This window comes from Mesorhizobium sp. ES1-3 (assembly GCF_020164795.1).
In the GTDB taxonomy this organism is placed as follows: domain Bacteria; phylum Pseudomonadota; class Alphaproteobacteria; order Rhizobiales; family Rhizobiaceae; genus Mesorhizobium.
The window spans coordinates 1-102981 of the sequence record NZ_JAIUGW010000021.1 but is presented as its reverse complement, the minus strand read 5'-3'; the positions used below and the strand labels follow the sequence as shown (position 1 = coordinate 102981).

84 protein-coding genes, 1 tRNA gene and 1 pseudogene are annotated in these 102981 nt (G+C 64.7%); 36 read left to right on the top strand and 50 right to left on the bottom strand.

Translation table 11 applies throughout. The annotated features are described in order from the left end of the window. The 7 genes from LB536_RS23900 to rtcR form a co-directional block, all read right to left on the bottom strand. On the bottom strand, positions 1-957 hold a 957-nt coding region (locus LB536_RS23900), incomplete at its 3' end, for a branched-chain amino acid ABC transporter permease (protein WP_224596933.1). A gap of 22 nt (positions 958-979) precedes the next feature. Then, on the bottom strand, positions 980-1867 hold the full coding sequence (locus tag LB536_RS23895; RefSeq protein ID WP_224596925.1) for a branched-chain amino acid ABC transporter permease: 888 nt from the start codon (positions 1865-1867) through the stop codon (positions 980-982). Between the two features lie 7 nt (positions 1868-1874). Beyond that, the gene (locus LB536_RS23890) at positions 1875-2585 is read right to left on the bottom strand and encodes an ABC transporter ATP-binding protein (RefSeq protein ID WP_224596923.1); all 711 of its coding nucleotides are present in this window, start codon (positions 2583-2585) and stop codon (positions 1875-1877) included. After that, on the bottom strand, positions 2578-3372 hold the full coding sequence (locus LB536_RS23885) for an ABC transporter ATP-binding protein (RefSeq protein WP_224596921.1): 795 nt from the start codon (positions 3370-3372) through the stop codon (positions 2578-2580). The genes LB536_RS23890 and LB536_RS23885 overlap by 8 nt, the downstream gene beginning before the upstream one ends. Then, complete coding sequence (locus LB536_RS23880; protein WP_140765551.1) at positions 3369-4577, bottom strand: ABC transporter substrate-binding protein; 1209 nt, start codon at positions 4575-4577, stop codon at positions 3369-3371. Before LB536_RS23880 ends, LB536_RS23885 begins: the two co-directional genes overlap by 4 nt. A gap of 306 nt (positions 4578-4883) precedes the next feature. Further along, positions 4884-5366, bottom strand: a complete 483-nt coding sequence (locus tag LB536_RS23875) for a hypothetical protein (protein WP_224596919.1) — start codon at positions 5364-5366, stop codon at positions 4884-4886. Positions 5367-5532: 166 nt separating this feature from the next. Then, the gene (gene rtcR, locus LB536_RS23870; protein WP_224596916.1) at positions 5533-7128 is read right to left on the bottom strand and encodes an RNA repair transcriptional activator RtcR; all 1596 of its coding nucleotides are present in this window, start codon (positions 7126-7128) and stop codon (positions 5533-5535) included. A gap of 207 nt (positions 7129-7335) precedes the next feature. Here rtcR and LB536_RS23865 point away from each other — a divergent pair, with 207 nt between their 5' ends. After that, positions 7336-8895, top strand: a complete 1560-nt coding sequence (locus LB536_RS23865; RefSeq protein ID WP_224596915.1) for a vWA domain-containing protein — start codon at positions 7336-7338, stop codon at positions 8893-8895. A gap of 1098 nt (positions 8896-9993) precedes the next feature. Beyond that, positions 9994-11397 (top strand): RtcB family protein, encoded by a 1404-nt coding sequence (locus LB536_RS23860; RefSeq protein WP_224596913.1) that lies wholly within the window; start codon positions 9994-9996, stop codon positions 11395-11397. Positions 11398-11433: 36 nt separating this feature from the next. On the opposite strand, the gene LB536_RS23855 is transcribed toward LB536_RS23860, so the two are convergent. After that, on the bottom strand, positions 11434-12303 hold the full coding sequence (locus LB536_RS23855) for a helix-turn-helix domain-containing protein (protein ID WP_224596911.1): 870 nt from the start codon (positions 12301-12303) through the stop codon (positions 11434-11436). A 94-nt stretch (positions 12304-12397) separates the two neighbouring features. Here LB536_RS23855 and LB536_RS23850 point away from each other — a divergent pair, with 94 nt between their 5' ends. Then, positions 12398-13942, top strand: a complete 1545-nt coding sequence (locus tag LB536_RS23850) for a 4-hydroxyphenylacetate 3-hydroxylase N-terminal domain-containing protein (protein WP_224596907.1) — start codon at positions 12398-12400, stop codon at positions 13940-13942. 5 nt (positions 13943-13947) lie between these two features. After that, on the top strand, positions 13948-14457 hold the full coding sequence (locus tag LB536_RS23845; protein ID WP_140765563.1) for a flavin reductase: 510 nt from the start codon (positions 13948-13950) through the stop codon (positions 14455-14457). A gap of 31 nt (positions 14458-14488) precedes the next feature. Here LB536_RS23845 and hpaR read toward each other — a convergent pair whose 3' ends face one another. Next, complete coding sequence (gene hpaR, locus LB536_RS23840; RefSeq protein ID WP_224596905.1) at positions 14489-14884, bottom strand: homoprotocatechuate degradation operon regulator HpaR; 396 nt, start codon at positions 14882-14884, stop codon at positions 14489-14491. Positions 14885-15098: 214 nt separating this feature from the next. On the opposite strand from hpaR, the gene LB536_RS23835 reads away from it, so the two are divergent. From LB536_RS23835 to hpaH, 5 genes are all read left to right on the top strand, one after another. Next, positions 15099-15485, top strand: a complete 387-nt coding sequence (locus LB536_RS23835) for a 5-carboxymethyl-2-hydroxymuconate Delta-isomerase (protein WP_224596932.1) — start codon at positions 15099-15101, stop codon at positions 15483-15485. A gap of 12 nt (positions 15486-15497) precedes the next feature. Continuing rightward, positions 15498-17015 (top strand): 5-carboxymethyl-2-hydroxymuconate semialdehyde dehydrogenase, encoded by a 1518-nt coding sequence (hpaE, locus tag LB536_RS23830; protein ID WP_224596903.1) that lies wholly within the window; start codon positions 15498-15500, stop codon positions 17013-17015. Between the two features lie 14 nt (positions 17016-17029). Beyond that, positions 17030-18010 carry a 3,4-dihydroxyphenylacetate 2,3-dioxygenase gene (gene hpaD, locus LB536_RS23825; protein WP_140813389.1) on the top strand — a complete coding sequence of 327 codons (981 nt, stop codon included), beginning with the start codon at positions 17030-17032 and terminating at the stop codon, positions 18008-18010. 244 nt (positions 18011-18254) lie between these two features. Next, positions 18255-19124 (top strand): fumarylacetoacetate hydrolase family protein, encoded by an 870-nt coding sequence (locus LB536_RS23820; protein WP_224596899.1) that lies wholly within the window; start codon positions 18255-18257, stop codon positions 19122-19124. Continuing rightward, entirely contained in the window at positions 19121-19927 is an 807-nt protein-coding gene (gene hpaH, locus LB536_RS23815; protein WP_224596895.1) for a 2-oxo-hept-4-ene-1,7-dioate hydratase, read from the top strand. Before LB536_RS23820 ends, hpaH begins: the two co-directional genes overlap by 4 nt. Before the next feature lie 121 nt (positions 19928-20048). Here hpaH and LB536_RS23810 read toward each other — a convergent pair whose 3' ends face one another. Genes LB536_RS23810 through LB536_RS23785 form a run of 6 tightly spaced genes read right to left on the bottom strand, consistent with a single transcriptional unit; the run spans position 20049 to position 26474 of the window. Beyond that, the gene (locus tag LB536_RS23810) at positions 20049-21071 is read right to left on the bottom strand and encodes a phosphotransferase enzyme family protein (RefSeq protein ID WP_224596892.1); all 1023 of its coding nucleotides are present in this window, start codon (positions 21069-21071) and stop codon (positions 20049-20051) included. Then, on the bottom strand, positions 21068-22369 hold the full coding sequence (locus LB536_RS23805) for an aminotransferase class III-fold pyridoxal phosphate-dependent enzyme (RefSeq protein WP_411966578.1): 1302 nt from the start codon (positions 22367-22369) through the stop codon (positions 21068-21070). The genes LB536_RS23810 and LB536_RS23805 overlap by 4 nt, the downstream gene beginning before the upstream one ends. Before the next feature lie 22 nt (positions 22370-22391). Then, positions 22392-23741 carry an aminotransferase class III-fold pyridoxal phosphate-dependent enzyme gene (locus LB536_RS23800; protein WP_224596889.1) on the bottom strand — a complete coding sequence of 450 codons (1350 nt, stop codon included), beginning with the start codon at positions 23739-23741 and terminating at the stop codon, positions 22392-22394. Between the two features lie 20 nt (positions 23742-23761). Next, positions 23762-24430: an HAD family hydrolase gene (locus LB536_RS23795; protein WP_224596887.1), complete on the bottom strand. Its 669-nt coding sequence runs from the start codon at positions 24428-24430 to the stop codon at positions 23762-23764. After that, entirely contained in the window at positions 24427-25704 is a 1278-nt protein-coding gene (locus tag LB536_RS23790) for a Tm-1-like ATP-binding domain-containing protein (RefSeq protein WP_224596884.1), read from the bottom strand. Before LB536_RS23790 ends, LB536_RS23795 begins: the two co-directional genes overlap by 4 nt. Continuing rightward, positions 25704-26474, bottom strand: a complete 771-nt coding sequence (locus tag LB536_RS23785; RefSeq protein ID WP_140760413.1) for an IclR family transcriptional regulator — start codon at positions 26472-26474, stop codon at positions 25704-25706. Before LB536_RS23785 ends, LB536_RS23790 begins: the two co-directional genes overlap by 1 nt. 171 nt (positions 26475-26645) lie before the next feature. Here LB536_RS23785 and LB536_RS23780 point away from each other — a divergent pair, with 171 nt between their 5' ends. From LB536_RS23780 to LB536_RS23770, 3 genes are all read left to right on the top strand, one after another. Further along, a complete protein-coding gene (locus LB536_RS23780) occupies positions 26646-28094 on the top strand; it encodes an APC family permease (RefSeq protein WP_224596883.1) in 1449 nt (482 codons plus the stop codon). Positions 28095-28164: 70 nt separating this feature from the next. After that, on the top strand, positions 28165-29364 hold the full coding sequence (locus LB536_RS23775) for a cytochrome P450 (protein ID WP_224596880.1): 1200 nt from the start codon (positions 28165-28167) through the stop codon (positions 29362-29364). Further along, the gene (locus LB536_RS23770) at positions 29361-30848 is read left to right on the top strand and encodes an aldehyde dehydrogenase (protein WP_224596878.1); all 1488 of its coding nucleotides are present in this window, start codon (positions 29361-29363) and stop codon (positions 30846-30848) included. The genes LB536_RS23775 and LB536_RS23770 overlap by 4 nt, the downstream gene beginning before the upstream one ends. Before the next feature lie 328 nt (positions 30849-31176). Here the strand turns inward: LB536_RS23770 and LB536_RS23765 are convergent, their stop codons facing one another. Together LB536_RS23765 and LB536_RS23760 are read right to left on the bottom strand one after the other, a co-directional pair. Then, the gene (locus LB536_RS23765; RefSeq protein ID WP_224596876.1) at positions 31177-32931 is read right to left on the bottom strand and encodes a hydantoinase B/oxoprolinase family protein; all 1755 of its coding nucleotides are present in this window, start codon (positions 32929-32931) and stop codon (positions 31177-31179) included. A gap of 1 nt (position 32932) precedes the next feature. Continuing rightward, positions 32933-35017: a hydantoinase/oxoprolinase family protein gene (locus LB536_RS23760; protein ID WP_224596874.1), complete on the bottom strand. Its 2085-nt coding sequence runs from the start codon at positions 35015-35017 to the stop codon at positions 32933-32935. Positions 35018-35236: 219 nt separating this feature from the next. On the opposite strand from LB536_RS23760, the gene LB536_RS23755 reads away from it, so the two are divergent. The 5 genes from LB536_RS23755 (at position 35237) to LB536_RS23735 (ending at position 41860) form a co-directional block, all read left to right on the top strand. Beyond that, positions 35237-36064, top strand: coding sequence for a ferredoxin--NADP reductase (locus LB536_RS23755; RefSeq protein ID WP_224596873.1), 828 nt, complete (start codon positions 35237-35239; stop codon positions 36062-36064). 203 nt (positions 36065-36267) lie between these two features. Beyond that, positions 36268-37314 carry a deoxyribose-phosphate aldolase gene (deoC, locus tag LB536_RS23750; protein ID WP_127871140.1) on the top strand — a complete coding sequence of 349 codons (1047 nt, stop codon included), beginning with the start codon at positions 36268-36270 and terminating at the stop codon, positions 37312-37314. A gap of 219 nt (positions 37315-37533) precedes the next feature. After that, a complete protein-coding gene (locus LB536_RS23745; RefSeq protein WP_224596871.1) occupies positions 37534-39906 on the top strand; it encodes an aldehyde dehydrogenase family protein in 2373 nt (790 codons plus the stop codon). Between the two features lie 167 nt (positions 39907-40073). Further along, the gene (locus LB536_RS23740; RefSeq protein WP_224596869.1) at positions 40074-40805 is read left to right on the top strand and encodes an SDR family oxidoreductase; all 732 of its coding nucleotides are present in this window, start codon (positions 40074-40076) and stop codon (positions 40803-40805) included. Positions 40806-41014: 209 nt separating this feature from the next. Then, the gene (locus LB536_RS23735; RefSeq protein ID WP_224596867.1) at positions 41015-41860 is read left to right on the top strand and encodes a fumarylacetoacetate hydrolase family protein; all 846 of its coding nucleotides are present in this window, start codon (positions 41015-41017) and stop codon (positions 41858-41860) included. 197 nt (positions 41861-42057) lie between these two features. On the opposite strand, the gene LB536_RS23730 is transcribed toward LB536_RS23735, so the two are convergent. From LB536_RS23730 to LB536_RS23705, 6 genes are all read right to left on the bottom strand, one after another. Beyond that, positions 42058-43056, bottom strand: coding sequence for an ABC transporter ATP-binding protein (locus tag LB536_RS23730; RefSeq protein ID WP_224596864.1), 999 nt, complete (start codon positions 43054-43056; stop codon positions 42058-42060). A 220-nt stretch (positions 43057-43276) separates the two neighbouring features. Further along, positions 43277-44338, bottom strand: coding sequence for a Gfo/Idh/MocA family protein (locus LB536_RS23725; protein ID WP_224596862.1), 1062 nt, complete (start codon positions 44336-44338; stop codon positions 43277-43279). Next, a complete protein-coding gene (locus LB536_RS23720; protein ID WP_127871135.1) occupies positions 44335-45174 on the bottom strand; it encodes a carbohydrate ABC transporter permease in 840 nt (279 codons plus the stop codon). The genes LB536_RS23725 and LB536_RS23720 overlap by 4 nt, the downstream gene beginning before the upstream one ends. A gap of 218 nt (positions 45175-45392) precedes the next feature. Beyond that, complete coding sequence (locus LB536_RS23715; protein ID WP_224596858.1) at positions 45393-46322, bottom strand: carbohydrate ABC transporter permease; 930 nt, start codon at positions 46320-46322, stop codon at positions 45393-45395. A 251-nt stretch (positions 46323-46573) separates the two neighbouring features. Then, the gene (locus tag LB536_RS23710; protein ID WP_224596855.1) at positions 46574-47833 is read right to left on the bottom strand and encodes an ABC transporter substrate-binding protein; all 1260 of its coding nucleotides are present in this window, start codon (positions 47831-47833) and stop codon (positions 46574-46576) included. 117 nt (positions 47834-47950) lie between these two features. Next, positions 47951-48901 (bottom strand): N-acetylmuramic acid 6-phosphate etherase, encoded by a 951-nt coding sequence (locus LB536_RS23705; protein WP_224596852.1) that lies wholly within the window; start codon positions 48899-48901, stop codon positions 47951-47953. Positions 48902-49101: 200 nt separating this feature from the next. Between LB536_RS23705 and LB536_RS23700 the strand changes: the two genes are divergently transcribed. Genes LB536_RS23700 through LB536_RS23680 form a run of 5 tightly spaced genes read left to right on the top strand, consistent with a single transcriptional unit; the run spans position 49102 to position 54115 of the window. Continuing rightward, a complete protein-coding gene (locus tag LB536_RS23700) occupies positions 49102-49983 on the top strand; it encodes a BadF/BadG/BcrA/BcrD ATPase family protein (RefSeq protein ID WP_224596849.1) in 882 nt (293 codons plus the stop codon). Then, positions 49980-50762 (top strand): GntR family transcriptional regulator, encoded by a 783-nt coding sequence (locus LB536_RS23695; RefSeq protein ID WP_140812249.1) that lies wholly within the window; start codon positions 49980-49982, stop codon positions 50760-50762. The genes LB536_RS23700 and LB536_RS23695 overlap by 4 nt, the downstream gene beginning before the upstream one ends. Next, positions 50759-51793, top strand: a complete 1035-nt coding sequence (locus tag LB536_RS23690) for an SIS domain-containing protein (RefSeq protein WP_224596846.1) — start codon at positions 50759-50761, stop codon at positions 51791-51793. The genes LB536_RS23695 and LB536_RS23690 overlap by 4 nt, the downstream gene beginning before the upstream one ends. Continuing rightward, the gene (gene nagA, locus LB536_RS23685; RefSeq protein WP_224596843.1) at positions 51790-52962 is read left to right on the top strand and encodes an N-acetylglucosamine-6-phosphate deacetylase; all 1173 of its coding nucleotides are present in this window, start codon (positions 51790-51792) and stop codon (positions 52960-52962) included. The genes LB536_RS23690 and nagA overlap by 4 nt, the downstream gene beginning before the upstream one ends. Before the next feature lie 10 nt (positions 52963-52972). Continuing rightward, positions 52973-54115 carry an NAD(P)/FAD-dependent oxidoreductase gene (locus LB536_RS23680; protein WP_224596842.1) on the top strand — a complete coding sequence of 381 codons (1143 nt, stop codon included), beginning with the start codon at positions 52973-52975 and terminating at the stop codon, positions 54113-54115. On the opposite strand, the gene LB536_RS23675 is transcribed toward LB536_RS23680, so the two are convergent. The 5 genes from LB536_RS23675 to LB536_RS23655 form a co-directional block, all read right to left on the bottom strand. Next, complete coding sequence (locus LB536_RS23675; RefSeq protein ID WP_224596839.1) at positions 54112-55638, bottom strand: malonate--CoA ligase; 1527 nt, start codon at positions 55636-55638, stop codon at positions 54112-54114. The genes LB536_RS23680 and LB536_RS23675 overlap by 4 nt on opposite strands. A 179-nt stretch (positions 55639-55817) precedes the next feature. Then, positions 55818-56564, bottom strand: a complete 747-nt coding sequence (locus LB536_RS23670) for a GntR family transcriptional regulator (RefSeq protein ID WP_140812268.1) — start codon at positions 56562-56564, stop codon at positions 55818-55820. Positions 56565-56993: 429 nt separating this feature from the next. Beyond that, the gene (rpe, locus tag LB536_RS23665; RefSeq protein ID WP_224596836.1) at positions 56994-57671 is read right to left on the bottom strand and encodes a ribulose-phosphate 3-epimerase; all 678 of its coding nucleotides are present in this window, start codon (positions 57669-57671) and stop codon (positions 56994-56996) included. Between the two features lie 206 nt (positions 57672-57877). Next, complete coding sequence (locus LB536_RS23660; protein ID WP_224596833.1) at positions 57878-61735, bottom strand: DUF11 domain-containing protein; 3858 nt, start codon at positions 61733-61735, stop codon at positions 57878-57880. A 10-nt stretch (positions 61736-61745) separates the two neighbouring features. Next, positions 61746-63710, bottom strand: coding sequence for a hypothetical protein (locus tag LB536_RS23655; protein ID WP_411966577.1), 1965 nt, complete (start codon positions 63708-63710; stop codon positions 61746-61748). A 490-nt stretch (positions 63711-64200) separates the two neighbouring features. Here LB536_RS23655 and dnaK point away from each other — a divergent pair, with 490 nt between their 5' ends. The 6 genes from dnaK to LB536_RS23625 all read left to right on the top strand — a co-directional run bounded on the left by dnaK (position 64201) and on the right by LB536_RS23625 (position 70169). Then, positions 64201-66117 carry a molecular chaperone DnaK gene (gene dnaK / locus LB536_RS23650; protein WP_140760350.1) on the top strand — a complete coding sequence of 639 codons (1917 nt, stop codon included), beginning with the start codon at positions 64201-64203 and terminating at the stop codon, positions 66115-66117. A 222-nt stretch (positions 66118-66339) separates the two neighbouring features. Then, complete coding sequence (dnaJ, locus tag LB536_RS23645) at positions 66340-67470, top strand: molecular chaperone DnaJ (RefSeq protein ID WP_140760347.1); 1131 nt, start codon at positions 66340-66342, stop codon at positions 67468-67470. Positions 67471-67574: 104 nt separating this feature from the next. Next, the gene (gene pmtA, locus LB536_RS23640; RefSeq protein ID WP_224596829.1) at positions 67575-68180 is read left to right on the top strand and encodes a phospholipid N-methyltransferase PmtA; all 606 of its coding nucleotides are present in this window, start codon (positions 67575-67577) and stop codon (positions 68178-68180) included. A 337-nt stretch (positions 68181-68517) separates the two neighbouring features. Further along, positions 68518-69114, top strand: a complete 597-nt coding sequence (locus LB536_RS23635; RefSeq protein WP_224596827.1) for an NADPH-dependent FMN reductase — start codon at positions 68518-68520, stop codon at positions 69112-69114. A gap of 41 nt (positions 69115-69155) precedes the next feature. Next, complete coding sequence (pyrF, locus tag LB536_RS23630; protein ID WP_411966576.1) at positions 69156-69854, top strand: orotidine-5'-phosphate decarboxylase; 699 nt, start codon at positions 69156-69158, stop codon at positions 69852-69854. 27 nt (positions 69855-69881) lie between these two features. Next, entirely contained in the window at positions 69882-70169 is a 288-nt protein-coding gene (locus tag LB536_RS23625; RefSeq protein WP_023781950.1) for a DUF1330 domain-containing protein, read from the top strand. Here the strand turns inward: LB536_RS23625 and LB536_RS23620 are convergent. From LB536_RS23620 to LB536_RS23590, 7 genes are all read right to left on the bottom strand, one after another. Continuing rightward, entirely contained in the window at positions 70166-71224 is a 1059-nt protein-coding gene (locus LB536_RS23620) for a D-alanine:D-lactate ligase-like protein (protein WP_224596825.1), read from the bottom strand. The two genes, LB536_RS23625 and LB536_RS23620, sit on opposite strands and share 4 nt — an antisense overlap. Positions 71225-71359: 135 nt before the next feature. Then, positions 71360-72235: an SMP-30/gluconolactonase/LRE family protein gene (locus tag LB536_RS23615; RefSeq protein WP_224596824.1), complete on the bottom strand. Its 876-nt coding sequence runs from the start codon at positions 72233-72235 to the stop codon at positions 71360-71362. Further along, positions 72235-72873 carry a 2-dehydro-3-deoxy-6-phosphogalactonate aldolase gene (locus tag LB536_RS23610; protein WP_224596822.1) on the bottom strand — a complete coding sequence of 213 codons (639 nt, stop codon included), beginning with the start codon at positions 72871-72873 and terminating at the stop codon, positions 72235-72237. Before LB536_RS23610 ends, LB536_RS23615 begins: the two co-directional genes overlap by 1 nt. Next, positions 72870-73823, bottom strand: a complete 954-nt coding sequence (locus LB536_RS23605) for a 2-dehydro-3-deoxygalactonokinase (RefSeq protein ID WP_224596820.1) — start codon at positions 73821-73823, stop codon at positions 72870-72872. Before LB536_RS23605 ends, LB536_RS23610 begins: the two co-directional genes overlap by 4 nt. Further along, positions 73820-74587, bottom strand: a complete 768-nt coding sequence (locus LB536_RS23600; RefSeq protein WP_224596818.1) for an SDR family NAD(P)-dependent oxidoreductase — start codon at positions 74585-74587, stop codon at positions 73820-73822. Before LB536_RS23600 ends, LB536_RS23605 begins: the two co-directional genes overlap by 4 nt. Before the next feature lie 167 nt (positions 74588-74754). Then, positions 74755-76104 carry a putative bifunctional diguanylate cyclase/phosphodiesterase gene (locus LB536_RS23595; RefSeq protein WP_224596815.1) on the bottom strand — a complete coding sequence of 450 codons (1350 nt, stop codon included), beginning with the start codon at positions 76102-76104 and terminating at the stop codon, positions 74755-74757. Between the two features lie 202 nt (positions 76105-76306). Next, complete coding sequence (locus tag LB536_RS23590; RefSeq protein ID WP_224596812.1) at positions 76307-78100, bottom strand: GtrA family protein; 1794 nt, start codon at positions 78098-78100, stop codon at positions 76307-76309. 164 nt (positions 78101-78264) lie between these two features. Between LB536_RS23590 and LB536_RS23585 the strand changes: the two genes are divergently transcribed. The 3 genes from LB536_RS23585 to gshB all read left to right on the top strand — a co-directional run bounded on the left by LB536_RS23585 (position 78265) and on the right by gshB (position 80705). Further along, entirely contained in the window at positions 78265-79260 is a 996-nt protein-coding gene (locus LB536_RS23585) for a glycosyltransferase (protein ID WP_224596810.1), read from the top strand. Between the two features lie 3 nt (positions 79261-79263). Then, a complete protein-coding gene (locus LB536_RS23580; RefSeq protein ID WP_224596808.1) occupies positions 79264-79638 on the top strand; it encodes a GtrA family protein in 375 nt (124 codons plus the stop codon). Positions 79639-79760: 122 nt separating this feature from the next. Then, the gene (gene gshB / locus LB536_RS23575; RefSeq protein WP_140760319.1) at positions 79761-80705 is read left to right on the top strand and encodes a glutathione synthase; all 945 of its coding nucleotides are present in this window, start codon (positions 79761-79763) and stop codon (positions 80703-80705) included. Between the two features lie 82 nt (positions 80706-80787). On the opposite strand, the gene LB536_RS23570 is transcribed toward gshB, so the two are convergent. The 4 genes from LB536_RS23570 to LB536_RS23555 form a co-directional block, all read right to left on the bottom strand. Continuing rightward, positions 80788-81393, bottom strand: coding sequence for a TetR/AcrR family transcriptional regulator (locus LB536_RS23570; protein ID WP_140760317.1), 606 nt, complete (start codon positions 81391-81393; stop codon positions 80788-80790). Between the two features lie 3 nt (positions 81394-81396). Further along, positions 81397-81819: an ester cyclase gene (locus LB536_RS23565; RefSeq protein WP_224596806.1), complete on the bottom strand. Its 423-nt coding sequence runs from the start codon at positions 81817-81819 to the stop codon at positions 81397-81399. 62 nt (positions 81820-81881) lie between these two features. After that, positions 81882-82328, bottom strand: a complete 447-nt coding sequence (locus LB536_RS23560) for a hypothetical protein (RefSeq protein ID WP_224596803.1) — start codon at positions 82326-82328, stop codon at positions 81882-81884. Between the two features lie 513 nt (positions 82329-82841). Continuing rightward, positions 82842-83213: a cupin domain-containing protein gene (locus LB536_RS23555; protein ID WP_140760313.1), complete on the bottom strand. Its 372-nt coding sequence runs from the start codon at positions 83211-83213 to the stop codon at positions 82842-82844. A gap of 449 nt (positions 83214-83662) precedes the next feature. On the opposite strand from LB536_RS23555, the pseudogene LB536_RS23550 reads away from it, so the two are divergent. From LB536_RS23550 to LB536_RS23540, 3 genes and pseudogenes are all read left to right on the top strand, one after another. Continuing rightward, a pseudogene (locus LB536_RS23550) lies at positions 83663-85194 on the top strand (YifB family Mg chelatase-like AAA ATPase). 317 nt (positions 85195-85511) lie between these two features. Continuing rightward, complete coding sequence (locus tag LB536_RS23545) at positions 85512-85967, top strand: HIT family protein (protein ID WP_411966575.1); 456 nt, start codon at positions 85512-85514, stop codon at positions 85965-85967. A gap of 112 nt (positions 85968-86079) precedes the next feature. Further along, positions 86080-87192, top strand: a complete 1113-nt coding sequence (locus tag LB536_RS23540) for an alpha-hydroxy acid oxidase (protein WP_224596801.1) — start codon at positions 86080-86082, stop codon at positions 87190-87192. 134 nt (positions 87193-87326) lie between these two features. Here the strand turns inward: LB536_RS23540 and LB536_RS23535 are convergent, their stop codons facing one another. The 7 genes from LB536_RS23535 to LB536_RS23505 form a co-directional block, all read right to left on the bottom strand. Further along, complete coding sequence (locus tag LB536_RS23535; RefSeq protein ID WP_224596798.1) at positions 87327-89507, bottom strand: malate synthase G; 2181 nt, start codon at positions 89505-89507, stop codon at positions 87327-87329. A 299-nt stretch (positions 89508-89806) separates the two neighbouring features. Further along, on the bottom strand, positions 89807-91849 hold the full coding sequence (locus LB536_RS23530) for a hydantoinase/oxoprolinase family protein (protein ID WP_224596795.1): 2043 nt from the start codon (positions 91847-91849) through the stop codon (positions 89807-89809). Between the two features lie 315 nt (positions 91850-92164). Next, positions 92165-92791: a CDGSH iron-sulfur domain-containing protein gene (locus tag LB536_RS23525; RefSeq protein ID WP_224596793.1), complete on the bottom strand. Its 627-nt coding sequence runs from the start codon at positions 92789-92791 to the stop codon at positions 92165-92167. 110 nt (positions 92792-92901) lie between these two features. Beyond that, the gene (locus tag LB536_RS23520) at positions 92902-93273 is read right to left on the bottom strand and encodes a hypothetical protein (protein WP_140760300.1); all 372 of its coding nucleotides are present in this window, start codon (positions 93271-93273) and stop codon (positions 92902-92904) included. 132 nt (positions 93274-93405) lie between these two features. After that, entirely contained in the window at positions 93406-93762 is a 357-nt protein-coding gene (locus LB536_RS23515; RefSeq protein ID WP_224596790.1) for a hypothetical protein, read from the bottom strand. Positions 93763-93812: 50 nt separating this feature from the next. Further along, complete coding sequence (locus LB536_RS23510; RefSeq protein ID WP_224596789.1) at positions 93813-95300, bottom strand: pyridoxal phosphate-dependent decarboxylase family protein; 1488 nt, start codon at positions 95298-95300, stop codon at positions 93813-93815. Between the two features lie 12 nt (positions 95301-95312). Further along, positions 95313-96401 carry a PLP-dependent cysteine synthase family protein gene (locus LB536_RS23505; RefSeq protein ID WP_224596786.1) on the bottom strand — a complete coding sequence of 363 codons (1089 nt, stop codon included), beginning with the start codon at positions 96399-96401 and terminating at the stop codon, positions 95313-95315. Positions 96402-96650: 249 nt separating this feature from the next. Here LB536_RS23505 and LB536_RS23500 point away from each other — a divergent pair, with 249 nt between their 5' ends. Both LB536_RS23500 and LB536_RS23495 read left to right on the top strand, forming a co-directional pair. Then, positions 96651-98642, top strand: coding sequence for a BTAD domain-containing putative transcriptional regulator (locus tag LB536_RS23500; RefSeq protein WP_224596928.1), 1992 nt, complete (start codon positions 96651-96653; stop codon positions 98640-98642). Between the two features lie 96 nt (positions 98643-98738). Further along, positions 98739-98918 carry a hypothetical protein gene (locus LB536_RS23495; protein ID WP_181178680.1) on the top strand — a complete coding sequence of 60 codons (180 nt, stop codon included), beginning with the start codon at positions 98739-98741 and terminating at the stop codon, positions 98916-98918. A gap of 39 nt (positions 98919-98957) precedes the next feature. Here LB536_RS23495 and LB536_RS23490 read toward each other — a convergent pair whose 3' ends face one another. The 4 genes from LB536_RS23490 to LB536_RS23475 all read right to left on the bottom strand — a co-directional run bounded on the left by LB536_RS23490 (position 98958) and on the right by LB536_RS23475 (position 102661). After that, a complete protein-coding gene (locus LB536_RS23490) occupies positions 98958-99266 on the bottom strand; it encodes a UBP-type zinc finger domain-containing protein (protein ID WP_224596782.1) in 309 nt (102 codons plus the stop codon). Continuing rightward, positions 99266-100957, bottom strand: a complete 1692-nt coding sequence (locus LB536_RS23485; RefSeq protein ID WP_224596779.1) for an FAD-dependent oxidoreductase — start codon at positions 100955-100957, stop codon at positions 99266-99268. Before LB536_RS23485 ends, LB536_RS23490 begins: the two co-directional genes overlap by 1 nt. Before the next feature lie 183 nt (positions 100958-101140). Next, positions 101141-101683, bottom strand: coding sequence for a cytochrome b (locus LB536_RS23480; RefSeq protein WP_224596776.1), 543 nt, complete (start codon positions 101681-101683; stop codon positions 101141-101143). A gap of 893 nt (positions 101684-102576) precedes the next feature. Further along, positions 102577-102661, bottom strand: a tRNA-Leu gene (locus tag LB536_RS23475). Positions 102662-102981: the final 320 nt, after the last annotated feature.

The window sequence follows — 102981 nt, the reverse complement described above, 5'->3', positions numbered from 1 at the left end:
CCGCCCCATCACCCGCGCATAAACCTCCCCGACAATCCCCCGCCGAAACACCAGCACGCAGACCATGAAGATCAGCCCGGTGGCGATGGTCACCGGGAAACCTGATGTGGCCAGCGTGTTTTCCAGGCCGACGACGAGGCTGGCGCCGATGATCGGGCCGACCATGGTGCCGATGCCGCCCAGAAGCGTCATCAGGATCACCTCGCCCGACATCTGCCAGGTGACGTCGGTGAGCGTGGCGAACTGGAAGACGATCGCCTTCAGCGAGCCCGCGAGCCCGGCCAGCGCCGCCGACATGACGAAGGCGCCGAGTTTGTAGCTGGCTACGGAATAGCCAAGCGAAATGGCGCGGTTCTCGTTTTCGCGGATCGAGCGCAGGATCATGCCGAAGGGCGAATTGACGATGCGCCAGATGGCGAAGACGCCGATCAGGACCACGACAAGCACGAAGTAGTAGATGTTTAGCGGGACGTTGAGGTCGAGGATGCCGAACAGCATGCCGCGTGGCACGCCCTGGATGCCGTCCTCGCCTTGCGTGAACGGCGCCTGCACGCAGAAGAAGAAGAACATCTGCGACAGCGCCAGGGTGATCATGGCGAAATAGATGCCTTGCCGACGAATGGCGAAGAAGCCCATGACGAGGCCGAGCAGCGCGGCGCCCGCCATGCCGAGCAGGATGCCGGCTTCCGGCGGCCAGCCCCAGACCTTGACGGCATGCGCGGTGAAGTAGGCGGCGCCGCCGAAGAAGGTGGCGTGGCCGAAGGACAAGAGGCCGGTATAGCCAAGCAGGAGGTTGAAGGCGCAGGCAAACAGCGCGAAGCACAGCATCTTCATCAGGAAGATCGGGTAGACGAAGAAAGGTGCTGCCAGCAGCGCCGCTATGCCGAGCCCGACCAGCACCCATTCGAGCCTTGCCGAGGGTTTGGCCGATGTCTCACGAAGTGTCAGCTCGGCCATGTCGGATGTTTCTTCCGCCATGTCAGGCGTCCCTTCCGAACAGGCCGGCCGGCCGGACCAAAAGCACGATCGCCATGATGACGAAGACCACCAGGTTGGAGGCCTCGGGATAGAAAACCTTGGTCAGGCCTTCGGCCAGCCCGAGCATGTAGCCGGTGACGATGGCGCCGAGGATCGATCCCATGCCGCCGATCACGACGACGGCGAAGACGACGATGATGAGATCCGACCCCATCAGGGGGCTGACCTGATAGACGGGTGCCGCCAGGATGCCGGCGAGCCCGGCAAGGGCCGAGCCGAGGCCGTAGGTGAGGGTCAAAAGCAGCGGCACGTTGACGCCAAAGGCCTGGACGAGACGGGGATTCTCGGTTGCGGCGCGCAGATAGGAACCGAGCCTGGTCTTCTCGATCAGCGCCCAGGTGCCGAAGCAGACGATCAGCGAGGCGACCACCACCCAGCCGCGATAGTTGGGCAGGAACATGAAGCCGAGATTGGTGCCGCCGGCCAGCAGCGGCGGCACGGCGTAGGGGTTTCCCGACACGCCGTAATAGTAGCGGAAGATGCCTTCGAGCACGAGCGCGAGGCCGAAAGTGAAGAGCAGGCCGTAGAGCGGATCGGTGTCGTAGAGCCTGGACAGCGCCAGGCGTTCGACGACGACGCCGAACAGGCCGACGATCAGCGGCGCCAGGACCAGCGCCGGCCAATAGCCGATGCCGAGATGGGTGAGCAGGAGATAGCCGACGAAGGCGCCGAGCATATATTGGGCGCCATGGGCGAAATTGATGACGCGCAGCAGGCCGAAGATCACCGCCAGGCCCAGGCTCAGCATGGCGTAGAAGGAGCCGTTGATCAGGCCGACCAGCAACTGGCCGAGCAATGCCTGGATGGGGATGCCGAAGATCATCGTCATGGCGTCATCATACACCCAGAATTTCGTGGAGCAGCGTCATGCGGTCCGCCAGTTCGCCGGTCGGAAATCCGGCCACGACCTTGCCGTGTTCCATCAGGTAGAAACGGTCGGCGACACGGCTGGCGAAGCGAAAATTCTGTTCGACCAGCAGGATGGTCATGCCGCGCTTTTTCAACGTCGCCAGCAGCTCGCCGATGCGCTGGACGATGACAGGGGCGAGGCCCTCGGTCGGTTCGTCCAGGAGCAGCATCTTGACGCCGGTCCGCAGCATGCGCGCGATCGCCAGCATCTGCTGTTCGCCGCCCGACAGCCTGGTGCCCGGACTGTTGCGCCGCTCCTTCAGATTGGGGAAGAGATCGAAGATTTCCTCGACGCTCATGCCGCCCGGGGCGACGACGGGCGGCAGCACCAGGTTCTCGTCGACGGTCAATGTCGAGAAGATGCCGCGCTCTTCCGGCACGAAGCCGATGCCCTGGTGCGCGGTGCGGTGCAGCGGCAGCCGCATCAGGTCGGCGCCGTCGAAGACGACCTTGCCGGTTCTCCGGCGGATCAGGCCCATGATGGCACGCAATGTCGTCGTCTTGCCGACGCCGTTGCGGCCGAGCAAGGTGACCGTTTCGCCGGCAAACACTTCGAGGTCGACGCCGTGCAGCGCATGGCCCTCGCCATACCAGGCGTTGAGACCGCTGACCGCGAGCAGGGGCGAAGCACTAGTCATCGGCGGTGCCCATATAGGCGACCTTGACGCGCTCGTCGCGGCTGACGGTGGCGTAGTCGCCGGCCGCCAGCACCTCGCCGCGCTGCATCACCGTTATCCAGTCGCAGAGATCGGCCACCACGGTCAGATTGTGCTCGACCATCAGTATGGCGCGGTCGCTCGCCACCGAGCGGATGAGGGCGGAAACCGTGGCCACGTCCTCATGGCCCATGCCGGCCATCGGCTCGTCCAGCAGCAGCACTTTGGGATCGAGCGCCAACGTCGTGGCGATCTCGAGCACGCGTTTCCTGCCATAGGAAAGATCGCCGGCCAGCCTGTTCGTCGCGTCGTCGAGGCCGACGGAACGCAGCAGCTCCATGGCGCGCGGCGTCAACCGGTCGAGCGCCGCCAGCGAGCGCCAGAACTGGATGCCGAGCCCGGCCGGCCGTTGCAGCGCGACGCGCACATTGTCGAGCACGCTGAGATGCGGAAAGATCGCCGAGATCTGGAACGAGCGCACCAGCCCCATCCGCGCCACCCTGGCCGGCGGCGTGCGGGTGATGTCGTTGCCGAGCAGCTCGATCCTGCCGCTGGTCGGCGCCAGGAATTTTGTCAGCAGGTTGAAGACGGTGGTCTTGCCGGCGCCGTTGGGTCCGATCAGGGCGTGGATATTGCCATGGCGGACATCCAGGTCGACATTTCTAACGGCGACGAAGCCGGCGAAGTCACGCCGCAGGCCGCGGGCGGAAAGCACCACCCGCGGCTCTTCCGCGCTCGGATCAGGCGGCACCGTGGCCGCGCCGGTCACTGGGCGGCCGTCGGGCAGCCGCTTTCCTTCTCGCTCAGGAAGGCCTCCTTGCCGGGAATGGTGGCCAGGTATTTGTAATAGTCCCAATCCTTGGTGCTCTCGCTGGGCGCCTTGACCTGGTAGAGATACATGTCGTGGACCATGTTGCCGTCGGCCTGGACCTTGCCATTGGCGGTAAAGACGTCGTTCACCGGCAGCGAATGCAATTGCTTGGCGACCGCTTCGGTCTCGTCGGTGCCGGCCTTGTCGATCGCCTTCAGGTACTGCGTCACCGCCGAATAGGTCGCGGCCTGGATCATGTTCGGCATGCGGTTGGTGCGCTTGAAGAAGCGCTGCCCGAATTCGCGGCTCTTGTCGTCGCGGTCCCAGTAATAGCCCTCGGTCAGCACGACGCCTTGCGCCGCCTGCAGGCCGAGCCCATGCACCTCGGCCAGCGTGAACAGGAGGGCGGCCAGGCGCTGGCCGCCCTGCACGATGCCGAACTCGGCCGCCTGCTTGATGGAATTGGAGGTGTCGAGGCCGGCATTGGCCAGCCCGATGACCTTGGCGCCCGACGATTGCGCCTGCAGCAGGAAGGACGAAAAATCGGTCGCGCCGAGGGGATAACGCACCTCGCCCAGCACCTTGCCGCCATGGCTCTCGACGAACTTGGCGGTCTGCTCCTTCAGCGAATAGCCGAACGCATAGTCGACGGTGACGAAGAACCAGCTGTCGCCGCCCTGCTGCACCAGCGAGCCGCCGGTGCCCACAGCCTGCGAATGGGTGTCATAGGCCCAGTGGAAGCCGTAGGGCGAGCACTGCTTGCCGGTGAGTTCCGTGGTCGCCGCACCGGTGACGATGTCGATCTTCTTCTTTTCCTTGGAGATCCCTTGCACGGCGAGCGCGACCGAAGAGGTCGTCAGCTCCATGATGGCATCGACCTGTTCGGTGTCGTACCACTGGCGTGCGATGTTGGAGGCGATATCGGGCTTGTTCTGATGGTCGGCGCTGATGATCTCGACCGGTGCTCCCTGCACCTTGCCGCCGAAATCCTCGACCGCCATCTTGGCCGCCTCGACCGACCATTTGCCGCCGAAATCCGCATAGACGCCGGATTGGTCGTTGAGGATGCCGATCTTGACCTTGCCATCGGAAATCTCGGCGGCCGAGGCGGGAATCGCGGTGGCCGCGAGCAGCGCGGCGGAAACGACATAGCATAGCTTCATGAGTTTATTTCCTCCCAGTGTGGATGAATCCGGCCGCCCTCAACGATCGTCATCCGCAAGCACATTAGGAAAATGAGGCGGAAGGGCAAGGGGCGGCCGCGGATTTCATGGCGGCAAGGCCGACCCCATGGCGTGTGACACGAATATGTGAAGCTCGGCCGGCGACACACCGAGCTTGTTTGAGCCTGGACGGCTTCAACCCCCGGCCGCGACCAGATGGCCGTTGCCGACATCACTCAGCGCCAGTTTCAGCGGGGCCTCGCCGATCCGGCGGCTGGCGCTGGGGATTTCCTAAATCCGCCGCCGCTATTTGGCCGCCGGCCTGTGTTGGCGGGCATAGGTTACGCAAGCATCCACGGTTGAGACACAAAGCGCGTCGCGCCTGTTCGGCAGATTGTTGTCGCCGGCATAGGCAACCTCGGCGACGTGGCCGCCGACCATGCGAACCTGCGTGTCGCAGTAACCGCCGGGAGCGACATTGACGGAACCGCCGACCGTCGGAATCGCCCCGACGGCCAAGGCAGGAACGACGACGCTGAGATTGCCGCGCTGGACGACGCGCTTGTAGGTCCAGATCTGCCCGGACCGACCGACATCCGCGGTGGCGGTCGGAAACCCCGCGCACATTCGAACGTCGGCTTCACTGAGGCCGACCATTTCCTTGCGAGCCGCCGCCGCCGTGGGATCGATCTTGGCGATGCGCGACGTGTCGTCGGGAACGACGCAGGAAGACTGGACGACGACGATGAGACCAGAGAGGGCAAGCTTTCGAATGCAGGAAAATGTCATACCGATTATTGAGATCGCGTGGCGCCCGACCGCCCTCTCTACCTAGGCAAGCAGGCCGCCGGATCAACCCGCACGCCTTCACGAAAAGGTGGCCGAGCAAGCCGCAGAGCTTTTTGACTTCCGCTCGCAGCGGATGAACCCGCCGGCAACCGACGAAGGACGTCCATCATTTCCGGGCGATGTCCTCGAAGCTTAAGTCGAACCGCATGAGATATTTGCGTAGCCGGTCGGCATCGTTGCCGCTGGTCTTTTGCAGCCGCGAAACGGCGAACAGTTTTCGGCCGGCGGCGCTGATCGAGTTGCTGTCGCGGCAGACCTCGAGCACGGTGGCAAGTTGCGGCCGATCGAATAGGTCGATCCGGCTTTGCCGCTCGACACCCAAAGCCTCCACCAGGATGGCCTCGCGGCCGCCGGCATCCCCGGCACGCCACAGCATCGTCAGTCGTTCGATCTCGTCGCGCACGGTCTCCTCGTTGATGCGGCCGAGCGGCGCCAGTGTCGCCATGCGGGTAATGGATGCCGACAGATCGCGGAAATTGGCACGCCACATCGCCTGCGGCGCGATGGCGAATTTCAGGTAGAGATCCCGCGCCTCCCTGTTGAAGGTCACGTTCTGGCCCTCGCGTTCGCCGAAGCGGCGCAGCTCGAAGTCGAGGTTGGGCTCGATGTCTTCCTTGCGGTCGCGTAGCGCCGGAAGCTGGAAGGTCCAGAGATTCAGACGTGCGAACAAATCCTCGCGGAACCTGCCCTCCTTCACGCCGATCGACAGGTCGCGATTGGTGCCGGCCAGAAGCTGGAAATCCGAGATTACGTCCTGGTCGGCGCCAACCGGCAGGAAACGCTTCTCCTCGATGGCGCGCAGGCACATGGCCTGTTCGTCGATGCCGAGTTCACCGATCTCGTCGAGAAACAGCACGCCCTTGTTGGCCGACTTCATCAGCCCGGCGCGTTCGTTCTGCGCGCCGGTGAAAGCGCCCTTGACGTGGCCGAACAGCGTCGACATCGCCTGGTCGCCGCGCAAGGTCGCGCAATTGACCTCGATGAAGGCGCCGGAAACCTGCCGCTGCGCTTCCTTGAGTTCGTAAATGCGGCGCGCGAGCTGCGACTTGCCGGCGCCTGTCGGGCCGGTGAGCAGGACGGGCGCGCGCGAGCGGATCGTCACCTTCTCGATCTGGTCGATCATCTGGTTGAAGGCCGGATTGCGGGTGGCGATGCCAGACTTCAGGAACGACGTCGCCTCGTCGCGCTCCGCGGTAAAGCGTGTAGCGATCGCATCATAACGCGACAGGTCGAGGTCGATGATCGAGTGGCTGCCGGAGACGTCGTCGCGCCCATCCTTGCGGGGAGAGAGCTGTAGCAGGCGTGCAGGGATGAAGTGGGCCTCGGTGAGCAGGAACCAGCAGATCTGCGCGACATGCGTGCCGGTGGTGATGTTGACGAGATAATCCTCCTTCTCGGGATCGAACACATAACTCCGGGCAAAATCGCGCAGGCCGGTGTAGACCTCGCTGAAATCCCAGGGGTCTCTCATGCCGATGATATGCGGCCTGACCTCTGTCGCCGGCGAAACCTGTTCGATGTCGGCGATGATCTGCGTGGCGAGCTGCCGGGACTGTGTCCCGTGAATGAGTTCCAGGCGGTCAATGAACAATCCCTGCTGCTGGCACAGCGCAACCGTCGGCCGCCATTTCTTCCAGCGGTCGTCGGTGCGACCCGCATCGAGCGTCGTCCCGAGAATACCTATAGCGACCCGTCTTCGCATTTTATCCCGTGATATAAGAGTCGATACAATTGGATTATAGTACAGGCTTCTTCTCGCGAAGCGCCAGATGCAAAAGGTTTAGTCCGTTATTTTTGTTTCTCAATAAAATCAATCGATTATGCGCGATGAGGCGACCTGAAGCAGCCCCGCTCTTCAAACTGGCACGCAGCTTGTAATGCTGCTGGTGTGAAATGAAGGATCAGAACAATGGCGAACAAATCCGTGTTTGCGACGAGTGCAGGAAAGCTGCTCCCGCCGGCTGACGCCAAAAACCGTGAGGGTGCCCGGGCTTACCGCCTATCGCCCGAGCAGTCTCTGGCGCAGCTGGCGGCGACGGGAACGTTCAACGCCACCTTCTACGCCGAGCCGCGTGAGCAGCTGGACGAGGTGCTGAAGCTTGCCTGGCAGGTCGAGCCGGGGTTCCTGGCACGCACCGCCGTCCACGCTTTCGAGCAGGGCTACATGAAGGACATGCCGGCGCTGCTGCTGGCCGTTCTCTCCTCGATGCAGGGCGACGAGTTCGACCGTGCTTTCGGGCGCATCGTCCGGAACGGCAAGATGCTGCGCAACTTCGTGCAGGTCATGCGTTCGGGCGCCACCGGCCGCAAGTCGCTCGGCACGCGGCCGAAGCGCCATGTCCAGGCCTGGCTCGAGCAGGCGGCCGACTTCGAGATCATGCGGGCCGCGGTCGGCAACGATCCGTCGCTGGCCGATGTCGTGAAGATGGTTCACCCGAAGCCGAAATCGGCGTCGCGTGAGGCGCTTTATGGCTATCTCCTGGGCAAGCCGCACGACGTGGCCGTGCTGCCGGACGTGGTGAAGGCATTCGAAGCCTTCAAGCGCGATCCATCGCTGCCTGTGCCTGAGGTGCCGTTCCAGATGCTGACCTCGATGCCGCTGTCGCGTGAACATTGGGTGCAGATCGCGCAAACGGCCGGATGGCAGATGCTGCGGCAGAACCTGAACACCTTTGCCCGCAATGGCGTGTTCGAAGTGGAAGGGTTCGGCGAGAAGCTGGCGGCGCGTCTGCGCGATCCCCAGGAGGTCCGGCGCGCCCGGGTGTTCCCGTATCAGCTGATGGTGGCGTTCACCGTGGCCGATGCGAAAGTGCCTGGCGTGGTTCGGGACGCGCTGCAGGATGCGATGGAAATCGCGCTCGGCAACGTGCCCCGGATCAAGGGCAACGTGGTGGTGTGTCCAGACGTTTCGGGCTCAATGAGCTCGCCCGTCACCGGCTACCGCCAGGGCGCGACGTCGGCCGTGCGTTGCATCGATGTGGCCGCCCTGGTGGCCGCCGCACTGCTGCGACGCAACCCGACGGCCAGGGTGTTGCCGTTCGAGAACGATGTGGTTGATGTCAGCCTCAACGCTCGCGATACGGTGATGACCAACGCCGCCAAGCTTGCCACCGTCGGTGGTGGCGGGACCAACTGTTCGGCTCCGCTGGCGCGGCTGGTGCGCGAGAAGGCCGATGTCGACCTGGTGGTGTTCGTGTCGGACAACCAGTCCTGGGTGGATGCCTCGGCGCATGCGCATCAGGGGACGGCGACGATGCAGGAATGGCAGAAGTTGAAGGGGTTGAACCCGGCAGCCAAGCTGGTCTGCATCGACATCCAGTCCCATGCGACGACGCAGGCCAAGTCGCAGGCCGACATCCTGAATGTCGGTGGCTTCTCCGACCGCGTCTTCGACGTGGTTGGGACGATGTTGTCGTCGAGCGGCGACCCGGACCATTGGGTGCGCACGATCGAGGCGATCGAACTCTGAAAACGGTCCCGGCGGCGCGCCCGCCGGGACTACCGGAACAAAAACAGGGCATGACGAATGCCGATGGAACTACAGGCTGTTCACCTCCAGGTCGCGGGTTCGAATCCCGTCGGGTCCGCCACTATGGACCCGTAGCTCAGCGGATAGAGCGGGACGTTTCATCAAACCTTGTCGTCATGCCCGACGGCATTACGCGGTTTCGGCCGCAACTGAATAGGAAAGGAACTGAACAAACAGCGTGACGAATGCCTGTGGAACTACATCCTAACTTTCGGGTCGCGGGTTCGAGTCCCGCCGGAGCTGCCAATCGGCTCCGTAGCTCAGTCGGCAGAGCAGAAAGGCAGTTTTCGCAGAAATCTTGTCGTCACACCCGAACAAAGCCGCGGCGAATGCCGGATGGAACTACAGCAACATGAACGGGATGCTCCGTGAGGTTCGACTCCTCACCTTGCAGGCGCTCTCTGGCACGAGCGGGACTCCCGGTGTTTCATCATCCCTTGTCGCCGCGGCGACCGAACAAATGGCGAATGCAGGCAGGACTACAGGTAGCGCGCCCGTCGAAGGACGGGAGGTCGGGTGTTCAAATCACTCTCCCGCTCTCTGGAGCGGGGTGGCGCAGTCACCGTCTTGCCGATCCTTGTCGCCAGCCGATTGAACGGGCGAATGCCTACGGGAATACATTGGTATCTGGCGGTTCGAATCCGCCCGTCGATCGGTTGATCGATCGGTTTCTCGCTTCGATTTGTCGCCCGCCGCAGAGAAGAGAATGAATGGCGAATGCAGGCAGGATTACAGGATAGAGCATCCGCGGCGAAAGCGGCGGAAGGTCGGATGTTCAAGCCATCCCTTCCATCCCACTGGGACGGAAAGTAGCTCAGTTTGTCTTGCCGACACTTGTCGCCAGACCGAATAAGGACGAATGCCTGCGAGACTACAGGTAGACGCGGCCCGCTCCAAAGCAAACAAGCAAGCGGGTGCCGAAAGGCGTGAGGGTTCGTGTCCCTCCTTCGCATCTTCGCGAAGTGGCGGAAAAATGTCTCGCACTCCCTTGTCGTCCGTCCGCAATGCGCAGTGCTTGATGTATCGAAAGTGAAGGACATGACCGAGATTTTGAGTGGACAGGATTTGATCGACGCCGGCATGCCGCAGGGCAAATGGTTCGGCAAGGCGCTGGCCGCCGCCAATGCGGTGCTGGAGAAGGGTGGATCGCAGGGCGATGCGCTGGAGGCCGCGCGCGCTTTCGCGCCGCCGCCCGCCATTCCGCTGCATGCGGCTTCCTCCATGCCGCTGCACCTCAACATCGAGGCCGAAACGCCTGACGAAGCCGCCAATGTCGAAGCGGTGATGCGCTCGATGAACGAGCTGATGCGCACGCCGGTGATCCGCGCCGGCGCCATCATGCCGGACGCCTGCCCGGCTGGTCCGGCGGGCACGATTCCGGTCGGCGGCGTCGCTGTGTCCGAAGGCATCCACCCCGGCATGCATTCTGCCGACATCTGCTGCTCGATGGCGATCTCGGTATTTCCCGGCGTGGCGCCCGCCGCGCTGCTCGATGCCGTTCATGGGGTCACCCATTTCGGACCGGGCGGGCGTCCGCGGGGCCAGCAGATCCGGCCGGCCAAGGAGATCTTCGAGCGTTTCGAGGCCAACCCCTTGCTGCGCGACCTGACCAGTGCCGCGATCGAGCATTTCGGCACGCAGGGCGACGGCAACCATTTCGCTTATGTCGGCACGTTGAAGTCGAGTGGCGAGACGGCGCTGGTCACCCATCACGGCTCGCGCTCGCCTGGCGCGCGGCTCTACAGCAAGGGGATGAGGATCGCCGAGGGCGTCCGCAAGACGCTGTCGCCGGAAACCTTGCCGCAGAACGCCTGGATCCCGGCCGACACGCGGGAAGGCGATGAGTATTGGGAGGCCCTGCAAACGATCCGCGAATGGACCAAGGGCAACCATATGCTCATCCACGACCTAGCGGCCGAAAAGCTGTCGGCGAAGGTGTCGGACCGGTTCTGGAACGAGCACAACTTCGCCTTCCGCCGCTCGGATGGGCTATTCTACCACGGCAAGGGCGCCACACCGGCCTTCGACAACTGGGCCGACGACGCCACCGATCTGACGCTGATCCCGCTCAACATGGCGGAACCGGTGCTGATTGTACGTGGCAAGAACGCGGTGCACGGGCTTGGCTTCTCGCCTCACGGCGCCGGGCGCAATTTCTCGCGCACCCAGCACCGGCGCATGCAGGCGGGTCGCAGCGACGCCGATATCTTCGCGCAGGAGACCAAGGGCATCGATGCCCGCTTCTTCTCCGGCGTGACGGATATTTCGGAGTTGCCGAGCGCCTACAAGAACGCGGCCTCGATGCGCCGCCAGATCGAGCATTTCGGTCTGGCGGAGATCGTTGACGAAGTGCTGCCTTATGGCTGCATCATGGCCGGCGACTGGGAGGCGAACGCGCCATGGCGCAAGAAGCGGGAAGCGCGCCAGCAGCAGGGGCGCTAACCCCGACCGGATGCGGGCTGCAACCGCATCCGGTGATCACCGGTCCCGCAACTGCCTCCGCCGCCAGGCGGCTGGGGCCTCGCCGATCCGCTCGCGGAAGAAGCGTGAAAAATAGGCCGGGTCATCGAAGCCGATCTCGTAGGCGATGTCCTCGACCGTGCGCACGGTGAACAGCAGCAGACGCTTGGCTTCCAGCAGTCGGCGATCGCCGACCACCCGCTTGACGCCACTGCCCAACACCGCGTGCGCGGCCTTGTCGAGCAAATGCGGCGTGGTGGCGAGGGCCTCGACGTAGCGGTCGACCGGCCAGTTCTCGCGGAAATGCGCATCGACGAGTCTCCGTAGCCCCCGCGCCAGTGACGTGTCTGAAGAGCCCGGGGCATCTGTCGCCTCAGGAGCGAGCCTCGCAATATGGGAGAGCGCGACGGCGATCAGCGCCGGCAGCACCTTGTCGTTGCCCGCCTCCGCCTCGGCGTACTCGGCGGCGATCATGTCCAGCACCGTCGCCAGTCTTTGCCATGCGGCGTGCTGCGGGAAGGCGTCGGCGAAGACCGGCCGGTCCAGCGGCAGCAGGCTGTGGCCGGCGAGCGTGGCCAACGCATCGTCGGCGACGGATACGACGATGGCGTCGGCGCCGGGTCCGATCGAAAAACCATGCACGACATTGCTCGGCACGAAGCTGACGGCCGGCGCCGAAAAGTTCCAGGAGTGGTCCTCGATGCGATAGGTGCCGGAGCCGCTGGTCCAGTAGGTAATCTGGCCCATTTGCGGGTGCTTGTGCGCGGCAACCTGACCGAGGTGAATGTTACTGCGTGCAAGCACTGTCTCGACATGGAGGAAGCCGACATCGAGCGGCCGCACCGGTTCGCCGTAGACGAAGAAATCGGGAATCGAATTCTGACTCATGGTGCCGGAAAAAGTCCAATCGGTTTTGCCGTTCCGTCCATACCCGATCCACCGCGGAGGCGCTAGGGTTGCGATACCAAGTGGAGGAGCATCGATGCGATCAGAAGATTTTCGCGCGGACAAGGCGCGCCCGTTCACCGGGGCCGAGTATCTGGAGAGCCTGCGCGATGGGCGCGAGGTCCATATCAACGGCGAACGCATCGCCGACGTCACCGCGCACCCCGCCATGCGCAACTCGGCGCGGTCGCTGGCGCGGCTTTATGATGCGCTGCATGACGGCAAGCGTCGTGAGGCGCTGACCTCGCCGACCGACACCGGTTCGGGCGGCTACACCCACAAATACTTCCGCGTCGCCAAATCCTCCGGCGAACTCGCGGCCCAGCAGACGGCGATCGCCGAGTGGTCGCGCATGTCCTATGGCTGGATGGGGCGCACGCCCGACTACAAGGCGGCGCTGATGAACACGCTCGGCGCCAATGCCGACTGGTACGGACCGTTCAAGGAGAATGCGCGGTCCTGGCACAAACGTGCTCAGGAAGCCGTGCTGTTCATGAACCACGCCATCGTCAACCCGCCGATCGACCGCCACAAGCCGGCCGAGCAGGTGAAGGACGTGTTCGTCCATATCACCAGGGAGACGGATGCCGGCATCTTCGTTTCCGGCGCCAAGGTGGTGGCGACGTCCTCGGCGCTGACGCACTACAATTTCCTGGCGCAGGGCTCCGCGACGGTCACCGAGGATCCGTCGCTGTCGGTGATGTTCATCGTACCGATGAACGCGCCGGGGATTAAGATGTTCTGCCGCGTTTCCTATGAGCAGACCGCCAATACCGTGGCGGCTCCGTTCGACTATCCCTTGTCGTCGCGCTTCGACGAGAACGACGCCATCCTGGTGCTCGACAACGTCTTCATCCCCTGGGAGGACGTGCTGGTGCTGCGCGACGCGCAGAAGATCCTGTCCTTCCATCCGGCATCGGGGTTCATGCATGGCTATTGTTTCCAGGGCTGCACGCGCTTCGCCGTCAAGCTCGATTTCCTCGCCGGCCTGCTGGCCAAGGCGCTGCGCGCCACCGGTGGCGACGCCTTTCGCGGCAACCAGGCAGCACTTGGCGAGGTGATCGCGCTCAGGCACATGTTCTGGAGTTTTTCCAACGCCATGGCCCACAACCCGATTCCGTGGGCGAACGGTGCGGTGCTGCCCAATCTCGACGCCGCGCTCGCCTATCGCACCTTCATGTCGGAGGCCTATCCGCGCGTCATCGACACGGTGCGCCGGGTGATCGCGTCGGGGCTGATCTACCTGCCGTCCTCGGTGCGCGACTTCAACAATCCCGAGATCGACAAATATCTGACGCAATATGTGCGCGGCTCCAACGATATGGGCCATGTCGAGCGCATCAAGATCATGAAGTTGCTGTGGGACGCGACCGGCACCGAGTTCGGCGGCCGCCACGCGCTCTATGAACTCAACTATGCCGGCGCGCCGGAAGAGGTGCGGCTGCAGGTGCTGAAGGGCGCCGAGCGCGGCGGGCAGCTGAAGGCGATGGAGGAACTCGTCGATACCTGCATGGCCGACTATGACGAGAACGGCTGGACAGGCGACACCTGGCTGCCGCCGCTTGGCTCGACGGCCGGGTGAAGCCGATGGCCGCGCAGATTTCGAAGGCCGATTTCCGCGACGCCATGGCGAGGGTCTGCGCGCCGGTCAACATCATCACCACCGATGGGCCGGCGGGACGCGGCGGCTTCACCGCCACCGCCATGTGCAGCGTCTCCGACGAGCCGCCGACGCTGCTTGTGTGCATGAACGGACGTTCGACACAGGCGGCGATGTTCCTGGCCAACCGGCGCTTCTGCGTCAACGTGCTGACGCATGACCATATGCACCTGGCCGGAAAGTTTGCCGGCGCGACCAGGGACATGGCGGCCCGTTACGAAGCCGCGCGCTGGCAGACACTGGCCTCGGGCACGCCGGCATTGTCGGACGCCATCGTCAACTTCGATTGCGAGATCGAGACCGTGCACCTCGTCGGCACGCACAATGTCATGGTCGGCCGCGTCATCGACGTCAGGCACGGCAGCGGCGGCTCGGCGCTGCTCTATGTCGACCGCAACTACACACAGCCGACGCGATTGGGGAGTTTCGGGGGGTGAGCAGGAGCGAACGGCCCTGGCCGCGGAGCGGTCAACTCTCGCCGTCGATCAGGCTCTCCAGGAGATCGAGCAGCTGCTCGAGCCGCTCGTGGCCGAACCGCTGCTCGATGTCGTCATAGATGACACGCCTCTCGGGCGAGAGTGCATCGATCAAGGCGGAGCCCGCCGGCGCGATGGTCAGCACGACGCGGCGGCCGTCGCCTTCCGCCTTGTTGCGGGTGATGAATTTCCGCCCTTCGAGCGCCTTGATGATGCGGGTCAGGCTGGGCGGCAGCACGGAGGCGCGGTCGGCAAGCTCGGTCGCCTCGACCGGCCCGGCCTCGCTCAGCACGCGCAGCACGCGCCATTGCTGCTCGGTCACGTCATGCGCGGCAAGCATCGGGCGAAACCGCGCCATCACCGCTTCGCGGGCGTGAAGCAATGCCATCGGCAAGGAGCGACGAGTGTTTTCCGGCAGCAAGAAGCAGCGCCCCCAATAATGCGGTGGTCAGCGGATTTCGGCCCACATGGACCAACGTCGAAACCCGACCTTTCCATCCCGTATCGTCGCCTCCAGCCCGATGCAAGACTTGACTTTGGGGGTACGTCATGTAATTAACGCGTTAACTACAGCAATGCGACAAACCAGGGAACGAAACGCGGTGCCGCACTTCTCCATCGAGTATTCGGCCAATCTCGATGCCAAGGTCGATATGGATGAATTGTGCGCGCTGGTGTTGCGCACGGTGCTCGACACCGGTCTGTTCGAGACCGGCGCCGTGCGGGTGCGGGCCTTTCGCGCTGACGCCTACGCCATTGCCGATCGCCTGCCGGAAAACGCCTTTCTCGATATGTCGTTTCGCATCGGGACCGGCCGTAGCGCGCAGGACAATAAACGGACCGGCGAGGCCGTGTTCGCGGCGATTGATCAGTATCTCGGCAGCTTGTTCGAGACTCCGCATTTCGCCTTGTCGCTGGAGATCAGGGAAATCGACCCCGTGCTGAGCTGGAAGAAGAATGCAATCCACCCGCGGCTGCGCGACAAGTGACGGAAGACCGACATGTCCGATCTCGAAGGCAATCTGAAAAAGGCGCACGCCTACCTCGCCCGCTTCAAGACCGACGGCGTGCTGAACCAGATCGGCGGCGAGGCGGTGCCGGCCGCCGACGGCTCGACCTTCGAGACGCTGTCGCCGGTCGATCTGCAGCCACTGGCCAAGGTCGCGCGCGGCGGCGCCGCCGACATCGACCGTGCGGCCAAAGCGGCGAAGGGGACTTTCCCGGCCTGGGCCGCCTTGCCGGGCGAGGCGCGCAAGAAGCTGTTGCACAGAATCGCCGATGCGATCGAGGCGCGCGCCGAGGAGATCGCCTTCGTCGAGTGCATGGACACCGGCCAGGCGCTGAAGTTCATGGCCAAGGCCGCGTTGCGGGGCGCCGAAAACTTCCGCTTCTTTGCCGACCGCGCGCCGCAAGCGCGCGACGGCGAGACGCTGCGAACCCCGGGCCAGGTCAACATGACGACGCGGGTGCCGATCGGGCCGGTCGGCATCATCACGCCGTGGAACACGCCGTTCATGCTGTCGACCTGGAAGATCGCGCCGGCGCTGGCCGCCGGCTGCACCGTCGTTCATAAGCCGGCTGAGTTCTCGCCGCTCAGCGCGCGGCTGCTGGTCGAGATCGCCGAGGGGGCCGGCCTGCCGAAGGGTGTATGGAATCTGGTCAACGGGCTTGGCGAACATGCCGGCAAGGCGCTGACCGAGCACCCCGATATCAAGGCGATCGGCTTCGTCGGCGAAAGCCGCACCGGCTCGATGATCATGCGCCAAGGCGCCGATACGCTGAAGCGCGTGCATTTCGAGCTCGGCGGCAAAAACCCGGTGATCGTCTTCGCCGACGCCGATCTCGAACGCGCGGCGGATGCGGCGGTGTTCATGATCTATTCGCTCAACGGCGAGCGCTGCACCTCATCGTCGCGGCTGCTGGTGGAAGCCCCGGTCTATGACCGGTTCACCGATCTGGTGGCGGAGAAGGCAAAGCGCATCAGGATAGGCCATCCGCTCGATCCGAAAACCGTGGTCGGGCCGCTGATCCATCCGGTGCACGAGGAAAAGGTGCTGTCTTATATCGAGATCGGCAAATCGGAAGGTGCCGTGGTCGCCGCCGGCGGCGGCAAGTTCGCCGGCCCCGGCGGCGGCTGCTATGTCAGCCCGACACTGTTCACCGGCGCCACCAACAGGATGCGCATCGCCCAGGAAGAAATCTTCGGACCGGTGCTGACCGCCATCGCTTTCAAGGACGAGGCGGAGGCGCTGGCGCTGGCCAACGACACGCAATATGGCCTGACCGGCTATCTCTGGACATCGGACGTCACCCGCGCCTTCCGCTTCACCGAAGCGCTGGACGCCGGCATGATCTGGGTCAATTCGGAGAATGTACGCCATCTGCCGACGCCGTTCGGCGGCGTCAAGAATTCCGGCATCGGCCGCGACGGCGGCGACCATTCCTTCGATTTCTACATGGAGACCAAGAACATCGCCTTCGCCACGTCAGCGCACGCGATCCAGAAACTCGGCGGCTGACCGGAGGAAACCAGATGCCCTTGCCCAAGCCCAACCTCTATCCCGCCTTCAACATCGTGCGGCTGAGCCATGTCGAACTGGCCGTCACCGATCTCGCCAAATCCCGAGCTTTCTATGTCGATACGCTCGGCCTGCAGGTCACCGACGAGGTAGCAGGCGCCATCTACCTCAGGGCCATGGAGGAGCGTGGTCACCACTGCATCGTGCTGAAGACGGCGACAACGGCGGAAGCACGCGATCTCGGTTTCAAGGTGTATTCCGAAGAAGACCTCGACAAGGCCGAGCATTTCTTCAGGGGCAAGGGCCTGCCGGTCGAATGGGTCGAGCGTCCCTACCAGTCGCGCACCTTCCGCACGCGTGACCCGCACGGCATTCCGCTCGAATTCTACGCGACGATGGAGCGCCTGCCGCCGATCCACCAGAAATACGCGCTCTACAAGGGCGTCAAGCCGCTGCGCATCGACCATTTCAACTGCTTCTCGCCTGATGTCGACGAGTCCGTCGGCTTCTACAACGAGCTCGGTTTTCGCGTCACCGAATACACCGAGGACGCCAGCAGCGGGAAGCTGTGGGCGGCCTGGACGCACCGCAAGGGCGGCGTCCATGACATCGCCTTCACCAATGGCGTCGGCCCGCGCCTGCACCATGTCGCCTTCTGGGTGCCGACGCCGCTCAACATCATCGACCTGCTCGACCTGATGGCGACGACCGGGTATCTGCCGAACATCGAGCGCGGCCCCGGCCGGCACGGCATTTCCAACGCGTTCTTCCTTTATGTGCGCGATCCCGACAACCACCGCATCGAGATCTATTGCTCGGACTACCAGACGGTCGATCCCGACCTCGAGCCGATCAAATGGGATCTGAAGGACCCGCAGCGCCAGACGCTGTGGGGCGCGCCGGCGCCGAAAAGCTGGTTCGAGGAGGGCAGCGTTTTCGCGGGTGCAGAGGTGCGGCAGCCGGGCTTGGCGGCGTCGCCGATCATCGCGCCGTAAGGGATTTTGATTTTATGTCAGCGTTCTGTGTCGCCCCCCTCTGTCCTGCCGGACATCTCCCCCTCAAGGGGGGAGATCGGACTTCATTTCCGCTTTCTCCAATCGTCGACGCCGCAAGGAAAGCGCTAACGCCGGAGCCAGCCAATCTCCCCCCAAGAGGGGGAGATGTCCGGCAGGACAGAGGGGGGCGCCGTAGAACTCCGGCCTGGCCAGCATCGAACAACACAGATGGCGGGGTGGCAGCATGAATGCCCGGCTCGCCACCTTCACCATCGACGGCAAGACACGCTACGGCGCAATCACCGAGAAAGGCGTCGTCGACCTCTCCGCCCGCCACGGCCAGTGGCCGACATTGCGCGAAGTGATCGAGGCCGGCGCCTTGCGGCGGCTGGCTGAAGAGGCAGACACCCTCGCCGCCGATTTTCCGCTCGACGCTATCACTTACGACATCTCCATCCCCTCGCCGGAAAAGATCATCTGCGTCGGCGTCAATTTCCCCGACCGTAATGAGGAGTACAAGGACGGCCAGGCAGCCCCTTCGAACCCCTCGCTGTTCATTCGGTTCCCCCGCTCCTTCGTCGGCCATGGCGCGCCGCTGGTACGGCCGCCGGAGTCGCCACAGCTGGATTATGAGGGCGAGATCGTCATCGTCATCGGCAAACCCGGCCGGCGCATCGCCGAGGCAGACGCGCTCGGCCATATCGCGGCATTGTCGCTGTGTAACGAAGGCACCATCCGCGACTGGGTGCGGCATGCAAAATTCAACGTCACGCAAGGCAAGAACTTCGACCGCACCGGTTCGATCGGCCCGTGGCTGGTGCCGTTCACGGACGAGGCGCAGATCGCCGACATCGCGCTCACCACGCGCGTCAACGGCGAAGTGCGCCAGCAGGACCGCACCAGCCGGATGATCTTTTCCTTCCGCAAGATCATCAACTACATCTCGACCTTCACCACGCTGGTGCCCGGCGATATCATCGTCACGGGAACCCCGACCGGCGCCGGCGCCCGCTTCGAGCCGCCGGTCTGGCTGAAGCCGGGCGATGTGATCGAGGTGGAGGCCGACGGCATCGGCGTGCTCAGAAACGGCGTCGTCGACGAGGCGGAAGCATGACCCCGAGCCAAGTGGAAGACGCGGCCGACCGGCTGTTCGAGGCCGAGCGCTCACGCCGCCAGATCCGGCTGCTCAGCCTCGATTTTCCCGAGGCGACGATGGAGGATGCCTATCGCGTGCAGGCCGCGCTGGTGACGCGCAAGATCGATGCCGGGCTGAAGCCGAGAGGCTGGAAGATCGGCCTGACGTCCAAGGCGATGCAATATGCACTGGCCATCGACACACCGGATTCGGGCGTGCTCTTCGACGACATGTTCTTCAATGACGGCGCGACCATTCCCGCCGGCCGTTTCATCCAGCCGCGCGTCGAGGCCGAGATCGCCTTCGTCATGAAGGCGCCGCTGAAGGGCCCCGGCGTGACCATCTTCGACGTGCTCAACGCCACCGACTACATCACGCCGGCGCTTGAAATCCTCGACACGCGCATCGAGCGGGTCAATGCGGAGACCAAGAAGGCGCGCACCTTCTTCGATACGATTTCAGACAATGCCGCCAATGCCGGCATCGTCATCGGCGGCCGGCCGCAACGGCCCGATGAAGCCGACATGCGCTGGATCGGCGCCATCGTCTCGCGCAATGCCGAGGTCGAGGAGACCGGGCTTGGCGCCGGCGTGCTCAACCATCCGGCGATGGGCATCGCCTGGCTGGCCGACCGGCTCGCCCGCTACGGCATGTCGATCGCGGCTGGCGAGGTGGTGTTGTCGGGGTCCTTCGTGCGGCCCGTCGAGGCGCGGCCCGGCGACACGATCGCCGCCGATTTCGGCGGTTCGGGAACCGTCAGCATCCACTTCGCCAGGGGCTGACGGTTCTTTGCTCCAACGCAATTCCGGACGGAAAACCGCTTCACACTTTTCCTGGAATTGCGGTTCTCACTCCAACGCAATTCCGGACGGAAAACCGCTTCACGCTTTTCCTGGAATTGCTCTACTCGCCGCGTAAATAGGCAATGACCACATCGGCCGCGATATCGGACATGCGCAGGCCGACCTCCCTCGTAATGTCGCCTTCGACACGGCTTTGCACCCAGCCCAGAAACGCGAAGGCCCGCAGCGCGGCGAACAGCGGCAGCGCGGCGATGTCGCGCGGGGTCAACTCGCGCTGCCGCCGGTAGCCTTCCAGCAGCGATGCCTCGATCAGCGGATAGAGCGGCTCGTCGCGGTTCTGATAGAGCGCGACGGCAAGGTCGTACATGTGCCAGCCAAGGCCACAATCGTCGAAGTCGATGATGCGCACCGCATCGTCATGGATGAGCACGTTCTCGCGCACCAGATCGGCATGGATGATGCCGAAATTGCGGGCGCTGCGTTCATGCTCCGACAGCGCCTTCACGGCCTTTTCCCGGGCCTGGAAAACCAGCTCGCGGCGCGCGCCGTCGAGGAAGGGCGAGGTCTCGAAGCGTCCCCAATTTGGGGCCGCGCCGAAGAAGCCGTCGAAATCCCAGGCATGGCGGGCGAAGCCGGCAGGCGGCGCCCAGGCGGCGGTGACGGTATGCATGTGGGCGACGCTTCGACCGATCGCCATGAAGACCTGCTTCAATTGTTCCGGCGCATAGCCCAGCGGCACGCCGCGCGCGCCGACGGCGCGGCCCTCGAGCCAGCTCAGACAATCGACCTGGCGCGGTTGCGCCAGGGCGGCGGTGCTCACGAGCACGAACGGATCGCCGGCCTGCGTTGCGATCGGAGACGGCGTGGCGACGCCGGCGGCTTGCAGAAAGCTCATCCATTGCAATTCCCCGCGCAGCGCGGCATCCGTGTGATAGCCAAGCCGGTGCACGCGCATCACGGCCGGCCGACCGCCGGGCAGGTGAACCCGGAAGACCGCATTCTCCCGGTATTTCAAGAGCTCCGGTTGCCCGTGGCGAACGCCCCAGTGTTCGAGCGCGCGACTGGCAAGGTCGGTCACGTCAGCTGCCGTTTCCGGCTCGGCATGCGTCGAGACAGCGTTCACGCCGGCACTCCGCCGACTTCGCCGAGCACCTCGTCGAGCGTTCCGATCAGCAGATCGGCATTGTCGCGGGAGAAGGGCATTGGCGGGCGGATCTTCAGCACATTGCCATGAATGCCGGTCTTGCCCATCAGCACGCCACGGTCGCGCATGGCGTTGATGACGCGGCTGGCGATATCGGACGCGGGCTCGCGGGTCTGGCGGTCGTGGACAAGCTCGGCGCCGAAGAACAAGCCGGCTCCCCTGACTTCGCCGATGCAATCATGCCGATCGGCCAGCGGCCGCAGCAGCTCGAGCGCGTAGGCGCCGACATCGCGCGCATTGGCGACGAGGTTTTCGTCTTCCAGGACATCGAGGACCGCATTGGCCACCGAGCAGGAGACCGGATTGCCGCCAAAGGTGTTGAAGTAACGGAAGGCGTTGCGGAAGGTAGCCAGGATATCTTTCGTTGTGACCACGGCGGCGACCGGATGGCCGTTGCCCATCGGCTTGCCCATGGTGACGATGTCGGGCACGAAACCGGCGCGCTGGTGGCCCCAGAAATGGCTGCCGGTGCGGCCGAAACCGGGCTGAACTTCGTCTGCGATCACCAGACCGCCCGCCTCGCGCACAGCCGATACGGCGTCGTCGAAAAAGCCGCTGGGAAGTGACGGAAAACCTTCATTGGCGAGCAACGGGCACAGGATCATGCCGGAAAGGCCTATGCCTTCCCTGGCCAGCGAGGCGATGGCTTCGCGCACGGCGTCGCCGAAAGCCTTGCCATTTGCCATCGCATCGGGATGGCGAAAACTGTCGGGCGCCGGCACCAGCCTGACATGGTGGGCGCGGCCACCGACCGGCGGCATGCGGGTCGAGAGCTGCGAAACCGCTGTGGTGTTGCCGTGATAGGTGGCGTCGGTGGCGATGATGCCCATCTGGCCGGAGACCGCCTGCGCCATGCGCAGCGCGATGTCGTTGGCCTCGCTGCCGGTGCAGGTGAGGATAGCGGTCGACAGGCCGGCATCGAAGGTCGCGGTCAGCCGCTCGACATAGTCGAGGATGGCGGTGTGGAGATAGCGCGTGTGGGTGTTGAGCAGGCTTGCCTGCCGGCACAGCGCCTCGACCACATGCGGGTGGCAATGGCCGACATGCGCGACATTGTTGTAGGCGTCGAGATATTTTCGGCCATCGGCATCATGGAGCCAGACGCCTTCGCCGCGCACCAGGTGCACGGGCTCGTCATAGAACAGTTGCGATTTCGCGCCGAGCAGGCGGGAACGCCGGCTAACCAGCGCCTCGTCGGCCATTTTTTGCTGAGCCATCACCAAAACTCCGTTGTGTCCGTCAGACCTTCGACAGGCCCGAATCGATCGCCTCGCCGATCCTGGTAACGTCCGCGGCGCCGATGATCAGCGGCGGCGACAGGATGATGGTGTTGCCGGAGACGCGCAGCATGACGCCGGCTTCATAGGCAGCCTCGGAAACGACGGCCATGGTCTTCTTGTCGGCGGCCTTTTTCGTCGCGCGATCGGAGACCAGTTCCACCGCCGCCATCAGGCCCTTGTACCTGACGTCGCCGACGATCGCGTGCTTCGCCTTCAGGCCTTCCAGCACCGCCGCGAGTTCGACGCCGCGCGCGGCTGCGTTCTCGTTCAGGCGCAGCCGTTTGGTCTCGGCAAGCGCCGCCAGCCCGGCCGCGCAGCCGACCGGGTGGCCGGAATAGGTATAACCATGGCCGATCGCGCCGAAACTGGTCTTGTCGGCCTCGAAGGCGTCGGCAACCCTGGCGCCGATCAGGGTCGCGCCGAGCGGGAAATAGCCCGAGGTGATCGCCTTGGCGATGGTCATGAAATCCGGTTTTACACCGGACAGCCGCGAGCCCGACCAGGCGCCGGCGCGGCCGAAGCCGGTGACCACTTCGTCGGCGATCAGCAGGATCTCGTGGCGGTCGCAGATTTCGCGCACCAGCGGCATGAAGCTCTCATGCGGAACGATGACGCCGCCCGCACCCAGCACCGGCTCCATGATGAAAGCGGCGATGGTGTCGCCGCCCTGGAAGGCGATCTCGTCCTCCAGCGCCTTGGCGCACAGTTTCGCCAGCCGCGCCGGATCGGTTTCGTCGAACGGGTTGCGGAAGGTCCATGGGGCGGGAATATGGAAGACGCCGGGCAGCAGCGGTTCGTAGTTGCGGCGGAAATTGGCGTTGCCGTTGACCGAGGCGCCGCCGAAATGCGTGCCGTGATAGCCCTTCTTCAAGGCGAGGAATTTGGTGCGGTCGCCCTGGCCGCGGATCTTCCAATATTGCCGGGCCAGCCGCAATGCCGTTTCGACCGAATCGGAGCCGCCGGAGGTGAAGAAGGTCCGCACCATGCCCTCCGACTCGAACCACTCGGAGAGCTCATGGGCGAGCTCGATCGACGGCCCGGTCGAGGTGCCGCGAAAGCCCGAGTAGTAAGGCAGCGCGCGGAGCTGGTCGGCGATCGCTCTCTTGATCGGATCGCAGCTGTAGCCGAGGTTGACGTTCCACAACCCGCCGACGGCGTCGAGCACGGTGTTGCCGGCAATGTCGGTGACCATCACGCCCTCGCCCTTCATGATCACCTTTGGCGGGTTGGCCCGCATCTCGGCCGGATGCGCCATCGGGTGCCAGATCGGCTTGGCATTCTTCTCGGTGAGGAAATTGATGTCGCGCATCGCAAGGCTCCGCAAATGTCTCAGGCAACTGGAACGAGGTCGAAATGGCCGAGTGCCTCGGCATAGGAATAGGCCGGCCGGGCAACGTCGAAATGAACCGTGCGCATGCCGGCGGCACGGCCGCCATCGACATTGCGCTGCTGATCGTCGACGAAAACGCAAGCGCCGGGAGGCAGGCCAAGCGCTTCGGTGACGAAGGCGTAGGCACGCGGATCGGGTTTGAGGATGCCGGTATAGGTGGCGTCGACGATAACGTCGAACAGGCCAAGCAGCGGCAGACGCTGGCGGAAGCCGGCGCCGTAGAACAGGTCGAGTTCGTTGGACAGGATCGCCAGGCGAAAGCCCGCGGCATGGACGGCGCGGATGGCGCGCTCGGCTTCGGGTCGCACCACTTTTTCAGGCTCGGCGCCACGTGCGCGCTGAACGAAGGCTTCCATCGCCTGCCAGTCCTCGCCGACGAGGCGGCCGACCTCCCCGGTGCGCGTTCGCCAATAGTCGCGTTCGCTGATCTCGTCGGCCTGCATGGCGCGCCACAGTGGGTCTGAGTCCGGGTCGAACGGCCCGCGCCATTGCAGCGTTCCCGGCGCAAGGCCGAGCGCCTGTTCGGTCAAGGCATGCGTCTCGAACAGCGTGCGGGTGACGACGCCGCCGAAATCAAGGACCAGCGCCTGGGCGGGAACGGCACTCACGCGGCGACCTCCTTGACAGGCGCGCCGCGCGGGACAATGCCTTCCTCGACCCAGCGGTCGAAGATTTCGAGCGCCTTGGCGACGAAGCCGTCGCTGTTGATGTGGGCGTCGATCTCGTGGAACTCCACTTGCGCGGGAATGGCCTTGCGCATTTCATCGACGAAGGCGGCAAGCGCTTCGGGCTCATGGAGTGGCCCGCCCTCGGCGTCCCATTCCTGGATGCCACGGGAAGGCAGGATGAGGGCGGAACGGCCCTTTGCCATGCCGAGCTTGGCGGCGATGGTCCGGGCGACCTCGCGGCGGTCATCCGCATCGACGGTAACCGAAGCAATCAGCCTGTTGTGAGCGTGAAACGGGCGTTCGGAAAATTTAGCCGGCAAAGCCTGCCAGGTCGGCAGGTCAACCATGTCGATCGCGCCTGGCGCCGCGATCTGCGGGACGCCACGGGCGCCGGCATTCTCCAGCCGGTCGATGCCGGAACTGACGACGGAGCCGGCCAGATGGTTGGTGATCTCCTGCAGGCTGAAGTCGAAGACGGCGCAGAAATGATCCTGGCCGGCGATCGATTCGAAAGCGCGGCCGCCCATGCCAGTGGTGTGGAAGACCGCGACATCATAGCCGCGCTGTTCCAGCGCCGGCTTCAGCGTCTTCATATAGCGAAGGCAGGAGCTGCCGAGCGAGGTCATGCCGATGGTCGGGCCGGTCGGCGCAGCCGAGGCCCGTGAGGCGAGTGCCAATTTCGCCGCGCCGACGACTGCGCCACAGGCCTGCGACAGGACCAGCTCGCAGATCGAGTTGAGGCCATAGAGCCCACCCGCCCACAGGATCATCATCAGGTCGGGCGCGACGCGCTCCGGCGGGATGAGGTGCGAATAGGCAATGGTGGAGACGACGAATTTCGGCACGCCGAGCGGCAGGCTGAGCGCGACATCCAGCGCCAGATCGGTTCCCATCGAGCCGCCGATGGCGATGAAGGCGTCGATCTCGCCGGCTTGGTGCAGCTTGCGCACCAGCTGCACGGCGCCGCCGGCCATTAGCGTCATGGCGGTGTTCTCGTCACCGCTCGCGACGATCTCGCCGATCGTGACATCCACGGCGCGGGCGACCGCGTGCTTGTCATGATCGGGGCTATAGGGCGGGTCGCCCAGCACACTGACGTCCATCATCACGGCGCTGCCGCCCGATGCCTCGATGCATGCTTTCATGAACAGCAATTCGTCGGCCTTGGTGTCGCCGGTGCCTATGACCAGGATGCGGGGCGTCTGTTCGGACATCAGGCCTGCCTCCTCAGCGCTTGCAGATTATCGCCGTTGAGCCGCATCGAAATCTCCCGCGCCACGGCCACGGCCGCAAGTCCTCTTTCCACGATGTCAGCCGCTGTCGTCCTGGCTTTCGGCGCCGCCACCGCGATCGTGCCGAGCGCGAACCCGTCCGCCGCCAGGATTGCCGCCGCGACGCTGATGACGCCTTCTTCCAGGCCCTGGTCGCAGATCGAATAGCCGCGCTCGCGTGCCTCGCCCATGGAGCGGGAGATAGCGGCCGGCTCGGTCAGCGTGTGCGCCGTGAAGGCGTCCAGGGGGCCAGCCAGGCATCCTTTGACGGCGTCGTCCCTGGCGAAGGCCAGATAGACGATGCCCGAGGCGGTCGAATGCAGGGGCAGAAGCTGGCCGATATCGACATTGACCCGGTTTGCCCGTGCCGGATGCTCGACATGGACGGTGACCAGCCTGTCGACGCCGAATTCCGACAGATGCACGGTCTCGGCCGTGGCACTTGCCAGATCCCGCACCAGCGGCACCGCGGTCCGCAGGAAGGGAAAGCGGGCCTCGCGGATGCGCGCCAGCCGCGACAGGCCGGCGCCGAGCCGATAGTGCCGTGTGGCCGCATCCTGCTCGACGAGACCATGGCCGGTCAGCGCCACCAGCAGGCGCCGTGTCGTCGCCTTGTCGAAACCCGACCGGCGCGCCAGGTCCGAGAGCCCGAGCTCGGGCTCGGCCACGGTGAACAACTCCAGAAGCGAAATCGCCTTGCCGACCGTACTCAATGCATCCTCCCTGAGCGGGCAATCAATTAACGTGTGAATTAACTTGACAGGAAGCCGCTTTGTTTGCAAGTCTATATTCAAAATAATGGTTCAAATAATGAACCACATCCAGAGCGTATGGGACAGGCCGATCGGCCGGCAAGCCAAACGGCTTGCAAACAGGAGGGACCAATGTCAGCAATTTCGGAAACGGCGCCGGCCAACAGGCTGCGCAAGAACAGTCTGGGTGTCGGCGCCATCACCTTCATGGTGATCTCGGCGGCGGCGCCGCTCACCGCGGTCGCCGGCGGCACGCCGCTCGGCATGCTGATGGGCAATGGCGCCGGCTTTGCCGGCACCTATCTGATCGTGACGGTGCTGCTGCTCCTGTTCGCGGTCGGCTATGTCGCCATGTCGCGCCATGTCGGCAATGCCGGCGCCTTCTATGCCTACGCGGCGCGCGGCCTCGGCGGTCTGGCCGGCGGCGCCACGGCGCTGATTGCCATCCTGTCCTACAATGCCATGCAGATCGGCGTCATGGGCCTGCTCGGCGCTGCCACCTCCGGGCTGTTCGCCGGCTGGGGTATCAACCTGCCCTGGTGGGTGTGGAGCTTCATCGCCATCGCCATCGTCGCCGTGCTCGGTTATCGCCAGGTCGATCTGTCGGCCAAGATCCTGACGGTGCTGGTGCTGTGCGAATACGCCGTGGTGCTGATCCTTGATCTCACCATCCTCAAGACCGGCGGCGACAGCGGCCTTTCGGCGGCTCCGTTCAGCTGGAGCCAGATCACATCAGGCGCGCCGGCCATAGCCATCCTGTTCTGTTTCGCCGCCTTCATCGGCTTCGAGGCGACGACGATCTACGCCGAGGAAGCCCGCGACCCCAAGGTCACCATTCCGCGCGCCACCTATTTCTCGGTCGTCCTGATCGGCGTCTTCTACACGGTCACGGCCTGGCTGATGGCGGTCGGTGCCGGCGTCGACAAATTGCTGCCGGCGCTGCAGGGCCTGCAGGATCCGACGACTTTCCTGTTCGGCCTGTCCGACCGCTACTCCGGAACGCTGCTGACCCACGCGATGAGCATCCTGTTCGTGTCGAGCCTGTTCGCCGGCGTGCTGGCATTCCACAATGCCGTTGCCCGCTACATCTACGTTTCCGGGCGCGAGAAGCTGCTGCCGCGGTCGATCGGCGTGACGCATTCGGCACATCAGAGTCCGCATGTCGCTTCGGTCATCCAGAGCGTGCTCGCCGCTGTCGTCGTCGGGCTGTTCGCCGTGCTCGGCCTCGATCCCGTGCTGGCGCTCTTCTCGTGGCTGACCAATGTCGCGACGCTCGGCGTCATCGTGATGATGGCGGTCGCCTCGCTCGCCGTGGTGATGTACTTCCGCGCCAACCCGTCGGCCAAGGAGAATGCCGTAAAGACCACGCTCCTGCCCGGGCTGACCTTTATCGCCTTCGCCGTCATCATCTACCTGATCGTCATCAATTTCGGCAGCCTGTCGGGAGCCGGTGGCTTCCTCGGCGTGTTCCTGCCGGGGCTGGTGCTGATCGCGGCGGTGATCGGACTGCTGCTGGCGGGTGCGTTGAAGAGCCGGGACCCGGTCGCCTTCGAAAGCCTCGGTTTGCCGCTGAAGGATTGAACGAGCGGTGTCAAAGCATCCAGGGGCGGCGCGAGATGCCGCCCCTCCGACCTCAAAAGGAGTGGCGGGTTTGAGCTTTGCCGAAAACATCACCGTCGAGGCGTTGGAAGCGGACCCCTACCCGATCTATGCCGAAATGAGGCGCAGCGCGCCGGTCGCCTTCGTGCCGTCGGTCAATCTCTGGTTCGTCACCCGTTGGAAGGATGTCGAGCTGGTGGCGAAGTCGCCCGACATCTTCTCGGCAATCATCACCAATGGCGTATCGCCCGTCGAGCGCTCCTTCGGCAAGCCGACCATCCTGACCAGCGATGGCGCGGTGCATAGGGACCTTCGCCAGGGCGTCGATCCGAAATACCGGCCGCGCACTGTCACCTCCTATGCCGGCGATCTCGTGTGCTCGATCGTCGAGCCCTATCTCGACGCGATCGCCGAGCGCGGTTCGGCCGAACTGATGGCCGATTATTTCGAGCCGGTGTCGACGCTCAGCCTGGCGCGCTCGCTCGGTCTGACAGACATCGACATGCCGACCCTGCGCCGCTGGTTCTATGGGCTCGCCCAGGGCGCCATCAATTTCGAGAACGACCCGAAGCGACAGCAAATCGCCGACGCGATCGGCGCCGAGGTCGGCGATGCCGTGATGCCGACGCTGGAAAGGCTCGTCCGCGAGCCCGACGATTCCGCGCTGTCGCACATGCTGCATGACGGCATGCCCGAGGGCAAAACCCGGTCCTTCGACCTCCTGATGCCTACCATAAAGGTGATCCTGCTTGGCGGCATGCAGGAGCCGGGCCACGGCGCCGGCTCGATCCTTGTCGGCCTGCTCCGGAATCCCGATCAGTTGCGGCAGGTGCTCGACGATCCCGAAACTTTCGTGCCCAAAGCCGTCGACGAAGGCCTGCGCTGGGTGGCGCCGATCGGTACGCAGACGCGCGAAACGACCCGGGCGGTCGAGATCGGCGGAGCGACGATTCCCGCCGGCGCGCCGGTCGCCGCACTTGTCTCCTCGGCCAGCCGCGACGAGAGCCGCTTTGCCGACCCCGACCGCTTCGACATAAACCGCGACGAGGGCAATCACGCTGCCTTCGGCTTCGGCCATCATTTCTGTTCCGGCCGGTTTTTCGCGCGCGAGCAAATGTGTCTCGCGGTAAGGCTGCTGCTTCAGCGTTTCCCCGATCTCAGGCTGGTGCCCGGCAAGGAGCCGGTGTTCCGCGGCTGGGAGTTCCGGGCGCCAACCACATTGTATGTCAGTTTCGGAGCCGGTTCCCCATGATCAGTCAAAATGCCATCGACACACTGCGCAGGACCGAGATCGGTGCGCGCGGCCTGTTCATCGATGGAGCCCAAGCGGAGGCGGCAAGCGGCGCGACACTGCCTGTCATCTCGCCGATCGATGGCCGCGCCTTCGCCAGCATCGCCGACGGCAATGCAGCCGACATCGACCGCGCCGTGCGCTCGGCGCGCAAGGCGTTCGAGAAGGGTTCATGGTCGCGCGCCGCCCCGGTCTTCCGCAAGAAGGTACTGACCAGGTTCGCCGAGCTGATTGAAAAACATGTCGACGAACTGGCCGTGCTCGGCGTTCGCGACAACGGCACCGAGATCGGCATGGCCTACAAGGCCGAACCGCTATCGGCCGCCGGCACCATCCGCTACTACGCCGAAGCGATCGACAAGGTCTATGGCGAGATCGCGCCGACGGCCGACAACGTGCTCGGGCTGGTCCACAAGGAGCCGCTCGGCGTCGTCGGCGTCATCGTTCCGTGGAATTTTCCGCTGATGATCGGCGCCTGGAAGATCGCGCCGGCGCTGGCCGCCGGCAATTGCGTGGTGGTCAAGCCTCCGGAGATCGCCTCGCTGACGTTGCTGCGGCTGGCGGAACTGGCTGCCGAAGCCGGGCTGCCGGCGGGCGTGCTCAATGTCGTCACCGGCCGGGGGGCGGTCGCTGGAGAGGCGCTTGGCCTGCACAAGGATGTCGACGCGATCGCCTTCACAGGCTCGGGGCCGGTCGGCCGGCGGCTGCTTGAATATTCCGCCCGCTCCAATATGAAACGCGTCTTCCTCGAACTCGGCGGCAAGTCGCCCAACATCGTCTTTGCCGATGCTCCTGACCTGAAGCAAGCCGCTGTCGTGTCCGCCAACGGCATTTTCCGCAATTCCGGCCAGGTCTGCGTCGCCGGCTCGCGCCTGCTTGTCCAGGCCTCGGTCTATGACCGCTTCATGGACGAGCTGCTTTCGGCGACCACGAGGCTGAAGGTCGGCGACCCGCTCGATCTCGGAAGCGATGTCGGTGCGGTGTCGAGCGCGGAACAGCTGGACAAGAATCTCGGTTTCGTCGCCAAGGCCACGGAAGAAGGCGCAAGGCTGGTCACCGGCGGCGAACGGATCCTGGCCGAGACCGGCGGCAGCTACATGGCGCCGACGATCTTCGAGAACGTGACACAGGAGATGCAGCTTGCCCGCGAGGAGGTATTCGGGCCAGTACTCGGCGTCATGCGCTTCGAGACCGAGGAAGAGGCGGTGCGCCTCGCCAACTCGACCGTCTACGGGCTGGCGTCGGCAGTGTGGAGCGCCAATCTCTCAACCGCGCACCGCATGGTGCGCGCCATCAATGCCGGCGTCGTCCACGTCAACACCTATGGCGGCGCCGACATCACCGTGCCGCTGGGCGGCGTCAAGCAGTCAGGCTTCGGCCGCGACAAGTCCCTGCACGCGCTGGAGAAATATCTCGAGCTGAAGACAGCCTGGATCGCGCTTTAAGAGCCCGCCGGTTTCCCTGAACTCCGAGGCATCACGGTGACGCTGGTGACACTGATCGGCGCCTCGGCGATGGCGGGCGCCATCGGCGATGTGACCTTCCCATGGAGCGTCGGCGCTGCCCCTCACTGTCCTGCCGGACATCTCTCCCCGTGGAACGGGGAGAGAGGGGCTGGTCGTGACGCCGGCGTTCTCCCTGCACGCTGATTGGCGAAATCGTGGATGAGAGCGCTCCTCTCCCCGTCACTATACGGGGAGAGGATGCCGGCAGGCAGGTGAGGGGCAGCGCCAACCGCTGGCCACTATGAGGCAGCCCAGGTCACCGGAAGCGTCAAGCCGTACGTCTTTTCTTCGTTGCGGGCCAGTCGATCGTGAGCCGGTCCGCCGACAAGGCGACGCCGAATTTGTCCAGGGCCTCTTCAGCCGTGTAGTAGCCCAGCGCCACATCGCGCAGTACCTGATCGGCATCGCGCTGACGCGGATCGCCATAGCCGCCACCGCCCGGCGTGCCGACGCGCACGCGGTCGCCGGCCTTCAGCGGGATGTCCTGCTCCTTGGAGAGGTGCGGCGGTATGTGTTGCCCGCCATTGCGGAAGACGGTCACGCTGTTGGGCTCGCCGTCCCCACCGCCGTGGGCGCCTTGCGGGCCGAAGCGGCCGTGATCCATGACGAAAGAGGCACGCGCCTCGCCGCGCAGAATCTCGACCTCGTAGGCGAGGCCGAAACCGCCGCGATGCTTGCCGGCGCCGCCCGAGCCTTCGCGCAAGGCATAGTGCCGGTAGAGCACCGGAAAGGCCTGCTCCATGATCTCGACCGGCGGCGATTTGGAAATGCCGATGGTCGAGCAGCCGTTGGTCAGGCCGTCATGGCCTGAATTGCCGCCATAGCCGCCGCCGGAGATCTGGTACATGACATAATCGCGGCCGCGCGCCGGGTCGTTGCCGCCGAGCGCGAAATTGCCGCTGGAGCCGGCTGGAGCCGCCGTCACCTTGTCAGGCAGCGCCTGCACCATGGCCGCGAACACCGCCTCGGCGATGCGCTGCGAGACCTCGGCGGCGCAGCCAGAAACGGGCCGTGGGTATTTCGCGTCGAGGAAGGTGCCTTCCGGCCGCCTGACGTCGAGTGGCTCGAAGGCGCCGGCGCTGATCGGCACGTCCGGAAAGATATGACGCATGGCGAGATAGACCGAGGACAGGGTCGTCGCCAGCACGCTGTTCATCGGCCCGGCGCAGGGCTTTGACGACCCTGAAAAATCGAAGGTCAGCGTGTCGCCTTTCTTGTCGACGGCGAGCGCGATGGTCAGCGGTTCGTTGACGACCCCGTCGGAATCGACAAAGGCCTTGGAGCGGTAGGTGCCGTCGGGAATGGCCGCGATGTTGGCGCGCATCTGCTCGGCGGCGCGGCGGCGCAGTTCAGCGATTGCCTCGACGACGGTTTCGTCTCCGTAACGATCCAGGATTCCATTGAGCCTATCCTGACCGATCAACAGCGCGGCGGCCTGGGCCCTGATGTCGCCGATGCGCTGGTCTGCCACCCGGATGTTGGAGCAAATGATGGCGTAGATTTCGGAATCGAGCACGCCCTTCTTGAACAGTTTTACCGGCGGCAGCCGCAGGCCTTCCTGCTCGACGGCGGTTGCGGACGCGGAGAAGCCCCCGGGGACCGAGCCGCCAATGTCGGGCCAATGGCCTGTGTTCGACAACCAGCAGAAGATCTTTTCACCGCGATAGACCGGCATGGCGAAACGCACGTCCATCAGATGCGTGCCGCCGAGATAGGGGTCGTTGACGATGTAGATGTCGCCCGGCTCCGGGGCCAGACAGCGGCCGTCGGCGATCATCTCGATGACCATCCTGGTCGAATATTGCATGACGCCGACAAACACCGGCAGGCCCTGGCTGCCTTGCGCGATCAGCGAGCCATCGACGGCCGAATAAATACCGTCCGAGCGGTCATTGGCCTCGGCGATCACGGGCGAGAAGGCGGCGCGGGAAAAGGTCAGGTCCATCTCGTCGCAGACCTGCTGCAGGGCCGCCTGGAGAACCGAAAGCGTAATGGCGTCGAGCTTTGCACTATCAACTGGCATGTCAGGCCTCGCCAATGTCGATGATGATGTTGCCGTCGGCGTCCGATCGCGCGCGGTCGCCGGGTTCGAGCACGGTGGTGGCGTCCATCTGTTCGAGGATCGCCGGCCCTTCTATGACAGCGTCGAGCGGCAGCTTTTCCCTGATATAGACCGGCGTGTCATACCAGCGTCCGCCATACCAGACCGGCCTGATTTCGCGCCGCGCCTCTTCAAGCGTTTTTGCCCGCCCGGCGGGGTCGATCAGGCGTGACAGGTCGATCGCCGGGCGCACGCCGGTGACCGAGGTGTTGAGGTTTACGAGGTTGGCGCGGATTTCCGGCAGCTCCACCTTGAAGCGGGCGAAATAGGCCTTTTCGAACAGGGACTGCAATTCGTGCCGGGTCACCGACGAGGACGGCAACGGCACGTTGATGATGTGGGTCTGGCCGACGAACTGCATGTCGGCGGAGTGGGTGACGCGGATCGTTTCCGGCTTCACCGCTTCCTTGGCGATCAGCCCCTCGCCTTCGTTCCGGTGCCGTTCCAATACCTGGTGGAGCCGGGCTTCATCGAGCACAGCCACGGGCTGGTTGATGGTGTTGACGAAGTCGTGGCGCAGATCGGCGACGACGCAGCCGAGCGCGTTGGTGATGCCGGGACGCGCCGGCACCAGCACTTTGGGCAAGCCGAGTTCGCGGGCGAGCGCCGTGGCATGCAATGGGCCCGCGCCGCCGAAGGCGAACAGCGCGAAATCGCGGGGGTCATGGCCGCGCGACACCGAGACCATGCGGATGGCGCCGGCCATCTTCATGTTGCCGAGCCTGAGCACCGCGCCCGCGGCCTCGACACCCGACAGGCCGGTCGCCTTGCCGATCCTGTCCTCGAAGATGCCGGTGACGCGCTCCGACGTGACCGGGTTGTCGACGGCGAGCAGCTTCTTCGGCGCCAGCCGGCCGAGCACCAGATTGGCGTCGGTGATCGTCGGTTCGGTGCCACCGCGCCCATAGCAGATCGGGCCGGGATTGGCGCCCGCACTTTCCGGGCCGATCTGGATCAGGCCGGCGGCATCGACGCGGGCGATCGAGCCGCCGCCGGCGCCGACCGTATGCACCGCCACCATCGGCACATGGATGGGCATGGCGTATTCGATCTCGATCTCGTTCGAGACGGCCGGCTCGGCGTTGCGGATCAGCGCCACGTCGGTCGAAGTGCCGCCCATGTCGTAGGTGACGAGATTTTGGAAGCCCGCGCGCTTGCCCGTATAGGCGGCGGCGATGACGCCGGAGGCGGGGCCCGACATCACGGTCTTGGCCGATTCACGTGTGACGAAGCGCGCCGAGATCATGCCGCCATTGCCGTTCATGATGAGAAAATCGCGGGCATAACCCTTGTCGGCCAATTCCTTGCGCAGGCGCTCGACATAGCGCTCCAGGATCGGTTGCACCGAGGCGTTGACCGATGCCGTCACCCCACGCTCGAATTCGCGCGCTTCCGACAGCAGCGCATGGCCGGTGGTGATGTAACCGTTCGGCCAAAGCTCGGCGGCGATTTCGGCCGCGCGCCGCTCATGTGACGGGTTGGCGTAGGAATGCAGGAAATGGATGACGAGGGATTCGCAGCCGGCCGCGATGAGCGCCTGCACCGCCGCGCCCATCTCGGCCTCGTCGAGCGGCGTGCGGACGGCGCCTGATGCCTCGACGCGTTCGGACACTTCTAGGCGCAAATTGCGCGGGATGATCGGGACAAAGGTTCCGGTCATGCCATAGGGCTGCGGCCGCGTGCGCCGGCCGAGCTCGATCACGTCGCGAAAACCGCGCGTGGTGATCATGCCGGTCTTGGCCAGCCGGCGCTCCAGCACCGCATTGGTGGTGGTGGTCGTGCCATGCACGATGAGGTCGATGCCGTCGACCGGAAAGCCGGTGGCGCCGAGCGCCGAAACCACGCCGAAGGCCTGGTTGTCGACCGTGGTCGGGGTCTTGGCCAGATACACCTTGCCACCGTCCCTGCCGTCGATCAGAAGCAGGTCGGTGAAGGTTCCGCCGACATCGATGCCGGCGACGACGCTGCCCAGGGAATCCGGTGGCTGCACCGAAAAATTCTCTTTCATTGTCGAAACCCGAAATGCTGGGACTACGGATATGCCACAGTTTGGAAAGGTGTTTTACGGCGGCATCTTGACGCAAATATCGTTTGTATACTAATAAATTCCGGACACAAGAGCTTACCGCTTCGGTAGCGTGCATGGCACGCCGGAACCTGAATGGTCCGGGCGCGCACGGGAAAGTTTGGCGCCCGCGTCTGTAATTGGGCGAGAAGGTTGGAATTGATGAATACCACGCCCGCGTTCAATACCGCTGAAGCCCGCCCGCTGCAGTTTCCGATTCCGGCCAATGTCTATGCCGAAACCGTCGTCTCGGTGAAGCACTACACCGAACGGCTGTTCTCGTTCCGTATCACGCGCCCGCAGTCGCTGCGTTTCCGCTCCGGCGAATTCGTCATGATCGGCCTGCCCAATGCCGAGAAGCCGGTGTACCGCGCCTACTCCGTCGCCAGCCCGGCCTGGGACGAAGAGCTGGAATTCTTCTCGATCAAGGTACCGGATGGCCCGCTGACCTCGGAACTGCAGAAGATCCAGGTCGGCGACACGGTCATCATGCGCCAGAAGTCCACCGGCACGCTGGTGGTCGACGCACTGACCCCGGCCAAGCGCCTGTTCATGATCTCGACCGGCACCGGCATCGCGCCCTTCGCCAGCCTGCTACGCGACCCCGACACCTACGAGAAATTCGATCAGCTGATCCTGACCCACACCTGCCGCGACAATGCCGAGCTGATCTACGGCCAGGAGTTGGTGGCGGCACTGGAAAGCGACCCGCTGATCGGCGAGCTTACCGCCGGCCGCGTCACGCTGTACAATTCGACGACCCGCGAGGAGTCGGCACGCGTGGGCCGCATCACCGCGCTGATCGGCTCCGGCAAGTTCTACAGCGATCTCGGCATCGAGAAGCTCGATCCCGAGACCGACCGCATCATGATCTGCGGCTCGATGCACATGCTGAAGGACGTCAAGGAGCTGGCCGAAAGCCTCGGCTTCCAGGAAGGTTCGCTCAGCCATCCCTCGAGCTTCGTCGTCGAACGCGCCTTCGTCGGCTGAGACCAGCGCGTCTCCCAGAAACCTGTTTTGACCTTCCGGTCAAAAATCAGCTGCTTTCGCGGCCTTTTTCAGCTATCCCTCGCTTGAGGACTCGTGAAGCGCGGCTTCGCGGGCTATCTTCGTGCGTGTCGCCCAAAGTGCCGAACGGCTTTGGGAGAACGATGCGCACCAAGAGCGCACGCCGCTGAATGAAAGGGCAGGAGATGAGCAGCACAATCCGCGAAGCCGATCTTGGCACCAAGGTGACGCCGCTGCCGGCACGCGCCGCCGCCAACACGCCGGTGCCGCTGGACCATCACATCGCGCGCAATCCCGGCCTGAAACTCGACCTCGGTTTTCTGGAATCGGTGCGCAGCGTCAACCGCTCGGCGCTGGAACGCCGCGTCGCCAGCCTGACCAAGCGGCGCTCGATCAAGGCCGACAACCAGGCCGCCTGGCTGCTGCGGGCGATCGCCTGCATGGACCTGACGACGCTCAACTCCAACGATACCGAGGAGCGCGTGCGCCGGCTCTGCGCCAAGGCGATCAACCCGCTGCGCCGCGACATCATGGAAGGCCTCGGCATTGCGGGCGAGACCATCCGGCCCGCCGCCGTCTGCGTCTACCACCCCTTCGTCGCCACGGCTGTCGACGCCGTGCGCGGCACCGGCATCCATGTCGCCGCCGTCTCCACTGCCTTCCCGCATGGCCTGGCGCCGCTGTCGACCCGGCTGCAGGAGATCGAGGCCTCGGTGAAGGACGGGGCCGACGAGATCGACGTCGTCATCCCGCGCGGCCTGGTGTTCGGCGCCAAGTGGCGCGAGCTCTACAACGAGATCGTCTCGATGCGGGCCGCCTGCGGGGATGCGCATCTGAAGGTGATTTTGGGTACAGGCGACCTCGCCACGCTGCGCAATGTCATGCTGGCCTCGATGGTGGCGATGATGGCAGGCGCCGATTTCATCAAGACCTCGACCGGCAAGGAAAGCGTCAACGCCACGCTCCCGGTCGGGCTTGCCATGGTGCGCGCCATCAGGGCCTATTTCGAGGAGACCGGCTATCTCATCGGCTTCAAGCCGGCCGGCGGCATTTCCACCGCGAAAGTGTCGCTCGACTGGCTGGTGCTGATGAAGGAAGAGCTCGGCCGGCCGTGGCTGGAACCCGAGCTGTTCCGCTTCGGCGCCTCGAGCCTTTTGACCGACATCGAGCGCCAGCTCGAGCACCATCTGACCGGGCATTATTCGGCCAATCATCGCCACGCGATGGCTTGAGGCGAGCGAGGCTTTGAACGTGGAGCCCTACGGCGCCCCCCTCTGTCCTGCCCACTTGTGGGGAGATTGGCTGGCATCGGCCATTTCGCCAACCGGCGACGTTGCAGAATGGCGGCGGACAGTCGTGAAGGCCGATCTCCCCCCTCGTGGGGGAGATGTCCAGCAGGACAGAGGGGGGCGCGAAGAAATGCTTCCCGAGACAACTATCTGGAGCGTCCCATGAACATTCTCGAACGCTATCACGCCATGGAATACGGCCCGGCGCCGGAGGCCCGCAACGAAGCGGATGCCTGGCTCGCGGCACGCGATTTCGGCAAGGCGCTGTTCATCGGCGGCGACTGGAAAGCGGCGAGCGGCGGCAAGACCTTCGACACCAGCGAACCGTCTTCCGGCAAGCTGCTGGCCAGAGTCTCCGACGCCAATGCCAGCGATATCGATGCCGCGGTTTCCGCGGCCGCCAAGGCGCTGCCGAAATGGAGCGCGAGTTCGGGCTATCAGCGCGCGAAAGTGCTCTACGCCATCGGCCGCGCCATGCAGCGCCACCAGCGCCTGTTCGCCGTGCTTGAGACAATCGACAACGGCAAGCCTATCCGCGAAAGCCGCGACATCGACGTGCCGCTGGCGATCCGCCATTTTCTCCACCATGCCGGCTGGGCGCAGGCGCTGGACCGGGATTTTCCCGGCCACAAGGGTGTCGGCGTCGTTGGCCAGATCATCCCGTGGAACTTTCCGCTGCTGATGCTGGCCTGGAAGATCGCACCGGCACTCGCCGTCGGCTGCACCGTGGTTCTGAAGCCGGCCGAGTTCACGCCGCTCACATCAATCCTGTTCGCCGAGATCTGCGAACGCGCCGGCGTGCCGAAGGGCGTGGTCAATATCGTGCAGGGCGGTCCGGAAGCGGGTGCGGCAATCGTCAATCACCCCGGCATCCAGAAGATCGCCTTCACCGGTTCGTCGGAAGTCGGCAAGATCATCCGCAAGGCCACGGCGGGGTCGGGGAAAAAACTGTCGCTGGAGCTCGGCGGCAAGTCGGCCTTCATCGTCTTCGAGGACGCCGATCTCGACAGCGCCGTGGAAGGGCTGGTCGACGGCATCTGGTTCAACCAGGGCCAGGTCTGCTGCGCCGGTTCGCGGCTTCTAGTGCAGGAAGGCATCGCCGACGCCTTGATCGCCAAGGTCAAGACGCGGATGAGCCGGCTGCGTGTCGGCAGCCCGCTGGACAAGAACACCGATATCGGCCCGCTGGTCGACCTGACCCAGCTCGACCGAGTCAAGGGCCTGATCGCCGAGGGCGCCAGGCAGGGCGCCGTCTGCTGGCAGCCGGACGCGGCGCTGCCGTCGTCGGGTTACTATCACCTGCCGACGCTTGCAACGGGTGTTTCGCCGGCTAATATCCTGGCGCAGGAAGAGGTGTTCGGGCCGGTGCTCGCCACCATGACCTTCCGAAACACCGAGGAAGCGATCGAGCTCGCCAACAACACTCGTTACGGCCTGGCAGCCTCGGTGTGGAGCGAGAATGTCAACCTTGCCCTCCATGTGGCGCCGCAATTGAAGGCCGGCGTGGTGTGGATCAACGGCACCAACATGTTCGACGCCGCCTGCGGCTTCGGTGGCTATCGCGAGAGCGGCTTTGGCCGCGAAGGCGGGCGCGAGGGCATGTTCGAATATCTCTCGGCGAAACTGCCGCTCGGTCCGGTGATCAAGCCGGCGACGTCGTCAGCGCAGCCCGTCGAGCAGGCTGATGGCGTGGGAATCGACCGCACGGCTAAGTTGTTCATCGGCGGCAAGCAGGTGCGGCCGGACGGCAATTACTCGCTTGCCGTCGCGACCGCCAAGGGCAAGCTCGCCGGCGAAGTCGGGCTCGGCAGCCGCAAGGATATTCGCGACGCGGTTTCGGCTGCACGCGCCTGCAAGACCTGGCCGGAGGCGACCGCCTACAACCGTTCCCAGGTGCTTTACTATCTGGCCGAGAACCTTTCAGGCCGCGCAAGCGAGTTTGCCGCCCGCCTCACCGAACTGACCGGAGCCAACGCCAAGGCCGCGCGGGACGAGGTGGAACTCTCGATCGAACGGCTGTTCCTCTATGCCGGCCTCGCCGACAAGTTCGAGGGTCGCGTGCATCAGCCGCCGGCCCGTGCCGTGACGCTGGCGCTGCACGAGCCGGTCGGCGTCGTCGGCATCGTCGCGCCGGACAATCAGCCCCTGCTCGGCTTCATCTCGCTGGTCGCGCCGGCGCTGGCCATGGGCAACACGGTGGTCGCAGTGCCGTCGGAACGGTATCCGCTGCTGGCCACCGATCTCTATCAGGTCATCGAATATTCCGACGTGCCGGCCGGCGCCATCAACATCGTAACCGGCCGCAGCGCCGAACTTGCCGGCGTGCTGGCCAAGCACGACGACGTCGACGGGCTCTGGCTGTTTGCTGACGCCGAGACCTGCGCCAAGGCGGAAGCCGACTCCATCGGCAACCTCAAGCGCGTCTGGAGCGGCAATGGCCGCGGCCTCGACTGGGGTTCGGAAGAGGCCGCCGGCGATGCTTTGCTGCGCCGTGCCATCGAGGTGAAGAATGTCTGGGTGCCTTACGGCGACTAAGCGCTGTCGCCATCGCGTTCGGGCTTGACGCCCGGACTTATGTTCTTTAACGAGAAAAAACATCTTTATCAGTGAACTGGCACAGGCAGCACAATCGCGCCTGACTGGCACATGACGCCTTCGCCGGCCGCCGATAAAGGCAGTTGATCCAAGCAGGCGAGGAAAACATGGCGGATCTGGCAGGCAAGGTCGTTGTCATCACGGCAGCGGCGCAAGGCATCGGTAAGGCAAGCGCGCTGGCCTTCGCCAAGGCTGGCGCCACCGTCCATGCCACCGACATCAACGAGGCGCTGCTGGCGGAACTTGCCAAGACCTCCGACATCAAGACCCGAAAGGTCGACGTCCTCAACGACGAGGCGGTCAATGCCGCCTTTGCCGAGATCGGCGCCGTCGACGTGCTGTTCAATTGCGCCGGTTTCGTCCATTCGGGCTCGATCCTGGAGATGAAGGACGCCGATCTCGATTTCGCCTTCAATCTCAACGTGCGCGCCATGATCCGCACCATCCGGGCCGTGCTGCCCGGCATGCTGGAGCGCGGCGACGGATCTATCATCAACATGGCCTCGCTCGCCAGCTCGACCAAGGGTGTGCCGAACCGCTTCGCCTATGGCGTTACCAAGGCGGCGGTCATCGGCCTGACCAAGGCGGTCGCGGCCGACTATGTCGGCAAGGGCATACGCTGCAACGCCATCTGCCCCGGCACGGTCGAAAGCCCGTCGCTGCAGGACCGCATGCATGCCCAGGGCGACTATGACGCCGCCCGCGCCGCCTTCATCGCCCGCCAGCCGATGGGCCGGCTCGGCACGCCGGAGGAAATCGCCGACCTCGCCGTCTACCTGGCCGGCGCCACCTACACATCGGGGCAGGCTTATAATATCGACGGCGGCTGGTCGATCTGAGCGCTGCCTGGAGACGATCGCGGGCACCGCACGATCGGGTTTGACGAAGGATCGCGAAGTCTGAAAATCCCTCTCGCCGGCCGTCAAAACAGGCTGTCCGCGCTTGTCGTGAAGCAGGCGGGTGGCTAGGGTCCGCCCGGTTCCAGAAGGGCTGATGCCTCGGCGGAGAGTTTTAGAACGGCCACGAGGCCGCAATCAGGAGAAGATGCATGAAACTGCTGCGCTATGGCGAGGTGGGGAGCGAACGTCCCGGCCTGCTCGATGCGGATGGAACGATCCGCGATCTCTCCGCCCATGTCGCCGATATTGCCGGCACCACGCTTCATCCGGCCTCGCTGGACATGCTTTCGAAGCTCGACGCGAAGTCGCTGCCGGTGGTTTCCGGCAAGCCGCGCCTTGGCGCCTGCGTTGCCGGCACCGGCAAGTTCATCTGCATCGGCCTCAACTATTCCGACCACGCAGCCGAGACCGGCGCCACCGTGCCGCCTGAGCCGATCATCTTCATGAAGGCAAGCTCGGCCATCGTCGGCCCGGACGACGACGTGCTGATCCCGCGCGGCTCCGAGAAGACCGACTGGGAAGTCGAGCTCGGCGTGGTCATCGGCAAAACCGCGAAATACGTCAGCGAGGCCGACGCGCTCGACTACGTCGCCGGCTACTGCGTCGCCCATGACGTGTCCGAACGCGCCTTCCAGGCCGAGCGCCAGGGCCAGTGGACCAAGGGCAAGAGCTGCGACACGTTCGGCCCGACCGGCCCGTGGCTGGTGACCAAGGATGAAGTGGCCGACCCGCAGAACCTGAAAATGTGGCTGACCGTCAACGGCAAGACGATGCAGAACGGCTCGACCAGGACCATGGTCTATGGCGTTGCCTACCTCGTCTCCTACCTCAGCCAGTTCATGTCGCTGCACCCCGGCGACATTATTTCGACAGGCACCCCGCCCGGCGTCGGCCTCGGCATGAAGCCGCCGGTGTTCTTGAAGGCGGGTGATGTGGTGGAGCTGGGGATCGAAGGGCTCGGCCAGCAGAAGCAGAAGTTCAGGGCCGACGTGTAAGCGTCACCTCGCAGGCTTGCGCCGCCCCTCATCTGGCTGCCGCCATCTTCTCCCCGTATAGTGACGGGGAGAAGGACGCTGTTGTCGCTGCTTTCGCCGATTGGCGCCGACGTCGCGGCCAGCTTCTTTCTCCCCGTCACTACAACGGGGAGAAATGTCCGGCAGGACAATGAGGGGCGGCGCCGACCTATTTCAGATTAGCTGATCGTCTTCCCATCAGCCCCGAACCGATACGTCTTCGCCGGATCCGGCGTCGCATAAAGCGTCGCGCCGGGCTCCGCGTCGTACACGCCGAAAATCCGTACGGTGATCAGGCCGGCCTTTTCACAGTCGAGATAGAGATTGGTGTCGGCGCCGAGATGCTCGGCGTGCACCACGGTGCCCTTCCAGGCGCCCGATTTCGGATCGACGGTCAGGTGCTCCGGCCGCACCCCGATGGTCTTGGCCGTCTCGCCGAGCCGGGCGCCGTCGACGAAATTCATCTTCGGCGAACCGATGAAACCGGCGACGAATTCGTTTGCCGGCGAATTGTAGAGCTCCATCGGGCCGCCGATCTGCTCGATCTTTCCGGCGTTGAGCACGACGATCTTGTCGGCGAGCGTCATCGCCTCGACCTGATCGTGGGTGACGTAGATCATCGTCGCCTTCAGCCGGCGATGCAGCTGCGCGATTTCCAGCCGCGTGTTGACGCGCAGTGCCGCGTCAAGGTTCGACAAAGGCTCATCGAACAGGAACAGCTTTGGTTCGCGCACTACGGCGCGGCCGATGGCGACGCGCTGGCGCTGGCCGCCGGAGAGTTCCGCCGGCCGCCTTTCGAGATAAGGTTCCAGCGACAGCATGGACGAGGCGACGCCGATGCGGCGATCGATCTCCGCTGCAGGGGTGTTCGCCTGCTTGAGGCCGAGGCCCATATTGTTCTTCACCGTCAGATGCGGATAGAGCGCATAGGTCTGAAACACCATGGCGATGCCGCGCTTGGCAGGCGGGGTGACGGAGACATCCTCGCTATCGATCAGCACCCGGCCGGAGGTCGAATCCTCCAGCCCGGCGATGACGCGGAGCAAGGTCGACTTGCCGCAGCCCGAAGGGCCGACGAAGACGACGAACTCGCCATCCGTCACTTCGAGGTCGATGCCCTTCAGCACCTCGACCGGCCCGAAAGCCTTCTTCACATTCTCGATCTTCAGCGAGCCCACGGCAGTCCTCCAAATTGATGAGTGGGCGCGAAAGCGCCCCCCTCTGGCCTGCCGGCCATCTCCCCCTCAAGGGGGGAGATTGGCAGCGTCGACCCAGGCATTCTTCTTGCAATGTTGGTGATTGGCGAAGGCAAACGAGACAGCCGATCTCCCCCCTTGAGGGGGAGATGGCCGGCAGGCCAGAGGGGGGCGCCGTAGGGCGCGGGCGACAACAGCCTCATCACAGTCGCACCGCCTTGCCGCTGCGCACGCTCTCGTCGGCGGCAAGGCAGACGGCGAGCGACCGCACCGCGTCGTCCATGTGTCTGGTGAGATCGATATCCTCGCGGATCGCCTCGAGGACAAAAGCCTGTTCGAGATCGCAGAGGTCCTGATGGCCGGGTTCGCCCTCCATCGACAGCATCTCGTCCGGCCTGGCGAATTTGCCGTCCGGCCCGGTTGCGGCGCTGTGCAGACGGATGGTCGAGGTCTTGGTATGGGTGTCGATGTCGTCGGACTTGACGCCTTCCTTCATGACGATCGACACGCAGCCCTTTGGCGACATGACATCCTTCACGAAGAAGGCCGTCTCGGAAATCATCGGACCCCAGCCGGCCTCGTACCAGCCGACCGAACCGTCGTCGAACAGCACCTGCAGATGGCCGTAATTGTACATGGAGGGCGCCACCTCGTCGGTCAGCCGCACCCCCATGCCGCGCACCTCGACTGGTTTCGCATCGGTGATCTGCAGCATGACGTCGAGATAGTGCACGCCGCAGTCGACGATCGGCGAGGTCGTCTGCATCAACTGCTTGTGCGTCTCCCAGGTATGGCCCGAGGATTGCTGGTTGAGGTTCATGCGGAACACGTAGGGACCGCCGAGCTTGCGCGCCTCGGCGATCAACCTGATCCAGGACGGGTGATGGCGCAGGATGTAGCCGATCACCAGTTTTCGGCCGTTGGCCTTGGCGGCGGCGACGACGCGCCTGGCGTCCGCCACCGTCGTTGCCAGCGGCTTTTCGACGAAGACATGGCAGCCGGCCTCGAACGCTCTCACCGCATAGTCGGCATGGCTGTCCGAATAGGTGGCGATGCAGGCGACGTCGGGTTTTTCCTCGCGCAGGGCGTCGTCGAAGGACCGCCTGATGCCATAGCCGGACAGCCCGCCAGGCAACGGCACGTCGGAGCGGTTGACCAGCGCCGCGATCTGAAAACCCGGATTGGTGTGGTAGGCCAGCGCATGGCTGCGGCCCATATTGCCGAGACCGGCGACGACGACACGAAGCGGGGCTTGCGAACTCACTTGACGGCTCCCGACGTAATGCCGCGGATCAGCTGCCGCGAGAAGATGACATAGAGGATCAGCACCGGCAGGATCGCCAGCGACAGCGCGGCCAGGATGGCGTTCCAATTGGTGACGAACTGGCCGAGGAAAAGCTGGGCGCCGAGCGTCACCGTCTTGGTCTCTTCGGATGGCGCCAGGATCAGCGGGAACCACAGATCGTTCCAGATGGGGATCATGGTGAAGACGGCGACGGTCGCCATCGACGGCCGCACGAGCGGCACCACCAGGCGGAAGAAGATGGTGTATTCCGACAGGCCGTCGATGCGGCCGGCATTCTTCAGATCGTCGGACACCTGCTTCATGAATTCGGACAGGATGAAAACGGCCAGCGGCAGGCCTTGCGCGGTGTAGACCAGGATCAGCGCCGTCAGCGTATTGACCAGCCCGCTCGCCACCATCAATTGCAGGATGGCGACGGTGGCGAGGCGGATCGGGATCATGATGCCGAGCGCCAGGTAGAGCCCCATCAGCGTGTTGCCGCGAAAGCGGTATTCCGACAGCGCGAACGCCGCCATGGCGCCGAACAGCAGCACGAAGAACAGCGAGCCGACGGTGACGACGAGGCTGTTCTGGAAATAATGGATGAAGTCGCCCTGGCCGATCACCGTGGTGTAGCCGATCATGTCGAAGGTCTTCGGCGTCGGCGGCGTCAGCGGCGCGCCGAAGATGCCGGCGCGGGACTTGAACGAATTCATGATGACCAGGACCACCGGGAAAAGCGCGATCACCGTATAGGTCAGCAGGATCGCGTGGGCGCCGATGGTGCGGGGGAGCGAACGGGTGGCGATGCTCATTGGAAAACCTCCCTGCACAGAGAGGTTGGCGCCAAGGCACCCCCCTCTGTCCTGCCGCACATCTCCCCCTCAAGGCGGGAGATCGGCGGCATCGATGTAGCCACCAGTTCTGCTGCGCCGAAAGTTGGCGAAAACGGTGATGATATCCAATCTCCCCCCTTGAGGGGGAGATGGCCGGCAGGCCAGAGGGGGGTGTTCAGCCGTGACATCTCCAACCCTCAGAACTGGTAGCGACGCAGGCGCGTCTGGATGAGGAAGAGGTAGACGCAGACACCGCCGAGGATGATCAGGAACATGATCGTAGCGATGGTCGCGCCCATGTTGGGATCGCCGACCTGCAGCTGGAAACCGAAGAAGGCGCGGTAGAGGAAGGTGCCGAGAATATCGGTCGAATAGTTCGGCCCGGCGAGCGCGCCTTGCGCGGTGTAGATCAGGTCGAAGGCGTTGAAATTGCCGACGAAGGTGAGGATCGAGATGATGCCGATCGACGGCAGGATCAGCGGCAGCTTGATCTTCCAGAACTGCGACAGGCCGGTGATCCCGTCGCATTCGGCCGCCTCGATCACCTCTTCGGGGATGGACAGCAGCGCGGCATAGATCAGCATCATCGGGATGCCGATGAACTGCCACACCGAGACCAGGCTGAGCGCGGTCAGCGCGTATTGCTCCTTGCCGAGCCACGGCGTGAACAGGCTCTTCAGTCCGACGAAATCGAGCAGATGCGGCGCCACGCCCCACAGCGGCGACAGGATCAGCTTCCAGGCAAAGCCGACGATGACGAAGGACAGGATGGTCGGCACGAAGATCGCGGTGCGGTAGAAGGCCGAGAACCGGAGCTTCGGGCTGGACAGGAGCGCCGCCAAAAGCACGCCGACCGGGTTCTGCACCAGCATGTGGATGATGAAGAACCAGAGATTGTTGCGCAGCGCGTTCCAGAAATTCACCGACCAGTTGGGGTCGCCGAACAGTGTGCGGAAATTGTCCAGGCCAACGAAGATCTGGGACTGCTCGACGTTTCGGAACAGCGAGAGTTGCAGCGTGCCGGCCAGCGGCAGGATCATGATCGCCGTATAGACCAGCACCGCCGGCGCCAGGAAAACGGCGATATGCCAGCGGAACGGTCTTTTCGGTCGTGTTTGTGCGGCCATGAGTTCGGTCCCCGCCGATCAAGGGTCTGGGCAAATGCGTTCGACGGCAGCGCTGCCCCTCACCCTACCCTCTCCCCGTGAAGGACGGGGAGAGGGGGTTGCCAGCGTTGCAGCTGGTTCCTTCTCCCCGTCACTATACGGGGAGAAGGTGCCGGCAGGCGGATGAGGGGCGGCGCCGTCGTTCGCAGTCGATGCTATCGAAAAAGGCAGGGCCGTCCACTTGGAACGGCCTTGCTCCGTTGCCTGAGCTCTTACTTGGCCGGCTTATACCAGCTGTCGAGACCGGTCTGCAGCTTCTTGGCCGCGGCCTCGGGCGTGTCGGTGCCGTTGATGACGTTGGCCGATTCAACCCAGGTCTCGTTTTCGAGGTTCGGCGTGCCGCGCGACAGGATCTGGTAGGTCGAGCGGATCGTCGACTTGCACTTGCCGCGCCAGGAGACGAATTCCTGCGCCAGCGGGTCCTGCATCTTCACCGGCGAGGAGTTCAGGCTGAAGAAGCCCGGCAGCGCGTTGGCGTAGATGGTGGCGAAATCCGGCGAGGCTACCCAGGACAGGAAGGTCTTGGCCGCGTCCGCGTGCTTGGAGGCTGCATTCAGGCCCATGCCAATATCAGTATGGTCGGAGATGTAGCAGGTGTCTCCGGCCTTCTCGACCGGCGGCGGGAAGGCGCCCATCTTGAACTGGGCCTGGGTGTTGAACAGGCCGATTTCCCACGAGCCGGCCGGGTAGATGGCGGCGCGGCCGAGCGTGAACAGGTTCTGGCTGTCCGGATAGGTCTGGGCTTCGAAGCCGTCGCCCAGATATGGCTTCCACTTGGCCAGTTCCTCATACGGCGCGACCCAATCCTTGTCGGTCAGCTTCTGATCGCCCTTGATCAGCGCCTTGCGGCCGTCCTCGCCCTTCCAGTAATTGGGGCCGATGTTCTGGTAGCCCATGGTTGCGGCTTCCCAGAGGTCCTTGGTGCCCATCGCCATCGGGATGTAGGTGCCGTCAGCCTTGATCTTGTCGAGCGCGGCGAAGAACTCGTCGCGGGTCTGCGGCACCTTGATGCCGAGCTTGTCGAAGGCATCCTTGTTGTAGATGAAGCCGTGGATGACGGATGCCATCGGCACGCAGAAGCTCGCCTTGCCGTCATCCGTCTGCCAAGCGGACTTGGCGACGGGCGAGAAGTTTTCCATGCCGGGCAGCGCCGATAGGTCGGCAAGGTTGCCCTTCTTGAACAATTCAAGCGACTTGTCGAACGGGCGGCAGGTGATCAGGTCGCCCGCCGAGCCGGCGGCGAGCTTGGCACCGAGCGCGGCGTCATATTCGGTCGGAGCCGATGGTGCGAACACCACCTTGATGCCGGGGTTCTTGGCTTCGAAGGCCGGGATCAGCTTGTCCTTCCAGATGGCAAGGTCGTCGCCGCGCCAGCTTTCGATGTTGAGCGTTACGTCCTCGGCGTGAGCCAACCCGGCGGAGCCGAGAATGCTTGTGCCCAGAAGCAGTGCCGTCAGTAGTTTCGTTGTCATGCTCAGTCTCCCTGTTGACCTTTTTCAGGTTCGGTTTTGATGAGAACCTAGGCTTTGGAGCCCTTGTTCCCCTCGCAAGCCCGTTTCACCCCGATCGAAATCGGGATGAAACAGGCTCTATTTCTTTGTTCGAGCATGATCTTTTCCGAAAAGCGGTTTCCACTTTTCGGGATCATGCCCCAGCGCGGAAAGGGCTGGCCGCAGCTTCTGGCCCGTCCGTTCCAGTATCTTCCGCGCAGCGTCGGCGCTGTCGGCGCCGGCGGCGAGCAGAATGGCGGTCTTGACCGCGCCGCCGCTCTTTTCGAGCAGGCTGGCGGCCTCTTCGCGGCTCGCGCCGCTGATGGCGGCAACCATCCGCGCCGCCCTGTCGCGCAGCTTCATGTTGTCGGCCATGAGGTTGACCATGTAGCCGTCATGAACATGGCCGAGATGGATGGCGGTCAGCGTCGACAGCATGTTGAGGGCGATCTTCTGCGCCGTGCCGGCGCCCATGCGGGTCGAGCCGGCGATGACTTCCGGCGGCGTTTCGAGCAGGATGGCGGTGTCGGCCTGGCGGAGCAGAGCAGAGTCCCTGTTGTTGGCGACGCCGATGGTGGCGGCGCCCCGGCGCCGCGCGTCCTCGATGGCGCGCACCGCATAGGGCGTCGTGCCGCTGGCCGAAAGAGCGATCAGGCAATCGCCCGCGCCGATGCCGGCATTGGCGACCGCGGTCGAGGCCTCCTCTGCATCATCCTCGGGCCCGCCGGCCAGTGTCCTGAAGGCCCCGTCGCCGCCGGCGATCAGGATGGCGATGCGGTCGCGCTGGATGCCGAACGTGCCGGGCAGCTCCAGCGCGTCGGCCAGCGCCATCAGGCCGGAGCTGCCGGCCGCGGCATAGGCAAGGTTGCCGCCGCCGCTCAGGCAGCCGGCAATGATCTCGGCTGCCCTGGCGATGGAGGGAATGGCGTTGCGGACGGCCTTCGCGGCCTCGACCTGCGCATCGGCCAGCGAGCCGAGGATCGCTTCGGGAGCCTGGATATCCAGTCCCTCGGCATTCCCATGCAGCGCTTCGGTGCGCGTTTCGGCCATCCCAGTTCCTCCAAACTTCGAAAACAATACCAAAAAAATACCACTTGTCCACACGCATTAACGAACTTGCGGGCAGGAAATCGCTGAGCCGACGAATTGCACAGATTTTTCAATAAAATGCGGCTTAATCTTTTTGAAACGGAAATTAACCCTTGGCTATTGGTATTTTATTGGTATTATCCGCCCGGAGGAGAAATCACGTGAAATTCGTGCTCGGCATCGATGGCGGCGGCACCAGCTGCAGAGCCGCATTGGCTACAGCGGACGGCGTTGTCGTCGGCCGTGCCAAAAGCGGCGCCGCCAACATCCGCACCGACCTCACCGGCGCCCGCTCGAACATCGTCGATGCGGCGCGGCAGGCTTTCATCGCCGCCGGGCAGGACCCGGACCTGATCCCGCAAACACCCGCCATTCTCGGCCTTGCCGGCGCCAATGTCGGCACCTACCGGCAGCAGCTCGAAGCGATCCTGCCGTTCAGCACCAGCCGCGTCGAGACCGACGCCGAAATCGCGCTCGAAGGCGCGGTCGGTTCCGGCGACGGCGCGATGGCGATCCTTGGAACCGGCACCGCCTATATGGCGCGCAAGGATGGCAAATCGCGTGCCATTGGCGGCTGGGGCTTTCAAGTGGGCGACCAGGGCAGCGGCGCCCGCATCGGCCGCGACCTGCTGGAGCAGACATTGCTCGCGCATGACGGCGTGCGCCAGGCCTCGCCGCTGACCGACAGCATGATGGCCGTTTTCCGCAACAATCCCGAGGACGTGGTCGAGTTCACCACCAACGCCAAGCCAGGCGATTTCGGCGGCTTCGCGCCGAAAGTGTTCGAGCACGCGCAAAAAGGCGACATCGTCGCCAACTGGATCCTCGACAAGGCGGTCGCCGATGTCGAGGCCTCGCTCGGCGCGCTCGACCTCGCCGCCGGCGCGCCGCTCTGCCTGCTCGGCGGGCTGGCGCCGCTCTATGCGCCGCGCCTGTCGGCGCGCTACCGCGCCTTGCTGAAGGAACCGCTCGACGATGCGCTTGGCGGCGCGGTGCAGATGGCGGCGCGCCTTTTCAATGGGCCCTTGGGGGCTGCGCGATGAGCGATGCCGCCGACCAGATCTTCGCCGCCCTCAAACAATCCTCGCAAAGCGGCGCGCCGCTTTACCTGCAGCTGCGCAAAAGCATCGAGGACGCCGTCAATCGCGGGCTGATCGGCCCGGGCGACGCGCTGCCATCCGAGCGCGACATCGCCACCAAGGCCGACATTTCACGCGTCACCGTGCGCAAGGCGGTGCAGGACCTAGTCAAGGGCGGCATATTGGTGCAGCGCCACGGCTCCGGCACCTTCGTCGCGCCGCGCATGGAGCGCGTCGAGCAGTCGCTGTCGCGGCTGACTTCCTTCACCGAGGACATGGCGCGGCGCGGCATGGCGGTGCGTTCGGCCTGGCTCGACCGCGGCCTCTACGCGCCGTCGCCCGACGAGATGATGGTGCTAGGCCTGTCGTCGAACGAGCTGGTGGCGCGCGTGGCGCGCCTGCGCATCGCCAACGATACGCCGCTGGCGATCGAACGCGCCTCGCTGTCGGCCAGCGTGCTGCCCGATCCGGCCGGCATCGGCTCGTCGCTCTACGCGGCACTGGAACTGACCGGCAACCGGCCGGTGCGGGCGGTGCAACGCATCTCCGCCGCCAATCTCGGCGATGGCGATGCGCGCCTGCTCGAAGTGCCGCCGGGTATTGCCGGCCTGCACATCGAGCGTATTTCCTATCTGGCGAGCGGCAAGGTGATCGAATTCACCCGCTCCATCTACCGGGGCGACGCCTATGATTTCGTCGCCGAACTGCGGCTGACAGGGCCGAGCGAAGAGAGCCGACCATGATTGCCAACACCACCCATATGCAGCGCGAGATCGAGGAGATCCCGCAGGCCGTCGCCCGCCTGCTCGACGGCTCGGGAGCGGTGCTGGCCGAAGCCGGGCGCGGCATCAGGGAGCGCGACCCGCATTTCGTCGTCACCGTGGCACGTGGCTCGTCCGACCATGCCGCCACCTTCATGAAATATGCCGTGGAGCTGACCGCAGGCCTTGCCGTCGCCTCGGTCGGCCCCTCCATCGCCTCGATCTATGGCCGCAAGCTCCGGCTTGACGGCTCGGCCTGCCTGGCGATCTCGCAGTCGGGCAAGAGCCCCGACATCGTCGCCATGGCCGAGACTGCACGGGCCGGCGGCGCGCTGACCATCGCCGTCACCAATACCGCCGATTCGCCGCTCGCGCGGGCGTCGGATTTCGCCATCGACATCCTGGCCGGTCCCGAGCGCAGCGTCGCGGCAACCAAGACCTTCATCAACTCCGCGGTTGCCGGTCTTGCCCTGATGGCGCATGCGACCGGCGATGAAGCGCTTCTCGCGGCACTTGCCCGCCTGCCCGAGCATTTCGGCAAGGCGATCGCCTGCGACTGGATGAGCGTGCTGGCCGAAACGATCGAGAAGCAGAAGTCGCTGTTCATTCTCGGCCGCGGCCCGTCGGCGGCGATGGCCAACGAGGCGGCGCTGAAATTCAAGGAGACCTGCGGCATCCATGCCGAGGCCTATAGCGCGGCCGAGGTCATGCATGGCCCGCTGGCGCTGATCGGCCCCGACTTTCCGGTGCTGGCGCTGGCCGCGCGCGACGCGTCCGAGCCCTCCGTCGCCGAAGCGGCCGACAGCCTGGCGGCCAAGGGCGCGCCGGTGTTCGTCACCTCGGCGCTCGCCAATCGCGCCACGCGCCTGCCGCATGTCGCCACCGGTCACCCGTTGACCGATCCGCTGACGCTGATCGTCTCCTTCTACATGTTCGTCGAGGCCTTTGCCCGGCATCGCGGCCTCGACCCGGACGCGCCGCGCAACCTTCGCAAGGTGACGGAGACCGTATGAGCGACCGTTTTGCCCTGACTGGCGCCCGCATTTTCGACGGCGACGACTGGCATGAAGGCTCAGCCCTCGTCGTGCGCGACGGCCTCATCGAGGCCATGCTGCCGCAAGGCGCGCTTCCGGGGGATATCCGCGCCATCGACACCGGTGGCGGCATGCTGGCGCCGGGCTTCGTCGACATCCAGGTCAATGGCGGCGGCGGGGTGATGCTCAACGACCATCCCGATGTCGCTTCCATCGAAACCATCTGCCGCGCGCATGCGCCGTTCGGCACGACGGCGCTGCTGCCGACGCTGATCACCGACACGCCCGCGATCACCGCCGCGGCAATCGCCGCCGGCGAAGCGGCAGCGCTGCAAAAAGTGCCGGGTTTTCTCGGCCTGCATCTGGAAGGTCCGCATCTGTCGATCGCCCGCAAGGGTGCGCATGATCCGGCGCTGATCCGGCCGATGACGGATGCCGACCAGGCCATGCTGATCGCGGCGCGCAACAAATTGCCGGTGCTGCTGACCACGATCGCGCCCGAATCCGTCGATGCGGCCCGGGTCACGGCCTTGGCCAAGGCCGGGATCATCGTCAGCCTTGGCCACTCCGATACGGGCCATGCCACGGCAAAAGCCTTCGCCGAGGCCGGCGCCAGCGTCGTCACGCACCTCTTCAACGCGATGAGCCAGATCGGCAACCGCGAGCCCGGGCTGGCGGGCGCGGTCATCGACATCGGTGCCTTGTCCGCCGGCCTGATTGCCGACGGCATCCATGTCCATCCGGCCACGATCAGGATCGCGCTCGATGCCAAGCAGGGGCCGGGCAGGATCGTGCTGGTCACCGACGCGATGGCGACAATCGGCACCGACATGAGTTCGTTCGCGCTCAACGGCCGCACCATCTACCGCAAGGACGGGAGCCTCAGGCTTGCCGACGGCACGCTGGCGGGCGCCGACCTCGACATGATCTCGGCCATCCGGTTCATGCACCGCACCGTCGGGCTCGAGCTATCCGAAGCCTTGCGCATGGCTTCGCTCTATCCGGCGCAGGCGATCGGCCAGTCGCACCGGCTTGGCCGCTTCGCCAATGGCACGGCGGCGGACATCGTTGCGCTGTCGGACGATCTTGACATAGGAAGCGTCTGGATCGGCGGCGACAAGGTGTTCGAGGCTGCCGCTTCCCGGTGAGAGCGAGGCCATGCATACAATCGATTGTGTCGTCGCCGGAGCAGGTGTCGTCGGGCTTGCCGTCGCCAGAGCCCTTGCCTTGTCGGGCCGCGAAGTGGTGGTGATCGAAAAGGCCGACGCGATCGGCACCGTCACCAGTTCACGCAATTCGGAAGTCATCCATGCCGGGCTCTATTATGCGCCTGGCAGCCTGAAGGCCCGGCTCTGCGTCGAAGGACGCAGGCTTCTCTACGCCTACTGCGCCGAACACGATATCGGCCATCGCCGCGCCGGCAAGCTGATCGTCGCCAGCGAGCCCGGCCAGGCGGACGCGCTGCGGGCGATCGAGGCCAATGCGAAGCGCTGCGGGGTCGACGATCTCGAGCTTTTGACACGCGGCGAGGCCGAGCGCCTGGAACCGGCGCTGACCTGTGCCTCCGCGTTGCTGTCGCCATCGACCGGCATTATAGACAGCCATGCGCTGATGCTGTCGCTGCGCGGCGACGCCGAAGCCGCCGGCACATCCTTTGCTCTCCTCACTTCCGTTGCCGGAGCAGCGATCGAAGCCGATGCGATCCGGATCGACACGCGCGATGCCAATGGCGAGACCTTCGCCCTGGAGGCCGGCGCTTTCGTCAACGCCGCGGGCCTCGATGCGCAGGCGGTGGCCAGCCGAATCGACGGTTTTCCTGGAGGTCTCATCCCCCGGCAATGGCTGGCGCGCGGCAATTATTTCGCGCATCCGGGGCGGTCGCCGTTTTCGCGGCTGATCTATCCGGTTCCGGTCGAAGGCGGCCTCGGCGTCCATCTGACGCTCGACCTTGCCGGCAATGCGCGCTTTGGCCCCGACGTCGAATGGATCGACGGAGTGGATTACACGGTCGACCCCGGCCGAAGCGCCGTCTTCTACGAGGCGATCCGCCGCTATTGGCCCGACCTTGCCGATGAAGCCCTGCAGCCGGCCTATGCCGGCATCAGGCCGAAGCTGTCCGGCCCGGGCCAAGCTTCAGCCGATTTCATGATCCAGGGGCCGGCCGATCATGGCGCGGGCCAGATCGTCAATCTGTTCGGCATCGAGAGCCCCGGCCTGACCGCAAGCCTGGCGATCGCCGACCATGTCGTCGAACTCTTGTACCGGCCTGAGTCGGGGCGCCGAAGTGGGGTATCTGCTTAGCCGGCTTTGGCGGCGACGTAGAGATCCTTGTAGCTGTCACGAAGCAAGTTCTTCTGTACCTTGCCCATCGTGTTGCGCGGCAGTTCGTCGACGAAAATCACCCGTTTGGGATGCTTGTACTTCGCCACGCGTCCGGTGATGGCGTCGAGAATCTCGGCCGCGCTGATCCGCGACGCGGGTGAGCGCACGACGACAGCGGTGACACCTTCGCCGAAGTCCGGATGGGCAAGGCCGATGACGGCGCTTTCCAGGACGCCGTCGAGCGCGTCGATCTCGCTTTCGAGTTCCTTCGGATAGACGTTGTAGCCGCCGGAGATGATCAGGTCCTTGCCGCGACCGACGATGTGGACATAGCCGTCGGCGTCGATCATGCCGAGGTCGGCGGTGATGAAGAAGCCGTCGGCGCGGAATTCCGCCTTGGTCTTTTCCGGCATGCGCCAATAGCCGCTGAACACATTCGGACCCTTGACCTCGATCATGCCAACGTCGCCCCGGTCAAGCGGCCCACCGCTGTCGGGATCGGCGATGCGCAGCGACACGCCGGGCAAGGGGAAACCGACCGTGCCGGCGCGCCGCTCGCCCTCATATGGATTGGAGGTGTTCATGTTGGTCTCGGTCATGCCGTAGCGCTCGAGGATGGCGTGGCCGGTACGATCGCGCCATGCCTTGTGCGTCTCGGCCAGCAGCGGCGCGGAACCGGACACGAACAGCCGGATGGCCTTCGCCGCCTCGCGATCCAGCCCCTCCTGCTGCAGCAGCCTGGTGTAGAAGGTCGGCACGCCCATCAGGGCGGTGGCGCGCGGCAGCAGCGAGATGATTCGGCCCGCGTCGAATTTTTGCTCGAACAACATCGAGGCGCCGGCCATCAGGACGACGTTGGTGGCGACAAACAGGCCGTGCGTGTGGAAGATCGGCAGCGCGTGGATCAGCACGTCATCCCTGGTGAAGCGCCATTGCTCGACCAGCACCCGCGCGTTCGAGGCAAGGTTCTCGTGGCTGAGCATGGCGCCTTTCGAACGACCGGTCGTTCCCGACGTGTAGAGGATCGCCGCAAGATCGTCCGCGCCACGCTCGACATCGTGGAAATCGGAGGACTGACGCGATGCCTGATCCGCAAGGGACCCCTGGCCATTACGGTCGAGCGTGACCACGACGGCACCGGATGGGTCGACCATCCCACGGATGTCCGCCGACCGCGCGGGATCGCAGACAATCACGCGAGGCGCCGCATCGTCGAAGAAATAGCCGAGCTCGGCCAGCGTATAGGCGGTGTTGAGCGGCAGGAAGACGGCGCCGGCGCGCACACAGGCGAGATAAAGCAAAACCATCTCCGGGCTCTTCTCGACCTGCACGGCAATCCGGTCGCCGGGCGCGACATCCATTTGCAGCAGCGCATGCGCAAGCTGCGCCGACCGTGCCAGCATGTCGCCATAGGTGAGCGAGCGCCCATCATCGGTTTCCATCAACAGATGCCCAGGCGCCGGCATCCGGGACCGGAATGCATCGAACAGATGATTGCTCATGAAATCTTCCTGGGGTGACGGCAATTGGGGTGACGGCGATGTCGACGCCGGCCGTGGGTCGGCACGCGGCGAAGAGTTCGCGTTTCCCGGCCCGGCCGTCAAGGCCGCAAACGGCTGCCCGGCGTCTATCGAAAAGATTCGAGAGATGGGGACAGCAGAGCGCGACGATCAAACAGCCGTCAACGGTGGGCGCGATGACCCGGACCGGCGGCGACCTTTGTTGCCTCGCCTTGCTTTAAGCGTTCCATGCACATGGCGGCGGTCAGCTGGTAGTGATCGATCAGGGCCTGGACGGCGCCATCCGCATTTCCGTCCAGCGCATTTTCAGCAATCAGCCGGTGTTCGGCGAAATCGTCGCGCTGGATGCTCTCGCCGTCATGGGCCATCTGGCGATAGCGGTAGGCGTGATCGGAAAGCTGCTCGCAGAAGCCCACCAGCCAGTGCGACCGGCAGGCCGAGATCAGCACCCGGTGGAAGGCGCGGTGCAATTTCTCCCAGTCCGGATCGAGCGACGAGCTACTTTGCGGCGAAAGCCGTGAGGCGCGCCCCAGGCGATGCAGCGCCAGCACCAATTGTTCTTCCCATTCGGCGGTGCGGTGGGCGATCGATTCGCGCAGCGCCCGCTCCTCGAGCCAGCAGCGCGTGCGCGTCAGCTCCTCGAGTTCGGCCGCACTGACCGGCATGATGAAGAAGCCGCGCTGGTCATGGCGGCCGAGGAGACCTTCGGAGGCAAGGCGATTGAGAGCTTCGCGAACCGGAGAGGCACCGGCGCCATACTTGGAAACGACCCATTCGACGCGCAGCTTGCTTTGGGCTTCCAGAGCGCCGCCGAGAAGATCATCACGCAATTGATGATAGACCGTGCTGGCAAGCGTACTCTTGGCTTCCGTGCCGTCGTCGTTCAGATTGGCAGCTCCATATGTCAAAGCGACTCCTTGTCCCCAACTGTCGTCTTGGGCAATTCGAGTCCGAACACTCCCCTTCTGTACATGTACCATACAGCGCCACGCTTCCGCCGCTCAAGCAGAAGATCGCGCTATTGTACTTTAGAACAAAGGAATATACCCAATCCGCGCGCCGATCGCCGGAATTCGAATATCTCTGCAACCAGCAGAAACTGAACGTGTTTGTATGCACGCGGAATCATATGTTTCTCGTGTGCCCGTGCGAGCATCTTTTCTGTCGCGCGCAAAGACAGTGGCAGGTTCGGTCGAATCGATCGGGCCGAGTCAGAGCGGTTCAATGTCTGTTGGAATCGCCGAACCGCTCTAACTCTTTGTTTTCCCGCAATTCCCAAGGGAAAGCGCTACGCGCTTTTCCCGGGAAAACCGCTACGCACTTTTCCTGGAATTGCTCTAGCCGGCGGCCTTGTCGGCCGCGGTCCTGATGGCTTCGATGTTGGCGCGGTAAGCCTCGACACTGCCACCTTTGAAGATGGCGGCACCCGCCACCAGCACGTCGGCGCCGGCTGACGTGACCAGCGGCGCGGTTTCCGGCGAGACACCGCCGTCGATCTCGATGCGGATCGGCCGGTCACCGATCAACGCCTTGACTCTTCTCACCTTGTCGACCATTGCCGGGATGAAGGCCTGTCCGCCGAAACCCGGATTGACGGTCATGATCAGGATCAGGTCGAGCCGGTCGAGCACATATTCGACGGCGCTTTCCGGCGTCGCCGGATTGAGCGAGACGCCGGCCTTCTTGCCGAGGTTCCTGATCGTCTGCAGCGAGCGGTCGAGATGCGGTCCGGCCTCGGCATGCACCGTCATGCCGTCGCAGCCGGCCTCGGCGAAGGCGGCGAGGTAGGGGTCGGCGGGCGCGATCATCAGGTGGCAGTCGAAAAAGGCCTTGGTGCGGTTGCGGATCGCCTTGATGACAGGCGGGCCGAAAGTGATGTTCGGCACGAAATGCCCATCCATCACGTCGAGATGGATCCAGTCGGCACCGGCCGCCGCCACCGCCTCGACCTCGTCACCGAGCTTCGAGAAATCCGATGCCAACACCGACGGTGCGATCAAGGTTTTTTTTCTCATCTCGCGGCCTTTCCGGGTGCCCTTTTCATACGGACGCCCCGAACCGACTGCCTAAAGCGCTGCCGGCGACTTGTCGAGGGCACAAGCGCGGTTCCACAGGGTGGTGTCACGGCGCCGATCTTGTCGCAGCCGGTTCGGCCTGCCCGAGCCACGAAAAAACCCGCCGGACTGCTCCGGCGGGTTCTCGTTTGGCGTCGCCCGGGTGGTTACTGCTGCTGGAGTTTCAGGATCCTGTTTGGAACCGGGTCCTGTTGCTGGTCGATCGGCTGCCTGCGCCGTGGCAGCAATTGCAGCAACTGGCCCGGATCGATTTCCAGCGACGGCTGTCCGCGTATCGGCCGGCAGTTCGGATACCGCCCGATCGTACCCTCCGGACAATGTCGCCTGAAGATCGGCTGGCACTGGCCATTGACCATCTGCGAGCCCGGCGCGCATTCGCTCTGTTGCCTGGGCTTGCGGCAGGCGCCGTCGATTACCTCGGTCCCACGCGGACAGACGCACTCGCCGCGCTTGTTGTGGACCTGGCCGCGTATGTCGCACTGCTGCATGTCAGGCTGCTTGCGCCGGCAGGCATTGCCTTGCACCTCGGTACCCCTCGGGCAGACGCAATTGCCATCGGAGTCATGGACCTGGCCACGAATGGTGCACTGGTCAGGCTTCGGCCGGATCGGGCGGCAGGCGCCGTCGCGCACCTCGGTGCCTTGCGGGCAGACACAGTCCCCGTCCGCATTGTGGACCTGGCCACGGATGGTGCACTGCTCGGGCTTCGGCCTGATCGGGCGGCAGGCCCGGTCTCGCACCTCGGTGCCTTGCGGGCAGACGCAGTCGCCATCCGCATTGTGGACCTGGCCGCGGATGGTGCACTGCTCGGGCTTCGGCCTGATCGGGCGGCAGGCGCCGTCACGCACCTCGGTGCCGCGCGGGCAGACACAGTCGCCGTCCGCATTGTGGACCTGGCCACGGATGGTGCACTGCTCGGGCCTGTCGGTCCTGACGCATTTTCCGTTCTCCAGCCCCGTGCCGCGCGGGCAGACGCAACGTCCATCCTCGGTGCGGATCTGGCCTTCTAGCAGCACGCAGCGCGGCGGCGGTGGCAACGGCAGAACATTGGTGCCGCCGCCCGTGCACTGGCCGTTGCGGAAGGTGGTGCCTTCCGGGCAGACACAGCGGCCGGCGTCGTTCATGACAAAGCCCGGCGAGCACTCATTCTTCACCTCATGCGTGATGATGAAGGGATGGCACGCATAGGCCTTGCCGCGATCGCCCTGCCCGTTGGTCGCATCCTTGGACAGCACGTCGCCGCCCTGCACCCGTGTGTCGGGAGACAGCACGCCGACGCAGTTCTGGCCACTGACGTTGCCCTGCAGGTTGGCCAGGCGCCCGTCGCCGGGAATGACCACCGTCACATGGTGCGACTGGCTTTCGCCGGCGCCGAGCGTCAAGTTGGCGATGCAGGAGGCCGGCAGCGTCGTCGGTTCGGACGAGCAACCGAAGGGCGGGTCGATCGAAGTGATCGCAACGCCATCCAGCCGGCCAAGCCCGTCCACGCCGATCGCATCGCCGATGCGGACCGGACCCGAGAAGGGGCTCGTCCCGTCATTGGATATAGTGATGTCGAACGAGCAGGGCTGGCCGACGCGGCACTCGCGGTCGCCGGTCTTCTCGACACGAATGGTCGAGGAGCCGCCGCCCTTGGCGCAGGCCTGGCCGATCGGATAGACGACGTCGTCGCCCTGTGCCGGGCCATAGGAGCCCCGCGCGCAGTTCTCGAACTCGCCATTGGCCGAGACAGTCACGTCGAAGTGCCTGGAGGTTCCGGGCGTCATGACGGCGCCGGGAATCTGGCACGACAACGCATTGGCCGGAACCGGTCCGCACGCCCATTCCGCGCCGTCGGGGGTGACGGTCTGGATCTGGACAGGCGCTCCGCCCGACACCAGCGTGGCGGCATCGTTGACCCGTACCGGACCGGTGGGGGCAGCCGTACCGACGCTGGTGACGGTGATGCGGCAGGAAACCACTGCTGCACCCGCCAGCGAGCCGCTGCAGACCTTGGTGATGCGCAAGGTCGGCTGGCCGCCATTGGGATGGCGGATGCGTTCCTTGGCGCAGGCCCTGTTGTTGGTGAGATCGACCTCACCGGGGATGGCCTTCACCTCGGCGCAGTTCTCGACCGTGTCCGACCGATAGCTGGCCGGCACCACCGCCTTGACGAAGATCGGCGTCGAGGCGCCTGCGGGCAGCGAGATGCCGGCATTGTCGCAGCGGAACTGACCGGGGCCGTTCGGGCCGCAGGTCCAGGGCGGGCTCGGCCCGAAGGTCGAGGATGCCGGCGCGCCGCTTGGATAGTTGTCGATCACCGTCAGCGGCCCGTTGTAGGTCGATGTGCCGTTGTTGATGATGTCGATGATGAAGGTGCAGACGCCGTCGGCGGTGCAGACTTCGGTGCGGGCACGCTTCTTGAGGATCAGGTCGGCCTTCTTCTCGACCGGCGGCTGACAATCCGGGTTGCGGTCGCCGCGGCGGCAGATCGGGATCGAGGCGCAGCCACGGTCATTGGCCTGGCTGCCGAACAGCGGCTTGCCGCTGGCGCCGTAATTGTAGGTGGCGCAGTTGCGCAGCACGCTGCCTTGCCAGCCTCCGGCCGGCCTGAAGCCGAGCTTGAGGTCGACAAAGGCCCCCGGATTGAGCGTGGTCACCGGATAGGTGCACGTCATCGGGGTGGTTCCCGGCGCGCAGACCCAGGGCGGATTGGGTCCTGAAGTCAGCGTCGAGCCGGCCGGCAGCGTCACCTCGTCGAGCACGATCTTGCCGTTGTAGGGCGCCGTGCCGACATTGGTGACACGGATGGTGAAGTCGCAGCCGCCGGCCATGGTGCAGCGCGGAACGTCGGCGCGTTTCTCGACCTTGAGGTCCGGCTCCTTGTCCCGGGGCGGGCACCTCTGGTCACGCGGAATGACGATGTCGATGGTTTGCGTGCAGCACAGGCCCCAGCCCTCCTTCGGCCCGGCATAGGTCTCGATGCCGGTGACGATGAGGTGGATGACGTCGCCGGGTGACGCGCCGACGATCTTCCAGTCGAGCACGCCACCGCCCGCCGGCACCTTCTGGGTGTCGGGGATGATGGTGATGCCTGATGAGGTCGTCGAAACCTGCACCCACTTGCCGCCCATCTCCGGGCCGACCGGCATGTGATAGATGAAGGCGCCGCCACCGGGCAAGCAGTCGACCGTGCCGCGCTCGACCTTGAAGCATTCATGGTCGGTGGGAGGCGGAGGTTGCTTGTCGCATTTGGTGAGGTCGATCCGGATCGAGGTCTTTTCGCCGGTCGCGATGTTGCCATCGTCCGGCTTGCCCGGATCCTGCGACGGGATGATGGTCCCCGTGCCGACGCCGCCGGTGACCTTGATCAGGCCCTGGTTGTCGACATTGACCGGCGCCGGAAACGCGGCGTGGTCGATCTTGGCCGTGATGCGGAAGGTGATGGCGCGTTCGTTCAGCGCGCCCGAGCCATCGAGATCGCTGGCGGAAATCCGGAAATCGGAAACCGTTGCCGTATCGTTGGGTCCGGCCGAATTGCTGATGACAGCACTCGGCAAGGCCCCACCCGATGCATCGGTGCCGTCGCCGGATACCGTCACGTTGACGATCGAAAGACCGTGCGGAAGCTGGTCCTTGAAGTCGAGCTTGGCTTTCTTCAGTGCCGCCTCGAGGCCCGGATCAGCAAAGCCTTGCGGATTGCCGCGCAGGCCGAAGGTCAAGGTGTAGAAGACAGAGTCGCAGCTGCGCTGGCCACCGGTCTTGGTGAAGAACGGCACGACACGTCCGGGCTCCGGATTAATGATGCGCGGATTGTCGAGCTGCAACGGCTGCACATCTGGGCTGGTGACAGCCTGGACGGTCTGGGCGGCGGATGCCGGCAGTGCGGGCGCAAGGGCGACCGCGATACCGGCCGCCATCAGCCAGCGCGCACCGCGCCTGGCATATGACAGGGGTTTCATGATCGTCTCCATGACGGTTTTTTGCGTTTTGGTCGCGAGCGGGGATGGGGCAAGGATGTTCATCTTCCCCTCCTCAACGTTCGCAGCTGACGGCTGGGGTTCTGAGCGGCAAGGTCATCTTGCAGCAAGGGTAGAAGCCACCCTTGTCCTTGTCGGACTTCCTGTAGAAGCAAAGTCCAACATCCACTCTGTCGCCCGGATAGTGGCCGGTGATGTCGATCGTGTACGGCTTGCCTGGTGCATGCGACATGGGTGAGGTCACCCCGACGCCTGGCGTCCTGGATTGGGCCTTGATCGAATCGCCGCCGAAGCCGGCATGGTCATGGAGATAGAGATCGGCCTCGAGGCCGCGCGGCGTGCAGTAATACTGCACGGCCTCGACATCGAGACACGGAGGCAGATTGCCGGGCGGTGGGAAGTCCGGCGGGTAGAAAGGAGGCTCATAGCCGCCCGGGATTTCCTCATAATAGCCGGCACGGCCCTCGCAGGGGTGCCAGACGGCGACATCGCCGACATGGCCTTCCACTTCGGGATCCTCGAAATAGCCGTCGAAATCGACGAACCAGGAGCCGAAGGGCGGCACGTTGGCCGGCTTGACCAGCTCCTTGGGCGTGATCTGAACGCCATGCACGGCAAGCGGCCCGCCGGCGGCGAGCTTTTCGGCAAGTGTGGGATTGTCACGCAATTTGTCGCCGGTGTTGACCAGCGTCAGTGTGCACACCGAAGTGTCGAGATTGCCGTCGGCATCGTAGCCATATTGCAGGTCGAGGCCGCCGGCCGACTGCCTGTTGCCTTGCGGGAAGCCGACCGCATATTCCTGCGGTGCCTCCACCCAGACCGATTCCGTCGCGGGATCGTCCGGATTTTCTCTGAAGTAGCGGATGACCTCGCCCTTGCCGGAATCGGCTAAGCGGCTGTAGTCGTAGCGGTTTTCGACCGGGCCGCGCTGGGCTAGGTACATGAAGCCGCTGTTGTCGAAGGCAATGTCGGTGACGGCGTAGTCCTTGTCGGCCCTGACCGTCAGTTCCCAGCGCGGATCGCCGGCGAAGGTGCCGTCGCGGGCAATGCCCACCGACCAGATTTCAGACTTTTCGCCAACCGAATAATAGAGCCGGCCGCCATGATAGGAGACGGCCCAGACGCGGCGCTCGTCCTGGGTGTAGCCCCAGCTGTCGGGGTCTTCGGTGTCGAAGGCCGCGCCCTGTATGTCCATCACCGCGCCATCGTCGGCGACGGGAGCCAGCCCATGCGCCGGTCGCCCGGCGACGCCATGGTCGAAAGTGTCGACCAGTCCGCCGTTGGCGTCGATGCGATGGATCAGGCCGGTATCGAGATCGGAGGCGAAGAACTGACGGTGGACGGGATCGAAGGTGAGATTGCCGATGCCGGGACCGCTGTTGGTGTCGATGTCGGCGAATTTGGCGACCTGGCCGGTGATGCCGTCGATCTTCCAGATGGTGCCCGGTCCGCCGCCGTTTTCGGTGCCGAACTGGCCCTCCATGAAAGTGGCGCCCGCCGTGCCGCGGCGCTGCCGCTCCGGCCTGCCGTCCTTGTCGGCGTCCGGCGTGACGATCTCGATACCATGCAGCGAGGTGGCGGCGGCATAGAGGTTGGGAATGCCAGACGGCACACCGTCGCGCACGCCGTCATCATAGGTAAGGCCGGACACCTCGCCGATCTGGCCCGCCGTCACCTCGAAAGGCGGCGGCGTGAAGACGAGCTGACCGGAGGCCGGACCGCCCAGGTGCGAAACGTCGAACACGCGCAAGGTGGCGCGCGAGGTGTCGATGAAGGTTTCGTCGACCGGATCGACACCGGGCGGCAGCCCCTCGTCGAAATTGGGGATGATGGTGCCGGGAAAGCCGGTGACCGCCATCGAGCCTGGATAGATGATCTGGGTTTCCTGCGCCCGGGCGGCGGCGCCCAGCCACAGGCTGGCGGCAAGCGCCAGAGCCAGCAAGCCGCCGGCCTGCAATGCACCGCGCAAGCGGCCGTCAAAGTCAAAAGAAGACACGAACGTGCCGCGGACGCGAGACATCAAGCTACCCCCGTTAGCCACGGGAGAAACACCCGGCGTCGCCGCGCAAATCAGGGCAAGGCGCGATGGTCCGGCACGTTCTTCCCTGATCGAATTGTCTGCTTTCCTCATGGTGACGATACGCCTGCTCCTGCGCAGGGTCAACGGAATCAACGGAAAGCCCAGCGCATCGATCCCGTCCCGAAGGCGGTGGTCGCGCCGAGCTCCTGTTGGTCCCGGAGACCATGGAGTCTCTGGGTTGCTGGTCATGGGGGCTTCCTTTCCGGGGCCACACCATGCGGCACCTGGACATCAGTCGCAGGCCGGCGCGGAAAGGTTCATGGACGCCTTGCGCAGAATGCTTGCGCGCGATGCCGCCTGTTCTTATATACGCGCCAAGCCGTGCGGCGCCGGAGAACCGGTGGCCGAACGGGAATTCTTGTGAACAGGGGCTTTCGTCGGAACGCCTTTACCGGGTCCTGAGAGCCTGCTTAGCGGAGAGACTAGAAAAATGGCAAAAGTAATCGGTATCGATCTTGGCACCACCAACTCCTGCATCGCCATCATGGATGGCAAGGAGCCGAAGGTGATCGAAAATGCGGAAGGCGCGCGCACGACGCCTTCCATCGTCGCCATCTCGGGCGACGGCGAACGTCTCGTCGGCCAGCCGGCCAAGCGCCAGGCTGTCACCAATCCTGAAAACACCATCTTCGCGGTCAAGCGCCTGATCGGCCGCCGCTATGACGATCCGGTAACGGAGAAGGACAAGAAGCTTGTCCCCTACAAGATCGTCAAGGGCGACAATGGCGATGCCTGGGTCGAGGCCGGCGGCAAGAAGCAGTCGCCTAGCCAAATCTCGGCCATGATCCTGCAGAAGATGAAGGAAACGGCGGAAGCCTATCTCGGCGAGAAGGTCGAGAAGGCGGTCATCACCGTTCCGGCCTATTTCAACGACGCCCAGCGCCAGGCCACCAAGGACGCCGGCAAGATCGCCGGCCTGGAGGTGCTGCGCATCATCAACGAGCCGACCGCGGCGGCGCTCGCCTACGGCCTCGACAAGAAGGAAGGCAAGACCATCGCCGTCTATGACCTTGGCGGCGGCACGTTCGACATTTCGGTGCTCGAAATCGGCGACGGCGTGTTCGAGGTGAAGTCGACCAATGGCGACACCTTCCTCGGCGGCGAGGATTTCGACATGCGCCTGGTCGAGTATCTGGCGGCCGAGTTCAAGAAGGAACAGGGCATCGACCTGAAGGCCGACAAGCTCGCCCTGCAGCGCCTCAAGGAGGCGGCTGAGAAGGCCAAGATCGAGCTGTCCTCGACGACGCAGACCGAGATCAACCTGCCCTTCATCACCGCCGACGCGACCGGCCCGAAGCACCTGACGCTGAAGCTGACGCGCGCCAAGTTCGAAAGCCTGGTCGAGGATCTCGTCCAGCGCACCATCGAACCGTGCAAGGCAGCGCTCAAGGATGCCGGCCTGAAGGCCGCCGAGATCGACGAAGTGGTCCTGGTCGGCGGCATGACCCGCATGCCCAAGATCCAGGAGATCGTGAAGCAGTTCTTCGGCAAGGAGCCGCACAAGGGCGTCAACCCGGATGAGGTCGTCGCACTCGGCGCCGCCATCCAGGCCGGTGTGCTGCAGGGCGACGTCAAGGACGTGCTTTTGCTCGACGTGACGCCGCTGTCGCTCGGCATTGAGACGCTGGGCGGCGTGTTCACCCGGCTGATCGAGCGCAACACGACGATCCCGACCAAGAAGAGCCAGGTGTTCTCGACGGCCGAGGATTCGCAGTCGGCCGTGACCATCCGCGTCTTCCAGGGCGAGCGTGAAATGGCCGCCGACAACAAGGCGCTTGGCCAGTTCGATCTGGTCGGCATCCCGCCGGCGCCGCGCGGCGTGCCGCAGATCGAGGTCACTTTCGACATCGACGCCAACGGCATCGTCAACGTCTCGGCCAAGGACAAGGGCACCGGCAAGGAGCACCAGATCCGCATCCAGGCCTCGGGTGGTCTTTCAGACGCCGATATCGAGAAGATGGTCAAGGACGCCGAGGCCAACGCCGATACCGACAAGAAGCGTCGCGCCGTGGTCGAGGCCCGCAACCAGGCCGAAGCCTTGGTGCATTCCTCGGAGAAGTCGCTGAAGGAATATGGCGACAAGGTCTCCGAGGCCGAGCGCACCGCGATTTCCGATGCGATCGCGTCGCTGAAGACCGCCGCCGAGGGCGACGACCCGGCCGACATCGAGGCCAAGAGCCAGGTGCTTGCCGAAGCTTCCATGAAGCTTGGCCAGGCCATGTACGAGGCCTCGCAGAAGGAAGCGGCGGAAGCCGACGCCAAGGCGGATGCCGCCAAGGACTCTGACGTGGTCGACGCCGATTTCGAGGAAATCGACGAAGACGACGACAAGAAGAAGTCGGCCTGAACGGCCTGACGGCAAGATAATGCGAAAAGCCCGGCGCAAGGCCGGGCTTTTTTGCAACCCTTGCCGAAAAAAGCGCGAGCACTGCCGAAAAAATCACTGAAAACCACGGACAAGTTCGCGCCGGCCCTAGCATCCGGGCAGCACCGCTCCTAAATCGAAACAACGTGCCGGCAAACGACGCAACACCATGCATCAAGACGTTGATCCGGACTGCGGGAAAAAATGAAAGCTGATTTCTACGAAACGCTGGGCGTGCAAAAAGGCGCCGACGAGAAGGAGCTCAAGAGCGCTTTTCGCAAGCTCGCCATGCAGTTCCACCCCGACCGCAACCCCGGCGATCATTCCTGCGAGCACAAGTTCAAGGAAATCAACGAAGCCTACGAGACGCTGAAGGACCCGCAGAAGCGCGCGGCCTATGACCGTTTCGGTCACGCAGCCTTCGAGCAGGGCGGCATGAATGGCGGCGCGCAAGGCTTTGGCGCCGGCGGCTTCGCCGACATCTTCGAGGATATTTTCGGCGACATGATGGGCGGCCGCCAGCGCCGCTCTTCCGGCGGCCGCGAGCGCGGCGCCGACCTGCGCTACAACATGGAAATCTCGCTGGAGGAAGCCTTCGCGGGCAAGACCGCGCAGATCCGCGTGCCGGCTTCGATATCCTGCACGGAATGCTCGGGCAGCGGCGCCAAGCCGGGCACCCAGCCGGTCACCTGCTCGATGTGCAACGGCCACGGTAAGGTGCGTGCCACGCAAGGGTTCTTCTCGATCGAGCGGACCTGCCCGCAATGCCAGGGCCGCGGCCAGACCATCAAGGACCCGTGTCCGAAATGCGCCGGCCAGGGCCGCGTCACCGAGGAGCGCTCGCTGTCGGTCAACATCCCGGCCGGCATCGAGGACGGCACCCGCATCCGCCTTGCCAATGAGGGCGAGGCCGGCCTGCGCGGCGGGCCTTCGGGCGACCTCTATATCTTCCTGGCGGTCAAGCCGCACGAATTCTTCCAGCGCGACGGCGCCGATCTCTATTGCAAGGTACCGATCTCGATGACCACGGCCGCCCTTGGCGGCTCCTTCGAGGTGACGACGCTGGACGGCACGCAGACCAAGGTGAAGGTGACCGAAGGCACGCAGAACGGACGCCAGTTCCGCCTCAAGGGCAAGGGCATGCCGGTGCTGCGCCAGCCCAATGTCGGCGACCTCTACATCCAGACCGCGGTCGAGACGCCGCAGAACCTGTCGCGCCGCCAGCGCGAATTGCTGGAAGAGTTCGAACAACTCTCCTCGCAGGACAATTCGCCACAATCGAGCGGCTTTTTCGCCCGCATGAAGGACTTTTTCGAGTCTTTCGGCGAGCGTTGAGACGCGACCAGAGCTATCTTATCCACGACATAGGCATGGCCGCGCCTTGCCTTGCGTCACCCAGGTGTTAAGTAGCTTCCACGGGAGCGCTGAGGAGAGCTTGCATGGCACGTGGTCACGGACTGCGGAAGGCGTTTGCCGAGAAGTTCGACGACGAACTCAAATTCTTCAAGGGCTGGATCGACAAGCCGAAGACGGTCGGCTCCATCGTTCCGACCAGTTCGATCACCGCACGCAAAATGGCCTCGATCGTCAACCCGAAGTCCGGCCTGCCGGTGCTCGAGGTCGGTCCCGGCACCGGGGTCATCACCCGCGCCATCCTCGCTCAGGGCGTGCGGCCCGAAAACCTCTACGCGGTCGAGTACAATACCGATTTCGTGCGCCACCTGCGCCAGCTCTACCCCGGCGTCCACGTCATCGAGGGCGATGCCTTCAACCTCAACGCCACGCTTGGCGAGAGGAGCGGGATGATCTTCGACAGCGTCGTTTCCGGCGTGCCGCTGCTCAACTTCCCGGTCGCCCAGCGCATCGCCTATATCGAGAGCCTGCTCGACCGCATCCCGGCCGGACGGCCGATCGTGCAGCTGACCTATGGTCCGATGTCGCCGATCCCGGCTGGCCGCGGCGACTATACGGTCAAGCATTTCGACTTCATCTTCCGCAACATCCCACCAACGCAGCTCTGGATCTACCGGCGCGAAGCCCATTAGATTCTCGTCGCGGGGCGCTCGCGGTTCCTGGTGCTGGCAGCATACCTTGGCGATTGGCAGAAGCCTCAGGACTTCGTCATCCACGGGCGGAGCAAGGAGCGCAGCGACGCGGCGCAGACCCGAGGATCCATGCCGCGACTTCGAGGCGCTGCTGCGGTGGGGAGTTCTGCTCCATTGCGTCCTTCGGCGAATGTCGCGGCATGGATCCTAGGGTTCTCCGCGACGGAGCTTCGCTCCTGCTTCGCCCCAGGATGACGAAGTTTAGAGTTGCGGTTTCCGTTTGATGCGTTGATTTGGTCGAACCTTGGCTGTACCAGTCCCAGAACAAGGGTGGCCAATGGCAGTGATCCCGAAAATCCTCGTCTTCGCCGGCTCGGTGCGCGGCGGCGCCTATAGCGGCAGGACCGCCGACGTGGCGCAGAAGGAACTTGCGGTGCAAGGCGCCGAGGTCACCCGCATTTCGCTCGCCGACTATCCCTTGCCGATCCTCGACGAGGACCTGGAGAAGGAAAGGGGCGTCCCCGAAAACGCCCAGAAGCTGGCGCGGCTGATCGCCTCTCATGACGGGCTGCTGATCGCGACGCCGGAATATAACGGCTCCATCCCGCCGCTGCTCAAGAACACGATCGACTGGGTGAGCCGGGTGCGACGGGATGGCGGCCGGTCGGTCAGGCCGCTTGCCGGCAAGGTCGCGGGCCTCTGCTCGTCCTCCAAAGGCCATTTTGCCGGCATCCGCTGCATCAACCATCTGCGCGCCGTCCTGGTGCGCTGCCAGATGGAGGTGGTGACGCCGGAATGCTCGGTGCCGGAGGGTGGCGACGCCTTCGACGGGGACGGCCATTTCCGCGACGAAAGACTGCACAAATCGATGGAGCACCTATGCCGCACGCTGATCGAAACCTCACGCATGCTGTCGACCAGGGTCGAGGCGTGACTGCCGCTACCATGCAGGCCCACCCCATACAAACCCACCCCATGCAGGCCAAATCCATGCAGGAAAGATTGATCGTCGGCCTCGACGTGCCGACCGTGAAGGAAGCCGAGCAGGCGGTGCGCGAGCTCGACGGTGTCGTCTCCTTCTACAAGATCGGCTATCAGCTGGCCTTCGCCGGCGGGCTCGACTTTGCCAGGGAGCTGGCCAGCGGCGGGACGAAAATCTTCCTCGACATGAAGCTGCTCGACATCGATCACACGGTGGCCAAGGGCGTCGAAAACATCGTCAAGATGGGCATGACCATGCTGACCATCCATGCCTATCCCAAGGCGATGCAGGCGGCGGTGGAGGCAGCGCGCGGCAGCGAGCTTTGCCTGCTCGCCGTCAGCGTGCTGACCTCGATGGACGAGCAGGACATGATCGACGCCGGCTATGAATATGACCCGCACACACTGGTGCTGAGGCGCTCGGAACAGGCGCTGCATGCCGGCATGGGCGGCATCGTCTGCTCGGCCGCGGAAGCCGAAGCGGTGCGCCGCATCGTCGGCCCCGACATGGCGGTGGTGACGCCCGGCATCCGGCCTGCGGGCAGCGACCATGGCGACCAGAAGCGCGTGGTAACGCCGGCACAGGCGATCCGCAACGGCGCCAGCCACCTCGTGGTCGGCCGGCCGATCGTGGCGGCAGGCGACCGGCGCGCCGCGGCGGAGGCGATACTCGAAGAGATGCGCTCGGCCTGACGAGCCCCCACGAACAGGAGAAAGAGAATGCCCAAGGGATACTGGATCGCCCGCGTCGATGTGCGCGACGCGGAAGGCTACAAGGATTACGTCGCGGCGGCGAAACCAGCTTTCGAGCGCTTCGGCGCGAAATTCCTGGCCCGTGGCGGCGAGCATGAGAAAGCCGAGGGCCCAGGGCGGGCGCGCAATGTGCTCATCGAGTTCGAATCGCTCGCGGCCGCGCATGACTGCTACCATTCGCCGGAGTATCAGCGCGCGGTGGCGATCCGCCAGAAGGTCGCCGACGGCGAGATCGTGCTGGTCGAGGGCATCTAGCGAACGAGCCTGTTCGCCGCGGTTTCCGCCATGGCGTCGGCCAGGCTCAGCCCCCATTGCTGGCGGCAATAGGCGCGGAAATCGAAGCAGGGCAGGCCGGGGCAGACCTCAAACTCGATGAGATGAATATTGTCGTCGGGCTCGACGCGCAGGTCGACGGAAAACACGTCGCGCAGGCCGAGCCCGTCCATCAACCGTTTGGCAATCGCGCGGATCCTGGCATCGGCCACCGGCTGGCTGGCCGCGACCGGGGCGAGTTCGGGTTCGGCATAGCGCCCAGCGGCCTTCGTCGCCTCGCCGGTGTCGCCATAAAGCGCCAGGCTGTCGGCCATGGTCTGGAAATCCGCGCCTGAGTCGACAAAGGCGACGCCAAGCGCCTCGACACCAACTCGCGGCGTCAGTCCGAGGAAGCTGGCGCGCACATTGCGGCCGCCGACATAGGGCTGGACGACGACATCATCGCGATAGGCGGCGAAAACACGCCGGCTGAGCTCCAGCGCGTGACCGAGATCGGCTACGCGCGAATCCGACCAGATGCCGATCTTGGCGCCGAGCCGGTTGGGCTTGACGAACCAGCCGGCGGCGGAGGCCGGGGGCTCCACCAGCCAGTTTCCATCCCGGGCAAGACCCGCCTTCGGGACCGGCAGGCCGAGCGCGCCAAGCACGGCGCCGGAACGGAACTTGTCCTGGCAGAGCGCGAAGAGCGAATCATCGGCACCGATCGTCCTCAAGCCGTTGAGCCGCGCCAGCGCGGGTGCGGCGCCGCCACGGAAATAGGCGATGCCGTCGGTCAGCGTCCAGACCAGCGTCGTGGCAGGATCGGCTTCGGTGAGCGTCCTTGCAGCATGGTCCAGCTCCACCGCGGCGAAGGCGAGGCCACGCCTGTCACAGGCGGCGGCCAGCGCATCGAATTCGGGGGCGAGATCGGTCGATTGCGCCAGGTAGGACGAAATCTCGGCGGCGTGCTGCGGCGCATGGCCGTCGGCGACCAGGCGGTCGAAGCAGGCCTTCTCCGGTTCGTGGACGAGGATCAGCTTTGGCTTGTGACTCGACATAAGACGAACATTCCCGGCGGTGCGATCACCTAGCATCGCACGACCGACGCAAACGGCTTTCGCGAAACCGACTCAAGCCGGACGCCTGCGTGACAGCACCACGATAGATATGAGTGGAGCCGATCGCCGGCCTGTTCAGGCGATCAGCACGCGCGGTTCGAAGCGGCCGTTGACGGGAATATCGAGCAGAAAGGTCATGCCGGCCTGCGGATCGAGCTGGCGCTGCTTGTCGTCCTTGCCTTTCCAGGCCGACGTCACCGCCAGCCGGTCGGCGTTCCGGCCGACAAAGGCCGGGCAGGAGGGCTGCGTCACCGGCATCGCAATTTCGCGCAGCAATGTGCCGTCGGGCGAATAGGCCTTGACCGCCTTGCCGCCCCAGACGGCGTTCCACAGCACGCCGTCGCGGTCGACGACCGAACCATCGACATAACCCTTGGACGAACGGTGATCGACGAATACTTTTGGTTCTCCAGAGGGCAGGCCGCTCGCCGGATCGCAGGCGACGCGCATCAAAAGGCCGGTCGAAGTGTCGGTGTAATAGGCGAGCGCGCCATCCGCGGCGAAACAAATCGAGTTCGACACGGTGATGCCGGAGAACAGCTCGCGCAGTTCGCCCTTGAAGAACCAGTAGATCGCTCCGGCGCCCTTCGACTCGCTCTTGCCCATCGTCCCCATCCACAAGGCGCCGCAGGGATGGACACGGGAATCGTTGGAGCGGGTAAGGGGGTTGTCCGCCTCGACAGGCGTATGCAGCGTCATCTGGCCGGTCGCGACGTCGCGGACGACGAGGCCGGTTTCGGTGGCGATCAGCTGGCGCTTGTCGTCGATGATGGCGATGGCGCTCGCCATCTGGCCAAGCTCGTGGATCTTCAGCGCACCGCCGGCCACGGACTTTTCCAGGAGCTGTCCGTTCACGATGTCGAACCAGAACAGCGCGTCGGTGGCGGGATCGTAGCTTGGCCCTTCGCCGAGCTCGCAGACATGGTCGGAAAAAACAGAAACCTCGCTCATCATGCGTCTCCGAATGCCGCGTCCCAGGCAGCGACCGCCGCGTGAGCGCGCGCCGCCACGTCGTCGACGCTCATGCCCGGCTTGAACAGGCTGGAACCAAGCCCGAAGACCGTCACGCCAACCGCCTTGTAGCCGGCAAAGTCCTTGTCCGAAACGCCGCCGACCGCGCCGACCAGCGTCTGCGCCGGCAGCACGGCCCGGATCGCGGAAATGCCCGATGCGCCGAGCACGCTCGCCGGAAAGAATTTCAGCGCCGAGGCGCCGAGCCGGATCGCCTGGAAGGCTTCGGTGGGGGTGAACACGCCGGGCATGGTGACCATGCCATATGTCCTGGCGCGGCCCATCACCTCGGCATCGATGTTGGGGCTGACCAGCAGCCGCCCACCAGCCTGCTGCAACCCGTCGACATCGGCCGCCGTCAGCACCGTGCCGGCGCCGACTAGGGCTGACTTCGGCAGCACTTGGACAATCCTGGCGATCGACGAGAATGGCTGGGGCGAGTTGAGCGGCACTTCGATCGCCTCGATGCCGGCGTCGAACAGTGCCTGGCCCATGGCGATCGCCTCAGTGGGCTTGAGACCGCGCAGGATGGCGACCAGGCCGCGCTTGAGTCTTGGAAAGGGGGCGGTCTGGCTCATATGGCGGCTCCTGTTCTGGCGATCATGCCATTCTCCCGCGCGGCCTCGACCAGGCCGGCGCGTACAGCCTCGTCGGCATCGACTGTCCGCACACCAAGTCCGGCAAGGCTGAGCGCTGCCTGGTAAAGCACCGCCAGAGCCCCGGAGGCAATCAGCACCGCCGATGTGGCCCCGGCGCCGTGGCGCCGTTTCGCGGAGGCGATCTCGCCGCCGATCAGCAGGCCCGACAGGCAGGCGGCCGCGTCATCGGCCTCGAGATCCTGGAGCAGGCCGGCGGCGCGGATGGCAAACAGCCGCGAGGTGACGTCACCACCCTCGCCCAGTGCAATTTCGCACCAGCGGCGGAAGAACGGATTGTCGGCGGCAACAGGGCTCGGATGTTCGCCCAGCGAATGGCGCAGGATCGAGTGCGCCGCAAGCACGGAAAACAGCTCGCCCGTCGGCCAGGTGCCGAAGCCGGCGACGGCGCCGTCCTCGACCAGCACCCATTTCGAATGGGTGCCAGGCATGCAAACCAGCTCGCGGCCCTTGGCCGGCAGGCCGGCGCCGGCAAGCTGCGTCTCCTCGCCGCGCATGACGTCAGGCGCGTCGGCCAGGCGCTGGGCAAGGCCGGGTACGATACGGACGTCACGTTTCTGGCCGGGCACCCGGGCCGCGCCGCCGAGAATGGCGCCGAGCGGCGACGGCACGCTGACATAAGGCGCCTCCAGCCAACCTTGGCGGGAGCCGGCCATGCCGCAGATGATGACGGGCAATTCCTCCGGCGCGCCCATCGCTGCCAGATGGCCCTCCAGGACGTTGACAAAACCCTTTTCGCGCGCGGTGATCAGGCCATCGTCGCCGCGACGCTCGGCAAGCACCTTGCCGCTTCCGTCGATCAGCCAGGCCCGAAGCCGGGTCGTACCCCAATCGAGCGCCGCGACTGCCGGAACGCTGCTGGCTGGGCTCACAGGAAGCCTCCATCGACGATCAGCATCTGCGCGGTCAGCATGCGCGAGGCATCCGAGGCCAGGAACAGCACCGTGCCGACCATGTCGTCCGGCCGCATGACATCCCTGATGCACTGCTTGGCGACGTGAGCGGCAAGCGCCTCTTCGGTCACCCAGCGCTCCTGCTGCCGTTCGGTGATCACCCAGCCGGGCGCGACGGCGTTGACGCGGATGCGGTCGGGGCCGAGCTTGCCGGCCAACCCCTTGGTGAGGCCGAGTATGCCCGCCTTGGCGGCGGTATAGGCCGGCATGTCGGGGTGGTTGATCAGGTAGGATGTCGAAGTGAAATTGATGATCGAGCCGCCGCCGGCCCGCTTCATGCCTGATGCCACCGCCTGCGCGGTGAAGAAATGCGGCCGCAGATTAATGGCGAGATTGTTGTCCCAGAACTCGACGGTGACGTCCTCGACGGCATGGCGCTCGTCCCAGGCGGCGTTGTTGACCAGCACGGTGACGTCGCCATGCGCCTCGGCCGCCCTTGCCGCGGAGGCGCGCAGCGCCTCGACATCGCGCAGATCGGTCTTGAGGTAGAGCGGACGCCGACCGAACTCCTTCTCGATGCGGTCGGCGAGCGCGGTGCTCGGCGTGTCGGCGATGTCGATGAAGGCGACCTTGGCGCCCTGCCGCATGAATCCCTCGGTCAATGCCGCGCCGATTCCGGAGCCGCCGCCGGTGATCAGCACCGAAGCGCCTTCGAGGTCGGCAAAACGCGCCGATGGCATCATGATTTTCGTCTCCCGGGTCAACCGGCGCGCATCCTAGCCAGACACGTCCGGCGGGCAAGGGCGAAAAGACGCTATTTCGGGCTTATGTCTGACAAAAAGGCGATCGCGTCCGCGCGCGACCCACCAAGCGGCATCGCCGCATGGCGGGCAACGCCGAAATCTGGCGCTCAGACCGCCTTGGCGCGCGAGGCCCCACGGAAGGAATCGCGGAGGTAGCCCAACGTGGCGTCGGCATCGGCCGGCTTGCCGAACAGATAGCCTTGCCCGCCGGCGCAACCGAACTGGACCAGCCGGTCGGCCTGCGCTTCCTCTTCGATGCCTTCGGCGACCACGTCCATGCCGAGCCCTTCGCACATGGCGAGGATGGCGCGGATGATGTGTTCGGATGGCCGGTCGTCGAGAATGGAGGAGACGAAGGCGCGGTCGATCTTGAGCTTGTCGAAATGGAATTCACGCAGGCGGCCGAGCGAGGACTGGCCGGTGCCGAAATCGTCGAGCGAGACGCGAATGCCGACGCGGCGCAGATCCTCGACGATCTGCGCGGCCGAGGCCGGGTCGTTCATCAGGCCGGTTTCGGTGATCTCGATCTCCAGCCGGCGCGGATCGAAGCCAGTGCGGTCGAGGATCGCCAGTATGTGCAGGCCGGTGTTCTGGTCGACGAGCTGGGAGGGCGACAGATTGAAGGACAGGAACAGGTCCTTCGGCCAGCTCCTGGCGGCTTCGGTCGCCTTGCGTAGCACCAGCTGCGACAGCGGGCCGATGATGCCGCGCTCCTCGGCGATGGGGATGAAGACGGTCGGCGGCACCGCGCCGAGGTCGCGGTCGGTCCAGCGCGCCAGCGTCTCGAAGCCGATGGTGCGGCGCGTGGTGAGATCGACGATCGGCTGGAAATGCGGCTCCACCTCGCCGGCGGAGACGGCGCGGCGCAGCGCCTGCTCGATGCGGGTGACGCGTTTGGCGGCCTCTTCCATCTCACGGGTGTAGACGACGACGCGGCCGCGGCCCGAACGCTTGGCATGGTAAAGCGCCGTTTCGGCCTTGTTGATGAGAATCTCGGTGGTCTCGTCGCCGGAATAGAACAGCGAGCAGCCGACCGAGGCCGAGAGCCTGGCGGTGCGCTCGCCGACATCGTAAGGCGCCGACAGGATCTCGATCAGCATGCGGGATTTTTCCGCCGCCGCCTCCTCCGAGAACACCAGGGGGTAGAGGAAGGCGAATTCGTCGGCGCCGATGCGGCAGACGGTCGAATGGCCGTCCATCGAGGCGCGCAGCCGCATCGCGACCTGGATCAGGATGTCGTCGCCGGCCTTGTGGCCGAACAGGTCGTTGATCGGCTTGAAGCCGTCGAGATCGAGAATGCCGACGGTGAAGGGCGCGGGATCGTCGGCACGATCGCTGATCAGGCGGTCTACCTTGTCGAAGAAGCGGCGATGATTGCCAAGCCCGGTCAACGGATCGGTGAACGCCAGATCCGTGCTTTCCCTGTTTGCCTGACCGGTGCCAAACGGAGTTTGCATCGGTGTCCCTGCTCGTCCCTGCTCTTGTCGTCGGAATTTATTTCGAGACTGGCAGCAAACCCTTTAGGAAACGTATCCCAAAAACGATTTTTGTAGCCGGAGCACGATCCCGAAAACGGGATCTGCCTTTCGCCGTGACCCGTGCCCAGACGCCGGATACCTTCGTGAAGCCGGCTACAAGATACGTCGAGCACCCGGATTTTCAGCCGTTTGACTTGACGCGGTAGAGCTCCAGGGGGCTGCCTTTGGTCTCCGCCACCGGCTCCAGCCATTCCGGCACGCTGCCGCGCATCAGCCCGGCCAGAAAACCGTCCGGCGCCCTGGCCGCGAACAGCCGGCTTTCCGGGTTGCCGCGGCAGAGCGCGACAAGGCCGACATGATAGCTTTCGACGATGGCTTTGGCGTCGCTGGCCGAGCCCAGCAAGGCATCGAACACGAGCAGGTTTCCGGCGACGTTGCGATGATAGGGCCCGGCGAACACGCGATGACCGGTAAAGGCGAGGACGGGCGAACCAAGATTGGAGATGGCAAGCACCGTGGTAGGGGCCATCGCGCCAAGCACGGCGAACGAGGCCTTGCTGTTGCAGGGCGCATCGATGCTGGCGTCCCTGGCGGGTGCGGCGGTTGCGAAAACGCTCGAGGCGGCCTCGGCGGCACCCGACCAGATGGCATTGACCGAGATCAACCAGGCTGCGGCCATCCTGAGCACGGAGCCGCTGGACGGGCTGGCCTCGGCCCGCTGCCGCCATTTGGCGATCCAGGCCGAAAGCGGAATCACCGCGAAGGCGATGGAGAAGGTCGAGCCTCGCACTTCCCAGGCGCTGACCAGGACCGCAGCCACCAGCAGCGCGGCAACGAGGCTGTCCTGCCGCCGCCAGTCGCCACGGCTGAAGCGGAGCGCCATCAGGACGATCGCCACCAGGGGCGTCGCAAAACGCGCCACGGCCCTGGCCGGATCGTCGGCGACAAGCTGAACGATCGACTGCGCCTCCTCGATATAGCCGAGCCACATCCGCTGCAGGCGCGGGTCGAGATGGGCATAGGGCGCCGCCAGGCATTGCGGGAATAGGAGCCCAATAACGAGAGCGAGGGCGGCGGCAAGCAGGCCAAGCGACATCAGGCGCCGGGCCGCCGTTGCGTTGGCGGCCTTCCATGAAGCAATGATTGCCAGGCCGGCGCCGGCAAGCCCCGTCACGGCGAACTGGACGACCGAGAACGTGTCGCACTGGGCCTGGCCCCAGGACGACATCGGGACAGTAACGGCGAAGACGAGAGCCGAGGCGCCGGCGACGCCGAGACCGAAATCCCTGGCGACCAGCCTTTCACCCTCCCGATTGCCGAGAAACAGCAGCGCGACGACGGCGCCGAGGGCGCCGGCATAGGGCGCGCTTTCCATGCCTATGGCCAGGGTCAGCGTGGCGCAGATGCCAGCGACAAGGGCAGCCGGCCGCTGCGTGGGCGCCTCGAGCAGCAAGGCGAGGCCCGCCAGCGTCAGCATCAGCTGGACATTGTGATGATCGAGTGCGCCTGGGGAAAAAATCCCGATGTAATACAAGGCCGCCCCGCCGACGACGGCGGCGGGCAGCACGGCGGACGCGCCGGCGAAAGCGCGCGCGGCGCGGATGGTGAAGAAGAGCGCCAGCCAGAACTGCAGCGCAGGCCAGAGCACTTGCACGATTTGTTCGGCCAAGGCAGTGCTGCCCGTCAGGGCCGAAGCGGCAAGGATGCTCAGCGCCAGCGGCGCATCGAGCAGCCGCGACCAGTGCATGACGAAGCCGCCCTCCAGGCCCATCCTGTACTGGTGCAGGTCGAACCAGCCCTGGCCCGCCAGCAGGTCGCGGACTTCGACCAGTTGCAGCAGGCTGTCATTGTCGCCCGCCGGATTGGCCAGTTGCGGGAATCCCTGCTGGGCCTCGAGCGCCAGCAGCAGCAAGGCGGCAAGCAGCGCGAACGCGATATCGGACTTCCAGGTGGAAGTTCCCCTTGCTGTGCCCATCCCGATCGCCCTTGGCGGGAATGCCGGGCCTTTCCAGGCCAATCGACACTCATGAAGTCGGCCTTAAACCTAGCCTTAACGGCTTCAATAAATAGTAAAACCGCCTGAACGCGGCCGGTTTCCGGAGCGCGACCGCATGGTCGACAAGGCATTCGGAGACGAAAATGCCGCAAGACATCAGCCATGAACCCGTCATCGCCGTGCTCCTGCCTTGCTACAATGAGGAGCTGACCATCGCCGAGGTGGTGCGGCGATTCCGCGAGACGCTGCCTGCGGCGACCATCTACGTCTACGACAACAATTCGAAGGATCTGACGGCCCTGCGCGCCCGCGCGGCCGGCGCCATCGTGGTTCGCGAGCCGCGCCAGGGCAAGGGCAATGTGGTGCGGCGCATGTTCGCCGACATCGACGCCGACATCTATCTGATGGCCGACGGCGACGGCACTTATGCGCCCGACGACGCGCCGCAGCTGATCAACACGCTCTTGACCGAGCGGTCCGACATGGTGGTGGGGACCAGGCGCGGCGTCACCGACGATGCCGGCCGCGCCGGGCATGCCTTCGGCAACCGGGTCTTCAACGGCCTCTACAAATGGCTGTTCGGCAGCGATTTCACCGACATCTTCTCCGGCTACCGCGTCTTCACCAGGCGTTTCGTCAAGAGCTTTCCCGCCGTCTCCGGCGGCTTCGAGATCGAGACCGAAATGTCGGTGCACGCCTCGCAGCTCAAATTGCCGGTCAGCGAGATCGCGCTCGACTACGGCCGCCGTCCGGAAGGCTCGTCGTCGAAGCTGTCGACCTTCCGCGACGGCGCCAGGATCCTGTGGATGTTCGCCATGCTGATGAAGGAGACGCAGCCGCTGCGCTTCTTCGGCGCCTTTTCGCTGTTCTTCCTGGCTTCGAGCCTGTTCCTGATGGCGCCGGTGCTGGTCGAATTCGCCGAAACCGGCCTTGTACCGCGCATGCCGACCTGGGTGCTGTCGGTCGGCCTGCTGCTTCTGTCCATGCTGGCGGCGGTAACCGGACTGATCCTCGATTCGGTCTCGCGTGGGCGCGCCGAACAGAAGCGGATCTTCTATCTCTCCATGCCTTCGGGCCGTGTCCAGCGCCGCACGGGCGACGTGGTTCAGAAGCCGGGCAAGGCCCCGCGCGCGGCCTGAACGATGCAACGCGTCGTCCGCTTTGTCTTCGCAGGCGGCATCGGCTTCGTCTCGGACGCGGCGGCGCTGTGGCTGCTGCTCGCCATCACGCCGCTTGGGCCGTTCGTCAGCCGCATCCTGTCGATCGGCTTCGCGCTCTGCGTCACCTGGCAGATCAACCGGCACCTGACCTTCTCGCCGTCGAGCAGGGGAATGACAAGGGAAGGCGCCCGCTATGGCGGCGTCGGCGTCGCCACCAGCATCGTCAACTATGCCGTCTACTCGGCCGTCCTGTTCGCGGTGCCGGCAATCTCGCCTCTCGTGGCTCTCGCCATCGCTTCGCTGGTGGCCATGACGCTGTCCTTCCTGGGTTACTCGCGGCTGGTCTTCGACCGTTAGCGGCGTGGCCCGATTGGCAGAAGGCGCCGCGACCCTTATATCGCTGTCAATTCAAAAGTGTTGGAGCGTAGTTTGTGCATCCAAGGGGATGCACGTCGCTCCAATTGCGCTGGGAACCTGCCATGAAGCTGAAAATCGCCGTCCAGATGGACCATGTCTCCACCGTGTCGATCGCCGGCGACACTTCGTTCGCGCTGTCGCTGGAAGCGCAGCGGCGCGGTCATCAATTGTTCCACTACACGCCAGACCAGCTGTCGCTGCGCGACGGCAAGGTGTTTGCCCGCGTCGAGGAGATGCAGGTGCGCGACGAGAAGGGCAGCCATTACTCGCTGGGCGAAAAGGTGCGCACCGATCTGTCGGAGATGGACGTCATCCTGCTGCGCCAGGACCCGCCCTTCGACATGAACTACATCACCACGACCCACATCCTGGAGCGCATCCATCCGAAGACGCTGGTCGTCAACGACCCGGCCTGGGTGCGCAACAGCCCGGAAAAGATCTTCGTCACCGAGTTTTCCGACCTGATGCCGGACACGCTGATCACCAAGGATCCGCTCGAGGTCGCCGCCTTCCGCAAGGAATTCGGCGACATCATCGTCAAGCCGCTCTACGGCAATGGCGGCGCCGGCATCTTCCATCTGCTGGAAGGCGACCGCAACCTCGCCTCGCTGCTCGAAATGTTCGGCCAGTTGTTCCGCGAGCCCTATATCGTGCAGCGCTACCTGAAGGATGTGCGCAAAGGCGACAAGCGCATCATCCTGATCGACGGCGAGCCGGTGGGCGCCATCAACCGGGTGCCGGCGGAGCACGATTCCCGCTCCAACATGCATGTCGGCGGCCGCGCCGAGAAGACCGAGCTGACCGAACGCGAGCGCGAGATATGCGCCCGCATCGGACCGTCGCTGAGGGAACGCGGCTTCATCCTCGTCGGCATCGACGTCATCGGCGACTACATGACCGAGATCAACGTCACCTCGCCGACCGGCGTGCGCGAAGTGCAACGCTTCGGCGGCGCCGACATCGCCAGTCTTTTCTGGGATTGCGTTGAAGGCAAGCGGCGACTCTAGGCAGCGCCCCGATCTTTGCTTACCGCCACCTGTTGCCGCGGGCGGCACGACAATGACCCGGCCACGCAGCCGGCTGACCGCGTTATTTCCGCGCCGCCGTGACCAACGTTCTGATCGCCCAGCGCTTCACGTCACGCGCTTCCGCATCGTCGAGCTGCAAAACATCCTTGCACACCACCATGGCCTCAGGCCCGAGGATGAGCGCAAGCGCCTTCGCAAGCCTGTCGAGGTCCTCCGGGTGGTACCAATCACGTGCCGGCTCGAGCGCCGCCTCGATCAGCGGTGTGCGTCGGTTCTGGCGGGCAGGGAGGTCGCCATCCTCGACGGCTCTGGCCCGACGCTCGATTGACTGGGCCAGCATTGCACGGAGCGCGGGCTCATTCGCGAGGATCATGTCATGCAGGACCCGGTCGGCGCGCTCAACGCGCGCCACCGGATCAGTCGAGGATTCATGCTCGAACAGTTCTTCCGGCCCGGGCACAGCGATGTCGATGGAGGCTTCCAGGAGCAGCGCGTCGATGCTCGGGAAGTAGCGGTAGGCGGTGGCTCGTGAGACCAGCGCCTCCGCTGCTACATCTTCGAGTGCCGGCTGGCGACCCTGTTTCATGAGCCGCGTCGCGGCTTCAAGCAGGTCCTTGCGGGTCCGCCGCCGTTGGTTCGGCCGTCCGGCCTTACCCGCTCGGGTCATTGATCAGTCCTGTGGCAGTTGCCGAATGATTGCTGCAAGGTCGAGCCAGACATTTTCCCGCTTGATGTCGCCCTGGCCGTTGAACTCTATGACATGGAGCAGCCGGAACTCCAAAGGACGATTGCGGCCTTCAAGCCCAAAGGGCCGGCCTGGCGCGCGGCCCCGCCATAGTGACTCATCCACGAGGAAGCCATCGCCGTAAAGCCTCTTGACGCAATCGACCGAGCTTTCCGCCAGATCGGAAAACGTCGCCTGGTAGAAGGAGCGGGCAGCATCGCGTCCATGCGAGGGTCCGAAGGGCCAGCCGACAACGTCATGCTCGACGTCTTCGGACAGGGTCCGCAGCACGCCTTCGACGTTGTCGCTTGCCTCGAAGCCGAAATGCTCGTCAATCTTCCGATCCATGTCCTTGGGGGTAAGCATCATCTTGGTTCTCATTGTTCGCGGGAATGATGCCGCGGCATCGGCGCGGCGGCGGATTGGCAGTCTTACTTCGTGACGAGCTTGTCGCCGGCCAGACGGGCCTCCGGCGACAGGAAATACATGTGAATGTCGTAGTGCGGAATTTCGTAGCCATGGTGGCCGTTTGGCTCGAACCCGATATCGATGTGATTGATGGGAGGCTGCCGCTTGCCGTCAAACCAAGGCACGAGCTTGTTGTGGGAGACGCCTTCGGCGAAATCCTTCTGTGAAATCATGTACTCCATGCAGGTGATGTGGCCCTCGATCACACAGTAGATGGGTCCGAAGGGCAGATTGGCCGGGTTCGCCCAATGCTCGCCCATGCCGGGCACATAGGGTGAAATCTGCACCACGCCGGCAGGCAGGACCCGGGTTCTCGGCAGTTGACTAAGTTCGGCCTTCAACGATCCGGCAGACGCGCCGCTCGCGGCGCCCATGGCGAGCCCAATTGGCAGCGCCGCTACGAGCAACATTCGAAGGATCGGCCCAGGGGGCGTCCAACGATGATGCTCAGAGGCATCGGAATGAAATGCTCGGGTCGAAAACATGTGGTGTGATCCCTGGGTGAGATTGAACGATGGGCACCTCATAATGAGATTTCTGTCTCATTGCAATAATAATCTTATTAGGAGACGATGGTTTTGACATCCCGGGACACTGGACGCGGGTCGGCGGCGGCAGCTATCGCGCCGATCTACGGCGAGGACTGGGGTGTTGATCTGATCTCACCTGAACGCAGCGTGGCGGACGGACTTCGTTCAGGGCCCGGACAGTTGGTGGCGGGTTCGCACAATGGCTCCTGGCCTCGTGGCGGCCGATGTCCCGCTGATGAATCGCGCCGGGCGGCATGCAGATCGTCGGCCTGCCCGACAGGGCGGTGACTGCGGGCGCGGACAGGCGGCGCTCCAGGCATCGGCGGCGGACCTGCCCAAGGAAGGCAGCCGTTACCACCTGCCGACCGCGCTCGGCCTGGAGCCTAGATCCTACTATGCCTTGGCATACTGCTCGGCACTCATGACTTCGATGCAGACGAAGCGCTCGTTGCCTTCCACCCAGGCGTCGTGGCCCGGCGGAATCGTATAGGACGTGCCTTGCCCAAACGTTTTCTGGGTTCCGTCATTCATTTTGATGGTGATGGTTCCCGAGACGACGTAGCCGACATGCGAAACCTGACAACTGTCGGTCTTGACCACCGGCTTCACGCATTCGGACCATTTCCAGCCCGGCTCCATGTTGAGCCGGCCCAACGTATAGCCGGGAAGGCGCACCACTTCGACGCGCGTCTTGTCCGGCGTGCGAACTTCATCCGGGCTGTTGTGAGACTTGGACGCAAATTTGCTGACTTCCACACCGGCCATGTCATCCTCCCTGTACTCGACGCGGAGCCTGACGTTGCGATTGTCGGAACCGCGACGGATTCATATCCCATTTGGAGCCGGCATACAATTATAAGCAGTTGCTAAAATATATACTGACCGTGCCCGCTCCTCTCCTCTGCGGCGCCGGGCCGAATGGCCTGTTTTCATTTTGTCTTAACCATGTTCCGCTTTCTGCAACCGCATACAAGCGCTGTGCAACCGGGGCGGTTACAGGTTCCGGAGATGTTTCGGATTTGATCGGGGGGCCAGTGGAACCCTTGCGTGGGGGGCAAACCGAGGGCGAGGGGAGGGCTAGCCTTTTCCACGAAATCCGTCCTTTTTGTTCTTGTATTGTTCTTGCCTAAGCCTGAAATCTGTGGTTGTCTTGCGTTGACGGCGCTCGCGGCCTGTTCACAAGGCCCGCGGCGAGCCGGCATCGGGGGCAGAAAATGGTGGCGCGGGTTCGTACGGTCGCTTTCCAGGGCATCGAGGCCGTGCCGGTCGACGTGCAGGTGATGATCGCGCCCGGCAAGGTCAACATGCACATCGTCGGCCTGCCGGACAAGGCGGTGGCCGAGAGCCGCGAACGGGTCCAGGCGGCCCTGCATGCGTCGGGCCTGTCGATGCCGTCGAAGAAAGTAACGATCAATCTGGCGCCCGCCGACCTGCCCAAGGAAGGTAGCCATTACGATCTGCCGATCGCACTCGGGCTGATGGCGGCTCTCGGCGCCATTCCGGGCGACATGCTGGCCGGCTATGTCGTGCTCGGCGAACTGTCGCTCGACGGCACCATTACCGCGGTCGCCGGCGCCTTGCCCGCCGCGATCGGCGCCAATGCCCAGGGCAAGGGCCTGATCTGCCCGTTCGCCTGCGGACCGGAAGCGGCCTGGGCGGGGCGGGAATTCGACATTCTGGCGCCGCGCAGCCTGATTGCCATCGCCAACCATTTCCGCGGCACGCAGGTGTTGTCTCGCCCCGAAGCCGGCATCCATGCCTCGGCCCGCGACCTGCCCGACCTTGCCGACATCAAGGGCCAGGAGACGGCGAAGCGCGCGCTGGAAGTGGCGGCCGCCGGCGGCCACAATCTCCTGATGATCGGTCCGCCCGGTTCCGGCAAATCGATGCTTGCGCAGCGTTTGCCGTCGATCCTGCCGCCGCTGGCGCCGAAGGAATTACTCGAGGTTTCGATGATCGCCTCGGTGGCTGGCGAGCTCGGCGAAGGCAAGCTGACCGACCGGCGGCCCTTCCGCGCCCCGCACCATTCGGCCTCGATGGCGGCAATGGTGGGCGGCGGCATACGCGCGCGGCCGGGCGAGGTGTCGCTCGCCCATCACGGCGTGCTGTTCCTCGACGAGTTCCCCGAATTCACGCCGCAGACGCTCGATGCGCTGCGCCAGCCGCTCGAGACCGGCGACTGCATGATCGCGCGCGCCAACCACCGCGTCACCTATCCGGCACGCATCCAGCTGGTGGCGGCGATGAACCCGTGCCGCTGCGGCATGGCCGGCGAGCCGGGCTATCGCTGCCTGCGCGGCGAGCGCTGCCGCACCGACTATCAGGCACGCATCTCAGGCCCCTGCTCGACCGCATCGATCTCAGGATCGATGTGCCGGCGGTCTCGGCCAGCGACCTGATCCGGCCCGACCGGGCGGAGAAGAGCGCCGAAGTTGCACTCCGCGTCGGCCGCGCGCGCACCCTCCAGCGCGAGCGCTTCGAACGGCTCGGCGTCAACAGCGCCACCACCAACGCGCATTGCTCTCCCGCGGTCATCGAGGCGATCGCCATGCCGGACGCCGCCGGCCTGTCGCTGCTCAAGGACGCCAGCGAAAAACTCGCCTTTTCCGCCCGCGCCTACCATCGCGTGCTGAAAGTGGCACGCACGCTGGCCGATCTCGACGCCAGCAAGGCCGTCGGCCGCATCCATCTGGCCGAAGCGATTTCGTACCGTATGAGTGCGGAGCGCGTGGCGCAGGCCGCGTAGAGTTCGTGCCCAGAGGCCGGCATCCGGCCTCGGCGCGTGACCTGCTCGACTTCGCCGGTGGCAAGGCAAGAGATGGTCAAACGAGAGCTTGAAGTGGCGGCGGTCAACGGCCAAACCCTGCTAACGTTGTGCGAGCTTTTAGCCGGCGCGACAACTCATGACCTTTGCGGTCGCTGTGTAATGCGGCAAGGTGCGGTGCCCCAGTTGCGCGCTACGAGTGGAGAACTGCACTGAAGGTTCCTGACGATTTCCTCATTTTCGAGACCGAACATTGGCTCGTTACGCACAGGCGGAACTCAGCCCTTCCCGGCTATCTGATGGTCGGTTCAAAGACTGACACCATCGATCTATCCACGTTGTCGGCGCCAGCACTTGCCGAACTGGGTCCAGTGTTGGGAGGCGCTCAGAGCGCATTGCAATCACTGCTCGGAGCCATGCGTGTGTATCTGGGCAGATACGGTCATGACTCCGGTTGGCCGATCCACTTCCATGTGATCCCGATTTATCAATGGGTGGAAGACCTGTTTTGGCAAGATGAACGATACCGTATCCTCCAAGCATTTGGGCAGTCACCACCGGAACCAGCGACCGATGGTGCCGAGCTGACACTGTTTGTTTGGCGAGAGTTCTGCGAGAGGGAAGACCCGCCGTCGATTCTGGGGCCTTCTGTTCACGAGGCAATCGAGATGCTTCGGGAGAACATAACAGCTAGATTTGGCAACTCTGCCGTCGGCCCATCTTCGCCGCTCATGGCAGGGGAGCGACGGCTCTGAGAGCAGATGTGCAGATTGCCGTCGTGATGGATCATATCTGTAGCAGAAGTCCGGGTGCAGAACTGTCGTTTTAATCGGGAGTTTTGCGAGACCTACCGCACCAGGAGGCGTGATGAGTGCAGGAGATGAAACTGTAGGCGCTGCTTCCAGATTCAGCGAATTCGAGAGCTTGCATGAAATCATTCGGAAAGCTCACCAGATCCTGCCGAAGGAAAAGTGGGACACACTCGTAGGTGGCTCAGAAACGGAGACAACGCTCAAACGCAACCGTTTGGCCATCGATTCCATTGCCTTCAAGCCGCGTGTGCTGCGTGATGTGAGCGTCGTAGACCTCATGGTCGAGCACTTTGGTCAAAGTCTGCGCTTGCCTCTTTTTTTCGCGCCCACTGGTCCATTGGATCTATTCGGCCTGGGTGGAGGAGCAACTGTGGCATCGGTCGCTCAAGCGTACGGTGTCGCCCATATGCTCAGTTCGGGGTGCACGCCTCTTGAGACCGTCGCCGACGCGGCGCCCTCAGCACTGCGAATAGCCCAGCTCTACGTCAGGGGGGACGATGCCTTCGTGCATGGATACATTACTCGTGCGCTTGCGTGCCGCTGTGCTGCAGTCTGCTTGACCGTCGATACCGCGGTCCCCGCCCGACGTGATCGAGATATTGCTAATCGCCATCGGATGACTGGATTGGGAAAGTGGCCTGGTCAGGCGTACCAAGCCAGCCTCGATTGGCGAACCGTCAAGTTGATCAAGGATACCTATGACATTCCACTCGTGCTGAAAGGAATTGCCACAGTCGAGGATGCTCATATCGCGGTTGATCATGGCGTGGATTGGATCTACGTTTCGAACCATGGTGGCCGTCAGCTCGACCATGGTCGAGGTACGATGGACGTACTACCCGAAGTTGTCGACGCTGTAGCCGGACAAGCGAAGGTGATGGTCGATGGAGGTTTCTGTCGCGGATCGGACATCATAAAGGCCCTCGCGATAGGCGCGGACCTCGTGGGCCTTGGTCGCATGCAGTGCTACGCCTTAGCAGCGGGGGGCGAGGCGGCAATTATTCGCATGCTTGAGCTCATGGAAGACGAGATGCTCCGTTCCATGGCTCTGCTTGGTGTCCCAGCCATTGGCGCATTGGATCGGTCGTATCTGCATCCAGCACTTCCAGTCACTATACCGAACGCTTTGAGCGCGTTTCCGCTGATAGATTTGTCGCGAAGCTCCTAAGCTTTGTTGCGGCGTCACAGGTTCCAGATGAGGCGTTCGGCTTCAACCCCTGCGCGCCTTTTCGCGAAACCCCGGCGCATGTCAGGCATACTGACGTATTCCTGTCGCGCGCGATCAAAGGCGTGTGAGGGCTTTCAGGCTGATTCCTGCCTATCGCGCGCCTTCAGCTCCAGCCGCCGCTTATGCAGCACCGGCTCGGTGTAGCCATTTGGCTGGCTCGTCCCCTCGAACACCAGGTCGCAGGCGGCCTGGAAGGCGATCGAGCTGTCGAAATCCGGCGCCATCGGCCGGTAGAGCGGGTCGCCGACATTCTGCAGGTCGACGATGGCGGCCATGCGCTGCAGTGAATCCCTGACCTGGATTTCCGAGCAGACCTTGTGGCGCAGCCAGTTGGCGATGTGCTGCGAGGAGATACGCAACGTGGCGCGGTCTTCCATCAGGCCGACATCGTTGATGTCAGGCACTTTCGAGCAGCCGACGCCCTGGTCGATCCAGCGCACGACATAGCCCAGAATGCCTTGCGCATTGTTGTCGAGCTCGCGCTGGATCTCGTCGGGCGTCCAGTTCGGCCGCACGGCCACCGGCACCGACAATATGTCGTCGAGCCTGGCCTTCGGCCGGCTCTTCAGCGCCGCCTGCACGGCGTGCACGTCGACCTTGTGATAGTGCGTGGCGTGCAGCGTCGCCGCCGTCGGCGACGGTACCCAGGCGGTGTTGGCGCCGGCCTTGGGGTGCGCGATCTTCTCGACCAGCATCGCCGCCATCAAATCGGGCATCGCCCACATGCCCTTGCCGATCTGGGCATGGCCGGCGAGCCCGCATTCGAGACCGGTGTCGACATTCCAGGCCTCGTAGGCGGAAATCCAGGCGGCCTGCTTCATGTCGCCCTTGCGGATCATCGGGCCGGCTTCCATCGAGGTGTGGATCTCGTCGCCGGTGCGGTCGAGGAAGCCGGTGTTGATGAACACCACGCGCTCGCGTGCCGCGCGGATCGCCTCCTTGAGGTTGATCGTGGTGCGCCGCTCCTCGTCCATGATGCCCATCTTGATGGTGTTCCGGGCCATGCCGAGCAAAGCTTCGACTCGGTCGAAGATGTCGACCGCGAAGGCGACCTCCTCCGGCCCGTGCATCTTCGGCTTCACCACATACATAGAGCCGGCGCGGGAGTTCATCCGCCGCCCCTTCGGCCCGACATCGTGCAGTGCGATCAGCGCCGTCATCGCGGCGTCCATGATGCCTTCCGGCACCTCGCTGCCGTCGCGGCCCAGGATCGCCGGATTGGTCATGAGGTGGCCGACATTGCGCACCAGCATCAATGAGCGGCCAGGCACGGTCAGCGTGCCGCCGGCGGGCGCGGTGTAGACGCGATCGGGGTTGAGCTTGCGGGTAAAATTCTTGCCGCCCTTGCTGATTTCTTCGGCAAGGTCGCCCTTCATCAGGCCGAGCCAGTTGCGGTAGACGACGACCTTGTCCTCAGCATCCACAGCCGCGACCGAATCCTCACAGTCCTGGATGGTGGTCAGCGCCGATTCCAGGATGACGTCGGCAATGCCTGCCGGATCGGTGCGGCCGATCTGGTTGGCGCGGTCGATCAGGATCTCGACATGCAGCCCGTTTTTCACCAGGAGCACGGCTTGCGGGTTGGCGGCGTCGCCGCGATAGCCGACGAATTGCCTGGGATCGGCCAGCGTCGTCGAGCCGGCGCCTTCGCCGACCTTCAGCGCGCCGTTCGCGACGGACAACCCGTTGACGCCGGCCCATTTGCCCGTGGTCAACGGCACCGACTGGTCGAGAAAGTCCTTGGCCCAGGCGATGACCTTGGCGCCGCGCGCCGGGTTGAACCCCTTGCCCTTCTGCGCGCCGTCCGTTTCGGGAATGGCGTCGGTGCCGTAGAGCGCGTCGTAGAGCGAGCCCCAGCGCGCATTGGCGGCGTTGAGCGCATAGCGCGCGTTCATCACCGGCACGACGAGCTGCGGCCCGGCGACGACAGCGATTTCCGGGTCGACATTTTCGGTCGAGACGCTGAAGGCCGGCCCTTCCGGAACGAGATAGCCGATCTCCTTCAGGAACGCCTTGTAGGCGTTCATGTCGATGGGCGCGCCATTGTCGCGATACCAGCCGTCGAGCTTTTGCTGCATGGCATCGCGTTTTGCCAGCAACGCCCGGTTCTTGGGCGTGAGATCGTGGACGATGACTGAGAACCCGTCCCAGAAGCGCGCCGCTTCGATGCCGGTGCCGGGCAACGCTTCGTCGACGACGAAGTCATGCAGCTCGCGGGCAATGCGCAATCCGGCGATCTCGATGCGATCGGTCATCAGGGCTTCTCCAGATGAAAGGCTTTGCGGGCGTTTGGCATGTTTGGGGTTGCGGGGTCAATTCGGCTTAGGATGAAGGTGGGGCATTTTGGCGGTTAGCCAATCTCCCCCCTCGTGGGGGAGATGCCCGGCAGGGCAGAGGGGGGCGCGAAGGATCGCCGACGCTGCCCATCTTGCCGTGGATATGTCATCCCCACCAAAAAGTTGGAGCAAAGGGAGAACGGAGATGCTGGCGGGACAGCGCCCCCCTCTGGCCTGCCGGCCATCTCCCCCACGAGGGGGGAGATCGCTCTTCTTCCTCAAACCGCGATCCTCGGCCTGCCCGAGGCCACCGCTACGACATGCGCTTCGATGAACATGCGCTGCGCTTCGACGGTCGAGACACGAAACTCGGTCGCAACGTCGATCTCGGCGCTGTCGGTGCCGGCATCAAGGGCACGCTGGGCGACGATGGCGCGCACGTCGGCCTCGGCGGCCGCGATCGCCGCCGCCTCGTCGAGGAAATCGCGCACCGTCTCACCCGAGGCAAGCCGGAACAGGCCTTCCTTGGGCTGACTGACGCGGGCCTCGGCGGACACCCTGACCTGGCCGACGACGGCGCCGAGCGCGTTGGCGACATCGGTATCCCGGGGCACCAAGCAGTCATTGCCGACCAAGGGCGCCAGGCCGGCATAGTGCAGGGGGGCCGACGCGCCGAGCCCGATGACCGGCCGGTCGAGCGCGACGCTGAGGCGGGCGATGCCGGGGTGGGCGTCGACGGCGCGCTGGACCAGCGCGTGCGCCACGGTCGCCGCGCCATCGAGCCCGTCCTCGGCAAAGGCGGTTTCCAGGATGTATTCGGCCGACCAGCGCGTCAGCGTCACCAGCACCCGCTCCGAGATCGCTTCCGGCGAGGCAGCGATGGCCTGGCCACGGCCATCGCGCCTGCGGGCGAACAGTTCTGCGCCGAGGCGGGCGGCGGCGGCATCCCAGTTCGCCTGCTTGCCGAGCACATGCGCGGCGTCGGACGGGGTGAAGCCTGAGATATGCACCAGCCCTCGCGAGACCAGCCGGTTCAGCGTGGCGTTCTGGGCGTTCGAGGTCAGCAGCCTGTCGAGGGCGAGCGGCGTCGCGCCGATCGCCTCATAGAGCTTTGTCTCGGGGGCGGTCAGCCCCGCGGCGAGCCGGTCCGGCACGCCGGTGCGGACCGCGAAGCGGCCATCCATGCGGCCGGTGTTGGGGGCGCGCAACTGGCGTTCGAGCTCCGCTGTCACCGCCTCGCCATGCGCCATGCCGGCCAGCGCCAGCGGCACCAGGCGGCGCGGCCCGAGCAGTATCTTCGGGTTGAGCGCGCCGTCCTCCAGCGTCACCTCGGAATCGCCGCCAAGGCCGAACGTGCGCATGGCGACCGCCTCGACCATGGTGCGGAAGCCGCCGACGGTGGCGCCTTCCGGATCGAGCCGCGGCCGGCCGCCATCGAGCACGGCGACGTCGGTGGTGGTGCCGCCAATGTCGGACACCACCGCATTGTCGAGCCCGGTCATGTGGCGGGCGCCGACCAGGCTGGCGGCGGGACCCGAGAGGATCGTCTCGATCGGCCGCTGGCGGGCAAACGCCGCCGAAACCAGCGCGCCATCGCCGCGCACCACCATCAAGGGAGCGGCGATGTTGCGCGCTGTGAGAAACCCCTCGGTCGCCGCCACCAGCCGGTCGATCATCGAGATCAGCCTGGCATTGAGCAGCGTGGTGAGCGCCCGGCGCGGGCCGCCGAGCTTGGCCGACAGCTCATGGCTCGATGTGACCGGCAGACCGGTCCTGTCGCGGATCAGTTCGCGGGCGGCGATCTCATGCGCGGGATTGCGGGTGGCGAAATAGGCGCAGACGGCAAAGCCGGACACCGAAACGCCGAGTTCCGGCAGCATCGCCTCCAGTCCGGACAGGTCGAGCTTTGCCGCATTGCCGTGCACATCATGACCGCCCGGACAAAACACCACCGGGTCGGTGCCGAGCGCCGTCTTCAGCCCATCGCGGGCAAGATCGGCCTCGGAGAAGCCGATCATGACCAGCGCCACCCGGCCGCCCTGCCCCTCGACCAGCGCGTTGGTGGCGAGCGTCGTCGACATCGAGACCAGTTTGATGCCGGCCGGATCGGTACCAGCCTTTTCCAGCACCGCATCGACGGCACCCGAAATGCCGACGGCCAGATCATGCCGCGTGGTCAGCGCCTTGGCCTTGGCCAGCACCTTGCCCTTGTTCGGCCCCTGTTGGGGACCCTCGGTCTCCGACCACAGCACGGCATCGGTGTAGGTGCCGCCGGTGTCGATGCCGAGGAAGAGAGGGGCGGGCTTGGATTTGGTGGTCATTTTGGGGCGAAAGTCCGGGCAAATGGTTTGGTTGCCTGCCCTTAGCCGATACGGGCTTGCGGATAAAGCCGGGAGAGATGGGCCAAGGGACGCGGCACTGGCGCGGTGGAGAATTTATTGAAAGGTTTGGCGTGAGGCGCCCCCCTCTGTCCTGCCGGACATCTCCCCCTCAAGGGGGGAGATTGGCAGTTTCAGTGCCGGCGCTGCCCCAGCAACGTTGGCGATAGGCGAAACCCGGCGTGGCATCTGATCTCCCCACCTGAGGGGGAGATGCCCGGCAGGGCAGAGGGGGGCGCCTCGCGCCAACCTCCGCAGCTACCCCACAAACCCAACCTTCTTATGGCTGCCGTCGCAGAACGGCTTGTTCGCCGAGTGGCCGCAGCGGCACAGGAAGACCTTCGTGGTGCGGTCGATCGTGTGGCCGGTGCCGGTGACGATCTCGACATTGCCTTCGAGCTTGAGCGGGCCGTTCGCGGTCGGCGTCGCCTTCAGCGGGCCGTTGCGGGTCTCCAGCGCTGGCGTATCCTTCAGCGCCGGTTCGCCGGTGGCGGCAAAGCCGGCCTTGATATGGCTGTTGTCGCAGAACGGCTTGTTCTGCGAGGCGCCGCAGCGGCAGAGCGTGGCGCGGAAAAACGTCTCGTCGCCAAGCACGATCTCGGCATGCACCGCCAGCGGGCCGTTTTCGCGCAGCCGCACGGTGTTGACCGCAGGCGGCTTTTCCTGCGGGCCGCCATCCTTGCGGACATAGGTGATGGCGCCCGAGGGGCAGTTCTCGGCCAGCGCGACGATCTTTTCGACGCTGGCCGCCTCGGGATGGATCCATTGGCCCGGCGCGTTGGGCACGAAGACATGCGGGTCGCCAAGCACGCAATTGCGCGAGTGGATGCAGCGTTTGCCGGAAAATCCGACGTCGATCTTGTCGCTTTCGACCATGCCGGCCATTGGCGTGCTCCCTGTTTGCCTGGAGCACGCCGCCTGAATGACGCGGCGTGCCTTAGGTGTTTGGGTAGGCTATGGCTCCCAGCAGGAAAACCGTCAAGCTGGCAAACCGGTCAGGGGACCAGCTCGATCTCCTCGGTCTCGCCGCCGCTGCAGGTGTAGCAGCAATCCTCGCATTTTTCCTTGTTGCCGGGGCCGACGCCCCAATAGGTGCCCTCATCGCCATCGACCCAAGCGCCGTAGCAGATCGATTCGCCTTCATTGCAGGAAATCGGCAGCTGCTTGGTCTCGCCGTCGTCGAGATAGAAATCCTTGCCATTGCCCGGCCAGACATAGTCGCGGTCCTGGCTGTAGAGCTCGAGGCGCATGGCGTTTGGATGGCTGTTCTTGACGGCGAAGGTGACGTCGCCGGCATGGGCCGACGGCACCAGCAACATGGCGAGAGAAAGCGCGGCCAGCGAGCGGCGCGCATAGGCGCAGAACATGGTAACCCCCTGAATAAGCGGCCCATCTGGCCGCGCCGCAACCATCGCATGCCGTGCTGAATCGCGGAAGTGGGGCTGGTGACTGGATCCCTGACTTAATTTGGGTCCGACGCGCTTATGGCCCACCTTGTCTTACGGCACCAGGTCGATCGTCTCGGTCGTGTGCTCCACGCAGATGAAACAGCAGGTATCGCAGGGCTGGTCGTTGTCTGGCCCGACGCCAGCGGAAATCTTGTCATTGCCGTCGACCCAGGCGCCATAGCAGATGCGTTCGCCCTGATTGCAGGAGATCGGCACCGATTTCTGTGAGCCCGGATCGACAAGGAACACCTTGTCGCTGCCCGGCCAGACGGTCTCGCGGTCGCGGCTGAACAGCTCGACCGCAACCGCCTCCTTGCGCAGGTTCTTGACGAAAAACGCCATGTCGGCGGCCTCCGCCGAATTGGCCTGGACCAGTGCCGCCAGCGCAACCATGCGAAACAGCGTCACCGCCGACCTCCCCCGAATCATCGCGGGCAGACTGGCACGCTCGCCGGTAACTAGGAAGACAGCGGGCCCTGCGCAGTGATCTCACGCCCCAACCTCACCACTTCGCGCACCAGCAGATCGAGGTCGTCGCGTCGGGTGCGATGATTGGTGATCGCCACGCGCAGCCAGTGCTCGCCATGGACGGTGGTGTCGGAGAGTGCGGCGATGCCTTGCTCCTGCAGCCGCAGCATGATCTCGGTGTTGAGCGCCTTCAGCGCTTCGCCCGCCAAACCGGGCTGGTAGCGGAAGCATACGATGTTGATGGTCGGCACCGCCGCCAGCTCCAGCCAAGGCTCGGCCTCGATCAAACCGGCCAGATAGGAGACCTGCGCGATGTTCTGGTCGATCAGGCGGCCGAATTTCTCGATGCCATGTTCCTTCAGCGCCATCCACACTTTCAGGGCGCGAAAGCCGCGCGAGGTCTGCAGGCCGTAATCGTGCAGCCATTCGCCGGAAGCGAGGCCGCGCGGCGTCGACTCCAGATATTCCGGCGTCACGGCGAAGGTCCGGCGGTGCGCTGCGGCATCCCTGACCAGTGCACAGCCGACCTCGAAGGGTGCATGCAGCCATTTGTGCGGATCGAGCGCGACGGAATCGGCCCATTCGATGCCGGCGACGCGGTGGGCGTTTTGCGGCGCGATCGCAATCAGCGCGCCGATGCAGCCATCGACATGGAACCACATGCCTTCCTCGTGAGCGAGTTTGGCAAGCGCCCTGAGGTTGTCGATCGCCCCGGTGTTCACCGTACCGGCATTGCCGATGACGCAGGCCGGCGTGAGGCCGGCTGCCCGGTCTTCGCCGATCGCCGCGCGCAGGGCCGATATGTCGATGCGCAGCCCGGCATCCGTCGGGATGCGGCGCAGCGCCCGGGTGCCGAGGCCAAGCGCCTCCATCGCCTTGCGGTGGCAGGAATGGATCTGGTCCGAGCCGTAGAAGCGCAGCGGCTTCTCGATCGCGGCGACGCCGTGCTCGCGCACATCGATGCCGGCCTTGGTGTTGCGCGCCACGGTAAGCCCAATGATGTTGGCCATCGAGCCGCCGCTGACCAGCGTGCCGGAGGCCGAGGCCGGAAAGCCCAGCATCTCCTTGCACCAGTTCACCACCTGGCTGTCCATCAGCCCGGCGGCGTGGTTGCCGCCGCCGAGGTTGGAGCCCTGGATCGCCGCCAAGAAATCGCCGAGCGCGCCGGTGAAGTTGCTCGACCCCATGTACCAGGACCAGAAGCGCGGATGGATGTTGCCCATGGGATAGGACATCACAGTGCGGGAGACCTCGCCGTAGACATCGGCCAGCGGCGCCGGCGCACGCGGCAGGGGTGCCGCGAAAAACGCTCGCACGTCCACGGGCATTTCCCGCCATACCGGGCGGTCGCGCACGTCGCGCAAATAATCGACGGCATCGTCGACGACCCGGCGCGACAGGGCCTGGACATCGGCCCAGTCGGCGGGGTCAAGCGTTTCCTCGGCCACCATGCCGACGGTTTCTCGCGCGATGTCCATGACTGCCTCCCGTCAAGCCGCCGGAAACTGGCAGCCGGGCGTCGAGCGCGACAGCGCCAGCTCGTCGGCGTCCATCTCGGCCTCGATGCCGTCGAACAGCGGTGTCGACATATAGCGCTCGCCGGTGTCGGGCAGCATGCACAGGATCACCGATCCCGCGGGCGCCTTCTCCGCGACCTGGCGCGCAACGGCGAAGGTGGCGCCGCCGGAAATGCCGGTGAAGATGCCTTCCTTCTGGGCCAGCGCCCTGGCCCATTTGATACCGTCTGGCCCGGCGATCGGGATCACCTCGTCGTAAAGGCTGGCATCGATCGCCTCCTGCAGGACGTTGGGGATGAAATCCGGCGTCCAACCCTGGATCGGGTGCGGCTCGAAGGCCGGATGGCTGGCGGCGGGGGCGCCATCGGCCCCGCGCTGCTGCGCCTTGCCGCTGCCGATCAGTTGCGCATTGGCCGGCTCGGAGAGCACGATGCGGGTGTCGGGCCGTTCACGGCGCAAGACGCGCGCAACGCCGACGACGGTGCCGCCGGTGCCGTAGCCGGTGACGAAGCAGTCGAGCCGCGAGCCGGCGAAATCATTGATGATTTCGCGCGCGGTCGTCGCCTCGTGGATGGCGGCATTGGCGGCCGTCTCGAACTGGCGGGCAAGGAACCAGCCATTGGCCTCGGCCAGCTCGACCGCCTTCTTGTACATGCCGAAACCCTTTTCGGCGCGTGGCGTCAGCACCACCTTGGCGCCGAGCATGCGCATCAGCTTGCGGCGCTCGACCGAAAAACTGTCGGCCATGGTGACGACCAGCGGATAGTTCTTTTGCGCACAGACCATGGCGAGGCCGATCCCGGTGTTGCCGCTGGTCGCCTCGACCACGGTCTGGCCCGGCTTCAGCGCGCCGCTGCGCTCGCCCTCCTCGATGATGTTGAGCGCCAGCCGGTCCTTGACCGAGGCGCCCGGGTTGAAGAACTCGGCCTTGACGTAGATGGTCGCATGGGCCGGCGCGAGATTGTTGATGCGCACCGCCGGCGTGTCGCCGACCGTGTCGAGAATGCTGTCGAACAGGCGGCCGCGCCCGGCGGTGGTCCTGATTTTCTGTTTGTTCAACATCGTTGATCTCCTCGATCGTGTTCATTTTCACGAACCGGTTACAAACCGGCGGCCTGGGCGGCGAGGTTTCGAGACCTTGCCGCGCTAGGACTGACGTTGCCGGCGATGCGGCAATGACCGCTGCCGGCGCGAGATTCGCCGCCGGATGCGCCGTGTCGTGTTTGGTGATAAAGTAAGGGCCGACAGGCCAGCGTGGGAGCAGGCGTGGAAACGGACGTGGAAACCGCACCATCGAGGCAGGACGGCGGCATGCCGTGCCTGTCCGTGCGGCTGCTCGGACCGCTGACGGTCATGCGCAACGGCGCGCCGATGGCGCTGCCGGCGTCACGCAAGCTGCGGGCGCTGCTAGCCTATCTCGTGCTGGCGCCACATCCGGTGGGGCGCAGCCGCCTGTGCGAACTTCTGTGGGACGTGCCCAACGATCCGCGAGGCGAGCTGCGCTGGTGCCTGAGCAAGTTGCGCGGCGCTCTCGACACGCCGGACCGGCGCCATGTCCGCACGCAGGACGATACGGTCGCGCTCGATCTCGGCGGCTGCCTTGTCGATGCCCTGGAGATCAGCCATGCCGCCGCGCACGGGATCGACACGCTCGATGCGGAGCGGTCGCGAGCCCTGGCAGAACTCTTCGCCGGCGATTTCCTCGACGGGTTGGAGCTCGAACGCAATCCGCACTTCAACAGCTGGCTGATCGGCCAGCGCCGACGCTTCCGGTCCGTCCACGCGGCGGTGCTGGAACGGCTCGTCGCGAGCCTGCCCGCGGACTGCGACGAGGGGATCGCGCATCTCGACAGGTGGGTGGAACTCGCCCCTTTAGACGGGCGCGCGCACACGGCGCTGCTGGCGAGCCTCGCCCGGCGCGGCGAGATCGCCGCAGCCGAGAAGCATCTGGCGGTGGCGGCACAATTGTTCCAGTCGGAAGACCTGGATTTCGCGCCGCTGCGGGCAACATGGCGCATGATCCGTGACCAGCAGGCGCAGCCGGCCTGCCAGTCCACGGCATCGCAATTGACGTCATCGCTAGACCTGCTCGACCTTGGTCCACCCGACCCTGGTCCGGTCGAGCCGAGCCATGCGTCGCTGGCGGTGATGCCGTTCGTCGATGAATCCGGCCTGCGCGGCGGGCTGGCCGACGGCCTCACCCACGACATCATCACCCGCCTCGCCAAGCTGCGGGATTTCTTCGTCATCGCGCGCGGATCGGTGTTCGCGCTGGCCGACAAGGGCATCGCGCCCGAGGAGGCAGGCCGCCGGCTGAAAGTCGACTATCTCGCCACCGGCACGGTGCGCAGCATGGCCAGTCGCCTGATCGTCAGCGTCGAACTCGTCGAGGTGCGTACCGCCAGAATCGTCTGGGCCGAGACCTTCGAGCGCCGTCCGGACGACATTTTTGCCGTGCTCGACGACATCGGCGACAGCATCGTGTCGTCGATCTCGGTGGAGATCGAGACGGTCGAGCGCAACCGCGCCCTGCTGAAGGCACCCAACTCGCTCAATGCCTGGGAGGCCTATCATCGCGGCCTCTGGCACATGTACCGCTTCACGCAGGCCGAGAACGAAACGGCGCGGCATTTCTTTGCGAGGGCCTTGCAGCTCGATCCGACCTTCGCCCGCGCCTATGCCGGCCTGTCCTTCACCCATTGGCAGAACGCCTTCCAGCGCTGGGGCGACCGCGACCGGGAAAGCGCGCTGGCCTTCGAGAGCGCCGGCCAGAGCCTGCTGGTCGACGACCACAATCCGGCCGCGCACTGGGCAATGGGGCGGGCGCTGTGGCTGCGCGGCGAACAGGAGGGCTCACTAGGCGAACTGGAACAGGCGGTGAAACTCAGCCCCAATTTCGCGCTCGGCCATTACGCGCTGTCCTTCGTCCATTCGCAGTCGGGCGACCCGCGGGCGGCAATCGGCTCCTCCGATCATTCGCGCCATTTGAGTCCATTCGATCCGCTGCTGTTCGGCATGCTGGGGGCGCGGGCCATGGCGCATGTCCGGCTCGGCCAGTTCGAGGAGGCGGCCGTATGGGCGCTGAAGGCGGCGGCGCGGCCGAACGCGCACACCATCATCCTGGCGATCGCGGCACATTGCCTGGCGCTGGCAGGACGGCTCGACGAGGCGCGCGGCTTTGCCGCCGCCATCCGCAAGACGTTGCCGGACTACCGCGCCGACGATTTCATCGGCACGTTCCGCTTCGAGCCCGACGCCGAAGCGTTGTTCCGGCAAGGCGCAAGGCGGATCGGGTTGGGCTGATTTCAGGCTTGAACGCCTGCGTTAACGAAGTCGGAAGGAGTTGCTTAACCGTTGACGGCTATGTGACCTCGGGGGGTCCATGGCAAAGTGAGTATGATGAGCGACAGCCCCGACAAGCGCAGCAGCGAATGGCGCGCCATTCTTCATATACAGGCCCGTATCGCCGTGCTGTTCGTTCCGGTCGTGGCCAGCCTGCTGCTCATCGCCGCCCTTGCCGGCAACGATCGCAAATCCGTTCCGGATGTCGACAGGACCGTTACCGGGTCGGTACGATAAATCAGGCCGAACCCGCTTTTCTCCGGGCTGCTCGATAGCTCAGTAGAAGCGGGGGATCGGGCCGCTCTGCGGGGTCGTGCGGTCGCCGAGGTCGAGAAAGATCTCGTCGACATAACACCAGCCCCAGCCTTCCGGCGGATCATAGCCCTCGATCACGGGATGGCTGGTGGCATGAAAATGTTTGGTCGCGTGGCGGTTGGGTGAGTCGTCGCAGCAGCCGACATGGCCGCAGGTGCGGCAGAGCCGCAGATGCACCCACCACGAGCCGCTCTTCAGGCACTCCTCGCAGCCGAGCGCGCTCGGCGTCACGTCCTTGATGCCAGCCGCGTGTCTGCACTCGTCAGCCATCACACTCTCCCGACAGGTTGAGCGGCGTCGGCACGGCTGCCTTCCCGCGCAAGAAATGCATGCAACGCCGCCACCACCTGGGCGCCTTCGCCGACGGCAGCCGCGACGCGTTTGACCGAGCCGGAGCGCACGTCGCCGATGGCGAACACGCCGCTGCGGCTCGTCTCCATCACGCCATGCGCCGATGCTGTGTCCGAGCCGGTGCGGATGAAACCCCTGGCGTCCAGCGCCACGTCGGATTGGACGAGCCAATCGGTATTCGGGTCGGCGCCGATGAACAGGAAGAGATGGCGGATCGGCCGCGTCGTCGAGGCGCCGGTCGAGCGGTCGCGCCAGCGGACCGTGGCAAGATTGCCTTCCTCGCCGTCCAGCGCCTCGATCTCGGTGCCGGCCAGCACCTCAATGTTCGGCTGCGCCCTGATGCGCTCGACGAGGTAACGCGACATCGAGGCCTCGAGACTGCCGCCACGCGCCAGCAGCGCCACTTTCCCGACATGGCTGGCCAGGAAGACGGCCGCCTGGCCGGCCGAATTGCCGGCGCCGACCAGCGCCACTTCCTGGCCGCCGCAAAGCCGTGCTTCGATGGGCGAGGCCCAATAATGCACGCATGTGCCTTCGAACTCGGCGAGGTTGGCGACATCGAGGCGGCGATAGCGCGCGCCGCTGGCGATCACCACCGAGCGCGTGTGCACCGTCTCGCCGTCGCCGACCGCAAGCTGGTAGCGCGCGCCGTCGGTGGCGGCGCCGAGCAGCTTCACCTCGTCGGGGATGACCATCTCGACGCCGAATTTCTGCGCCTGGTTGTAGGCGCGTGCCATCAGCGCCATGCCGGTAATGCCCGTGGGGAAGCCGAGATAATTCTCGATGCGCGCGGAAGCGCCGGCCTGGCCGCCGAAGGCCCGGCAATCGAGCACGATGGTCGACAGTCCTTCGGACGCCGCATAGACCGCCGCCGCCAGCCCGGCCGGACCGGCGCCGACGATGGCGACATCATAGACCTTGCTGGCGTCGACCGGCCGCAGCAGGCCGATGCAGCGGGCGAGGTCTTTCTCCGCGGGATTGAGCAGCAGCCTGCCATTCGGGCAAAGTACGACCGGCAAATGGTGCGGATCGACATGGAAGTGCTCGAACAGGGTTTTTGCACAAGGATCGGTTTTTGAATCGAGCACGCGGTGGGGCTGGCCGCTGCGGGCGAGAAAGCCCTGCAGGCGCAGAACATCGCCATTGTCCGCCGGCCCGATGATGATGGGGCCGATCGTGCCGCTCTCGAGCAGCCCGACGCGGCGCAAAATCAGCGCCCGCATGATGCGCTCGCCGAGATTGGCCTCCTGCACCATCAAGTCGCGCAGCCTCTGCGAGGAGATGACGAACGCTTCGACCGCCTCGGCCGCTTGCGCATTGACCAGCGAGGGACGGGCCGAAAGCTGCGCCAGTTCACCGACGAAGCTGCCGGGACCATGCGTGACGAGCGTCTCGCGCCGGCCAAATTTGCCATCCTGGGTGATGTCGACCTTGCCCGACAGGACGACGATCAGCCCCGGGGACACATCGCCGGCCTCGAAAATGTGCTCGCCGGCGGCATAGGCGCTGGCCTCGCCGAACCGGCGCATGCGATCGATGTCCGCCTCGGCCAGAGTTGGAAACGCCTGGTCGCGGCGGGCGCCGAAGATCGCGGTGCTGGATTGAGACATGGCAGCGAGCGTAGCGAAGCGGGCGCGCCGTTTGAAGCGGTTTGTTCGCGGACTAGCCGGGAGGGGAGGTTGGGCCAGTCACCACGCCGTCGCTCCGGGATGACCAGGGCCGGCCCACTTGAGAATTTCGAAACTCAGGGTTCGCCGCCCAGAGGAATGATCGCCTTGGGCCGCGGCCGCCTCTCAGGAGCCAGCCGCTTCCGGCAACATACGCTTGAGCACATCGTCCTTGCGGATGAAATGATGCCACAGCGCAGCCGCCGCATGCAGTCCGGCAAGGATGAGGATCAGATTGGCGCAGAGGCTGTGCAGCTCCCTTACGAATCGGGCCGCGTCGCGGTCGGGAGAAACCGGCGCCGGGATGGTGAAGAGGCCAAAGAAGCTCAACGCATCGCCCCTGTACCACGTCAACACGATGCCAAGAACCGGTATGGCCACGAGCAGTGCGTAAAGCACCAGATGCGCGACCTTGGCCGTCCATCGTTCCAGCTCTGACATTTGCCGCGGCAGCCCCGGGGCTTCCAATGTCAGGCGCAGGCCGACGCGGACAACGATCAGCACGAACAAGAGCATCCCAAACGAAATATGAAGCCACCAGACGAGCGCACGGCCGGGGTCGCCGCGGGGAAAAAGCTCCTCAACATAGGTCAAGCCATAAAGACCGATAACCAGCAGGAACACGGCCCAGTGCATGGCCTTTTGCGCGCTTGTGTAGGTGGGATTCATGCGAGGCATCCAGTTTTGAATGTTTCTAAACTACGCGCGATCATGTCAAAGCTTTGTCGGGACAGTGGTCCTTTTTGGTCGCGCCGGGCCGGACACGATGCGTCCTTTCGGGAGGCGCCGGGAGATGAGGCACTGAGCCGTAGCCGAACCGGCGCATGCGACGATCAAATGATGGCCGCGGTAATAGGCTGCGGCGCCGGCCGGGACGGATCGGTCAGCCGCCTTCCGAAAGCGCACGGAGGTCGGCAATTGGCGAAGCTACTAGATCGCGGAAGTCAGGGCCGAGAGGCTAGAGCCGGCTCTAGTCTAAATCAAAAAGAGATAGAGCATGATGTTGTCCGAAAACCGCTTCGCACTTTTCGACATCATGCTCTAGTAACGATGCGGCCGCAGCTTCAACACGAGACCGACAACCAGGCCGACAAGAAAGCCGAGTGGCCCGGTTATGAATATTCCGAGCAGCGGCCCCTGGTTTGCCTCGGGCGTAAGGACAATCGGCCCTACGAAGCCGGCAAGGAACCCGATAACCCCCAAGATCGCTCCCCACTTGAGCATCCGTGCCCCCTATCGCCAGTCGGTCGATTGCAGCAGCTTTATAGTGCCGAAACAAGCCGTTAGATCAGCACCAGCCTGCGCGACGCCGAGGACAATAAGCAGCGGGGCGTGGGCTCGTGCTGATGCCGCGTGGACGAGACAATCGCTTGGCCCAACGGGATGCGCGCTTGGGGCCCGCCGTGCGGCCTTTGACACCAGGGGGGACTCGCCGGGCGAAACAGTGCTTGAGGGAGCCAATACGCTTCATGGGTCGGACAAGCCAGAAACACACCCACGAGCGTGAACTCAACGAATTGAATTGGCCTATCTAATTGATCCCGTTGGTAGTCGGGAAAAAATGGTGCCCAGAAGAGGACTCGAACCTCCACTCCTTGCGGAACACGGACCTGAACCGTGCGCGTCTACCAATTCCGCCATCTGGGCTGGTGCGGGCTCAATAAGCGGGCAAGCGATTGCTGTCAACGCGCTTTTTTCGAAGGCCGCCACTCGCCGACTCAGTTTCGGGCGTCGGCGCTGCCCCTCACCCGCCTGCCGGCATCCTCTCCCCGTATAGGGACGGGGAGAGGGGCGCTCTCACCGACGATTTCGCCAATTATCGGCGTTGCAAAAAGAGCGCCAGCGTCGCGGTCGGCTTCTTTCTCCCCGTCACTATACGGGGAGAAATGCCCGGCTGTCCGAACCGGATAGATAGGTAACAGAATGGACCGATAGCATGGGTGACAGTTTTCTTGTCCGCCGGGAGG

Excerpts from the sequence above, each read along its gene's own strand:
- LB536_RS23895 (WP_224596925.1), bottom strand. The coding sequence starts at position 1,867 with ATGACGATGATCTTCGGCATCCCCATCCAGGCATTGCTCGGCCAGTTG.
- LB536_RS23890 (WP_224596923.1), bottom strand. The coding sequence starts at position 2,585 with ATGACTAGTGCTTCGCCCCTGCTCGCGGTCAGCGGTCTCAACGCCTGG.
- LB536_RS23880 (WP_140765551.1), bottom strand. The coding sequence starts at position 4,577 with ATGAAGCTATGCTATGTCGTTTCCGCCGCGCTGCTCGCGGCCACCGCG.
- LB536_RS23875 (WP_224596919.1), bottom strand. The coding sequence starts at position 5,366 with ATGACATTTTCCTGCATTCGAAAGCTTGCCCTCTCTGGTCTCATCGTC.
- rtcR (WP_224596916.1), bottom strand. The coding sequence starts at position 7,128 with ATGCGAAGACGGGTCGCTATAGGTATTCTCGGGACGACGCTCGATGCG.
- LB536_RS23865 (WP_224596915.1), top strand. The coding sequence starts at position 7,336 with ATGGCGAACAAATCCGTGTTTGCGACGAGTGCAGGAAAGCTGCTCCCG.
- LB536_RS23860 (WP_224596913.1), top strand. The coding sequence starts at position 9,994 with ATGACCGAGATTTTGAGTGGACAGGATTTGATCGACGCCGGCATGCCG.
- LB536_RS23855 (WP_224596911.1), bottom strand. The coding sequence starts at position 12,303 with ATGAGTCAGAATTCGATTCCCGATTTCTTCGTCTACGGCGAACCGGTG.
- LB536_RS23850 (WP_224596907.1), top strand. The coding sequence starts at position 12,398 with ATGCGATCAGAAGATTTTCGCGCGGACAAGGCGCGCCCGTTCACCGGG.
- LB536_RS23845 (WP_140765563.1), top strand. The coding sequence starts at position 13,948 with ATGGCCGCGCAGATTTCGAAGGCCGATTTCCGCGACGCCATGGCGAGG.
- hpaR (WP_224596905.1), bottom strand. The coding sequence starts at position 14,884 with ATGGCATTGCTTCACGCCCGCGAAGCGGTGATGGCGCGGTTTCGCCCG.
- hpaE (WP_224596903.1), top strand. The coding sequence starts at position 15,498 with ATGTCCGATCTCGAAGGCAATCTGAAAAAGGCGCACGCCTACCTCGCC.
- hpaD (WP_140813389.1), top strand. The coding sequence starts at position 17,030 with ATGCCCTTGCCCAAGCCCAACCTCTATCCCGCCTTCAACATCGTGCGG.
- LB536_RS23820 (WP_224596899.1), top strand. The coding sequence starts at position 18,255 with ATGAATGCCCGGCTCGCCACCTTCACCATCGACGGCAAGACACGCTAC.
- hpaH (WP_224596895.1), top strand. The coding sequence starts at position 19,121 with ATGACCCCGAGCCAAGTGGAAGACGCGGCCGACCGGCTGTTCGAGGCC.
- LB536_RS23805 (WP_411966578.1), bottom strand. The coding sequence starts at position 22,369 with ATGGCTCAGCAAAAAATGGCCGACGAGGCGCTGGTTAGCCGGCGTTCC.
- LB536_RS23800 (WP_224596889.1), bottom strand. The coding sequence starts at position 23,741 with ATGCGCGACATCAATTTCCTCACCGAGAAGAATGCCAAGCCGATCTGG.
- LB536_RS23790 (WP_224596884.1), bottom strand. The coding sequence starts at position 25,704 with ATGTCCGAACAGACGCCCCGCATCCTGGTCATAGGCACCGGCGACACC.
- LB536_RS23780 (WP_224596883.1), top strand. The coding sequence starts at position 26,646 with ATGTCAGCAATTTCGGAAACGGCGCCGGCCAACAGGCTGCGCAAGAAC.
- LB536_RS23770 (WP_224596878.1), top strand. The coding sequence starts at position 29,361 with ATGATCAGTCAAAATGCCATCGACACACTGCGCAGGACCGAGATCGGT.
- LB536_RS23765 (WP_224596876.1), bottom strand. The coding sequence starts at position 32,931 with ATGCCAGTTGATAGTGCAAAGCTCGACGCCATTACGCTTTCGGTTCTC.
- LB536_RS23760 (WP_224596874.1), bottom strand. The coding sequence starts at position 35,017 with ATGAAAGAGAATTTTTCGGTGCAGCCACCGGATTCCCTGGGCAGCGTC.
- LB536_RS23755 (WP_224596873.1), top strand. The coding sequence starts at position 35,237 with ATGAATACCACGCCCGCGTTCAATACCGCTGAAGCCCGCCCGCTGCAG.
- deoC (WP_127871140.1), top strand. The coding sequence starts at position 36,268 with ATGAGCAGCACAATCCGCGAAGCCGATCTTGGCACCAAGGTGACGCCG.
- LB536_RS23745 (WP_224596871.1), top strand. The coding sequence starts at position 37,534 with ATGAACATTCTCGAACGCTATCACGCCATGGAATACGGCCCGGCGCCG.
- LB536_RS23740 (WP_224596869.1), top strand. The coding sequence starts at position 40,074 with ATGGCGGATCTGGCAGGCAAGGTCGTTGTCATCACGGCAGCGGCGCAA.
- LB536_RS23735 (WP_224596867.1), top strand. The coding sequence starts at position 41,015 with ATGAAACTGCTGCGCTATGGCGAGGTGGGGAGCGAACGTCCCGGCCTG.
- LB536_RS23720 (WP_127871135.1), bottom strand. The coding sequence starts at position 45,174 with ATGAGCATCGCCACCCGTTCGCTCCCCCGCACCATCGGCGCCCACGCG.
- LB536_RS23715 (WP_224596858.1), bottom strand. The coding sequence starts at position 46,322 with ATGGCCGCACAAACACGACCGAAAAGACCGTTCCGCTGGCATATCGCC.
- LB536_RS23710 (WP_224596855.1), bottom strand. The coding sequence starts at position 47,833 with ATGACAACGAAACTACTGACGGCACTGCTTCTGGGCACAAGCATTCTC.
- LB536_RS23705 (WP_224596852.1), bottom strand. The coding sequence starts at position 48,901 with ATGGCCGAAACGCGCACCGAAGCGCTGCATGGGAATGCCGAGGGACTG.
- LB536_RS23695 (WP_140812249.1), top strand. The coding sequence starts at position 49,980 with ATGAGCGATGCCGCCGACCAGATCTTCGCCGCCCTCAAACAATCCTCG.
- LB536_RS23690 (WP_224596846.1), top strand. The coding sequence starts at position 50,759 with ATGATTGCCAACACCACCCATATGCAGCGCGAGATCGAGGAGATCCCG.
- nagA (WP_224596843.1), top strand. The coding sequence starts at position 51,790 with ATGAGCGACCGTTTTGCCCTGACTGGCGCCCGCATTTTCGACGGCGAC.
- LB536_RS23680 (WP_224596842.1), top strand. The coding sequence starts at position 52,973 with ATGCATACAATCGATTGTGTCGTCGCCGGAGCAGGTGTCGTCGGGCTT.
- LB536_RS23675 (WP_224596839.1), bottom strand. The coding sequence starts at position 55,638 with ATGAGCAATCATCTGTTCGATGCATTCCGGTCCCGGATGCCGGCGCCT.
- rpe (WP_224596836.1), bottom strand. The coding sequence starts at position 57,671 with ATGAGAAAAAAAACCTTGATCGCACCGTCGGTGTTGGCATCGGATTTC.
- LB536_RS23660 (WP_224596833.1), bottom strand. The coding sequence starts at position 61,735 with ATGAACATCCTTGCCCCATCCCCGCTCGCGACCAAAACGCAAAAAACC.
- LB536_RS23655 (WP_411966577.1), bottom strand. The coding sequence starts at position 63,710 with ATGTCTCGCGTCCGCGGCACGTTCGTGTCTTCTTTTGACTTTGACGGC.
- dnaK (WP_140760350.1), top strand. The coding sequence starts at position 64,201 with ATGGCAAAAGTAATCGGTATCGATCTTGGCACCACCAACTCCTGCATC.
- dnaJ (WP_140760347.1), top strand. The coding sequence starts at position 66,340 with ATGAAAGCTGATTTCTACGAAACGCTGGGCGTGCAAAAAGGCGCCGAC.
- pmtA (WP_224596829.1), top strand. The coding sequence starts at position 67,575 with ATGGCACGTGGTCACGGACTGCGGAAGGCGTTTGCCGAGAAGTTCGAC.
- LB536_RS23635 (WP_224596827.1), top strand. The coding sequence starts at position 68,518 with ATGGCAGTGATCCCGAAAATCCTCGTCTTCGCCGGCTCGGTGCGCGGC.
- pyrF (WP_411966576.1), top strand. The coding sequence starts at position 69,156 with ATGCAGGCCAAATCCATGCAGGAAAGATTGATCGTCGGCCTCGACGTG.
- LB536_RS23625 (WP_023781950.1), top strand. The coding sequence starts at position 69,882 with ATGCCCAAGGGATACTGGATCGCCCGCGTCGATGTGCGCGACGCGGAA.
- LB536_RS23620 (WP_224596825.1), bottom strand. The coding sequence starts at position 71,224 with ATGTCGAGTCACAAGCCAAAGCTGATCCTCGTCCACGAACCGGAGAAG.
- LB536_RS23615 (WP_224596824.1), bottom strand. The coding sequence starts at position 72,235 with ATGAGCGAGGTTTCTGTTTTTTCCGACCATGTCTGCGAGCTCGGCGAA.
- LB536_RS23610 (WP_224596822.1), bottom strand. The coding sequence starts at position 72,873 with ATGAGCCAGACCGCCCCCTTTCCAAGACTCAAGCGCGGCCTGGTCGCC.
- LB536_RS23600 (WP_224596818.1), bottom strand. The coding sequence starts at position 74,587 with ATGATGCCATCGGCGCGTTTTGCCGACCTCGAAGGCGCTTCGGTGCTG.
- LB536_RS23595 (WP_224596815.1), bottom strand. The coding sequence starts at position 76,104 with ATGCAAACTCCGTTTGGCACCGGTCAGGCAAACAGGGAAAGCACGGAT.
- LB536_RS23590 (WP_224596812.1), bottom strand. The coding sequence starts at position 78,100 with ATGGGCACAGCAAGGGGAACTTCCACCTGGAAGTCCGATATCGCGTTC.
- LB536_RS23585 (WP_224596810.1), top strand. The coding sequence starts at position 78,265 with ATGCCGCAAGACATCAGCCATGAACCCGTCATCGCCGTGCTCCTGCCT.
- LB536_RS23580 (WP_224596808.1), top strand. The coding sequence starts at position 79,264 with ATGCAACGCGTCGTCCGCTTTGTCTTCGCAGGCGGCATCGGCTTCGTC.
- gshB (WP_140760319.1), top strand. The coding sequence starts at position 79,761 with ATGAAGCTGAAAATCGCCGTCCAGATGGACCATGTCTCCACCGTGTCG.
- LB536_RS23570 (WP_140760317.1), bottom strand. The coding sequence starts at position 81,393 with ATGACCCGAGCGGGTAAGGCCGGACGGCCGAACCAACGGCGGCGGACC.
- LB536_RS23565 (WP_224596806.1), bottom strand. The coding sequence starts at position 81,819 with ATGATGCTTACCCCCAAGGACATGGATCGGAAGATTGACGAGCATTTC.
- LB536_RS23560 (WP_224596803.1), bottom strand. The coding sequence starts at position 82,328 with ATGTTGCTCGTAGCGGCGCTGCCAATTGGGCTCGCCATGGGCGCCGCG.
- LB536_RS23555 (WP_140760313.1), bottom strand. The coding sequence starts at position 83,213 with ATGGCCGGTGTGGAAGTCAGCAAATTTGCGTCCAAGTCTCACAACAGC.
- LB536_RS23545 (WP_411966575.1), top strand. The coding sequence starts at position 85,512 with ATGGTCGGTTCAAAGACTGACACCATCGATCTATCCACGTTGTCGGCG.
- LB536_RS23540 (WP_224596801.1), top strand. The coding sequence starts at position 86,080 with ATGAGTGCAGGAGATGAAACTGTAGGCGCTGCTTCCAGATTCAGCGAA.
- LB536_RS23535 (WP_224596798.1), bottom strand. The coding sequence starts at position 89,507 with ATGACCGATCGCATCGAGATCGCCGGATTGCGCATTGCCCGCGAGCTG.
- LB536_RS23530 (WP_224596795.1), bottom strand. The coding sequence starts at position 91,849 with ATGACCACCAAATCCAAGCCCGCCCCTCTCTTCCTCGGCATCGACACC.
- LB536_RS23525 (WP_224596793.1), bottom strand. The coding sequence starts at position 92,791 with ATGGCCGGCATGGTCGAAAGCGACAAGATCGACGTCGGATTTTCCGGC.
- LB536_RS23520 (WP_140760300.1), bottom strand. The coding sequence starts at position 93,273 with ATGTTCTGCGCCTATGCGCGCCGCTCGCTGGCCGCGCTTTCTCTCGCC.
- LB536_RS23510 (WP_224596789.1), bottom strand. The coding sequence starts at position 95,300 with ATGGACATCGCGCGAGAAACCGTCGGCATGGTGGCCGAGGAAACGCTT.
- LB536_RS23505 (WP_224596786.1), bottom strand. The coding sequence starts at position 96,401 with ATGTTGAACAAACAGAAAATCAGGACCACCGCCGGGCGCGGCCGCCTG.
- LB536_RS23500 (WP_224596928.1), top strand. The coding sequence starts at position 96,651 with ATGCCGTGCCTGTCCGTGCGGCTGCTCGGACCGCTGACGGTCATGCGC.
- LB536_RS23495 (WP_181178680.1), top strand. The coding sequence starts at position 98,739 with ATGAGCGACAGCCCCGACAAGCGCAGCAGCGAATGGCGCGCCATTCTT.
- LB536_RS23490 (WP_224596782.1), bottom strand. The coding sequence starts at position 99,266 with ATGGCTGACGAGTGCAGACACGCGGCTGGCATCAAGGACGTGACGCCG.
- LB536_RS23485 (WP_224596779.1), bottom strand. The coding sequence starts at position 100,957 with ATGTCTCAATCCAGCACCGCGATCTTCGGCGCCCGCCGCGACCAGGCG.
- LB536_RS23480 (WP_224596776.1), bottom strand. The coding sequence starts at position 101,683 with ATGAATCCCACCTACACAAGCGCGCAAAAGGCCATGCACTGGGCCGTG.